The sequence below is a fragment of the Povalibacter uvarum genome, from assembly GCF_014202975.1.
Taxonomy (GTDB): domain Bacteria; phylum Pseudomonadota; class Gammaproteobacteria; order Steroidobacterales; family Steroidobacteraceae; genus Steroidobacter; species Steroidobacter uvarum.
Window position 1 is genome coordinate 1 of sequence record NZ_JACHHZ010000008.1, and the last position, 115,343, is coordinate 115,343.

The 115,343-nt window shown below is 62.2% G+C and carries 102 protein-coding genes and 1 pseudogene (1 of these 103 running past the window's edge); 27 read left to right on the plus strand and 76 right to left on the minus strand.

Annotated elements, in window-relative coordinates:
* Window positions 1-191: 191 nt before the first annotated feature.
* From HNQ60_RS26485 to HNQ60_RS26590, 22 genes and pseudogenes are all read right to left on the minus strand, one after another.
* Window positions 192-557 carry a DUF6869 domain-containing protein gene (locus HNQ60_RS26485; RefSeq protein ID WP_184335830.1) on the minus strand — a complete coding sequence of 122 codons (366 nt, stop codon included), beginning with the start codon at window positions 555-557 and terminating at the stop codon, window positions 192-194.
* A gap of 1,465 nt (window positions 558-2,022) precedes the next feature.
* Window positions 2,023-2,400, minus strand: coding sequence for a hypothetical protein (locus tag HNQ60_RS26490; protein WP_184335831.1), 378 nt, complete (start codon window positions 2,398-2,400; stop codon window positions 2,023-2,025).
* A 193-nt stretch (window positions 2,401-2,593) separates the two neighbouring features.
* Window positions 2,594-2,977: a hypothetical protein gene (locus HNQ60_RS26495; protein WP_184335832.1), complete on the minus strand. Its 384-nt coding sequence runs from the start codon at window positions 2,975-2,977 to the stop codon at window positions 2,594-2,596.
* A gap of 78 nt (window positions 2,978-3,055) precedes the next feature.
* Window positions 3,056-3,490: a hypothetical protein gene (locus HNQ60_RS26500; protein ID WP_184335833.1), complete on the minus strand. Its 435-nt coding sequence runs from the start codon at window positions 3,488-3,490 to the stop codon at window positions 3,056-3,058.
* 87 nt (window positions 3,491-3,577) lie between these two features.
* Window positions 3,578-3,976, minus strand: coding sequence for a hypothetical protein (locus tag HNQ60_RS26505; RefSeq protein ID WP_184335834.1), 399 nt, complete (start codon window positions 3,974-3,976; stop codon window positions 3,578-3,580).
* 608 nt (window positions 3,977-4,584) lie between these two features.
* Window positions 4,585-4,872: a hypothetical protein gene (locus HNQ60_RS26510; RefSeq protein ID WP_184335835.1), complete on the minus strand. Its 288-nt coding sequence runs from the start codon at window positions 4,870-4,872 to the stop codon at window positions 4,585-4,587.
* Window positions 4,873-4,947: 75 nt separating this feature from the next.
* Complete coding sequence (locus HNQ60_RS26515) at window positions 4,948-5,376, minus strand: DUF7832 domain-containing protein (RefSeq protein WP_184335836.1); 429 nt, start codon at window positions 5,374-5,376, stop codon at window positions 4,948-4,950.
* A gap of 97 nt (window positions 5,377-5,473) precedes the next feature.
* Window positions 5,474-5,743 carry a hypothetical protein gene (locus tag HNQ60_RS26520; RefSeq protein WP_184335837.1) on the minus strand — a complete coding sequence of 90 codons (270 nt, stop codon included), beginning with the start codon at window positions 5,741-5,743 and terminating at the stop codon, window positions 5,474-5,476.
* Between the two features lie 92 nt (window positions 5,744-5,835).
* Window positions 5,836-6,318, minus strand: a complete 483-nt coding sequence (locus tag HNQ60_RS26525; protein WP_184335838.1) for a hypothetical protein — start codon at window positions 6,316-6,318, stop codon at window positions 5,836-5,838.
* 76 nt (window positions 6,319-6,394) lie between these two features.
* Complete coding sequence (locus HNQ60_RS26530; protein ID WP_184335839.1) at window positions 6,395-6,715, minus strand: YrhB domain-containing protein; 321 nt, start codon at window positions 6,713-6,715, stop codon at window positions 6,395-6,397.
* 643 nt (window positions 6,716-7,358) lie between these two features.
* Window positions 7,359-8,034: pseudogene (locus HNQ60_RS26535) on the minus strand (IS30 family transposase); the annotation flags it as partial.
* A gap of 138 nt (window positions 8,035-8,172) precedes the next feature.
* Window positions 8,173-8,928, minus strand: a complete 756-nt coding sequence (locus HNQ60_RS26540; protein ID WP_184335841.1) for an FKBP-type peptidyl-prolyl cis-trans isomerase — start codon at window positions 8,926-8,928, stop codon at window positions 8,173-8,175.
* A gap of 896 nt (window positions 8,929-9,824) precedes the next feature.
* Complete coding sequence (locus HNQ60_RS26545) at window positions 9,825-10,853, minus strand: lipase chaperone (RefSeq protein WP_184335842.1); 1,029 nt, start codon at window positions 10,851-10,853, stop codon at window positions 9,825-9,827.
* Window positions 10,854-11,303: 450 nt separating this feature from the next.
* A complete protein-coding gene (locus tag HNQ60_RS26550) occupies window positions 11,304-12,821 on the minus strand; it encodes a tannase/feruloyl esterase family alpha/beta hydrolase (RefSeq protein ID WP_184335843.1) in 1,518 nt (505 codons plus the stop codon).
* Between the two features lie 10 nt (window positions 12,822-12,831).
* On the minus strand, window positions 12,832-13,173 hold the full coding sequence (locus HNQ60_RS26555; RefSeq protein WP_184335844.1) for a c-type cytochrome: 342 nt from the start codon (window positions 13,171-13,173) through the stop codon (window positions 12,832-12,834).
* Between the two features lie 2 nt (window positions 13,174-13,175).
* A complete protein-coding gene (locus HNQ60_RS26560; protein WP_184335845.1) occupies window positions 13,176-14,792 on the minus strand; it encodes an FAD-binding oxidoreductase in 1,617 nt (538 codons plus the stop codon).
* Window positions 14,789-15,334 carry a hypothetical protein gene (locus tag HNQ60_RS26565; protein ID WP_184335846.1) on the minus strand — a complete coding sequence of 182 codons (546 nt, stop codon included), beginning with the start codon at window positions 15,332-15,334 and terminating at the stop codon, window positions 14,789-14,791. Before HNQ60_RS26565 ends, HNQ60_RS26560 begins: the two co-directional genes overlap by 4 nt.
* A 370-nt stretch (window positions 15,335-15,704) precedes the next feature.
* Window positions 15,705-16,322 (minus strand): energy transducer TonB, encoded by a 618-nt coding sequence (locus tag HNQ60_RS28215; RefSeq protein ID WP_184335847.1) that lies wholly within the window; start codon window positions 16,320-16,322, stop codon window positions 15,705-15,707.
* Window positions 16,323-16,912: 590 nt separating this feature from the next.
* Window positions 16,913-17,383: an HIT family protein gene (locus HNQ60_RS28420; protein ID WP_407676471.1), complete on the minus strand. Its 471-nt coding sequence runs from the start codon at window positions 17,381-17,383 to the stop codon at window positions 16,913-16,915.
* Window positions 17,384-17,811: 428 nt separating this feature from the next.
* Entirely contained in the window at window positions 17,812-18,522 is a 711-nt protein-coding gene (locus HNQ60_RS26580; protein WP_184335849.1) for a class I SAM-dependent methyltransferase, read from the minus strand.
* A gap of 832 nt (window positions 18,523-19,354) precedes the next feature.
* Entirely contained in the window at window positions 19,355-19,540 is a 186-nt protein-coding gene (locus tag HNQ60_RS26585) for a hypothetical protein (protein WP_184335850.1), read from the minus strand.
* Window positions 19,541-19,681: 141 nt separating this feature from the next.
* Window positions 19,682-21,274 carry an MBL fold metallo-hydrolase gene (locus tag HNQ60_RS26590; protein ID WP_184335851.1) on the minus strand — a complete coding sequence of 531 codons (1,593 nt, stop codon included), beginning with the start codon at window positions 21,272-21,274 and terminating at the stop codon, window positions 19,682-19,684.
* 185 nt (window positions 21,275-21,459) lie between these two features.
* Between HNQ60_RS26590 and HNQ60_RS26595 the strand changes: the two genes are divergently transcribed.
* Together HNQ60_RS26595 and HNQ60_RS26600 are read left to right on the plus strand one after the other, a co-directional pair.
* Complete coding sequence (locus tag HNQ60_RS26595) at window positions 21,460-22,179, plus strand: CoA transferase subunit A (protein WP_184335852.1); 720 nt, start codon at window positions 21,460-21,462, stop codon at window positions 22,177-22,179.
* Window positions 22,176-22,817, plus strand: a complete 642-nt coding sequence (locus HNQ60_RS26600) for a 3-oxoacid CoA-transferase subunit B (protein WP_184335853.1) — start codon at window positions 22,176-22,178, stop codon at window positions 22,815-22,817. Before HNQ60_RS26595 ends, HNQ60_RS26600 begins: the two co-directional genes overlap by 4 nt.
* A gap of 95 nt (window positions 22,818-22,912) precedes the next feature.
* Here the strand turns inward: HNQ60_RS26600 and HNQ60_RS26605 are convergent, their stop codons facing one another.
* Complete coding sequence (locus tag HNQ60_RS26605) at window positions 22,913-23,527, minus strand: RNA polymerase sigma factor (protein ID WP_184335854.1); 615 nt, start codon at window positions 23,525-23,527, stop codon at window positions 22,913-22,915.
* A 183-nt stretch (window positions 23,528-23,710) separates the two neighbouring features.
* Here HNQ60_RS26605 and HNQ60_RS26610 point away from each other — a divergent pair, with 183 nt between their 5' ends.
* Window positions 23,711-24,742: a LysR family transcriptional regulator gene (locus HNQ60_RS26610; RefSeq protein ID WP_184335855.1), complete on the plus strand. Its 1,032-nt coding sequence runs from the start codon at window positions 23,711-23,713 to the stop codon at window positions 24,740-24,742.
* On the opposite strand, the gene HNQ60_RS26615 is transcribed toward HNQ60_RS26610, so the two are convergent.
* From HNQ60_RS26615 to HNQ60_RS26660, 10 genes are all read right to left on the minus strand, one after another.
* On the minus strand, window positions 24,674-25,168 hold the full coding sequence (locus HNQ60_RS26615) for a hypothetical protein (protein WP_184335856.1): 495 nt from the start codon (window positions 25,166-25,168) through the stop codon (window positions 24,674-24,676). The two genes, HNQ60_RS26610 and HNQ60_RS26615, sit on opposite strands and share 69 nt — an antisense overlap.
* 9 nt (window positions 25,169-25,177) lie before the next feature.
* Entirely contained in the window at window positions 25,178-25,657 is a 480-nt protein-coding gene (locus HNQ60_RS26620; protein WP_184335857.1) for a DUF6644 family protein, read from the minus strand.
* Between the two features lie 150 nt (window positions 25,658-25,807).
* A complete protein-coding gene (locus HNQ60_RS26625; protein WP_184335858.1) occupies window positions 25,808-26,278 on the minus strand; it encodes a hypothetical protein in 471 nt (156 codons plus the stop codon).
* Window positions 26,275-26,688: a DUF6152 family protein gene (locus tag HNQ60_RS26630; RefSeq protein WP_184335859.1), complete on the minus strand. Its 414-nt coding sequence runs from the start codon at window positions 26,686-26,688 to the stop codon at window positions 26,275-26,277. The genes HNQ60_RS26625 and HNQ60_RS26630 overlap by 4 nt, the downstream gene beginning before the upstream one ends.
* 40 nt (window positions 26,689-26,728) lie before the next feature.
* Complete coding sequence (locus HNQ60_RS26635) at window positions 26,729-27,658, minus strand: sugar phosphate isomerase/epimerase family protein (protein ID WP_184335860.1); 930 nt, start codon at window positions 27,656-27,658, stop codon at window positions 26,729-26,731.
* Between the two features lie 2 nt (window positions 27,659-27,660).
* A complete protein-coding gene (locus HNQ60_RS26640) occupies window positions 27,661-28,386 on the minus strand; it encodes a hypothetical protein (RefSeq protein ID WP_184335861.1) in 726 nt (241 codons plus the stop codon).
* 1 nt (window position 28,387) lies between these two features.
* A complete protein-coding gene (locus HNQ60_RS26645) occupies window positions 28,388-30,949 on the minus strand; it encodes a glycoside hydrolase family 3 protein (RefSeq protein WP_184335862.1) in 2,562 nt (853 codons plus the stop codon).
* 81 nt (window positions 30,950-31,030) lie between these two features.
* A complete protein-coding gene (locus tag HNQ60_RS26650; protein WP_184335863.1) occupies window positions 31,031-33,340 on the minus strand; it encodes a TonB-dependent receptor in 2,310 nt (769 codons plus the stop codon).
* A 273-nt stretch (window positions 33,341-33,613) separates the two neighbouring features.
* Window positions 33,614-34,849, minus strand: a complete 1,236-nt coding sequence (locus tag HNQ60_RS26655) for an MFS transporter (RefSeq protein WP_184335864.1) — start codon at window positions 34,847-34,849, stop codon at window positions 33,614-33,616.
* 86 nt (window positions 34,850-34,935) lie between these two features.
* On the minus strand, window positions 34,936-35,319 hold the full coding sequence (locus HNQ60_RS26660; protein ID WP_184335865.1) for a DUF6152 family protein: 384 nt from the start codon (window positions 35,317-35,319) through the stop codon (window positions 34,936-34,938).
* A gap of 245 nt (window positions 35,320-35,564) precedes the next feature.
* Between HNQ60_RS26660 and HNQ60_RS26665 the strand changes: the two genes are divergently transcribed.
* A complete protein-coding gene (locus HNQ60_RS26665) occupies window positions 35,565-36,011 on the plus strand; it encodes a nuclear transport factor 2 family protein (RefSeq protein ID WP_184335866.1) in 447 nt (148 codons plus the stop codon).
* Between the two features lie 22 nt (window positions 36,012-36,033).
* On the opposite strand, the gene HNQ60_RS26670 is transcribed toward HNQ60_RS26665, so the two are convergent.
* The 18 genes from HNQ60_RS26670 to HNQ60_RS26755 all read right to left on the minus strand — a co-directional run bounded on the left by HNQ60_RS26670 (window position 36,034) and on the right by HNQ60_RS26755 (window position 56,886).
* A complete protein-coding gene (locus HNQ60_RS26670) occupies window positions 36,034-36,336 on the minus strand; it encodes a Dabb family protein (protein WP_184335867.1) in 303 nt (100 codons plus the stop codon).
* 3 nt (window positions 36,337-36,339) lie between these two features.
* Entirely contained in the window at window positions 36,340-38,049 is a 1,710-nt protein-coding gene (locus HNQ60_RS26675) for a cobaltochelatase CobT-related protein (RefSeq protein WP_184335868.1), read from the minus strand.
* Entirely contained in the window at window positions 38,046-38,987 is a 942-nt protein-coding gene (locus HNQ60_RS26680) for an AAA family ATPase (RefSeq protein ID WP_184335869.1), read from the minus strand. Before HNQ60_RS26680 ends, HNQ60_RS26675 begins: the two co-directional genes overlap by 4 nt.
* Window positions 38,980-39,351 (minus strand): Rieske (2Fe-2S) protein, encoded by a 372-nt coding sequence (locus HNQ60_RS26685; protein ID WP_184335870.1) that lies wholly within the window; start codon window positions 39,349-39,351, stop codon window positions 38,980-38,982. The genes HNQ60_RS26680 and HNQ60_RS26685 overlap by 8 nt, the downstream gene beginning before the upstream one ends.
* A 24-nt stretch (window positions 39,352-39,375) precedes the next feature.
* The gene (locus HNQ60_RS26690) at window positions 39,376-40,845 is read right to left on the minus strand and encodes an aldehyde dehydrogenase family protein (RefSeq protein ID WP_184335871.1); all 1,470 of its coding nucleotides are present in this window, start codon (window positions 40,843-40,845) and stop codon (window positions 39,376-39,378) included.
* Window positions 40,846-40,917: 72 nt separating this feature from the next.
* Window positions 40,918-41,925, minus strand: a complete 1,008-nt coding sequence (locus HNQ60_RS26695; protein ID WP_184335872.1) for a hydroxyquinol 1,2-dioxygenase — start codon at window positions 41,923-41,925, stop codon at window positions 40,918-40,920.
* Window positions 41,926-41,969: 44 nt separating this feature from the next.
* Complete coding sequence (locus HNQ60_RS26700; RefSeq protein WP_184335873.1) at window positions 41,970-42,473, minus strand: cupin domain-containing protein; 504 nt, start codon at window positions 42,471-42,473, stop codon at window positions 41,970-41,972.
* A gap of 36 nt (window positions 42,474-42,509) precedes the next feature.
* Complete coding sequence (locus tag HNQ60_RS26705; RefSeq protein ID WP_184335874.1) at window positions 42,510-43,562, minus strand: FecR family protein; 1,053 nt, start codon at window positions 43,560-43,562, stop codon at window positions 42,510-42,512.
* 14 nt (window positions 43,563-43,576) lie between these two features.
* Entirely contained in the window at window positions 43,577-44,209 is a 633-nt protein-coding gene (locus HNQ60_RS26710; RefSeq protein WP_184335875.1) for an RNA polymerase sigma factor, read from the minus strand.
* 117 nt (window positions 44,210-44,326) lie between these two features.
* On the minus strand, window positions 44,327-47,485 hold the full coding sequence (locus HNQ60_RS26715) for an efflux RND transporter permease subunit (protein ID WP_184335876.1): 3,159 nt from the start codon (window positions 47,483-47,485) through the stop codon (window positions 44,327-44,329).
* A gap of 9 nt (window positions 47,486-47,494) precedes the next feature.
* The gene (locus tag HNQ60_RS26720; RefSeq protein ID WP_221304478.1) at window positions 47,495-48,577 is read right to left on the minus strand and encodes an efflux RND transporter periplasmic adaptor subunit; all 1,083 of its coding nucleotides are present in this window, start codon (window positions 48,575-48,577) and stop codon (window positions 47,495-47,497) included.
* Between the two features lie 2 nt (window positions 48,578-48,579).
* A complete protein-coding gene (locus tag HNQ60_RS26725; RefSeq protein WP_184335878.1) occupies window positions 48,580-49,446 on the minus strand; it encodes a dioxygenase family protein in 867 nt (288 codons plus the stop codon).
* Window positions 49,443-50,510 (minus strand): maleylacetate reductase, encoded by a 1,068-nt coding sequence (locus tag HNQ60_RS26730; RefSeq protein ID WP_184335879.1) that lies wholly within the window; start codon window positions 50,508-50,510, stop codon window positions 49,443-49,445. The genes HNQ60_RS26725 and HNQ60_RS26730 overlap by 4 nt, the downstream gene beginning before the upstream one ends.
* 186 nt (window positions 50,511-50,696) lie before the next feature.
* Window positions 50,697-53,234 (minus strand): TonB-dependent receptor domain-containing protein, encoded by a 2,538-nt coding sequence (locus tag HNQ60_RS26735; protein ID WP_184335880.1) that lies wholly within the window; start codon window positions 53,232-53,234, stop codon window positions 50,697-50,699.
* Between the two features lie 301 nt (window positions 53,235-53,535).
* Window positions 53,536-54,366: a hypothetical protein gene (locus tag HNQ60_RS26740; protein WP_184335881.1), complete on the minus strand. Its 831-nt coding sequence runs from the start codon at window positions 54,364-54,366 to the stop codon at window positions 53,536-53,538.
* A 46-nt stretch (window positions 54,367-54,412) separates the two neighbouring features.
* A complete protein-coding gene (locus tag HNQ60_RS26745; protein ID WP_184335882.1) occupies window positions 54,413-55,456 on the minus strand; it encodes an MBL fold metallo-hydrolase in 1,044 nt (347 codons plus the stop codon).
* A 52-nt stretch (window positions 55,457-55,508) separates the two neighbouring features.
* The gene (locus HNQ60_RS26750) at window positions 55,509-56,369 is read right to left on the minus strand and encodes a hypothetical protein (RefSeq protein ID WP_184335883.1); all 861 of its coding nucleotides are present in this window, start codon (window positions 56,367-56,369) and stop codon (window positions 55,509-55,511) included.
* 145 nt (window positions 56,370-56,514) lie between these two features.
* On the minus strand, window positions 56,515-56,886 hold the full coding sequence (locus HNQ60_RS26755; protein WP_184335884.1) for a c-type cytochrome: 372 nt from the start codon (window positions 56,884-56,886) through the stop codon (window positions 56,515-56,517).
* 151 nt (window positions 56,887-57,037) lie between these two features.
* Between HNQ60_RS26755 and HNQ60_RS26760 the strand changes: the two genes are divergently transcribed.
* The 4 genes from HNQ60_RS26760 to HNQ60_RS26775 are packed head-to-tail and all read left to right on the plus strand — an operon-like array spanning window position 57,038 to window position 61,209.
* Window positions 57,038-58,339, plus strand: coding sequence for a hypothetical protein (locus tag HNQ60_RS26760; RefSeq protein WP_184335885.1), 1,302 nt, complete (start codon window positions 57,038-57,040; stop codon window positions 58,337-58,339).
* Window positions 58,340-58,344: 5 nt separating this feature from the next.
* Window positions 58,345-59,091 carry a c-type cytochrome gene (locus tag HNQ60_RS26765; protein ID WP_184335886.1) on the plus strand — a complete coding sequence of 249 codons (747 nt, stop codon included), beginning with the start codon at window positions 58,345-58,347 and terminating at the stop codon, window positions 59,089-59,091.
* Complete coding sequence (locus tag HNQ60_RS26770; RefSeq protein ID WP_184335887.1) at window positions 59,081-60,007, plus strand: peptidyl-prolyl cis-trans isomerase; 927 nt, start codon at window positions 59,081-59,083, stop codon at window positions 60,005-60,007. The genes HNQ60_RS26765 and HNQ60_RS26770 overlap by 11 nt, the downstream gene beginning before the upstream one ends.
* Entirely contained in the window at window positions 60,004-61,209 is a 1,206-nt protein-coding gene (locus HNQ60_RS26775) for a HupE/UreJ family protein (protein WP_184335888.1), read from the plus strand. The genes HNQ60_RS26770 and HNQ60_RS26775 overlap by 4 nt, the downstream gene beginning before the upstream one ends.
* A 9-nt stretch (window positions 61,210-61,218) precedes the next feature.
* On the opposite strand, the gene HNQ60_RS26780 is transcribed toward HNQ60_RS26775, so the two are convergent.
* Window positions 61,219-61,824: a DUF1579 domain-containing protein gene (locus HNQ60_RS26780; RefSeq protein ID WP_184335889.1), complete on the minus strand. Its 606-nt coding sequence runs from the start codon at window positions 61,822-61,824 to the stop codon at window positions 61,219-61,221.
* A gap of 254 nt (window positions 61,825-62,078) precedes the next feature.
* Between HNQ60_RS26780 and HNQ60_RS26785 the strand changes: the two genes are divergently transcribed.
* Window positions 62,079-64,493: a TonB-dependent receptor gene (locus HNQ60_RS26785; RefSeq protein ID WP_184335890.1), complete on the plus strand. Its 2,415-nt coding sequence runs from the start codon at window positions 62,079-62,081 to the stop codon at window positions 64,491-64,493.
* A gap of 211 nt (window positions 64,494-64,704) precedes the next feature.
* Here HNQ60_RS26785 and HNQ60_RS26790 read toward each other — a convergent pair whose 3' ends face one another.
* The gene (locus tag HNQ60_RS26790) at window positions 64,705-65,991 is read right to left on the minus strand and encodes an LVIVD repeat-containing protein (protein WP_184335891.1); all 1,287 of its coding nucleotides are present in this window, start codon (window positions 65,989-65,991) and stop codon (window positions 64,705-64,707) included.
* 175 nt (window positions 65,992-66,166) lie between these two features.
* On the opposite strand from HNQ60_RS26790, the gene HNQ60_RS26795 reads away from it, so the two are divergent.
* Complete coding sequence (locus tag HNQ60_RS26795) at window positions 66,167-67,759, plus strand: carboxylesterase/lipase family protein (RefSeq protein ID WP_184335892.1); 1,593 nt, start codon at window positions 66,167-66,169, stop codon at window positions 67,757-67,759.
* Between the two features lie 10 nt (window positions 67,760-67,769).
* Here the strand turns inward: HNQ60_RS26795 and HNQ60_RS26800 are convergent, their stop codons facing one another.
* Both HNQ60_RS26800 and mhpT read right to left on the minus strand, forming a co-directional pair.
* Window positions 67,770-68,813, minus strand: coding sequence for an amidohydrolase family protein (locus HNQ60_RS26800; protein WP_184335893.1), 1,044 nt, complete (start codon window positions 68,811-68,813; stop codon window positions 67,770-67,772).
* A 15-nt stretch (window positions 68,814-68,828) separates the two neighbouring features.
* Entirely contained in the window at window positions 68,829-70,073 is a 1,245-nt protein-coding gene (gene mhpT / locus HNQ60_RS26805; protein WP_184335894.1) for a 3-(3-hydroxy-phenyl)propionate transporter MhpT, read from the minus strand.
* Window positions 70,074-70,394: 321 nt separating this feature from the next.
* Here mhpT and HNQ60_RS26810 point away from each other — a divergent pair, with 321 nt between their 5' ends.
* Window positions 70,395-71,354, plus strand: coding sequence for an AraC-like ligand-binding domain-containing protein (locus tag HNQ60_RS26810; RefSeq protein ID WP_184335895.1), 960 nt, complete (start codon window positions 70,395-70,397; stop codon window positions 71,352-71,354).
* Window positions 71,355-71,359: 5 nt separating this feature from the next.
* Here the strand turns inward: HNQ60_RS26810 and HNQ60_RS26815 are convergent, their stop codons facing one another.
* The gene (locus HNQ60_RS26815) at window positions 71,360-72,193 is read right to left on the minus strand and encodes a BKACE family enzyme (RefSeq protein ID WP_184335896.1); all 834 of its coding nucleotides are present in this window, start codon (window positions 72,191-72,193) and stop codon (window positions 71,360-71,362) included.
* A gap of 2 nt (window positions 72,194-72,195) precedes the next feature.
* Window positions 72,196-73,320, minus strand: coding sequence for an FAD-dependent oxidoreductase (locus HNQ60_RS26820; protein WP_184335897.1), 1,125 nt, complete (start codon window positions 73,318-73,320; stop codon window positions 72,196-72,198).
* Between the two features lie 148 nt (window positions 73,321-73,468).
* Here HNQ60_RS26820 and HNQ60_RS26825 point away from each other — a divergent pair, with 148 nt between their 5' ends.
* From HNQ60_RS26825 to HNQ60_RS26875, 11 genes are all read left to right on the plus strand, one after another.
* Window positions 73,469-74,620, plus strand: coding sequence for an alpha/beta hydrolase family protein (locus HNQ60_RS26825; protein ID WP_221304479.1), 1,152 nt, complete (start codon window positions 73,469-73,471; stop codon window positions 74,618-74,620).
* 8 nt (window positions 74,621-74,628) lie between these two features.
* Window positions 74,629-74,931: a subunit of meta cleavage enzyme gene (locus tag HNQ60_RS26830; protein WP_184335898.1), complete on the plus strand. Its 303-nt coding sequence runs from the start codon at window positions 74,629-74,631 to the stop codon at window positions 74,929-74,931.
* Window positions 74,924-75,757, plus strand: coding sequence for a DODA-type extradiol aromatic ring-opening family dioxygenase (locus HNQ60_RS26835; protein WP_184335899.1), 834 nt, complete (start codon window positions 74,924-74,926; stop codon window positions 75,755-75,757). Before HNQ60_RS26830 ends, HNQ60_RS26835 begins: the two co-directional genes overlap by 8 nt.
* The gene (locus HNQ60_RS26840) at window positions 75,754-76,533 is read left to right on the plus strand and encodes an alpha/beta fold hydrolase (protein WP_184335900.1); all 780 of its coding nucleotides are present in this window, start codon (window positions 75,754-75,756) and stop codon (window positions 76,531-76,533) included. The genes HNQ60_RS26835 and HNQ60_RS26840 overlap by 4 nt, the downstream gene beginning before the upstream one ends.
* Before the next feature lie 17 nt (window positions 76,534-76,550).
* Window positions 76,551-79,940, plus strand: coding sequence for a glycosyl hydrolase (locus tag HNQ60_RS26845; protein WP_184335901.1), 3,390 nt, complete (start codon window positions 76,551-76,553; stop codon window positions 79,938-79,940).
* A 173-nt stretch (window positions 79,941-80,113) separates the two neighbouring features.
* Window positions 80,114-82,300 (plus strand): DUF5916 domain-containing protein, encoded by a 2,187-nt coding sequence (locus tag HNQ60_RS26850; RefSeq protein WP_184335902.1) that lies wholly within the window; start codon window positions 80,114-80,116, stop codon window positions 82,298-82,300.
* 484 nt (window positions 82,301-82,784) lie between these two features.
* The gene (locus HNQ60_RS26855; RefSeq protein ID WP_184335903.1) at window positions 82,785-83,060 is read left to right on the plus strand and encodes a PepSY domain-containing protein; all 276 of its coding nucleotides are present in this window, start codon (window positions 82,785-82,787) and stop codon (window positions 83,058-83,060) included.
* Window positions 83,061-83,071: 11 nt separating this feature from the next.
* Window positions 83,072-83,596, plus strand: coding sequence for a cytochrome b/b6 domain-containing protein (locus tag HNQ60_RS26860; RefSeq protein ID WP_221304480.1), 525 nt, complete (start codon window positions 83,072-83,074; stop codon window positions 83,594-83,596).
* 1 nt (window position 83,597) lies between these two features.
* Window positions 83,598-84,791: a carbohydrate porin gene (locus HNQ60_RS26865; protein ID WP_184335904.1), complete on the plus strand. Its 1,194-nt coding sequence runs from the start codon at window positions 83,598-83,600 to the stop codon at window positions 84,789-84,791.
* Window positions 84,792-84,937: 146 nt separating this feature from the next.
* Entirely contained in the window at window positions 84,938-85,279 is a 342-nt protein-coding gene (locus HNQ60_RS26870; protein ID WP_184335905.1) for an ArsR/SmtB family transcription factor, read from the plus strand.
* Complete coding sequence (locus tag HNQ60_RS26875; RefSeq protein ID WP_184335906.1) at window positions 85,276-85,764, plus strand: SRPBCC family protein; 489 nt, start codon at window positions 85,276-85,278, stop codon at window positions 85,762-85,764. Before HNQ60_RS26870 ends, HNQ60_RS26875 begins: the two co-directional genes overlap by 4 nt.
* A 129-nt stretch (window positions 85,765-85,893) precedes the next feature.
* Here HNQ60_RS26875 and HNQ60_RS26880 read toward each other — a convergent pair whose 3' ends face one another.
* The 4 genes from HNQ60_RS26880 to HNQ60_RS26895 all read right to left on the minus strand — a co-directional run bounded on the left by HNQ60_RS26880 (window position 85,894) and on the right by HNQ60_RS26895 (window position 90,612).
* Entirely contained in the window at window positions 85,894-87,993 is a 2,100-nt protein-coding gene (locus tag HNQ60_RS26880) for a S9 family peptidase (RefSeq protein ID WP_184335907.1), read from the minus strand.
* Window positions 87,994-88,145: 152 nt separating this feature from the next.
* Window positions 88,146-88,682: a glycine zipper family protein gene (locus HNQ60_RS26885; protein ID WP_184335908.1), complete on the minus strand. Its 537-nt coding sequence runs from the start codon at window positions 88,680-88,682 to the stop codon at window positions 88,146-88,148.
* 45 nt (window positions 88,683-88,727) lie between these two features.
* Window positions 88,728-89,909 carry a hypothetical protein gene (locus HNQ60_RS26890; protein ID WP_221304481.1) on the minus strand — a complete coding sequence of 394 codons (1,182 nt, stop codon included), beginning with the start codon at window positions 89,907-89,909 and terminating at the stop codon, window positions 88,728-88,730.
* Window positions 89,910-89,937: 28 nt separating this feature from the next.
* A complete protein-coding gene (locus HNQ60_RS26895) occupies window positions 89,938-90,612 on the minus strand; it encodes a response regulator transcription factor (RefSeq protein WP_184335910.1) in 675 nt (224 codons plus the stop codon).
* Window positions 90,613-90,710: 98 nt separating this feature from the next.
* On the opposite strand from HNQ60_RS26895, the gene HNQ60_RS26900 reads away from it, so the two are divergent.
* Together HNQ60_RS26900 and HNQ60_RS26905 are read left to right on the plus strand one after the other, a co-directional pair.
* Window positions 90,711-91,523, plus strand: coding sequence for an alpha/beta hydrolase (locus tag HNQ60_RS26900; protein WP_184335911.1), 813 nt, complete (start codon window positions 90,711-90,713; stop codon window positions 91,521-91,523).
* A gap of 67 nt (window positions 91,524-91,590) precedes the next feature.
* A complete protein-coding gene (locus HNQ60_RS26905) occupies window positions 91,591-92,223 on the plus strand; it encodes a glutathione S-transferase family protein (protein ID WP_407676472.1) in 633 nt (210 codons plus the stop codon).
* Here HNQ60_RS26905 and HNQ60_RS26910 read toward each other — a convergent pair whose 3' ends face one another.
* From HNQ60_RS26910 to HNQ60_RS26930, 5 genes are all read right to left on the minus strand, one after another.
* Window positions 92,224-93,456: an MFS transporter gene (locus tag HNQ60_RS26910; RefSeq protein ID WP_184335913.1), complete on the minus strand. Its 1,233-nt coding sequence runs from the start codon at window positions 93,454-93,456 to the stop codon at window positions 92,224-92,226.
* 141 nt (window positions 93,457-93,597) lie between these two features.
* Window positions 93,598-94,977 carry an FAD-containing oxidoreductase gene (locus HNQ60_RS26915; protein WP_184335914.1) on the minus strand — a complete coding sequence of 460 codons (1,380 nt, stop codon included), beginning with the start codon at window positions 94,975-94,977 and terminating at the stop codon, window positions 93,598-93,600.
* Window positions 94,974-95,438 (minus strand): DUF4126 domain-containing protein, encoded by a 465-nt coding sequence (locus HNQ60_RS26920; protein WP_184335915.1) that lies wholly within the window; start codon window positions 95,436-95,438, stop codon window positions 94,974-94,976. The genes HNQ60_RS26915 and HNQ60_RS26920 overlap by 4 nt, the downstream gene beginning before the upstream one ends.
* Before the next feature lie 227 nt (window positions 95,439-95,665).
* On the minus strand, window positions 95,666-96,565 hold the full coding sequence (locus HNQ60_RS26925; protein WP_184335916.1) for an alpha/beta hydrolase: 900 nt from the start codon (window positions 96,563-96,565) through the stop codon (window positions 95,666-95,668).
* 86 nt (window positions 96,566-96,651) lie between these two features.
* The gene (locus HNQ60_RS26930) at window positions 96,652-97,653 is read right to left on the minus strand and encodes a DUF4097 family beta strand repeat-containing protein (protein WP_184335917.1); all 1,002 of its coding nucleotides are present in this window, start codon (window positions 97,651-97,653) and stop codon (window positions 96,652-96,654) included.
* A gap of 215 nt (window positions 97,654-97,868) precedes the next feature.
* On the opposite strand from HNQ60_RS26930, the gene zwf reads away from it, so the two are divergent.
* The gene (gene zwf, locus HNQ60_RS26935; protein WP_184335918.1) at window positions 97,869-99,344 is read left to right on the plus strand and encodes a glucose-6-phosphate dehydrogenase; all 1,476 of its coding nucleotides are present in this window, start codon (window positions 97,869-97,871) and stop codon (window positions 99,342-99,344) included.
* Window positions 99,345-99,347: 3 nt separating this feature from the next.
* Here zwf and HNQ60_RS26940 read toward each other — a convergent pair whose 3' ends face one another.
* The 7 genes from HNQ60_RS26940 to guaB all read right to left on the minus strand — a co-directional run bounded on the left by HNQ60_RS26940 (window position 99,348) and on the right by guaB (window position 108,923).
* Complete coding sequence (locus tag HNQ60_RS26940) at window positions 99,348-99,584, minus strand: hypothetical protein (RefSeq protein WP_184335919.1); 237 nt, start codon at window positions 99,582-99,584, stop codon at window positions 99,348-99,350.
* A gap of 79 nt (window positions 99,585-99,663) precedes the next feature.
* Window positions 99,664-101,538 carry a tetratricopeptide repeat protein gene (locus HNQ60_RS26945; protein WP_184335920.1) on the minus strand — a complete coding sequence of 625 codons (1,875 nt, stop codon included), beginning with the start codon at window positions 101,536-101,538 and terminating at the stop codon, window positions 99,664-99,666.
* A gap of 22 nt (window positions 101,539-101,560) precedes the next feature.
* Complete coding sequence (locus tag HNQ60_RS26950) at window positions 101,561-102,058, minus strand: hypothetical protein (RefSeq protein ID WP_184335921.1); 498 nt, start codon at window positions 102,056-102,058, stop codon at window positions 101,561-101,563.
* Window positions 102,059-102,145: 87 nt separating this feature from the next.
* On the minus strand, window positions 102,146-105,061 hold the full coding sequence (locus HNQ60_RS26955; protein ID WP_184335922.1) for a TonB-dependent receptor plug domain-containing protein: 2,916 nt from the start codon (window positions 105,059-105,061) through the stop codon (window positions 102,146-102,148).
* Window positions 105,062-105,345: 284 nt separating this feature from the next.
* Window positions 105,346-105,807 (minus strand): tRNA adenosine(34) deaminase TadA, encoded by a 462-nt coding sequence (tadA, locus tag HNQ60_RS26960; RefSeq protein WP_184335923.1) that lies wholly within the window; start codon window positions 105,805-105,807, stop codon window positions 105,346-105,348.
* Window positions 105,804-107,387, minus strand: coding sequence for a glutamine-hydrolyzing GMP synthase (guaA, locus tag HNQ60_RS26965; protein WP_184335955.1), 1,584 nt, complete (start codon window positions 107,385-107,387; stop codon window positions 105,804-105,806). Before guaA ends, tadA begins: the two co-directional genes overlap by 4 nt.
* 69 nt (window positions 107,388-107,456) lie before the next feature.
* Window positions 107,457-108,923, minus strand: coding sequence for an IMP dehydrogenase (gene guaB / locus HNQ60_RS26970; protein WP_184335924.1), 1,467 nt, complete (start codon window positions 108,921-108,923; stop codon window positions 107,457-107,459).
* Window positions 108,924-109,138: 215 nt separating this feature from the next.
* Between guaB and xseA the strand changes: the two genes are divergently transcribed.
* The gene (gene xseA, locus HNQ60_RS26975; protein WP_184335925.1) at window positions 109,139-110,515 is read left to right on the plus strand and encodes an exodeoxyribonuclease VII large subunit; all 1,377 of its coding nucleotides are present in this window, start codon (window positions 109,139-109,141) and stop codon (window positions 110,513-110,515) included.
* A gap of 4 nt (window positions 110,516-110,519) precedes the next feature.
* Window positions 110,520-111,359, plus strand: coding sequence for a M23 family metallopeptidase (locus tag HNQ60_RS26980; RefSeq protein ID WP_184335956.1), 840 nt, complete (start codon window positions 110,520-110,522; stop codon window positions 111,357-111,359).
* Window positions 111,360-111,507: 148 nt separating this feature from the next.
* Here the strand turns inward: HNQ60_RS26980 and metX are convergent, their stop codons facing one another.
* The 3 genes from metX to bamB all read right to left on the minus strand — a co-directional run.
* Window positions 111,508-112,614 carry a homoserine O-acetyltransferase MetX gene (gene metX / locus HNQ60_RS26985; protein ID WP_184335926.1) on the minus strand — a complete coding sequence of 369 codons (1,107 nt, stop codon included), beginning with the start codon at window positions 112,612-112,614 and terminating at the stop codon, window positions 111,508-111,510.
* 128 nt (window positions 112,615-112,742) lie between these two features.
* Entirely contained in the window at window positions 112,743-114,131 is a 1,389-nt protein-coding gene (gene der, locus HNQ60_RS26990; RefSeq protein ID WP_184335927.1) for a ribosome biogenesis GTPase Der, read from the minus strand.
* Between the two features lie 45 nt (window positions 114,132-114,176).
* A protein-coding gene (gene bamB, locus HNQ60_RS26995) for an outer membrane protein assembly factor BamB (RefSeq protein WP_184335928.1) crosses the window boundary here: on the minus strand, window positions 114,177-115,343 show its 3' portion. Its footprint extends 36 nt past the window's final position; only the last 1,167 of its 1,203 coding nucleotides appear in the window; its start codon lies off the right edge, out of view — the gene reads right to left on this strand; its stop codon occupies window positions 114,177-114,179.

Genomic DNA, 115,343 nt, shown 5'->3' on the forward strand with positions numbered 1-115,343 from the left:
TCTGCGATTCCGTGAACCTCGATTTCCTCATGACACTCTCCCGGTTCGCCGGAAGAGTCTACTATTCAGCTGTGTCCGAGGCGGGGGAGCTTACGTTGTCACCTAACGCCGTGCGCAATACGCGAGCGAAATGCGTAGCATTCTGCGAGTCGAGCGCGCGCCGCGCACGGTGTTGCCGCACTTGTTAGATGTCATTGTTGCGAGGCCGCTTTTCTGACTCGATCGTGGACGTCACCAGGAGATTCGGATTCGTTATATACGCCCTGCAAGGCCCGACGAAACTTCGGATCGCCTGATGCAAGGTGCTCTACCTTATCAATGAACTGCTCTCCGCACGCATACAGAAGGTCTTCGAGAGGTCCCGCCGCAACGTACGAGAGTGCCTCGGGCTCTGGAGCCGCGTCAATTAGCTGCAGAGTGACGTTCCAAGCTCGCATGGGGTCGCTTGTGAGGTAGCCCTGCAACTGTTGCCACGCCCAAAACAAACTATCGTCTTTCTCTACAAAATGGCGCAAGTACGCATCGACAAGCTCGGCGTCCGACTTCTGTTCGCTCATCGGATTGCGGTCTCTGACATCTAACGCCGCACATAAGCCGCGTGCAACGGCGCTTCGCCGTTGCACGTCGGGCACGCGCAGCGTGCGAACTTGATGCGCTTGTTAGATGCCATTCCGTCGCCCCGGCTCTTTAAGCCACTCTCGCAAGTACTCCGCATCGGACCCTCCGCGAAGATTCATGGGGAAGGATCGATCACAGTGAGATAGCTTGAATGGCTCTGCTCCGGTCGCATAGATCAGCCACTCGTCCGAAACCACGGCGCTCGTGACTACCGAAGGGTCAACGTCGGTCGTTACTTCTTCTAGCCACGTCGGGTCGTTGCGAGCGCTCCGACCGCATGAACCGCCACCGATCGCGGACTCAATTGCGACGCGTCCTCCAACTTTATAGGCCCCTTTCAATACCACCAGGACAACGAAGGAAGCCGCTTCGACAATGTGGAGCCCGGTAGGATCGTTCGGGTTCAGTGAATGTTTCGTAGATTCCACTCTTGCAACGATAACGGTATCGGCTTCGGTGAACGCACGTTCAATCTGCTCTTGCTCGGTGAGCGTCCCATACAGAGCGCATGAACACGCATCTGCATCTGGTCCTACCATCAGCAAGCACGCAGTCGCCAATAGGTCCAGTGCTCTCATGGCATCTAACGATTGAATTGTGCCGCGCGTGCTCTGCGCTGACGAAACGCCGCATCGCTCACACGCGTCGGCGCGAATGAATTGTTAGAGGCCTTTAACATCGAGTAACTCTGCTGAACCGACCAAAGAAGCGCCTTCTTGAATGCGCCAGCGCCTACCTAGCGTTAAGTATGGACGAAGCGATGGCTCTGGAAAGAATTGAACGACAACTTCACGTTCTTCTCCGGGTTCAATTGGAGTCGGCGGATCCCAATCAACAAATCCGATAAAGTAGTTTCGGTTGTTCTCATCGCCGAAGTTATGGTTGGGACGATACTGCGGTCTGCGCGCGGTCGACGCGAAGAGATGCATGCGAGCACGCACAGTAAAAGGTTGTGTCGGTTCAGCGCTTGTCATTCATTTTGGCCTCTAACGTCTGCGCTCAGGCGCGTGCGTTTCGCACGTCGCCTGCAGCGCATTGTTCGGCATTGTGTTAGTCGCAACCGCCACCACCACCGTCTCCGGAACTGTCCCCACTCCACGAACTTTCACCGCCATAACTTCCTCCGTCTGAGCTGGATCTCTCCCTCTCTTTCCTGTGTCGCGCTTCGCTCGCCTTCAGACGCAGTTCGTATTGTGCATCGAGCCTGGCAATTTCCTCTGGAGAGAACAGCAACTCCTCAGGCAGGTGTGCTCCGCACGACTCGCACTTTCTGACGCGGCGATTGAAGATTTGGAAGCCGCACGCTGGACACTGGTACTTGCTCATCCTGATCTCGTAGCCCAACGCCCACGCTGTGCCGCGAGCAACGGCGCTTCGCCGGTGCGAGTCGGAACCAGCGTGATGTTAGGCAAGGTTAATAACACCGAAGTAACCAAGCATGACAATCCAAGCCACCATCAGCACCGCAAACACCAGGAACGACACCACGCTTACGCGCACAACCCGCCAATTGGACTGAAATACGTAAGTGTCAGACTGCGCAATTTTCTCCTTGGACAACTGGTAGATCTTTACCAACTCCCCTACGGTCAGTGAGTAGACGAGCGGAATGAACGTGTTTGGAAATTTCTCCGGCAAGAAAGGCAGGATCGCAAACAACGCGGCAACAAAGCCGATGCCCCAAAGCAGCGCCGAACGAGACCGCCCTGGCTGCTCCAATGCCACGAAATTTTCCCGAAGCACTTGGACAGCGGCAAATGGTCCGCCGAAGAACGACGCCATCGTTGCTTGGCGCGGGGAGTAGAGTCTCGTTGTCATATTCCCCGGTTTTGAATGCCTAACGCTCACATTAACCCGCCGACACTGTGCACGCGCAGTGTGGACCGCAAGGCGCATGCCTTGCGGCGGTCGGCGTTGAATATGATGTTAGGCATTCTGTCGATTCGGTCGCTACGTCGCCCCTTCCGTAAAAGGGTCACAACCCTTCCGTTTGGGTCACAGCAGCAGGCGTCTGTAGTTCGCAGACTGGGCACAACTCCATCTTCTGGAGCTTGGTTTCCACATGACGAGACGAGGCCCATTTTCCATCCTTCCTCCGAGTTGGGTTGTGTCCGCACTTCGGGCATCGAATGCGATAGTAGAAAACGTAGGCACTAACAAAGCCAAGCAAGAGATAGATGCTCATCAGTGCGACTCCCAGAAGCCAAGCTCGGCTGATAAAGATGCTAGCAACCAGGGAGAGAAGCAGAATGCCAAAGGAGAAGAAGCCGAGCAGGCCGAGATAGCCCTCCAGGTCAAACTTCCACATCTGGCCAGTTCGTTGCAACCAAGGATGCGGTTTTCCATTGAGCGCTTTCATGCCCAACGCCGCCGCTGTGCCGCGAACACAGGCGCCTCGCCTGTGTGAGTCGGAACCAGCGTGATGTTAGGCCGACAACTACTGCGCATCTTCGCTCGCCATGGCTTGGCACTCACGCGCCGCATCGCGCAACTCCTCTGCGCTCATCACGATGCTGCCCTGAGGCTCGAATGCAATGCCCCCAAACCTCTCCACTAAGACAGATATCGAGTAGAACACCGCAGCACACTCGTCGGAACTGCCATAGCCAACTTCATACACAACGGGCCGCTCAATCTTGAGCCGGGCGACTCCAGGATAGCGCGAAGCGAGATCAGAGAATGAGCCCACATCAAATCGGCGGAAACCACTGGGCTTTCCTGCCACTGTGACAGGAACAAAGCCACTGCTCTTCGAAAGGTCGGCATCCTCTGCAATGACAACAGGGACCTGTGCACTCGCAAGAGCCCTGTTCCAACTCGTAACGTCAGGGGCCTGACCACCCGCGAGGATTACAAACAGCTCCATGGACATGATAGTTCTCTGGCCCAACGCTGCGGCTGTGCCGCGAGCAAAAGCGCCTCGCTTCTGCGAGTCGGAACCAGCCGCTTGTTGGGCAGCCTACGGGTCGGCATCAACATCTGACCAGTCCCAGTCAAACCAATCAAAGATTGACCAAGAGTCATCCAATGGCTCCAGGGCCTCGGATGAAGGCGACGGGTCGAGAACCTCTAACGTCGACCCCGCATCGCCACCCACTGCGTCCATCATGCCTTTATGCATGACGGTGTAGTCGCAGGTCTCTCCGATCTCACGATGATGCGCATCAAAGGTGACGCGGTCCGTGTACAGCGCGTACGCCCAGCAATGCCAATCAACCGAGAACTCTTGGCGCACCGCCGCTTTCCGAACCTCTGGAGCCGTATAGCTCTTCTTCTTGCCATGGTGCTTGATGAGATCCCGACCCACTCGCCGCGCGATAAGCCGCTTATCTGCTGACGTGAGTGCGCATGTACTCATCTTCTTATCTCCCTCTTGAAGCCCAACGCCGTTGTCAAGCCGCGTGCGTCTTCGCACGTCGGCTCTTGAACAACTTGTTAGCCATCCTTAGCCGACTTGTCATAGATGTACTGTCCGCGAACATGGCCTACATTGTGGCCGTGCTCGTCCCGCTCGAACTGAAGCTCGATGCCTCGATGCTGGTCTTCAAATGTCCACATCCAGAACGTACATCGAACCTCCACGAGGCTACGCCGAATGCAGGAGGAGTCGAAGTGCGGACCAATACCTCGAATGGTCTCGAGATTCAGCGGCTTCCCCTTCAAGCGTTTTTCCGTCTCCGCTGCCACGAATTGCGGCGTCATCGCCTCTTCGCCTATGGATCGGGGGTGACCTAGATCGCGTGCCACCCATTCCCACATGGGACCACAACCGCAAGCCGCTTCCCAAGCCACTGAACCCGTGCAACCGATCAGTACCAGCGATACCCACGCGATTGCAGACCTTGCAGGTGGCATGCTCTTTCTCCTGAAGGCTAACGCCCCGCGTGAGCCGCGAGCAGGGAGCATCGCTCCCTGCGAGTCGAGCGCACACTGTGCGCGTGCTCGACGCGGTTGTTGGGCTCCGGCTCAGCCATTGATGCAACGAACCGATTGCCAGGCAGCATCAAACAGCTCTCTTGAGATATGACAACCGACACCGTACTCAGATTTGGATCCTTCGGCCTCGTCCCATTTGCCCTCCGGTAGAACGCCGAACTTGTCTGCCGCACGATCCGTGCTGTACCGGAGCGCTCTCCCGTTCGCATTGATCTCAAGATAGCGGCACCAGTAACCTTCCTCGTCGATTTCGGAGTAGGAGACATACTCGTCGATTCCGACGGTGTTCCCAGCAGAACAGCAGAGGAGATACTTCATAGAGCCCAACGCTCGCATTAACCCGCGTGCAAAAACGACGCGCAGCGAGGCTTTTGCACGCGGGTTAATGCGTTGTTAGCCATGCGCGGCGCGCCACTCAGAGAGCCGCTCGTCTAGGACGGGCCGCAGCCGATCGAAGTTCTCCCATGTATCTGCGACATAGTAAAGGTCACGACCCGCTTCCCCAAGTGTTGCCGCGTAGTCTGCGAGATAGCTTCCGTTCTCAAAATCGAAGTAGGCGGCCGCGAACTGATTTCCTTCGTCGTTCAGATCTTCATCTGTGAACTTACCATCGCAGAATCGGAGAAAAAGCGTCCCTGGAGTTTCAGATCGAGACTGGGCGAGTTCAAGATCTTCTGGGCATTCTTCGGTGTGAATGTCGCCGCCCAACCCTGCGAGAAGCGCCCACGCAACAAACATGCCCGTATGTGTCGCTCCAGCCTCCGGCGGGAGATCGGCCGGGAATTTTCCACCGTAGTGCCAAGATGCGTCGTCGTACTTCATGTTCTTTCTGATTGGCTAACGCCCCGCTTAAGCCGCGAGCAACGGCGCTTCGCCGTTGCACGTCGGGCACGCGCAGCGTGCGAACTTGATGCGGATGTTAGTTTGCAAAGCGTACCATCAGGTAAATGCCAAGCCCAATGACCAGCAGGCTCACCACACCGATTAGCTGGACTGATTCTGTGTAAAGAAACCTTCCCGAGCCGCGCTTGTAAGTGAAGCCGCGCCATTTCCAGGGCGCAATTGATTTCTGCATTCTTAACGGCTCGATCTTGAGATGAGGTAGAAACATCGCAGCAACGATCTTTCCGATGCCGTACGCCAGCACCTCAAATATGAACTGCGCTACTACTTCGAGTACAGCCGCCATGTCTCTTGCAAACTAACGATTGAGTTGAGCGGCGCGCACGCCGGTGTATGAGCTTGGCACTTTATCTCCCACGCGTCCGCTCGAACGAGGTGTTAGGCCGCATCTTCGGCATATGGCGAGCGAATGATCTGCTCGACGAATAGGCCCCGACTCTGCGCGACACTTTCAGCAACAGGGCACGGTGCAAGTACTCCAATGTACATGTAGTAGTCCCAACCAACGTGAACAAACGCCGACTGCCCTTCAAGTTTGCACCAGTACTCCTCGCGCAAGAGTGACCGCAGCACTTCAGGAAGTCTTTCAATTGAAACCGCCGCGCCGTCCCGCGGCGGATTGGGATGCTCACCAGCGTTCTCGAGACCGACAACTGCGAGTTCGCGCACACCGGCCTCTTTGAGAAAGGCAACCGCGGATTCCAGGTACGCGTTTTCGGCCGCTAAGTAGCGCTCCTCGGTGAGAGCGACTCCGGCGAACGACTGCCCGATATCTGAGTGCGCCGTCCAATCGTCGCTCAGGTACGCGCCAGTGAGATCGCGTCTGGCAGGGTCGTATTTGGTGACGCGGTAGTGCTGCATGCGGCCTAACGCCGTTGTTAAGCCGCGTGCGTCTTCGCACGTCGGCTCTTGAACAACTTGTTAGCCTGGCCTTGTTTCACCACGCCGGCGACTCCGGTCGCTTGCTAAGCGCGGAAGGATGCATATGTGACTCCAGCTCCTTCAGGAAATGCTCGACTGGATGCGCGGTGCCCAGGACTTTTATCTCAAGAGAGTCACGGAATACCACGAAAGGCGCGTTACCGACGAGCCGCAACGAGAAATTCTCAGGCTCTCTCAAAGCGGCCGATGATTCCCAGAAGAACACCCACCCGTACGGCTTTGCGATCGTGGCGTCCCTAACCAACTGCGCCTCTCCTTCAGAGAAGAGTTCCACCCACTTTTCAGCAAGCATCCGAGCCCGAAAGAATGCGTTCATGAAAGGCTAACGCTGCCGCTGTGCCGCGAGCACAGGCGCCTCGCCTGTGCGAGTCGGAACCAGCGGGTTGTTGGGCACTACGATCATCGCTTCACGGCCCAGGCAGTAAATCTGCGATCGCAATTCTTAGCTCGTTTGTTACATCCAACGCCCGTTCTCTGGCCTCCTCCTTGGGAAGACCCGAGCGCAGAATTTCTTGAAGCTGAGTCGACGCGTTATCGAACAGGACAAACATCCGGCTTTCTCTCAGTGCTTGCGCCGTAGCGTACGTAAGCAGGTACGTGTCAACAATCTCCGACTTCGAGTCAAACAAGCGGTCTAACGCATCCATAGCGTTCTCGAGCAAGGCCGTCTCGGTGTCCATCATTCTTGGATCGCCTTAGCCCAACTTGATTTAGACAGCACCAGCCTGCCGTTAAACCTGGCGACCAGGCGATAAACCTGGACCGGGTCACGATCATAAGCTCTAGTGTTCATTGTGAAATTCGGCGCCGCCATTGCTCGTCAGCCTACCTAAATTCCAGACAATCCGCCTCGTCTCCACCCGTCCGTGGGAACAGCTGCGATTAAACCTGGCGCTGTCCGTTAAACCTGGCCGACGGGCTCCTGGTTTTTGCCATAAGAACCATTGATTTCTTTGCATTCAATCAGTCGACGCAACACTTTGAGCAAAAACCTGAGCTGGAGTTCGGAAGCCAAGGGTTTCACGTGGGCGCTGGTTCAGGCGCATCGCGACTTGATCGAGGTGACGCTGCGAGTAACCCGAGACGTCCTGACCCTTCGGAAAGTACTGTCGCAGCAAGCCATTGGTGTTCTCGTTCGATCCACGCTGCCAGGGGCTATGCGGATCACAGAAGTACACCTGCATGTGGGTTGCCAGCGTGAACTGCTTGTGTGCCCTGAGCTCGAAGCCTCGATCCCAGGTGAGTGAGCGGCGCAGCTGCGAAGGCAGCTTACGCACATGTTTGCTGAGCGCAGCGACGACCTGCTCGGTGCTCTTGCTCGGTGTCTTCACCAACATCACAAAGCGTGCGGTGCGCTCGACCAGTGTCGCGATCTGTGAGGAAGGAGTACCGCATAGCAAGTCACCTTCCCAATGCCCCGGTACTGCACGATCCTCGACCCGGGGCTCGCCGCTCACGAATGCACACCGCATCCTCGATCCGGCCGCGCTTGGAGGGACGGCCGCTCGCCTTGCGGCTGCGGCGCAGTGACTGGTGACGGCGCAAATGCGCGCTCAGCTCTTGTTTCACCACTCCGCGCGCTTGTACGAACAGGCTGCGATAGATCGTTTCGTGGGATACGCGCATCGTCTCATCATGATGAAACCGTGCAATCGATTGATCGCTCAGGCTCCCGCTTCAGCAGGAGCAGCCCGGAATCTGCCCTGAACCGCTTACAGGGCATGTCGACATAGCCAATGAATCTGCTCGCGGCAGATTCGGGACCAACGTCAATCACTGCTTCTTTTCGATCTCGAGCAGCTCCACGTCAAAGATCAACACTGCATTGGGCCCGACATAAGGCGGTGACCCTTCCTCTCCATAAGCAAGGCTGGAAGGAACATACAATTCCCACCTGGCGCCTTCCGACATCAACTGGAGTGCTTCGGTCCACCCTTCTATGAGCGCTTTGGCATTGGCGGTGTAGGGCTCACTACGTGAGTGAGTGCTGTCGAATTCGGTGCCGTCGATGAGCCTTCCTCGATAGTGCACCTTCACGTCATCTTCCAAGGTCGGCCTGTACCCGCCTCCACCGGTGGCGATTACCTTGTATTGCAAACCGCTTTTGGTGACTACCACGCCCTCTCTCTTTGCATTCTCTTTCAGGAAGATCTCACCTTCCTTCTTGTTCTTTTCCGCCACCACCACCCGCTCGGCTTCTTTCTTCTTCAGATGAACTTCCTGATAGACCTCCATCGTCGCGGCTATTTCTCCAGCCGACATTTTTTTGTCGCCGCCATCGAACACGGCCTGCATCGCGGCCGCCATGAGAGCGACATTCAATTCGATGCCCTCTGCTCTGAACCGCTCCGCCAGATCGGCACCGTAGGCATAACTGAAACGATCTTCCAGAGTCTTGAAATCCTGCTGGCTTTCCGCAGCGACTCCTTCTGTTCCTGCTTCCTCTTCGGATTGGGCGTGTCGCCCACAGCCGCTCATGCACGCCGCAATCAATGCCAATACGGCAACAGCGCTTGTGTATGTTTTCATGTGTTGTGACCGCTGAGATCCGCGCATTGCAGGCGAACGAAAACCCCAACCGCGAACGGTTGGGGTCTTCCTACAGAGCCGATGCGATCGGCGATTACCGCAGCAAGCGGTCAATCTGGGCGCGCATTGCCACACCAACCTGGCCACCGGTGCCCGACGTCGGCGCGAAGTGAGTGCCGGAAGTCGTCACCGTCCTGTAGATGGTTGAGTTGGCTCTGCAGTTCAGTGCATTCGAAGGCAGTGCTGGGGCCAACACGTCGCCTGTGCTGAAGATGCATGTCACGTCAACGTTCGAGGCTACCGGACGGTAGATCCTCGTCGTGAAGACAGTGTCAGGCTGAACCGCAATGACACATGATGCCGCTGAGCCAATCGCATTTGCAGCGTTGAAAGAACCGCCGCCGCCTTGCGAGTGACCGGACGTACAGATCTTCAGATTTGAGTTGAGGATGCTGCCGTAACGGCTCCGCGCCTGACTCACAGCATCTCGTACATCTGTACCGCTTCCAGAACTGGAGGTGGTAGCAGCGGCCACCAGAACGCAACGCTGAGCAGCGGCAGTCAGCAAACCGGAGTATGTGGTTGAGGTCCCGCCCGTACCGTTTCCCCACCCCAGGATGTTGTATCTGCCGTCGCCGCCACTCGGCACGTAAAAAACAGCACCGCTTCCGCTTTGACGGCTAACGCTGCAAGTCTGGGCAAACGCGCCCGCAGACATCAAACAGCCGAGCAGGAGCGAGCTACCAATGAGTACTCTGATGTTCACAATGAATCCCCCAACAGGTTTGAACTTGATTTTTCAGCATCAGGACTGGGTCAATGGTGTTGAGCGAAATTGGCACCTCCTTGTACGAATTCACCGGAAATGGTCTGGTCACGCGACAGGCCGGCCGCGACTACTTCGGATCTCGCGCCTGCCAATCCAAACTGGTAACCCGAGCCCGTTCTCGCTCGTCGGGGCTGAAATACTGGTCGAGTAGTTGATTGATCTGGCGCTCACGCTCGACTTCGTCCAGACCCGCCCGCATCACGTATTGGCGCGCCTGCCAGAATCCGTTGAAGTCGCTTTGCCACCTCGCCTCTTCGCGATCGGCGGCGGCCAACTCACGCGCGCCTTCCTCGCCGAGAATTGCGTTACGAGTGGAGTAGATTTCGGTACTCGAGGCGCCCTGTTCGCGCAGACGTTGCACTTTTTGTGCTGCGGCCTCTTCAGGCTCCAACAACCCCTGGGCCAGCAGGCTGTTGTTCAGTTTCTCTTGCAAGGCGCCTTGCTGAGCCGCTTTCTCTTCGTCCGTCAGGTTTACGTTCGTCTGGATCGCGATAGCGGCGAACATGTGGCGACCGTTCGCATCCTCGACTGCAAATAACTTGTCGGAGATTTCTGCGCCGAGGTAGTCGCGTCGCAGCTGCACCAGCTTCTCGTAGTGGTCGGCGGGTAGCTCGCTTCGTGGTTGCGCGTTGAACTCCATCTCCGCCAAGCGAAAGCGCCAGTAGTCTTCCAGAATGCGAGCTGCTTCTTCTCCCGCTTGACCAGGCAGCCCAGTGCGAATCGAGTTCTGCAGCTCCGACAGAGCCGCCGGACTGAGACTGGGACCCAAATCCTCGAATCCCTGCTCCAGTGCGTCCTTCAGCGTTTGATCCGGCAGCACACGGCCGTTTTCATCGAGCCTTATGCCCTGAAGAATTCTGTAGATCCCCACTGCGCCGGAAGGCACCTCACCCGTTGGACGAGGCTCATTCGCTTCTGATGTCGCACCGGCGTTCAGTGCTGGATCGGTGGGAGCGAAGTTCTGCCACTGCCACTGATGCGCGATGGTGTTGGTGTTTTCATCCGAACCCGGCATCGGCACTGCGATTGTGTCGCCGGACAACAGCCAATAGGCCAATCCGCCAATGACGGTCGCCGCCGCGAAACTGGAAACCAATATGGGTCTCGTCGGCATCGAACTATTGCGCCGTCAGATCCGAGCCATGGTCGGCAGACCACTCGGTGACTCCCAGCGGATGGCACCGAACGGGATGACTTGCCTCATACGTGTCCATACGTTCGCCTTCGATTCCTGCTTGCGCTGCCGTGCCGTCATGTGATCCCCCGGCGCCCCACTATCGAGCGCGGATATTACACATCGGTGCACAATGTGTCATCCGGGTGCGCATTATCTCCAGCACGTCACGTTGGTCTTGTGCAGCGCAACACTCCACGAGCTAAAGCGAGGAACGGACACCTATTAAATAGAGATCAATGGCTGCGCGAGGCCTTGATAGCCCGGCCTACCCCGCAAGCGGCTCGCGACGATCGGTGTCTGCGGAGTCGTTCTGGCACTGATCCTCGCCAGCTACAACGTGATCGGGTGGCACGTGCCGGGTTGAAGGCACTAATCCCGGCACTCATTGCCAACGGCGATCTGCGGATACGGGCACGCGAGGATCTCACGCTCCTCGCGGCCTTCTACAAATCGGCGCGCGACGATCCTTGGGGGAGTCTTCCCCTGCTCTCGCCACTCGATGAGCGCTTCGAGTGGATCGAACTCGTGCGTTGCATTGGCGCCGAATGCCTGGCCCGGACAGTGACCCATGCCTGGCACCATGAAGAGCCGGACTGAATTCGCGACAGCACTGGCGCCCATCTTCCGCACCACGCTCTCGTAGTAGTCGGTGTTCGCGGTCGGCGGGATTGCGATGTCGTTCCAGCCACCGAACATGAGCAGCTTGCCGCCGCGCTTCACGAACTTCGTCAGATCCGGGTCGACTGCGCTCAAGGTTTCATTGACGCGCCTCGCGCGCTCCAAATCGCGGTCATAGTCGAGCGGTTGCTTTACGGGATCCCACGTGGGGTCCTCGAAGACCAGGTATCTGAAGAAGTCGAGCGCATAGCTCGATGGCCGTTCTCCGGAAATGGCCGCGGTCCAGCCGAGTTCGCTTCCGGGCATGAGCGGACCGAAAATTCTCTCTCTTGTGCGCGGGTTGATGACTGGCGCATAGAGGGCACGTGCCGTGTCCACCTGAGCAGTCGTCAGGCAATCAGCGGCATCGCCACTTTCGCATTCGACTAGCGCTGGATTGAATTCGCAGCGACGCGGATCCTGGAGCAGCCCGTCGGTCGCGCCATCCCGCGAATCGCACATCTTCATGACTGCGCGATTCAAAGCAGCCAGCTTCTCCGCGGGTAGCGCATGAGCCGGGCTCCGGTGCGCCGCCTCCCAGACCCAGGTCTGTGCGAATGCGAAGTGGGCGGTGTCATGAGCAATACCACCCACCGCGATGCCGTCGAAGTCCTCCGGATAGCGCTGCGCCGCCTTGAGACCCTGGCGGCCCGCGCCGCCGCACCCCGAGAAATAGGAAGCACGTGGCGCCGATCCGTAGAGCGACAACGCAAGCACCTTGGTTGCAGCAATCGTCGAATGCCACGCCCGCTCGCCGACATCGATGAGCTTTTCAGGTTGGCGCAACATAAAGTGCGCGCCACGCTCTCCGTTGCCGCCTCCGTCAGTTGTAGCGGTGACATAGCCGAGTCGGATCGCCTCGGCGAGAATCGCTGGATCCATCGGGCCACCGTAGAAGCTGTAGCCCCGTGCGAGCAACTTGCCGTTCCACTGCTCGGCTGGTAACCACACCTCGAAGCGAATGGAGCTGCTGTCACTCGTTCGGATCGTTCCTGTCACGCGGCAGAAGGCAGGCAAGCCACGAAACAATTCGCTGCGCGCAGCAGCGGCTTCGGAATTCGCGGGCACATTGCTGGCCGAAGCCCGATAGGCACCTCGGACGATGAGCTCAGAGCTGGAGATCGCAACACCAGACTCTGTGTCTGCACCAAGCCGCCCACAAGCTTCCGCGGAGACAGGCGTGCGCTCGGCGTGCGCGACGCTTGCGGCAAGGAGAGCAGCGAGGAGCATGCGCTTCGAACTACTTCGTCGGTTGTTTCCGGACGAGGAATGCAACGATGTCATCGAGTTCCGCGTCCGAGAGCTCGGTCTTGCGGAACGTCGGCATGAAGCTGATTCCCTGGCGCACGAACACCTTGATGAACTCGGGCGTGAGGTCATTGCGGTCGACGAGCGCGGCCGGACGGGTGCCTTGATAGCGAGCGTCCAACGGCGTTGTCCCTGGCATCGTCTCGCGGGTTGGCCCCAACCGATCGTGGCAGCCCTGGCACCACTGCCCATAGAGTCGCTCGCCGCGACCGACATCGGCCGCTGCGGAAGTCGATGCAATGCCAGTGAGAACGACCGCGAGAATCGCACGCATCGTCATTCCTTGCGGTAGCGCCGCGGCCAGATGCCACCGCGACCGGGGGAGAGAATGCCGTTCGGATCGACGGCGTCCTTCATCGTCTCGCAGAACCTGCGCAGCGCGCTGTTGTTGTTGGCATAGACACCGGCTACGAGATCCTGGAACCCGGCAGGTGCGCGGTATTCTGCCCAGCCGTGCTCGGCGCAGGTCTTCACCAGTCGATCGAACAGCTTCAAGTGCCGCGCGTTGAGACCCGCATCGTCGTAGACGAGGAAGTCGTAGTAGAGGACGTATGTCTTCGGGAACGGTCCGCCCCCACCCTGCCATCCCCATCGCTTGAGGATCTCAGGCTCATTCGCGTCCGCCATCACTTTCCGGACGGTGCGGTTCATCGCGAAGATGTCGTCCGCTTGCGCCTTGAACAACGGAGAAAAGTAGTAGTGCCCGCGATTCACACCCTGATTCGCCAGCCGCTGGAAGCCCCACAGATTCGGCATGCCCAACCCGACCCATTGATCCACCGGCACAGTGGCGAGATCGAGCGGGAAGTCGCGCGCCGTGCCCGCACTGAAGGTTGCATGCGGGAGAAGCTTCGCGAAGTGCTCGCGTGCATGGTCCAGTGTTGCCACGACGATCTTCGCAGGTCCCCACACTGTGCCGTTCACAGAAGCGTTCGGGATTCCGGTCGCGATCGACAGTGCATCCCAGGCACTCGCAGCACCATCGCCCGGGCTCGACAGCAGCCGCTCGACCTCAGGTATGTTTCGCGAGCGCATACCAACGGTCGAGTTGTTGGCGGCTCGCAGAGGATTGCGCGCACCTGAGCTGCGGATGATCCCTTTGTGACGCAGCATCTGAATCGCATCGACCATCGGACCAAAGTCGTCATGCTTCGACGACGATACGCTGAAGCCCTGCATCCGCTCCGGCTCGGGCTCGAGCCAGAAGATCATCTTCGTAACGATGCCGAAGTTCGCCTGCGGGAACAGGCCCGAAACGTCGGGACCAAAACCGTACTTGTACACGGGCCACAGCTTGCCATTGCTCACTGCACCGGAGCCGGTACGAATGACTTCACCGTTCGGCAACACAGCTTCGATGCCACAAACCCGTGCGAAGTTGTCGCCGAGAAAGCCGACGCCGTGATCGAGCGAATTGCCGACGGGTCCACCGGCGCCGTTTTCAGCAGCGGACACCAGCAACGGAATGTTTCGCTCGCGCAAGTAGTGACTCAGCTCAATGAAGCTGACACCGGGCTCCAGCACCGCGTAGCAATCGGTGACGTTGACCTCGACGACGCGATTCATGCGCTTGAGGTCGACGACCACTGATCCCGACAGCGTCGGTGCGGCGCCGCCGTAGCCGAGATTGCGACCGGTGGAGGTCGCGAAGAGTGGGAGGCGATGCTTGTTTGCGATGTGCACCACCCGCTGCACCTGCTCGACGGAGACTGGTGCGACCGCGGCGCTCGCGACGATCTCCTTGTCCGGCATGCCGCGATAGGGTGTGTACGCATCGCGATACAGAGAGAGGTCATCTTCGCTCGTGAAGACCTGGTCCGCGCCAAGTGCAGCGGTGAATTCATGGATGGCCGCGCGGAAAGCCTCTTCGCTGACGCCAGGGGGAAGCATCATGCCGACACCGGCGCCATGAGCCAGGCGACGAGCGCGTCGTTGGTGAACGGGTGATCTTGCGCTGACAGGATGCTGGATTCGCGTCTCGCTACTGTCGCGCTGTGTGCAGGCCAACCACACAGGAGGCGAGCGGTAGCCGCCGGGTCGGTGCTCAGCGGCGCCCTGCATACGTTGGCGGGGCCATAGACGTCACCGCTCTTCAGCTCATGCAGGAATACCAGTCGCAACCGTGGCGTCTCCGCCATCAACCTCAAGCCGAACAATTGGGAGTACGGCGTCAGGCCCGCCACGGCAATCGCACTCTTGCGCCACCGCGTCATCAACTCGCGCACGTACAGCGCCGCTATATCACCACGAGTGTCGGACGTCTCGGCGCCCCAAAGCGCCGCTTCAGCCGCGAAACGCACGCCCGGTTCATGGCGGCCATCGAAGACGACCCGGTGCAGCGGCAAGCTATCGTTTCGCTGGGCGATCGAATGGGGGGCGGTCGCAATCAAGCCCGCTCCAGCGGCGGCCTGCAGGACCTGTCTCCGCGTGACCATCTCGATCTCCGGTTCTGGCGCTATTGCTAATAACGCATGCCCGAGCCGAGTACGACACGAGGCGTTTGTCGACAGCGAGGTCCGGTCGGAGTTTATGCAGTATAGGAGCGGTGTACGCAGCCGTTGCTGCGCCCGGATCCGATGACGGGGCAAGTCCAATGCCGAGCCGACGTGAATTCCTGGCCGTATCCCTGAGCGCGGCCGGCGGTCTCCTCCTTGCCCTCCCGATGGCACGCTCAACTCGCGCCAGCGGTTACGAACGCGATCTTTCGCGTCACGGGCAAACGCGTGCGCTCGCTGCCGATCGCGGATCATGACCTCGCGACGAAACCTCCCGAACCGGCGTGACACGGGCTGCTGAGGCAGGTACTCACGGAGCCTCGGCGCTGGGACTGACCTCGTCTTCCAAACGGATCGTCACTCTGAATTGTCCCCAGCCCTCAACCGCTTTGCCCTTCTCCATTCGTGGCTCAAGGCGCCAGGTCCGAATCGCATGTTCCAGCATCTTCTCATCCAGCTCCGCATGTCCGCTCGATTCAATGATCTTCCCGTCCTTCACCCGACCGTCCTTGCCCACGAGAATCGCCAGAACAACCGAACCTTCTGCTGTCGGCGCGCTCTTCTCGTCCTGCAGCGGCTTGGGGTCTTCCATGCGGAATCCCCCATAGAAGGGAGCGAACGGCGGAGAAGTGAGCGGTGTCTGCAACAGGATGCGGCGATAGCACTCAACTACCGGACCTTCTGGATCACCCGCAACTTCAGCTACTTTCCCACCCGCCTCGATACGAACAATGAGATGAACGCCGCCCAATCCCTCGATCACGCATTCCCGCTGTGCTTGGTGGTACAGATCTCCGATGAGTCCCGACATACCACCAAAGTAGCTTCGCGTGATCGCCGTTTTCGGCTGCGCCTCGAATGCTGCCAGAGCCTGGGCGTACGCCGAAGGTGACTCTTCGGCGCGAGAGTTCTCGCCGCAAAGGAACACGATCAGTATCGCGACACCGATTCTCATGATCTTTCCTTTCCAAACCACCGCAGCCGCTTTGTAACAATCCGATCGAACGCGGGAATGACCTCCGAGCCCGCACAATGTGTCGTCCAAGGCTCCGGTGCATCAGAATCGTAGTAGCAGAAGATGACCTTGTCCGCAGTCTCGTCATACGAGACGGTGAGTTCACCATCGGCGCGGGAAAAGTTTTGGCTCCTGCCAGTTCTCAAGTCTCGGAGCATCGTGGCTGGAAACAGGTAAGCCGACATTCCGGAGCCAATTACATGCTCAATCAGCTTGGAGATCGGAGACTCAACCGGGCGGACAACCTCGTCCCGAATCGTTTCCCAGCTAAAAGTGGTGTGTTTCATGTGGCTTCAGTGCCCGACGCCCAACTTCGCGCTCGTAACAGCCACCGCGGCCGTCATGGGAACCCCACGTGACAACCTGGTCTGCAAAGAGCTTGATGAGGAAGGCCAATGCGTCACTGCACCCCGACCCGCGACGAGGTCGTCGATCAAGACGCCATCGGGAAATGTATCGATGCGAAACTCTTCCGGAGGACTATCCGCAGTACGCAACCTCAGCTACTCCGGCAGATTCGAACGAATCAGCTCCGCGGTTTGAACGAGTTGCCTGGCAGATACCTGAACTCGCTCTCGACGCTGTGCATCTCCGCTTGGATCGTGTGGTACGCCCTTCTGACGCCCGGCGCCATCGAACGTCGCGAGCTGCGGGGGTCCTATTCCCCAATCGCTTCCCTTCTGACGGGGCACGACATGGAAATGGAAGTGCGGTGTTTCCTGCCCGCTGAAGACCCCATTGTTCTGAAACGTGAGTATTCCGAGAGGTCTGTAAGTCCTGACGAGCGCCTCCGCGACTCTCTTCGCAGAGACCAGTACAGCCCCGCATTCCTGCTGAGAGAGATCCAGCAGCGTCGCGACATGCCGGCGCGTGATGACGCAACATTGGCCAACTTCGAACTGCCACGGGTTGATCACGGTAAGCGTATGTTCGCTTTCGTCGATGATCGCCCACCGCTCTTCGCGACCCGCCATCCCTTCGCAAAGGTCGCACGGATCTCTTACGGGAAGCTCGATCAATTGCAATCTCCTTCAACTGCTCGCTTCGCGAACTCGCTCAACCGGCTCGGAATCGACCGGCTATGCCCGACACACCTCATACGCGTTCCATTCCGCAACCCGGGCAATGCTTGCTTGGCAAGTAAAAGTTTCCAGTTCGCTTCCAGAAAAATAAATGGACTTCGGGTCTGTGGCGGGCATGGACCAAAGCATTGCGATCGGGACATCGACACTTCGGAAATCGTGATGTGCGGCGGGATCGGAGGCGCTGGGGTCGGAGCTTGTCGGGAGCATGCGCTCAGCACCAACGTGGCTATCGCGATAGTCCAGAACAAGCGATGCATAGCGCGCTCCAACGCCTGAGTTAAACCACGCCCCGAAGCTGCATCGGCTTGAATGAATCATCAGGCAGCGTTGCCCTGGGCACGCCTTGACAGCCATGCGCAAATCAACCCAGCCTGGAAGAACTGAACAGGACGCTCGAAGCCCCCTGACTGAATGATTGATGCAACCCTGGTCGGCGCGAGAACCGCCACATCACTGGCGTAGGCTTTGCGCATGCGCTCCACGGCCTCTGGTGCTATCGCTGCCGCTGACATCATGTTCATCCAGCCGCGAAGCAACACCTCATACTCGGGGGATTGCACATCCGAAGCCAGGTCTGAGCTTGCAAGGATGCCACCCGGCCCGAGCCTGCGTGCCAAGCCTCGAAAGAACTCTGAGCGTGCGGACTGATCAAGAATGAACTGCGATACCAGGAAACAAGTGGCCGCGTCATGCAAGCCGGTGGCTGGCAGTGAATCGAGATAGCCTTCGTGGAAGTGACACCGAGATGCAAAGCCCTCGTCTTCCGCCCGTTGGCGGCAGACATCGAGCATGGGACCGGAAGGCTCTACCGCAGTGAACCTCCAGGCAGAGTTCTTCCTGGCAAGGTGAGCCAGCTCCGCTCCGGTCCCAACTCCCACACAGAGAATTCGTGCGTCGGCAGGAAGGCCGATGAAAAATGAATCAAGAAGCAGGTGCAGGCAATTCCTGATCGGTGCCGTTCTAGCCCACTGCGTGTCGTAGTTGGCAGCCTGTTGATCGAATAGTGCCCTGACTTCGTCTTGATTCATGTCGTACTGCCGCTAACACCGCCGCTGATCTCGACCGAAGACCAGACTCCATATGTATCGAACATTCCCATCAGGTGCCTGCTGAAGCCGCGGCTACCGCGTAGTCGTACACGTTCCCGCCCATCCCACGAAACCACCGTCAACCAGATTACCGAGAAAGAACCGCCGACGATCCTCGGAAATGGATAGCTGATAGTCGACCGCAGGGCGTTCGAGATCATCTCCCGTGGAACCGCGCTTCTCTGACAGCGTAAACCCGCTCAGCTTCTTCAAGGCGTCATCCAGACTGTCCCCCGGCAGCGGCACAAGCACAAAGTCGCGACAGTAGGTGTACGTGCAGAGGTTGCCTCTACCTGACACGGTTGAGAGTTCGAAACCAACTGGAATTGACCCGGTTTCCTCGGGTCCCTCGGTGCTGCAAGTCGCACTCTCGCAGCCCAGCGTGTGCGTTGCCTTGCAAACCATGCTCACGGCCGGTTCGGCGCTGACCTGCGCCGCGACCAGGAGAATCATGGAGGCTGTGGTTCTCAGGGCTGTTTGCATCTTCGTCACTCCCCTGGCCTGGCACTCACTCGCCGCAGCCCGCAACACGGCAGGCAGCACGATCCAGGCGATAAACTGGCCGCCAGGCGATACACGTGGATCGGCTCAAGGTAAGCCTACCTAAATTCGGGACAATTCGCCCGGACGCGATTGCGGTTGGACGTGCCCCTGTCCGTTGAATATTGGCGGTGAATGCGGGCCTTTGCCATAAGGCCCATCGCTGCGCCGGGCAACGTCCGCCGCTTCGCTCCCTGCGACTGCTCGGACGGGCGTCGCGCGAGCGCGTACGCTACTTGACGCTGGCGAGCGATATGCCGTGCATTGCAGCTTTATTGCGGATCGCAGAGGGCGACTTGCGCAACAGGTCGCAGAGGGATTTCCAGGAACTGCCCTGCGACGCCTCGCGCCGCAGCTTGCGGATGTCTTCTTCCGTCCATTTCCTCAATGCGGCGGGTAAGGCGAAACGATTCTGCATGACTGGTCAGTCACCTCATATGGGACGCTCGCCCGATGCCCACACGGGCATCGGGAGTTGGCGGCGCTAGCGGAAGAAAGCGCGCCGCATGACGCGGCGCGCGAAGGGAGCTGCGGGTGCCGAAGCACCCGCAATCGGAACTCAGAATCGCTTCGAGACGACGGGACAACCGGGGAAGTAGTTGCCCTTCGCGAGTTCCGCCGCGCAGCGCTCTCGCGCACGCTGCACGCCGCCCTTGACCATCTCGAGCACTTCAGCCTGTTTCATCGTCTGCATGTGCACAGGCGCAAGCGTCTCGACATCGAGCTTGTAGTACTCGATGTTGTCCATGTAGTTGTCGGCCCAGAACTGGTAGTCGACCGCTGCGGTCGCGATATCGCCCTCGACCATGACCTTGGCAGCGGGCACGTACGCGAATATCGCTTCCGCCATATGGATATTGGCGCGCGCCCAGTAGATGTCGACGCTCATCGTGTTGTCGGACAGGCGCAGTCGCTCATCGACCGGGACGAACTTCAGCGGCCGCTGATTGCGGTCCTGGTCGTCCGGGAACTCCTTCGCACGATGCGAAGCCATGTCCTGGAAGATGATCTCGTTGTTGCGCCTCGAGATGACAGTCAGCCCTTCCGCGATTGCCTGGCGGATGCCGGCGACGTGATCGAAATGAGCATGCGACACGATGACTTCAGTCACCGGCTTTCCGGGCACGAGCGAACGCGCCTTCTCGATGACTGCTTTCGCCTGGTGGCGCGAACCGCCGAGCTCGAACAGCGTCAGGTGATCCTTGAACTCGAACACGATCGTGCCCGTGTTGATGCGCCAGATGCCCTTCGCGATGGATTCCACTTCCAGCGGCCGCAGAACGCGCGATGCAGGTACGTCGGCAGACCGCACTTCCGGCGGCGCGACGAGATCCGGAATCTCGCCGTCGATGATGTAGTCATCGACGTAGACCTTGAGGTAGTCGATGTTGCGCCAGTCCGTCTTGGTGACATAGCCGAGAGGCAGCATCAGTCCGCCGTAGGGGACGAAGCCGCTGAAGTAGGTCGTGTAGGTGATCTCGCCAAGGTTGTCGTGCGGGTTGTTCCAGCGGATCCACGTCGGCAGGCCGCTCTGGTCGCTGAAGGCCATCGACATGCGGTCGCCTTCGGCGATCTGGATGTCGACGACTTTGCTCTTGTCCTCGCTGCGCACATTCGACAACTTCGCACCCTTCGCAAGAGCCGCGCGGACGGCGACTACTGGATTGTTCATCATCCACATCCGCCGCATGTGGACGCCGTCGTGCTGAAGCACACCCTCGGACCAACCGGGGATTCGCTGCTTCTTGCCTTCACGATTGATGTCGAAAGCGACATCGCCGTCTAGGAACAGGTTGACCTGCTGGTAGCTGTGGCCGAACACGGCAGCGAACGGAAACAGGAAATTCCGGCGCTCCTGCTGCAGGAAGCGGTTGTTGCCGAGGTCGTAGACGCGGCGCATATCGTTGGCCGCCTGATACTTCATCGGCGCGTTCACCTCAGGGCCGATGTTGCCGCCGCCGAACTGGTAAACGTACTGGCCGTAGCCGACCAGCGTGATGTTCTTGACGCCGTTGATGCGCTCGAGCCCGCCCAGTGATTTGGCGGCCCGTTCGAGAACCTGCCGTTCGCTCGCATTCTGGGACCAGGCTGCCTGCAGGGTCAGCATGCCGAGCAGCGCAGTGATGGAAAACAGCCACCTCGATCGAATCATGGGTCCCCCCCGAGCAATTTGCCGGCCGATTGTTCTGATCACATTGATCAAACGCAGCAGGCGACCGATTGCGACATCGCGGCGCGGCAGGCTTGTCTGCAACCGCAGCGCAACGACGTTATAGTTGTCTGGTGCCGCGCAGGTGAGGATGGTCTTCGCAGGCGCGCAGGTAACCGCGAGAAGACATGAGCAAGAAGGTTTATCCGGACGCCACGGCCGCGCTGACCGGCGTCGTTTTCGACGGGATGACGCTGATGTCGGGAGGGTTCGGCCTGACCGGCAATCCCGAATTCTGCATCGCCGCCCTCGCCCGCATGCCCGTCAAGGGCCTGACAGTGATCTCCAACAACTGCGGCGCCGACGGCTTCGGCTTGTGGACGCTGCTCAACAACGGCCAGATCGCGAAGATGGTCAGCTCGTATGTCGGCGAGAACAAACTGTTCGAGCAGCTCTATCTCACGGGCAAGCTCGCACTCGAACTGACTCCTCAGGGCACGCTGGCTGAGCGCATTCGCGCCGGCGGTGCTGGTATCCCCGCCTTCTTCACCCGCACTGGCGTAGGCACGATCGTGGCTGAAGGCAAGCCCGTTCAGGAGTTCGACGGTGAGCTGTACGTCATGGAACGGGCCCTGCGCGCGGACGTCGCGATCGTCAAAGCCTGGAAAGGTGACACGGCCGGCAACCTCGTGTATCGAAAGACGGCACGCAACTTCAACCCGATGATGGCTACGGCGGCCAAGGTCACAGTGGCCGAGGTCGAGGAACTGGTAGAGCCGGGCGAACTGGATGCTGACGCCATTCATACGCCTGGCATCTACGTGCAACGCATCTTCCGCGGCGGACCTTACGAAAAGAAGATCGAGAAACTGACGACCAGGCCCCGCCCCGCGCAGGTGAACTCATGAGCTGGACGCGCGAGGAAATGGCACAACGGGCCGCACGCGAACTGCGAGACGGCTTTTACGTGAACCTGGGCATCGGTATCCCGACGCTCGTCGCGAACTACATTCCGACCGGTGTCGACGTGACGCTGCAGAGCGAGAACGGCATGCTGGGCATGGGCCCGTTTCCCTACGAGGACGACGTCGATCCGGATCTCATCAACGCCGGCAAGCAGACGATCACCCAGCTGCCTTCATCGAGCTTCTTCTCCAGCGCCGACAGCTTCGCGATGATCCGCGGGGGCCACATCGATCTCACGATCCTGGGCGCGATGGAAGTCGCGGAGAACGGCGATCTCGCGAACTGGACGATTCCCGGCAAGATGCTCAAGGGAATGGGCGGCGCAATGGATCTGGCGGCCAACGTGAAGCGCCTGATCGTGCTGCTCGAACACACGTCCAAGACTGGCGCGTCGAAGATCCTGAAGCGCTGCAGCCTGCCGCTGACCGGCGCGGGCTGCGTGGACCTGATCATCTCCGATCTGGCTGTCTTCGAGTGCGGGCGCCGAAACGGCACCGGGTTAAAGCTGATCGAACTGGCGCCGGGCGTCAGCCTCGATGAAGTCAGGGCAAAGACGGAAGCGTCGTTCGACGTGGCTTAAACGCCTGAGCCGCACACCCCTCGTCACTCCCGCGTACGCGGGAGTCCATGCCTTTCATCAAGATGGATTCCCGCTTGCGCGAGAATGACGGACTTTCAGGCGGCGACACTCCGCCGCGCATTGTTCAGGCGATCCTGGCAAAGCTCCTGCGCGCCGCACATATCGCGCTCCACCGTCTTGGTGCTGATACCCAGCTGGCGTGCGATGGCGCGATAGCTCATTTCGGCATCGATGTGCAGGCTGAAAACCTGCTGATAGCGCGCAGGCAGCGTCGACAGCGTGCTGGAGATGACTTCCATCGCCTGGACACGATCGACTGTGTGATCGGGTTGCTCGGCATCAGCAACGATGTCGATGCTCTCGTAGGACATGTGCATCGTCTGGCACCGCGCCTTGCGCCGGCGCAGTTCGTCCCGGGCGAGGTTGGTCGCGATCTTGAACAGCAACGCGCGCACCTCGCGTTCGCCGCGCCACAAGTCCTGTACGCGCAGCAAACGGATGGACGTCTCCTGCACGACGTCTTCGGCATCCTGTTCGCTGAGCAGGATTCGCCTGACGTACTTGAGCAGCGCGGCGCGATGGAGTCCGATCACTTCGATCAGACGCGACAGGTGAACCCGCGACTGCGCGGGAGATGGCGCTTCGGCAGCCTCGGCCGGTTGTGTCGTCAACTGGACCGCGGCACCCGCGTCGAAGAATGAGTTGTTCATGTGTTACCCCGCCCGACCCACGTCGATCGGCTTGGTTACGACTCGCGCCGAAGTGCCTGTGCCTTCGTGGCGCCCCCTGACTGTTGTTTTAGTTTAGGCTTCAATCGGGCTATCATTATTCGCGTAGCGCGAATACAGCCGTCGGCGACGACAGGCAATCGCGGCGTCCCGGAGGGGGTTCAGATGGACAAGTTCGAGTGCATTCAGGCCTTCGTCAGAGTTGCGGAAACCCTGAGTTTTGCCGAGGCCGCGCGGCAGCTGAACGTCACGCCCTCCGTCATTACGAGCCGCGTGAAGAAGCTGGAAGCGTTCGTGCAGTCACCGCTTTTTCATCGCTCGACGCGCGCGGTGACGTTGTCGGAGGCGGGATCGAACTTCTTCGCCGAGTGCGCCGAGATCGTGTCGCACGTCGATTCGGCGATGGAGCGGATGAGGCTGATCAAGGGGACCCCGACGGGCGTGCTGCGCCTGCAGGTCCTGCCCGGCTTCGCGCTCGGACATCTCGGATCGGCGCTGAAGGACTTCAGCAGCCAGTATCCTCAGATCGAGCTCGACATCACCGTGAGCGATGTGCCCGTCAACCCGGTCGACAAGGGATACGACGTGGCGCTGCAGGTCTTCAAGCCCGCCGCCGAGACACTGATAGAACGTTCCCTCTTCCCTGTACGCCGCGTGTTCTGCGCTTCCCCCAGCTACCTGCGCAAGCACGGCACGCCGAGGGAGCCCGCTGATCTGCATCGCTACAGGCTTGGCCTCTACTCGGCTTATCCGACACGTGACCGCTGGACCTTCCGGCGGGGCGATGACCAGGTGTCGCTGCAACTGCCGGCGGCGATCCGGACAAACTCAGTGCACATGCTGCGCGATTTCGCGCTGAGCGGCGGCGGCATCACCTGCTTGCCGACGCTCGTATGCGGCGACTACCTGCTGAGCAATCAGCTCGTGCGCGTGGTGGAAGACTACGAGATCCCGCCGCTCGAGCTGCTTGCGATCTATCCCGCAACGCACCGTCGCGCGCTGAAGGTGAAGCTGTTCGTGGAGTTCATCACGACCCGCTTCTCCGGCGAGCCTGTCTGGGACCGCGCGCTGCGCGACCGCAGCAAGGAACGGCCGCGGATCGCCACGACAAAAGCGGTTGCAACGAGATCAAAGCGTTCCGGTACCAGCGAACGCAATGAATCGCCCCGCCGCAATAATGCCGACCCAAAGGACTAGCGAGATCAGCGATATCACCTTGGCCGTCCCGGACGCATCGACGCCCGCGCCCCAGTCATGCGCCTTGGGCAGCGCGCTGATCCAGAACCAGATCGCATTGGCCCCGGCGATCACGATGAGCAGCATCTTGAGCCTGAATGCGGGCACGACCAGATACGACTGCGGATCGGAGGCGACGAAGCCGATGCCCGTGATCACGTTGAGCACGAAGCCGCCGATGGCGAGCGGCAGCAGTCTGTGCAGCGGCCCCAGCGGCAACCCTTTCGCGAATCCCAGCACCCGCAGATCGATGAGCGCGATGATGCCGAACAGCAGCGACATGCCCACGAAGTGCAGTCCTTCGAATGTCGGAAACACCCACGGTACATCCCGCATTACCTGGCCGTACCAGGACGCCTGCAACCAAGTCATGAATGTCTGGAGCATCGTTCTTCTCTACTCGTATGCCATGTAGCGACCGAAGCCGATCGCCGAGATCCACATCAGGATCGAGATCGCGGCGAGCACCTTGGCCTTCAGCGGCGCTTCGGCCACGGCTTCATCGAGCCGCACGGCATCGTCGAGCACGGTCCTCTTGATGAGCACTGCGATCGTGATGCCTATGACGACGCTCGACAGCTTGAGGAGGAAAGCGGTGCTGTTGATGAACTTCACGCCGTCCGCCACGAACAGAGCCAGACCTGATCCGAGGTTGACGGCGAAGGCCGCCCATACGATCGTCATCAGACGCCGCAGTGGCACGAAGGGAACCATCTTCGGCACGCCGAGGGCACGCAGGTCGATGACGATCAGCAGGCCCACGAGGAGAGCGAGCCCGATGGAATGCAGCGTCAGCAGTATCGGGTAACCCCATACCGACACGAGAACCCACTCGGAGAACTTCGTGTTCTGCAGCATTTCGAGGAAGCTGATCATGCGCATGCCTCCGCTGGAAGCACGGCAAGCGCGAGAGCGCCGGGCATTCGTTGTCTCATGATTCCCCCGATGATCTGTATGTACTGCCTACAACGTTGGCAGCGGTCGGGCGCAGACAGAAAACCTTGTGGTTGCGGGAGGTGAGGATGCTCACCACGCCTTTCCGCAAGATGGATTCCCGCTTTCGCGGGAATGACAGAGGGGTTGTGCAGCGCGCCCTAGGGCTTCGGCAGGTACTTGCGGTGACACCCTTCGCACGTAGACGGCGTCACCAGCGGTCGAGAGTGACTCTGCGTCGCGTTGATTTGCGGCGGCAAGAGCTTGCGAGGCGGCTGCGATGAGGTCCTTCGAGTATCGGGCCCAATCCTCGCCCGGCGCGGTGCGAGCGTCCTTCAGCGTCCGGCCGTCATCGGACAACTGCGTGATTGCCGCCTTCAGGGCAGTCCATTCTTCAGCCCGCTCCGGCGGCGTTGCAGCCGCGGTGAAGACAGCGTCTGACGCTGGCACCACGCTCTTCAGCATGAGCTCACGCACGTTCGCACTTTCCGCCGCTGGCACGTTAATCGGCGCGAATGCCAACGCAATCGCGATCGTGCCAATGCGGAAGGTGCAGACGTTCATTGCTGCGGTGTGTTCTCGGGCGTGACCTTGCGATCGACGTCGTGATACAGGACACGCCCGTCGACGGTCTTGGCGTACTTGAGCGACAGCCCCTTCGTGCCGTCCGTCTTGGGATTACCCACGACGATGATCTTGTCACCCGGCTTGAATGTGTCCTTCGCCCAGCCCTGCCGCGAGCCGATGTTCGGACCTGAGCTTTCGACGTCCCAGGTTCCGACAGTGCGAGGGTCCTTCGCGCCTTCGGGCACGAGCATGATGATGTGCACGTGCGGCTGCCGCCAGCGGTACTCGACCACCTGCCCTTCCCATGTCCAGACCTGGTTCTGGTCGAACATGGCGAACGAGTGATGAGCCCACGCGGCTGATGCGACACCCAATGCCAGTAGTGCAGCGACCCATTTGCGTTTCATCGGAATCTCCAGCGGGCTCCCTGGCCCTCTCGAACGTAGATCAAACTTTCATCGTCCAACCGAGCGGCCGCAGGTAATCGATCGCGCGACGCGCCTGCTCCGTCAGATCGACGTTCTGTCCGCCCTCGCATTCGACATTGAAGATCGGATCATCGATCTTCGCCGCTGCGCGGTGAATCGCCTTGAAATCAATGCTGCCGTCGCCGGCAGTCGCGGCCTTCCCCTGCGCCGTCCAGTCCTTCAGATGGAAACTGACGATGCGCGCCGCATGCCGCTCGATCAGCGCGACGGGATCCGCGCCAGCTGCCGCAACCCAGGCGACATCCAGCTCGAACCGGATCGCCGGATGCGTCTCGCGCAGCATGACGTCGAAGACGTTCTCGCCCTCGAGCACGGAGAACTCGGGCCGATGTCCGTGATACGACAACCCGATGCCTGCTTGAGCCGCAATTTCGTGCGCCTGGTTCAGCGCTGCGCACATCTGCTTCACCGCGGCCAGCGACTGCATATTGCGCGCACCCGACCCCGCTACCACTGCCCATTTGCAGCCCAGGTCACGCGCGATCGGTACGTTTACACGCGCCACCTGGACGATGCCTGTTGGGGTGTAGACCGCATCCTGTGCATCGACAATCGAGCCGCCGGGCGCCCAGAATGCCCGCACCTGATCGTTGCCGATGTGCAGAGTTCGCAATCGCAGCCCGAGTTCGTCCGCCCGCTTCCTGACCAACTCTGGTGAGTTACCCATCAGGCCTGCGAACTGGATCTCCTCGTAGCCCAGGTTGCGTGCGATACCCATCGCCTCCGAGAACTTCGTCCAGCCCTGGATGGCGAGTGCGTTGAACGTGAAGAACTGGATGCCGAGCGGATAACGGCGCGTCTTCTCATCCGCCGCGAGTGCGCCTGTACCCGGCACCAGCGCCGCACCTGCAAGCGCTGCTGAACTCAACAGCATCTCGCGACGTGACATGCTCACTGTTTGGTCCCGATCTGCTCGGGCTCTTCCGCGGTCTTCGCTCGCTCAGGGTCGCTGGCGTCGCAGAAGTACTCGAGAGCGTATGCGTCATCCGGAGCCTTGTAGTACGTGAACGTGTACGTGTGTGGCTTCAGGAAGACCTGGGGATCGTCCCACGTGAAAGTGACCTGCAGCTTCTTACCACCGTCGAGCAGCTCGTATCGCTCGACCAGGTGACTCGTCTCGCCGCGCAAGCCGCCGCCCGGGACGCCTGGATTGCCGCGATCGTTGAAGCCCACGGTGTCCACGACCAGCACGCCGTTCTCCCACTTGCCGATCGAATGCCCGTTGGTCGTCGGATCGAAGCTCTCCATCGGCGGATGGCCGCGACCGTCGATATAGATGTGACGCGCGGACGACTGCACTTCCGCGGTGATCGCGATCTCTCGCTTCGACTGGATGATGTCGAGCGGTGCGGAGTCGCCCATGATGAACGGCGTACCGAGCGGCTGACACCAGCGGGATGCGTGCGTCATGATGACGCCATCCTCAACCTTCGGCCGGAAAGCGGCCGTGAGCTTCTTGCCATGTTCGGTGAGTGCGGCCGGCGAGACCTTCTTGCTGTCGGCACGCAGTTCCCAGAAGCCCGACAGATCGGGACTGGCCGCCATCGCAAGCGATGATGAAGCGGCCAGGGCGACTACGACGGCTGCCTGCAGGAGCTTGTTTTTTCCGATCTTCATGTCACTCGACCTCGATGCGGCTGCTCAAACGGATATCACGCGACGACGCGCCGATCCTCAGCGTTCGTGAACCGGCCTGCTTCGTCCACCGCTTCTCGTCGACGGACCAGTAGGAGAGCTGGCGTGGATCGACCGGTATCGTTACAACGACGGACTCGCCGGGTTGCAACGTGACGCGATGGAAACCTGCAAGCGTCTGCGGCGGCATCGGCACGGCGGGACGCGACGGCCGCGATACATACGCCTGCGGCACCTCGCTGCCTGCCACGTCACCCACATTGCGCACGGTGAACGTCGCTTCGAATCCTTCGCCCTTCGGCGCTACCTTGAGATCGCTGTAGCGGAACGACGTGTACGACAGTCCGTAGCCGAACGGATACAGCGGCTCGATCTTGTTCTGATCGAAGTGGCGATAGCCCGTGAAGACGCCTTCGGAGTAGACGACCTTCTTGTCGACGCCGGTGTAGCGCTCGGGATGCTTCGGATCGAACGCGGCGACATCCGCAAACTTCTTCGGGAACGTCAGCGGCAAGCGCCCGCCGGGATTGCTCTTGCCCGTCAGCACATCCGCCGTCGCCCAGCCGCCCTCCTGGCCCGGGAACCACATATAGAGAATCGCCTTCACACGGTCGCGCCAGGGCATGTCATGTGGGCTGCTGCTGTTTACAACCACGACGGTGTTCGGGTTGGCGCGCGAGACAGCATCGATCATCGCGTCCTGATCATTGGGAAGACGCAGTGCCTGGTCGGGATCGTCGAACTCACCGCTGCGCGCCCAGGCGAACAGGACCACAGTCTTCGCCGACTTCGCTGCTGTGACGGCGGCGGCGATGTTGTCCTTGCGCATCTGCGGTGTCACCCAGGCGAGCCGGATCTGCATCGTCGATTCGGGTTCGGCCTGCCCTTCCACTTCGATCGCGTAAGTCTTGCCGGCCTCGAACTCGGCCACGTACTGAGCGTTGTCCAAACCGTCCGTTGTCGGGACGATGCTCGAGTACTTGCGCGGAATGCCGTGTCCGAATCTCACTGCCGCGGAGAACGCACGCGGCTGACCATCGATCTTGAGCACGCCGGTGCCGCCCCAGCTATGCATCTGCAGCGCGTATCTACCGGACTCCGGCACTCGCAGCGTGCCGCGCCACGAATACCCCTGGCCGATTGGCAGTGCCTTGTTGCCGACGAAGTCGACACCCTGCTCCACGCCAATCACTGTCGAATCGATCGCACGGCGCGTGAGTCCATTGCCGCTGCCGCCATCGGCGGTGAGGGCACTGGCAGGAATCGCCGCCCCCGTGAGCTCATCACCCACCACGTGCGTGATGCGCGCTTCGGACCCGAGTGACTGTTTGAGCGCATCCATCGGCGACACGAAGCGGCTCTGGAATCCGGACACGCCCGGCCCTACCGCGAGCTGTGCTGCTGTCGGTCCGATGAGGAGGATGTCGCCAGCCTGCGCCGGCCGAAGAGGAAGCGCACCCTTCTGATTCTTCAACAGCACCGCACCTTCGGCTGCGAGGCTTCGGGCGAACGCGGCGTGCTTCTCGACGTCGATGGTCTGCATCGCTTTCACGCGCGTACCGTCGAGGAAACCGAATTTCTGCATCTGCGTGAGCACACGCGTCACGGCACGATCCAGCGACTCCACCGACACCTGCTTGCCTTCAAGCGCGGCATTCAGGCGGGGGCCCCACTTCGCGCCCTCTCGACCAGTCGGGTACTGCGGCCCGACGCCAGGCATCTCGACATCGAGACCCGCGGTGATCGACGGTGTGCTGCGGTTGGCATGCCAGTCGGACATGACGAAGCCATCCCACTTCAGCTCATCGCGCATCAAGCCGGTCAGATTGGCCTGGTTCTCGGCATTCCAGAACCCATTCGTCTTGTTGTACGCCGCCATCGAGGTGGCGACGCCAGCCTTGAAGGCGGCCTCGAAACCCGGCAGATAGATCTCATGCAGGGTCCGCTCATCGACCTGGAAGTCGAAGCCTTCGGCGCCGTTGATGCCGCCGCCCTGGTTGAGCGATTGATTGTTGGCGATGAAGTGCTTGGCATTCGCCATCGTGCCGGTCGACTGGATGCCGCCGATCTCGGCGACTGCCATCTGGCCGATGACGAACGGATCCTCGCCAAAACTCGTGACGTTGCGGCCCCAGTTCGGCAGGCGCGAAACATTCAACATGGGTCCAAGCAGCACGTCATTGCGGGTAGCACGGGATTCCCAGCCGAGCACCTCCCCGTACTCACGCGCAGCATCGCGGCTGAACGTCGCCGCGAGCGCGATCGGTTGCGGCAACGCCGTCGTCTCATAACGCAGATAGACATTCGCAGGGCCGTCCGCGAGTCGCAGTGGTGGAATGCCGAGCCTTGGCACGCCCGCGATATAACCTGCACCGCCGTTGTATGCGGGATCGCGCGTGCCCCACACCATCGACAGCTTCTCCTGCACCGTCATTTTCTCCAGCAGGGCTTTGACGGTGGCGGAAGGTTCCTGTGCGGTCGCCATCGCAGCAGGAAGCATGCATGCGGCCAGTGCCACGATTCGCGATGTGCGATTCGACTTCACTCGATTCCCCTTGGGTCTTTGTTCTTCTGGCAAACGCAGCTGCGCGCCCTCGCGGCGCGCAACTCGTTGAACACACCTGCTCTATTCGAACCGGAAGCCGAACGTCACACCCCATTCACGCGGGCGGCCCAGCGTGCCGTTGTCCATCTGATCCGTCGGGATGTAGAAACCGTTGATGCGGTAGTACTCGTCCGTCAGGTTCGAACCGAACAACGCAACGTCCCACTTGCCGCCGGGTGCCGTGTACATCAGGCGCGCACCAAGCAGGCCATAGGCCGGGATGATCGACTTCTGGATATCCGCTGCCGTCTGGATCTCGTCCTGCCAGCCGTAGTCGGCGCGCAGCATCAGCCCGCCGCTGTTGGCCAGGTCCCACTGATACTGGGCGCCAACGCTGTAAGACGTATCCGGTGCATACGGGAACTTCTCGCCCAGCGGGATCGCGGTCGAAGTACCCAGATCCGTGTACTCGCTGTCGAGCCAGCCGAAGCCGTAGTTGATCGTGAAGTTGTCCGTCACGAGCCACATGCCCTCGACCTCGAGGCCCTTGACCTCGGCTTCACCCGCGTTCGTCGTCGTCGGGAAGCGCGGGATGATCTCCTCGCTGACCTGGATGTCTTCGTACTGGCCGTAGAAGGCCGAGAGATTGAAGCGCAGGCGCCGGTCGAACAGGTCGGTGCGCAAGCCGAACTCGTAGTTCTTCAACGTTTCCGGGTTGTACGGAATCGCAAGACCGTTCACGTTGTTCACACCGCCCTGGTTGAACCCTTCCGAGTAGGTGAGGTACGTCATGATGTCTGACGTCCACTGGTACTGCAGCGATACGCGCGGCGCCAGGTTGTCCCACTTGTCGGCGAGGTCCGTGCCCGGCCGCGGCGCGCCGCCATCGGTGGCGACGCTGAGTACCGGGGTACAGCACTCGACCGACACCGGCGTCTGCGGGTTGTACTGCGCGTTGTGAACTTTGTCTTCGTTGTACCGAGCGCCCGCGGTCAGCGACAGCTTGTCGGTGAAGTCGTAAGTCCATTCGGCGAAGACAGCCCAGCCTTCGGTGCTCGTGAAGGCGAGCTGATCGATCACGGGCGCGAAGAAGAACCGGCCGACGTATGCGGATGCCAGCGCGTTGCGGACCGGATCCACTTCCAGCTTGAGGTCGTTGGCCAGCCAGTTGATGCGGCGACCATAGCCCTTGTTGTCGTAGTAGTAGAAGCCGCTCGTGCCATGCAGGCGATCGCCGCCGTAGATGAACTGCAGTTCCGCGGTGCTCTCCTCCGGCTCGCTGTAGTTGGCACCATCGAAGATGTGATATGGCGTTCCGTCGAAGTCCGCATACGCCGTCGTCTCGATCTTGCGGTGGCTGCCGATGAACTTGGTCGACCAGGTATCGGTGAGATCGAAGTTGATCTCCGTCGAGAGACTCTTGACCGTGGTGTAGAGCTCCGGTCCGTTGTAGTCGCTGGCGGTCTTCATCTCGCCGCGTGCGCCGTACACATAGTCCTGGTTGATGGGCAGGCCAGCGTTCTCATACACGCACGGAAAGTTCGGTGCACCGCCCGGGAAGTTCGCCGGCGGATTCGGATCGCCCGGGCACACGGGATTCAGCGCCCAGACTGTCGATGGGTTGCCATTGGTCCGCTGCTGATCGTAGCCAGCGACGACGCGCCAGTTGAATCCATCGGTCGGCTGCCAGAGCACATCGAGGCGGCCGGTCGTATCGTCCTGGCTGCCAAAGCTCTGGTCGATGGTGGTGCTCGGAAGGAAGCCATCGCGCGAAAGCTTGGCGGCCGTGAGCTTGGTAAGGAGCGTCTCGCTGAGCGGGATGTCTACGTTCGCAGCGATGTCGAGGCGATCGTACGAACCCATGGTCGCCTTGACGCGCGCACCGAATGTGTCCTGCGGGCGCTGCGTCACGTACTGAACGGCGCCGCCGATGACGTTCTTGCCGAAGAGAGTGCCCTGCGGACCCCGCAGGACCTCGACGCGCTCCACTTCGACGATGTTCATGAGTGTGCCGGCCGACGAGCTGTTGACGATACCGTCAACGTAGATGCCGACGTTCGGAAGGCCGCGCATGCGGAAGCTGCCGCCCTGCCGGCCGAAGAAATTCGTGCTCGCGATGGTCACGTTCGGCACCATGCGGTTGAGTGATTCCGTATTGTCGATGCCGCGGACCTGGAGCTGCTCGGAGCTGAGCGCTGCGATCGACAGCGGCACTTCCTGCAGGCTTTCCTCACGCCGGCGGGCCGTCACCATCACCTCTTCGAGCGGATTATCGAGTTGCGCGGTCTGATCGGCTGCCTGAGCCATCGCGTGCATCGGCACAAGCGTGGCAGCGGACGACAAAAGGGCCATGCCGAAGCGGCTCATCGACTTCATCTTCCAATTTCTCATGCGCTACGGTCCCCCGGGTTCCTGTGCCAGGAACGTCTGTGTTGGTTGCTCAACCGTGACGCGAACTGTTAACGCACCGTTATCGCCTGCGTTATCGTAGTCGCGCCTCGAGCAGGTCGATCAACGCGTGTTGATCGCGTGCTCTTGCTGACGAATACGTGCCAGGGCAGGCAATGACGACATTCTTTTCTACATTCGTGCGAACAGACGCAGAAACGAGAGAAGGCTGCGCACGGAGGGTGCGCAGCCCTGAGAGTGAAATCGCCGCGGCCGTCAGGCTGCCGGCGCTTCAGCGTTCAGCGCGGATACTTTTCGCGGCGCCGTTTCGACCAGGAAGATGCTGACGAAGAAGCCGGCAACGAGGCCGATGAGCGCCATCGTGAGCACGTGCTGAATTCCATAGGTCTGGGCTATGTTGCCCGCGATGGCCGGTGCAATACCGCCGCCGAAGATCTCACCCGTGCCGATGATGATTCCCGCCGTCGAAGAGATCAGTCCGCGCGGTGCTGCTTCTGCGGCAATGGGACCGGTGATGAGCCCGAGCAGTCCGAAGCAGAAGAACGTGCAGACAAAGAGCAGCGCAAACAGCAGAACGGGATTCGGTCCGACCTGCATGAATGCGTAGAGAAAGCCGGCGCCCAGCGCGAAGCCGATCAGTGAAATATTCTTCCGACCGACGAGGTCAGACGCGCCCGGTAGCACCACCTGACCCGCGAAGCCGCCGAAGCCGATCGCCGATGTGACGAAGCCCATCTGCACGGTCGTCAACTTCAGGTAGTCGACCAGGTAGTTCGGCGTCATTGCGCTCAGCACGAAAATTCCACTCATCGCGCACATGAGGGCGAGCATGCCGAGCTTCACGTTGCGGTGATTCATCAAGTCCTTGAGCGGCGCGCGCTCGACCTTCGCGTTGGCGCCAACCGTGGCGGGCTCGCGAATCGTCTTCCACAGCAGGAATCCCAGGATCAGTCCGGGAATCGCCACGATCACGAACACCCAGCGCCAGTTGACGACCTGCAGCAGCTGCGTCGCGATGATCGGCCCAAGTGCAAGACCGAACAACGGGAACGCACTTTGCTGGACACCGAGGTTGAATCCGCGGCGCGTCGGCAGGGACGCATCAGCGGTAGCCGCAAAGCTCGTCGGACAGAACGAGCCTTCCGTGATCCCCATCAATGCACGGATGACGAGGAGGCTCGCGATGCCGTGCGCGAAGCCGCTCAGACCGGAGAGGAGCGAGAACGCGAGAATCGCCGGCACGAGGATCTTGCGGCGCCCGAGCCGGTCGGACAGCCCTCCCGCCACGATGGCGAACACACCCCAGGCGAGCCCGAGTGCACCGATCAGATTGCCCAGGGCCTGATAGTCGAGACCCAGGTCCTGCATCATCGAGGGAAACAGCGGCGCGATGATCCAGCGATCGAGCCCCACGAGGCCAAAGCCCAAGGTGAGCAGCGTGACCGCCTTCCACTCGTAGTTCGTGTCCCACTGCGTCTGTGGTGCGCTCATTCAATCCCCCGCAAGAAGTCCGAAGTTTGTTGTTCTGGACGTGTCCCGGTGGCACTTGACGTGCACACCAGTGTGCTCCGCAACGATCAGTCGAATGTTCCGCCCCACTTCCAGCCATCGGAGGGACGTTCGATCGTGTTCAGACGGATGCGGCGATCAGATTCCTGGCGGCCCGGTGCGCCCGTGATGACGACCTCATCGCCCGGCTTGAGCGTGTCGCGCGAGGCCATGCCGGCGAGCGCGCCCGCAGCCGCCCATTCGACCGCCCAACGGACCTGCTGGCCCGTGGAGTCCGGCGCCAGCACGACAATCATCGAATGCGGATTGCGGAACATGAACTGCACGACCTTGCCTTTGATCGTGACGCTCTTGTCGATGTAGTAAGTGGCGGGAAACGAGTGGTGCGCGAAGACGGGCACGGCCATTGCCAAAAGAGTCGCGGCGGCAATGCGAGCGAGGGCTCGGGTCATTGATATCTCCTGAACTGATGTCGGCATGCGCCGCAACGCAACACAGGGGCGACCTCGCCGGCGAGCCGACGACCGGCTGCGCCCCCCGCTGCATCCGGCTTCATGCCTCATAAACGCGGCACGGTCGGGCGTGTCGACATTTGTCCGCCAGATCGCCGCGGCCGGGTGTCTGAGACGACGTAGTCGGGACGTTTAAGGTTCTGCCGTATTGCCGGCGCCCATCCCGCCCACCCGTGGAGAAATCAATGAAGCAACTGACCGTCGCTGCGTGCCTTGGCCTCGCATCCCTGTCCCTCGCCTGTGGTCCCACGGCGGCTGCGGACCTCGCGGCAAACAAGGAGCTCGTCCGCGCGTTCTTCGAAGCCGTGGAATCACGGGACTCCGCCAAGGTCGAAAAGATCGTGCGGGAGGACTACATCCAGCACGTTCCGACGATTCCGACGGGACGCAAGGCCATCCTCAACTACATCGACATGGTGAAGGCCCAGGGCAAGGGGAAGATGCCGACCATCGCGCGCATGATCGCCGAGGGCGATCTGGTCGCCGTGCACTTCCGCCGCGACAACCCGACCGGACCGGTGGCTGCCATCGAGATCTTCAGAATCCAGGACGGGCTGATCGCCGAACACTGGGCGGTCACAGAGCCGTTCCCGCCTGCATCCGCCATCCGCAACGACAACGGCATGCTCTGAGAGGGCCGTTCCGTTCCCTGCCTCAGCCCACTTCGTAATCGACAACGCGCCGTTCCGTGCGGATCGGCGCGATCAGCCGCTTGAGCTGCTCGTGCAGCGGATGGGTCTCGTACGCCTGCAGCGCTGGCCAGTTGTCGAACTCCGAATAGAGAACCAGATCAGCGGCGTCGCTCACCGTCGACTCGTTGAAGCCGATCTCGACGCTCTTCAGGCCTTCGACGCCGTGACGAAGCGCATCGATCGAACGCCTGATGGCGCCGAGCCGTTCGGTGCGTTCTTCATCACCCGCAAACCTCAGTCGCCACATCACGAGGTGTTTGACCATCTTCTACGCAGTCCTGCACGCGCGACGGTTGCGCGTCCGGCGCGCCATCGCAGTTGTTGACCTTCTACCCTTCGGATCGCGCGTGAGGAGTTCGACCAGTTTCCTGACCATTGCCTCGCCAAGCTCGACGGGCCCGCTGATAGTAAACGCACTGGAATACCAGGAACCGACATCGTGACCGATGCCGATGGCCAGCAACTCGACCGGGGACCGAGTCTGCACGTCCGCAATGACTCGTCTGAGGTCACGTTCCAGATATCCGGCATCGTTTACCGCCAGTGTCGCTTCGTCGAGCGGCGCACCGTCGGAGATCACCATCAGAATGCGCCTCGGCTGCGGACGCTTCATGATTCGCGCATGCGCCCACCGGATAGCTTCACCATCGACGTTCTCCTTCAGCAGTCCCGGTTCGAGCATCGACGCGAGATGCCGACGCGTTCCGCGCCATGATCCCTCGGCAGGCTTGTAGATGACGTGGAGCAGCTCCGTCAGGCGTCCCGGATGCGCGGGACGATTCGCTGCGACCCATTGTTCGCGTGCACGTCCGCCTCGCCAGCGCCGTGTAGTGAACCCCAGGACTTCGGTGGCGATCCCGCAGCGCTCGAGTGTCGTCGCAAGCATCCACGCGCAGGTCGCGGCCATGGATATCGGCACGCCGCGCATCGATCCTGAGTTGTCGATGAGTAGCGTCAGCGCAGTCCCGGGAAACTGCGCCTCGCGCTCCTGTTTGAACGTCAAGGGCTGCGACGCATCGACGACAATGCGCGCCAGTCGTCCGCAGTCCAGCAGACCCTCTTCGCAATCGAACGTCCACGAACGCACCTGCCGCGAGAGCAGATGACGCTGCAAACGGGCAGCCCAGCGCGCGATGTTGGGCTGAACGGATTTCCGGAACGCGTCGAACTGCGCATTGAGGCGACGGCGAGTGCTGTCGTCACACAGGTCGCCAGCATCGAGCGTTGCGTCGTACTGTGTGGTAAAGATGCGATACGCGTTCCCGGTTTCATCGGCGGGGCCGCGTGCAGGCACGATGCGCCCTCGCGGCTCATCGCGAATCCTGCGCAGGATTCCCGCATGTGTCGCTTCCACTCCCTCCCGGGGCGACGTCTCCTTCATCTCGCCGCGAGGCAGACCGCGGTCGGGCTGCGCTGCTGATTGCGTAGCATCGGGTGTCAGCGGCTTTGCCGGCACGCCGTTGGCCGCCAACTCCGCCGCCAGTCGCGCCGCCTCTTCGCCGAACGCGCGCTGATCGGCAATCAACGCGGCAAGCCGATCGAGCCGCACAGCAAAGTCGTCGGAAACGTTCTGCGCCGAAATCGCGGAGACAAGTCGCGCTCGCACCAGATTGATGACGTGATCCCCGCTGCCCTGCCCTTGCGCAGCGCCTCCCTGCACTGCCCGAAGATTCTCACGAACGCCCGCGAAGTCGCGGCATCCGAGCGCCTCGCAGCGACACTGCTCCAGCCTCGAGAAATGCTGTCGCGCTGCGCCCGACGGCGACTGTGACGCGAACAAAACAGGATCGGTGTAGCGCAGCCTGACCGCTGCAGCATCCACTCGGCCACGCCATGCACACAACGCAGCGTCATCAGGATCTGACGGCATCGTCGCCAGCAGCGCTTCGACTCCTTTTGGATCCGCCTGCCGTGCCAACGCCTTGAGCGTCGCAAGCGACGCCCCGCGAAGATCTCGCGGATTGGGTGCGCCTGTCATGCGCTGCCGAAACAGCGCTGGTAGAGCTCCATGATCGCGTCGTGCTCAGAAGGATCGCACTTGTTGAGGAAGCTCAGCACGAAAGCCTCGCGCACGTCGGTGAAGATCAGCGCGTTCTCCGCCCAGGTGATCACAGTCCGCGGCGACATGACCGTGGAAACCTCGTCGGCGATGAACGCCTCACGAACGAGACCGGCCATCGCGACCATAGCTGCTGCAAGCCCAGGCCATTTCGCCTCGAGCGCGGGAACGCGAGCAGTCACAACTGCCACTTCGTACTCGGGCTGCAGGTAGTTGAGGGCGGCGACGATGTGCCAGCGATCCATCTGCCCTTGGTTGATGGGTTGCGTGCCGTGATAGATGCCAGCGGGATCTCCCAGGCCGACGGTGTTGGTCGTGGCGAACAACCGGAATGCAGGGTGAGGCGTGAGCACGCGACTCTGGTCGAGCAGCGTCAGCGACCCTTCGACCTCGAGAATTCGCTGCAGCACGAACATCACATCCGGTCGCCCCGCATCGTACTCATCGAACAGCAGCGCGACGTTGCGCTGCAGTGCCCACGGCAGAATGCCTTCGCGAAACTCGGTGATCTGTTTCCCGTCACGCACGACGACCGCGTCCTTGCCGATCAGGTCGATGCGACTGATGTGACTGTCGAGGTTGATGCGCACCAGCGGCCAGTTGAGCCGCGCCGCGACCTGCTCGATGTGCGATGACTTGCCCGTGCCGTGATATCCCTGCAGGAGCACACGGCGGTTGTGAGCAAAGCCGGCGAGGATCGCAAGCGTCGTTGCCGGATCGAAGCGATAGGCAGGATCGCGACGCGGTACATGTTCGTCGACGGCGCTGAATGCAGGCACACGCAGGTCGCTGTCGATACCGAACGCCTCGCGGACACTGATCTCGGTGTCCGGCAGCGATGACAATGCGTTATCCATTTGCGGCCACCCTGACTTCGCCGTCAACGACTGTCACAGGAATTGCCTGGAGACTGCGGTCCTTCGCCGGGCCTTCGACGCAGAACCCGTCATGGAGGCGAAACAACGCGCAGTGATACGCACACATGATGTGACCATCGTTCGTCAGCAGGAATTCGCCCGGCGTTGAGTTGAGCGGCAGCGAGAAGTGCGGGCACTCATTGACATACGCTCGCACGCCGCCATCCGAATGCGTAAGCAGGATGCGCAGCGCTCCTCCACCCTCCCCGCGCAATACCTCCAGGCCGTTGCCGTTCGGTATGGCTTCCACGCGGCAAAGGCGTTCACCCGACTTCGGCGCGTGAGGATGCGATCGCCAGCTCATGAGCGGAGGCTTCCGCCCCTGGAGTCAGCGCGGGTAGTGCGGAGGAATCTGCGCATCCACGTTGATCCACACCGACTTGGCTTCGGTGTAATCGTGCATGGCTTCGAATCCCATCTCGCGCCCGTAGCCGGAACTGCCGACGCCGCCGAACGGCGATCCGGGATTGACACGCTTGTACGAGTTCACCCAGACCATGCCGGCGCGAATGGCAGCCGCGACCCGATGGGCACGCTGCAGGTTCGTCGTCCACAGGCCGCTGCCGAGTCCGTACTCAGTCGAGTTCGCAATCGCGATCGCCTCTGCTTCATCGCGGAAGGTCGTGACCGAGATGAAAGGCCCGAACACCTCTTCCTGACAGACGCGATCCTGCGGGCTTGCGCGGACGATCGTCGGTTCCACAAAGAATCCGTTGGCGAGCGCCGGGTTGTCGGGCCGCTTGCCGCCAGTGAGCACTTCCGCCCCCTGCTGCTTCGCGATCTCGCAGTACGACAGCACGCTCTGCTGCTGCTTCTGCGATGTCAGTGGCCCCATCTCGGTGGCAGGATCGAGCGGATCGCCGAGCCGGATGGATCGCGCGAGCTTGATGAAACCTTCGAGGAAGCGATCCGCGATCTCCTCCTGCAGCAACAGCCGCGAGCCGGCGATACAAGCCTGGCCCTGGTTGTGGAAGATCGCGAACGCGCTCCCATTGATCGCAGCCTGCAGGTTCGCGTCGGCGAAGACGATGTTCGCGCCTTTGCCGCCCAGTTCGAGCTGCACGCGCTTCAGATTGCCTGCGGATGCTTGCACGATCCTGCGACCGACTGCAGTCGATCCGGTGAAAGCAATCTTCTGGACCTGCGGATGTTCGGCGAGATGCTGACCGGCGGGGTTGCCATACCCGGGGACGATATTGACGACGCCGGGTGGGAATCCCACCTCCGCGATCAGCTCCGCGATCTTGAGCGATGACAGCGGCGTGATCTCTGCGGGCTTCATCACCACCGTGTTGCCGGCTGCCAGTGCAGGGCCAAGCTTCCAGCTCGTGAACATGAGCGGGAAGTTCCACGGCACTACCTGGCCGACGACCCCGATGGGCTCGCGCAGCACGTAGTTGAGGAATCCGGCTTCGACGGGCACCACGCTGCCCTGAACCTTGTCGGCCATACCCGCGAAGTAGCGGAACGTCACGGCAGTGCGAGGGACATCCAGCGAGCGCGTGTCGCGAATCGGGTGACCGGTATCCTCGGCCTCGATCTTCCCCAGTTCCTCGGCACGGGCTTCAATTGCATCGGCGAGCTTGCCCAGCAGGCGCCCGCGCTGTGCCGCTGGCGTATCCCGCCATTTCGGAAACGCTGCACGAGCCGCATCCACGGCGCGATCGATGTCGGGCGCCTTGGCCTCAGCGACCTTCGTGAGCACCGATCCGGTGTACGGATTGACGACATCCATCGTGGCGCCGTCGAGCGCGTCGACGAACTCTCCGCCGATGAACAGTTTGGTTTGTAGTGTCATTGCAGTCTCACAAGGCAATACGAGGCCGGGTGACGCGCGGTCACCAGCTCGCACCGGAATTTCCGGCGCCGGTCAGAACTCGACGGGATACGGTTTCAGCTCGCCCCGCTCATACATCTGCGGCAACTCGGGGGTCGCGTTTTCCCACACGAGCAGCATCGAGCGCTTCTTCGAGTAGCCCTGATGACGAATGTCCGCGGGCATCGCCGCGACGTCGCCCGCCTTCATGATCACCTTGGCGCGGGGCGCGCCGGTGTTCTTGTCTTCGATCTGCCATTCCAGCTCGTCGCTCAGCTGGATGAACCATTCGACGCGGTCGTTGCCGTGCTTGATGGGCAGCAGGTATTCCTCCGTGGTCGGGCAGCACAGGCTGCGCTCGAGCACGGACGACACCGACGGATTCCATGTCACGTCCGAGCGTGACAGGTACGCGAACAGGCTGAACGCGTGAACTTCGTTCTCGAAGCCCGGTTCGGCGTGAACTTCTGGTTCGTCCTGGGAGACATCGGCGAACGCGCGGTTCACCGGATAGCCGTTGTCGTCGCGGCGCAGCTCGGCATCGCCCGGCAGGCCCGGCATCCGCTTGCAGGCCTGACGTTCGCGCTCGATGGCGCCTCGGTTGTTGCCGTTCTTGCGGCCAAGCCAGGTCTTGCCGGTCTCATCGGGCGCCGCGAAGGGATCGAAGCCTTCATTCGTCCAGTCGTCGAGGATCGCCTTGAAGGTCGCCATGATCTGGCGCGAATCGAAGGTCTCGACGTGATCGAGCCCTCTTTCCTTGTAGGCGGGATTGTAGGTGCCCGCGTAGAACTCCACTTTGCCGTAGAGATTGCGGGTACCGATCATGCTGTCGAAATTGACCCAGCCATAGAAGAAGCCCCAGGCCACGTCGCGCATCATGGCGCGCAGGAAGGCATCCGCGGACATCTTGTGGGACAGCTTCTGTCCCTGCGCTTCCCAGCCGATACGGACGAAGTATTCGTCGCGGCTGAAGGAAAATCCGCCCAGCTCGAAACTGCGATAGCCGGTTTCATTGCTCGCCGGCGATGCAGCGACCTGAAGTGCCCCACCCGTCTGACTCATGCTCGCAACTCCTGCAGTGTCCGGACGCGGTCAGACCCACCGCATCACGTGTAACAGATCTCGCCCCACTTCTTGACCGACAGCGCACCTTCGACGGTCTGCAGCAGGATCACGCCCGGGCGCGTTGCCTTGAAGCGGTAGGCCGCGCCACGCGGCAACAGGACCTGGTGTCCGCGGCGACATTTCACCCATCCCATCTTCCGGCCCGCCGGCGTGCCTTCGATCGCGACGCTGCCCCGCGTCTGGGGCGCCACTACGGCATCGGGGCTGTCGAGCTTCAGCAGTTCGACGTCCACCTCACCGTCCATCACGATCGCAAACTCGTCATGCGCCGCCGCAAACCACCCCGAGTTGCCCTCCGCCCGCAGCGTTTCGAGGACGTAGCCCAGGTTGATCGCGACAACCACCTTCTCATACGGACGAGAACGGGTGGCGACGTCAAAAATGTTCGAGAAGACGTAGTTCTTCGGGTTGTCGTTGATGATCTCGAGCTCGCCGCGCTGGAAATCGCTCAGCGAGCCGAACACGGTATGAAATTCAGTCGTCATTCTTGCTGTCCCCCTCAACGTGCTTTCCCGTTGCGATCAACGCTGTTCCGGTGCCTGCGCCGGGTCGAGCACGAGCAAGCGGCCACCCCGATCCTCGACGCGGATTCCCAGCGACTCGCGCAGCAGGAATGCCAGCGAATCGACATCGCCGATCTTGATCACCCCGCTCACCGGGCGCTGGCCGATCGCACCCGACTGCAGCGACACTTTGTGGGTCGTGTAGCGATTGAACTCGGTAATCGCCTGCAGCAACGGCACCGATTCGAACACCAGCTTCCCTTCGCGCCACGCATTGATCCTGCGGGCATCGGCCGCCTGCACAGGCTCGAGCGTGCCGCCGGCGCGATAGCTCACGGCCATGTTCGCAGTCAGCGGCGGAACCGCGACTACCCCGCCGCCCGTCGGCAACTCCTTCTCGGGGACGACCACCACGGCGCCTTCGAGCACCGAAACCGTCACCCGGCCACGATCCACCTGGACACCGAACTCGGTGCCGACGGCACGGACCATTCCGCCCGCCGCATACACCTCAAACGGACGGGACTTGTCATGTGAGACAGAAAAGAATGCTTCGCCCTTGCCGATGTCGACCCGCCGCTTGTGGTCATTGAACCGAACGGTCAGGGACGTATCGGTATTCAGGGTCATCGTCGAGCGATCGGCGAGGACCACCCGCCGCTGCTCGCCGACGCGTGTCTGGTATTCGTCCACACGGTCCCGATGGGCATAGAAGTAGCTGCCCGTCATCACCGCCAGGACCATTGCCGCCGCGGCGCTCAGCCACCACGGCCTCTGCGCCCGCGCACGCTGCCGCGCCTCTTCATCGGCACGCGCTTCGGCCTCGTCGTTGGCCGCCATCTGCTCGCACGCTTCCATGTCGACCATCAGGTCGGCATCGCTCACCAGCCCGCGCGTCAACGCAAGCGTCAGCTCGCAGCGCATATAGGCTTCGCGATGTGCGGCGGACTGATCCAGCCACGCATCGAACTCAGCCTCTGCTTCAGGGGCGACACGCTGACCATGCAGCCGCGCGAACCATCGCGCCGCCGCCGCCTCGATCGTCCGGATATCTCCACTTGAACCGTTCATGACTCCGTTCTCGCTCATGGCTTGTCCGCCGTTCGTAGTCTCCCCTGACAAAGCTCCAGCACCATCGCTATATCGCGCTCTACCGTTTTCGCGCTCACGTTCAAGTGCTTCGCGATGTTCCGGTAGCTCATGTTTTGTGTAACGTGCAGGAGGAAAACCTGTCGATGCCGTGGCGGCAGATCAAGCAGCACCTGCTTGATGACCTGCATCCCGGCATTCCAATCCACGATCTCCGCCGGCGTCTCGTCTTCGCCGGCGATCTCGACCAGCTCGTACGGTACGTGTGACGACTCGGCGTGTGTCCTGCGCAGGCGAAAGCGATCGCGCGCAAGATTCGTGGCGATCTTGAAAAGAAAGCGGCGCACCTGGTCGTCCAGGTGATCGAGATGTTCGAGTCGCAGCAGGCGCACGTACGTCTCCTGCAGAACCTCCTCGGCGTCATCCGCACTGGACAGCAGCCGGGTCAGGTATTGCAGCAGCGCACCGCGGTGCTCATTGAACAGTCGCTCGATCAGGGCCGAGCGCGCCGCGGCGTTGTCCGCAGACTCCAGACCTGACTCCGCGGCGTCGCCCGATGGCTGCCGGTCAGCGGCCGCCGATTCGGACCCGGTCCGGATCAGACGCAATTTGAAGGGCGGTAAGTTCATGACGCGGCAGGCACTTTGCGATATCGGGCAGGGCCGGTGGCTCTCATATTTATATACGCCGGACCTGCCCTGCTGCAGACAATATTCCGCTGCGGCGCCGGGGCGAACCCCCGATGTTCATTGCTCCTTCGGCTGATCCAGTCCCGGGGCTGCGGCAGATTGCGGGCGGCTCATGAGACGGTCGAGGATCGAGCTCGTGTGCTCCGGCGACTTGGTGTGTGCCGCCACGAGTGAGTAGACGACCGGCACGGCAACCAGCGTCAGGAACATCGAAACCAGCGTCCCGAAGAAGACCACGACGCCGATGGGCAACCGCTGCTCCGCGCCGGCCCCGTGCGCAAACACGAACGGCAGAGCACCGAAGGCCGTGCACAGGCTCGTCATCAGCACTGGTCGCAGGCGCGTTGCAGCCGCCTGGATGACTGCCTCGACGTATTCCACGCCTCGATCTCGCAGCTGGTTGGCGAACTCCACGATCAACACGCCGTTTTTGGCCGCGATACCGATCAGCATGATCACCGCGATCTGGCTGAAGATGTTGATGGTGCCGCCGTAAAGCTTCAGTCCGAAGACCGCTCCCAGCAGCGCGAGCGGCACCGTCACCATGATGATCGACGGCAGGACGAAACTCTCGAACTGCGCCGCAAGCACCAGGAACACGATGGCCAGTGCGAATGCGAATGTCAGGTACAGCTGCGAGCCGCTGCGAGTGAATTCAGCGGATTCGCCGTCGAACATCAGCTTGGCGCCTGCGGGCAACTCCTTCTCGACAGTGTCACGGAACCATTGCACGGCCTCGCCCATCGTGTAGCCCGGCGCAAGCCCCGCCGACACCTCGATGGAGCGCAGGCGATTGAAGCGGTTGAGACGAATGGCACCGGCGGTTTCCGTGAGTGTCACGACATTCGAGAGCGGGATGAGCTCGTTGGTACGGCCCGAGCGGACGTAGATGCTGGTGAGGTCCGTCTCGTTGCGACGTTCCGCGTCCTGGCCCTGCAGGATCACGTTGTATTCGCGGCCACGATCGAGATAGGTCGTCACGATTCGCGAGCCCAGCACGGTTTCGAGCGTGCGGCCTACGGTTTCGAGCGAGACACCGAGATCCGCCGCCCGATTGCGATCGATCGCCACGCGGATCTGCGGCTTGCGCTCCTTGTAATCAGTATCCACGCCCGTCAGACCGGGGTTTTGTTCCGCGAGCTGCGCGATCTTCTGCGACCACTGCGAGAGCTGCTCATAGTCCGGGCCACCGATGATGGCCTGCACTGGTTGGCCGAAACCGCCGCGTCCGAGGCTGGACGGTTGACCGCCGAACGCGCGCACTCCCGGCAGCGTGCGCAGCTCCGCAAGCAGCGAGCTCATGATCTCTGCACTGGAACGGTCGCGCTCGTTCCAAGGCTCGAGCACGATGATGCCGCGTGACGAACTGACGTCACCGACGGTCGTCGGCGTTCCGCCGCCCGTGCCTGGAATCCTCAGCATCGTTCGCAACACTTCACCTTCCCTGCGCCGGTGCTCGTTCGCGATTTCCTCCATGCGCCGGCCATACGCCTCGGTGTACTGCAGGCTCGCCCCCTCGGGCCCCTGCAGCGTGAGGAACAGCCGGCCGGTATCGGCCGTCGGAGCGAACTCCGTCGGAATGGTGCGGAACGTCAGCACGCCGAGCACAGACAGCGCGAGCAGCGACCCGGTGACGATCCACGGATGGCGAACGGCGCGTCGCAGCCCGCCCTCGTAGCGGGTGGCGAGGCGCTTGAAGAAGCCGTCGATCGCGACCGCGACGCGGCTGCGCCCTGCGTGATGATCCGGAAGCTTCGATGCCAGCATCGGCGTCAGCGTCAGCGCGATCAGTGCGGAGAACAGCACAGCCGCGGCAAGCGTGAATCCGAACTCACGAAACAATCGGCCGATGTCACCCGGCAGGAACGAGATCGGGACAAATACGGCCGCGAGCACGAGCGTCGTCGCGATGACAGCGAAGCCGATCTCGCGGCCGCCCGTGACAGCCGCAACCATCGGCGGCTCGCCCATCTCGTTGCGCCGGTGGATGTTCTCCAGCACCACGATCGCGTCGTCGACGACGAGCCCGATTGCGAGCACCAGACCGAGCAACGTCAGGACGTTGACCGAGTATCCAAGCGCGTACATGACCGTGAACGCTGCGATCACTGACACCGGAATCGTGACCGCCGGGATGAGCGTTGCCCGCAGATTGCCAAGGAACCCGTAGATCACGATGAGCACAGAGATGAACGCGAAAATCACCGCGATCACGACCTCGCGCAGTGCCGCTTCGATCGACAGCGCGTTGTCGACGTTGAGCAGGAGGGTTCCGCCTTCGGGCAGTTCGCCCTGCAGCGCCGCTACCTCCGCACGCACGCCGCGCACGACATCGAGCGTGTTCGATTTCGACTGTGCTTCGACGAAGAGCCCCACGCCGGGTCTGCCCTCGGTGCGCATGACGGTGCGTTCGTTCTCGGCCGCAAGACGCACGTCCGCCACTTCGCCGAGACGAATCAGGTGACCGCCCGCCCCTCGTCCGATGACGAGGTCGCGGAAGTTCTGCTCGGTATCGAGCCCGACCTCCGTGCGCAGGGAGAACTCGCGCGTCTGGGACTCGAGGCGGCCCGCTGGCAGCTGCACGTTCTCACGACGCAGCGCAGCCTCCACATCCGCCACCGTCAGTTCGCGTGCTGCGAGTGCCTGGCGGCTTAGCCAGATGCGCATCGCAAACCTTCGCCCACCGCTGAGCGAGACACGTGCGACGCCGGGCACGGTGGCAATGCGATCGACGATGTAGCGCTCAGCGTAGTCGGAGATCTCGAGCAGCGACATCTTGTCCGAACTGAAGTTGAGGATTGCCACCGCGTCCCCGCCCGCAGTCGCTTTGGCAATCTCCGGCGGGTCCGCCTCTTCCGGCAGCGCGCCGAGCACTCGGGAGACACGGTCGCGCACATCGTTGGCCGCACCGTCCAGGTCGCGGTTCACATCGAACTCGATCGTGATCTGGGAGCGTTCGTCCTCGCTGGAGGATTCGATCTTCAGAATGCCTTCGATACCGGCAATCCGGTCCTCGATCGGCTGGGTGATCTTGTTCTCGACGACCCGCGCCGAGGCGCCGCGATAGGTTGTGCTGATCGAAACGACCGGCCGCTCGACATCCGGATACTCGCGCACCGACAGACGCTGCAACGACACCAGCCCGATGATGATGAGGACCAGGCTGATGACGGTGGCGAAGACGGGACGCCGGACCGACAGCTCCGAGATCTGCATGCCTGACTCCTAGGATTCGGTCGCAACCGCTGCGTACTGAGACTGGCTGATGCGGGATTTGTCCCTGACCTTCTGCGTGCCCTCGACGATCACCTGTTGTTCTCGCTTGAGGCCCGACAGGATCTCCACCTCGCCAGTCAGCCGACGCCCGATGGATACCTCCTGCTTCAATGCGGTATCGCCCTCGGCAACGAAAACAAAGACGCGGCCCTGCTCCGGGACGAGCGCCGCTTCGGGGACCACGAGCGCCTTCGTCGGTGCCGCGCGCACAACGACCGACATGAACGTGCCTGGTTTCAGAATGCCGTCGCGATTGCTGACGACGGCGCGCGTATTGATGGTGCGCGTCACCGGGTCGACGCGTGAGTCGAACGCGCTGATGCGACCATCGAACTTCTGCCCGGGCAACCCCGATGCGGTCGCGACAACCGGCAATCCGTCCTTGAGCGCGTACTGATACACCTGCGGCACCGTGAACTCGATCTTGATCACGGACGTATCGTCGAGCGTCGTGATGGCCGTCCCCGGTGGGACAAGGCTGCCGACGCTCACGCGGCGAAAACCGGTGCGGCCCGAGAAAGGTGCGCGAATGACTGTATCCGAAAGGCGCGACTTCGCCGCAGCGACCCGCGCCTGATTGGCCTTGTAGGTGGCCTCGATCTGATCGAGCTGCGACTGCGAAAGAATCTTCGTCGAGGCGAGGCTGCGGCTGCGCTCGAGCGCAGCGGTACTCTCGATGAGTGCCGCTTCCGCCTCGGCGAGCTCTGCTCGCGGCTGCGCGCCGTCGAACTCGATCAGTACGGTATCGCGCCTGACGACCTCGCCTTCGACGAAGCGAATCGCCGTTACGATGTTCAAGGTCTTCGACGTCAGTTCGACGGATTCATTGGCGCGAGCCGAGCCCACGGCTTCGATCAGGAGATCCAATTCCTTCTCGACGACCGGGCTCGTAACGACCGCCGTCACTGCGCCCGCATTGCCGCCGGGTCCACGTGCGCCATCGACCGGCTTGGCGTTGGGCGAGCAACCGAGCACACCGGCAAGCCCTCCCGTTGCGGTCACTGCGATGAGCACAAACCTGTTCACACGCACGTTCAAGCGCCGTCCTCTCGATCCAGCACGAACTCGTGATCCAGCGTCCAGCGAAGGTCCGAGGCCGCGTCTGAAACAGGGATGTAGTCCACCAGCAGCGACGGCTTCACTCCAAAGACCGCATCCGAGTCGATGTAGGGATCACCCCGCGTGTACATCTGAGTCGTGAGTGACCGGAATCCCGGAGCAGTCACCGTGAAGTGAATGTGAGCAGGACGCATGGGATGCCGCCCGGCGAGCGTCAGCAGCGATCCGACGGGGCCATCGACCGGAACGGGATAGAACGTCGGCTTGAGTGTCGTGAACGCGAATGTTCCGTCGCCACGGGATCGCAGCCTGCCGCGAAAGTTCATCTCGGGCTGCGTGGAGTCCTGAACTGCGTACAGCTGATTCGGAGCCGTGTGCCAGATGTCGAGGATCGCACCGGCGATCGGCTCGCCGTCGACCGAGCGTACGCTGCCCGTGATCAGCACACGTTCGCCCTCCCCCGCCAGCGCGATGCTGGCGCCGTGCTCGACGTCGGGTGAACCCGGCGCGTAGAACGGTCCGGTCACCGCGGACTCCGTCGCGCCGGGAGAGGATGCATTGTGAATGTTGTCGACCGCCGAGCTGATACCGAGTGCGTCTGACAGGAGAATGAACTCCTGACGCGGACCGACACACGTCTTGCCTGTGCGGGTCAGGAAGTCGATTGCGGCGAACCACTCCGGCGGAGTCAGTCCGGTTTCATTGACGAACGCGTGCAGGTGACGAAGCAGCGACTCGGCAACGGTGTTCCAGCGTGCGTCTTCGGTGCGCGCATACGACGCGATGACTTCCTGGAGCAAAGCGTCGTTGAGGGCGCGGCTTGCTGGCGAATGCGATGTCATGATCTCGACTCCGGCGACTGTCCGTTGAACGCGTCTTCCAGCAACTGCCGGATCGCGGCTTGCGTGACGGGACGCGGATTGGGGTAAGGAACGGATGTGGCGATCTGAGCAGCACGATCCAGGTCTTCATGCTTGAAGCCGATGTCACGCAACGAACGCGGCGCACCCACTTTCGCGCCGAGCTCCCAGATCGCCTGCGCAACCGCGCTGGTTCCGAATGAAGCAGCCAGACGCGCCTGTGCGTCGGGTGCTGCCACGAGGTTGAACGCGGTCGCATAAGGCAGTACGACTGCATGCGTCTCCGCGTGTGGCATGTTGAATGAGCCGCCAAGCGTGTGGCAGAGCTTGTGGTGCAGGGACATGCCGGTCGAGCCAAGCAGGATGCCTGCGAGGCACGACCCGTAGAGCATTTTGTCCTGTGCATCGAGATCGCCAGGATTCGCACACACCGCCGGCAGCGAGCGTGCAATGACGCGTGCTCCCTCCTGGCCGAGTGTCGACATCATGGGATTGGCGTTTGGCGCGTAGAGTCCTTCGACGAGATGCGCGAGCGCATTCAGTCCGCTCGGGCCCGCCGTCCTCGCCTTCAGCGTCGTGAGGAGCTCGGAGTCGTAGATCACGCTGCGCGCAAGGACCCGCTGATCCTTGCCGGTCTTCTTGACACCATCGGTCGTGATTCCCCAGACCGCTGTCATCTCGGAGCCGGAATACGTGGTGGGCACCGCGATGAATGGCAGACCGCTCTCGAGCGCGATGGCCTTGGCGAGTCCGATCGCGGAGCCGCCGCCGATGGCAATCAATCCATCCACCGAGTCGCGGCGCACAACGGCAGTGCAGGCTTCGACGAAGGGCGTGGGCACATGCTGCGCCACCTTGTCATACACCCCGACGCTGCGTGGGCCCAGCAGTTGATGGACCTGCGCCGCCGTTCCGGCATGACTCGGGCTCGCAATCACGAGGACACGCTGGCAACCGATCGCCTCGACCTCCGCCGTGATTCGCGTACGCGAGCCACGACCGGAGATCACCCGCAGGCGGGCGATTTCGAAAACGAATGGGTGCAAGAAACCTCCGCCGTCGATGCGACGTCAGCCAGCCGCCCGTGCGGGCATCCACTGGATATAACTGCCGGAGGGCGAAAGTGTCGACAATTTGACCGGCGTCCGCCGGTCATCCCCGCGAAAGCGGGGATCCATGCCTTTTCTTCGGATGGATTCCCGCGTTCGCGGGAATGACGACGGACGGCCGTCCTAGTGCGTCGCGTACCGCAACGACATCCCCCACTCCCTCGGACGCGCCGGCGTCCCCGTGTCGATCTGGTCCGCCGGCAGGAAGAATCCGTTGATGCGATAGAACTGGTTGAGGACGTTGGTGCCGAAGATCGCGAATTCCCAGCGATTGTCGGGACTCGCGAACGCCATCCGGGCGTTCATGACGCCATACGCAGGCTGGAACGATCGGGTGTTGATGTCGAGTTGCGTCTGCACATCGTCCTGCCATGCATAGTCCGCTCGCAGGGAAAGATTGCCGGGTTGCAGCCGCCAGTCGTACTGCGCACCGAACGAGTACGCAAATCGGGGGGCATAGGCAAAGGGCGCACCCAGAGCGAGATTCTCGGCGTTGCCGATCTCGGTGAATTCCGTGTGCAGCCACGTTGCACCGTACTGCAGCAGCAGCGAACGGGACAGCTGCAGGGACCCTTCGATCTCGAAACCCCGGATCTGCGCTTCACCGGCGTTCGTCGTCCGCGGGAAGCCCGGAGCCTCCTGCAACTCTTCCGTGATCTGCACGTCGTCGTAGATTCCGAAGAATGCGGTGGCATTGAACCGCAGCCGCCCGCCGAACAGGTCGGCGCGCAATCCGAGCTCGTTGTTGGCGAGATCTTCCGGACCATATGGAGTGAAGCCCCCATTCGGCAGAAAAGGTACATTGCCTCCCGTAAATCCGCCCGCGCCGAAACCGTGTGCCCGAGTGAAGTAAGTCATGATCCGCGGCGTCCATTGATACTGGATCGACGCACGCGGCGACACCCGGTTGAACGTCGCCGTCCCGGACTGATTGGGGAGCGGATCACCCGCGGCCTGGAGAGAGTCGCTCGGATTGCAGCACTGCTCCGCCTGGACGAACGCAGGCAGATAGGACGCCTGGTGGATCTCATCGGAGTTGTATCTCGCGCCGAGACTCAGCGTCAGTCTGCTCGTCTGTCGCCAGCTCCATTCGGCGAAGACGGCCCAGCCGCGCGATTCGATATCAGTCAGCGTGTTGATGAGGGGCGGATCGTAGCTTGCGTATCCGCCGCCCAGCGCTTCGCGTGCACTGAGCCATGGATCGAAGCGCAGCTCGTTGGCGACCCAGTTCTGCCGCGAACTGCGATTGTCGTCGGCGTAGTAGTACAGTCCGCTCGTTCCGGTCAACCGCTCGCCCCGGAACTGCAACTGCAATTCCTGGCTCGATTCGGTCCGGCGCGACGCTGAGTAAGCTTCATAGATCGCATAAGGCGTTCCGTCGAAGTCGTGCCCCGTCTTCACATCGATGTCGCGGTAGCCGGTGATCGATTTCAGCCGGACCTGGTCGCTCATCTCCCATTCCACCTGCAGCACGCCGCCGGCGGAGGTATAGCTGTTTCCCCAGATCGATCCAGGACTCGCGGTTTTCCATTCCTTGCGCGCGCCGTAGGTCCACTCGCTGTCGAGAGGCAGCCCCACTGCTTCGTAGATGCACAGGCTGTTCGGCACGCCGCCGACGAAGTTCACCGGCGGCGCGGAACCTGGGCACACCGGATTCAGCGCCCAGACTGCGGCCGGCGTACCGTCATTGCGCTGCTCCGCGTACTCGCCGATGAGCAGTGCGCTGAGATTCTCGTGCGGACGCCACTGCAGATCGGCACGCATGATGCGGTCGTTCTGGTCGCCGAAATCGGCATCGACCGTCGTGCTGTCGATGTAGCCATCGCGATTGAGCGTCGCCGCTGTCAGCTTGCTGAAGAGCGTATCGGTGAGCGGCAGATCCGTGTTGAGGACGAAGTCCCTGCGCCCGGCCGAGCCGCCGGTGGCCTTCACTCGAATGCCCGGGTCCGTTCGCGGTTTCTGAGTCACGTACTGGATGGCGCCGCCCATGGCGTTCTTGCCGAACATCGTTCCCTGCGGACCTCGCAGCACTTCGATGCGTTCGACTTCGACGACGTTCATCAGCAAACCGTTCGCACCGCTGCGCACCACGTCGTCGACGTAGACCGCTACGCCGGGAATTCCACGAACCCTCATCGCGCCTGAAGTTCGACCGAAGAAGTTGCCGCCATTGACGGCGACACCTGGCACGCGCGCGTTGAGATCCTCTGCATTCTGGATGTCGCGAACCTCGATCTCCTGCGCACCCATGGAGCTGACGGCGAGCGGCACCTGCTGGAGACTTTCTTCCCTGCGACGCGCGGTGACAGTGACTTCGGCAATGGCAACGTCTGCGTGAGTGACGTCGTCGCCGGCCACACGCGGCGGGGCAGATGGGCTTTCCTCCGCGGGCACAGGAACGGGCTGCACCGCCCTTGGACGGCGGCGGATCGCAACGTTGCCCTGGTCATCGATGACGAATTCGAGATCGGAGTCGGCGAGCAGTTTCGCCAACCCGTCGCGCACGGTGAAGTAGCCGCGCAGCGAAGCCTTCGCGTGAGCGTCGACGGCTTCAGATGAATACAGGAGATGAACCTTGCCCTGCGTCGAGAATTCACGCAGCGCGGAGGTGAGCGATTGATTCTGGATCTCGAAATGCAGACGTGGGTCGTCCGCGGGCACGGCTGCGCTCGCGGTCGCGCATGACAGCAATCCCAATCCTGTCAGCAGACCCGCAACGCCCCGACATCGCGACGCGTGATGCCGCGCCCGACCGTTTCGCCCCAAGATTCCCCCCAGATGCATCCGGGCCGCCTGCGTCATCCCAGGATGCTGGAATACGCGACCGCCTCTGGGGCTTCACCATACACGCAAACACCGCAGCAAGCACAGCCGGGCCGGCTGCGCCTGACATCGTGCTCATTCCATGGCTGAGTCAACGGCCAGGGAAAGTCCCTAAGTCGATTATGTCGCTCTCAGGCGATCAGACGTCGCCGCACGCCGTGGTCCGCCACCTGGAGCCGTCCTGCTCCTTGCGGAACTGGGTGCTCCAGATCAGGGGCTCGCGCAGATACTGCGGATCTTCGATCTGCGTCGTAACGACGATCCAGGGCGTCCCGTTCAGCACGAAGATGTCCCAGTACTCGGTCATCACCGCGTTCTCGCTGTATGGGAATCCATTTCTCTGTAGATACCCTGCGCGCATCTGCGTAGTGATGACACGCAACGCAGGACGCCCGGCGTCCGCCGGGGCGCGCGCGAACTGTCTCAAGTGGGGAGTTTCGTACCAGCTTCCGACCGACACGCCCTGCCAGGTCCGTTCGCCCGATGGCGCTGCAGGCCGCTTGAATGGAATCACGCGCGACTGTGTGCCGGCGGAGAAATCCGCGCGCAGCGTTTCATCATCCTGCCACGTGATGTGCAAGCGGCCGGGTGTGCGGATGTTGCCTGCCGCACCATTCAGCTTGCATGCGTTGCCTGCGGCCTTGTCGGCAGCAGGATCGTAAGCAGCGGCAACCTTCTTCGCAGCATCGTTCGCCGGAATGCTGCCCCGATAGCCCACGGGCGGCATGGTCATTCGCTCCAGCCAGTCCTCGGTCACTACCGAAACCCAGTAGCCGGTGAGATCGATCGGCGCACCGGCTTTCGCTGTCGGCGGTGGCTTGGGGGCCTGCGCCGGCTGCTGACCACTGGTATTGCGGCGTTGCTGTGCAACGGATTCGGCAGCCGGCAGCGCCAGCAGCAGCGCCATTACCGTCATCCCCATCGCGCGCATCGTCTTGATGGCCGGGCTTCGCGCCAGCGCAGGTTTCATCGATCGTTCTCCGGATTCCTGGTCTGATGGACGCATCGTGTGGCGCTCACTGCGCGGCCGCTGCTTGCGCAGGTGCGGCCGAGAGCTCGCGATAGGCGGCTTCGATGAACTGTTCCTTGGTCCATCCACGCTGCGGCGCGCCATAGATGCCGTCGTAGTCGAAGCTCGGACGGGCCGCTTTCACCTGCTCGAGCGTTTTGCCCTGCTTGATGAGGTCAGCGATCCGGTCGCGGATGACCGTGAGCGCATCGCGGTAGATCACGACGCTGTACTCATCCGCCACCGGGCCGTACGCGGGGACGACGAGCGTGCCACCCTGAGCATTGAAGTCGGGCACTGCGAGGTCGATGATGCGATTGAGTCCATTGATCACGCCTTGCAGCGAACCGCCGCGCTCCGGCGTCAGGATCGGATAGCTGGTCGGCGTGAAGACTTCTCCCGCCACGATCACATCTGAACTGCGAAAGAAGACGATGCTGTCGCCATCAGTCGCGGCGTTCGGCTCATGGATCAGGATCACTGCTTCGTCATTGAAGCGCAGGTCGAGATTGCCCATGTAGTAGACGTCGACCGGCCAGCCGGCCTCCGGTGCCTTGCTGTTTCCGATCACGCCGCTCATGTGATTGAGCACACCTTCGTGTGCCTTGATCGAAGCCGTCTTGATCTCGCCGCGATCGCCAATGAAGCGACCCACGTTCGTGACGTTCACGTTGCCGCCGGTGTGTTCGGGCAGGAAGCTCGTGTTCAGGATGATGCGGAGCGGTTCGGGCGTGAGCTTGCGGATGGCGGCGATCAGCTTCTCGCTGGTTGCGGGCGTCTGGGTGTCGACGAGGATCGCACCTTCCTTGCCGAACTGGACGACGCTGTGTGCACCGCCACCCGCGGCACCGATCAGGTAGACGTTGCCGCGCAGATGCATGACATCCAGCTCTGCCGGCACCGCTTCGGCAGCAACAGGCACCGGCTTCTGCGTCTTTGCCTTCTGCGCATGCGCAATCGAGAGCGGCACGAGCGCCAGCGCGCACACGGCCAGCATCTCGAATGGACGTCTCGTCCGGACAGTGGCGGCCAGCATCGAATGGGAACTCACTGTGGCACTCCGTGGATCAGGCGTTGCTCTGTTCATTGTCGTAAGGCCCGGATCAGAACGGCGATGCCGGTTCGCCCCACTGCGGCAACTTCTCCGGCAACAGCTTCTTGAGATCCTGCTGGTACTCCGGATACAACTGCTTCGCACCGCCCTTCGTGACTTCGGGCGGGAAGCCCGTCTTGTCGCCGAACTCCTTGAGCATCGGATTCATGCCGGGCGGCAGCCAGTGCGCAACGAATCCTTGCGGACGTTCCACTTCGACGCGCGCAGTGCAGGTGTAGGGGTTGATCCACAGACCGGGAGCAAGCGTCCAGTTCCAGCTGCGCACCAGCGGCTCGGTGAGGTAGACCGGATCTTCGACCACGCTGACGAGGGTGAGAATGTTTTCGTGCCGGATCCAGTACTCGGTCAGCTTGCCTAGCGCACTGCGCGCGACGCCGTTGCGCCGGATCCAACCTTCCTTCAGATGCGTGGTATCGACGACCAGGATGTCGCCGTCCCACTTGCCCGTCGAAAACCCTTCCCATGTATGCGGCGCATTCGGCGACGGATGCGATCGGCCATCGACCCAGATCGTTCGCACGGGTGTCATCCAGCCGAGCATCACGTGATACGCAACGACCTTGAGCGAGTTCGGATCGAAGGTGGACCAGATCTTGAGGTGAGCGGGTCCATGCGGACCATAGTCCGCAGGATGCGGAGCACATTGGTGTTCCGGTACAGACCACTTGTTCGCGTCCCACGTCTCGGCACGCAGCAGTGCCGCTTCGTTGATCGGCAGGCCGGTGAAGTCGCCGATGTCGGGGCCACCGCCGCGATCCGCCTGGTCTTCGTGCATCTTCTGCGCCCACGAGCCGGTCAGGTCGACTTCCGCAGTCGCGTGCGAAGCGCCAAGCACACACAGAGCAAGCATCGCGGCGCGTAAAGGAGCGCAGTTTTTGATTCTCATCTACGACGCGGCCTTGCGACCGCTCCCCCGGATGAAGTCCAAGAAACGATTTGAAGCTGAAACGATGGGCACGGGCCCTTGTCGACAAATTGCGTGTCGACGACCGGCACTAGGGCTCCATCACGCCGGCGCCGCGCCCCGCAAGAAACTGGATGAGTGCTGTCATTTCCTGCGACGTGCACTGCGAACAGTTCCCGCCGGCCGGCATGTTCGGCGTGCCTTTGATCACGCTCTGCCGCATCCGCGTCACACCCTTCTCCAGTCGCAGGTTCCAATCCCGGCGATTCCCGGTGAGTGGCGCGGCGTTGAGGCCGCTGGCATGACACGGCTGGCAGGACTGCCTATAGAGCTCCGTAAGCTTCGGATCGGCCGGCAACAACTTTGCCGCTCGAACGGCGGGATCGATGGCGGGCGCGTCGTTGCCGGTACAGCCGGCTATCGACATTGACGCCAGAACGAGCAGCCGGAGGATTTTTGGCATTGCGATAGGCTGAGGAACGAACGCGAGTCTCAGCGTGCTTAACGGCGCTGCCGCATGCGACACGACAATTTCGCCGCGGCAGCGGAATAAATGTCTGCGGGCGGCCGGCGGAACGTTGGAATGTCCACAGCCCCCCCTCGCGAGAGTTCGCATGCAGACGCCAGAACAGATCCGCGCGCTGGCCGATGAGATCCGCGCAGGCGGCCGGCTCGGCCGACCCGGCGTCATCTACCGGCTGTTCGACTACCTGGTCGACCGCTCCCTCGACGGCAGCCCGCCGAAGGAACTGGAGATCGCGGTCGATGTCTTCGGCAAGACCGCCGGCTTCGATGTCTCCCAGGACGCGGTTGTCCGGGTCTACGCCCACAAGCTGCGACGCAAGCTCGACGAGATCGGTGCCAGCGTGCCTGCCGGAATGGCACGGCTTGCGCTGACGAAAGGCGAGTACAGAGTCGCGCTAGCGAACCTCGCAGCGCATAGTGATGGAGCCGCCGATCCCGTCGCTGCAGCTGAAGAGACCCATGTCACGCCACTCGTGATGCTGATGAAGCAACCTCGGGTGAAGGGACTCACGCTGGCAGCGGCGACTGCACTGCTCGTTGCCGTCGCAGTCCTCTTGCTGCTGCAACTCCGGCCTGTCACCGACGAGATCGCGCAACTCCGCGCCAGCGAGGTCTGGGCGCCCTTCTTCAAGGATCAGCGGCCGATCACGATCGTCGTCGGCGACTACTACATCTTCGGCGAGGCCGATGAGCAATCCGGCGAGATCAAGCGGATGGTGCGTGAGTTCTCGATCAACTCGGCACGTGACCTCGAGGCGCAGCTTCAGTCCGATCCGCGGCAGCGGTCACGTTACGAGGACCTGAACCTGGCCTATCTGCCCACTTCCACTGCGTTCGCCCTGCGCGATGCAATGACCATCCTCGGCGCGCCGGGGCAGCGTCGCAATCGCGTCCAGATCGTGCTCGCGTCAGACCTGAATGCGACGACCATCCGGTCGTCGCACATCGTGTACATCGGTCTCATCAGCGGCATGCGGGAGCTGCAGGACCTCGTGCTCGAGCGCTCGCGACTCAAGCTGGGAGAGTCCTATGACGAGCTCATAGATCGGGAGAACGGCCGGCACTATGTGAGCCAGGCCAGCAGCGCGCCGGCGGAGCGCTCGACATACAAGGACTACAGCTTCGTCGCCGGCTTCACTGGCCCCGCCGGCAATCGCATTCTCATCGTCTCCGGCACGCGTGACGCGGCGGTCATGCAGAGTGCGGCCACGTTGACGGAGCCATCGACGGTCGATGAGCTGCGGCGCACGGCGCGATCGCTGAAATCATTCGAAGCGTTCTACGAAGTCGAGGGCATGGACCGGTTCAACCTCGACAGCAAGCTCCTGTTTGCCGTGCGGCATGATGATCACCGCATCTCGCCAGCGAACGCTTTGGCCGCACTGCGCTGATCCTAATGCGCTGGCTCGGCTGGATAGCGTTGGCGGCCTCGCTCGCCGCCGCGGCGGTGGCTTCAGGCATTCACGAGCAATCGGTGCGCTCGCGGCTGCTCAGAGCTGATCCGGATCTCGTCGCTTCGGATCCGCAACTGGTCGCCTATGCGATGGACATGGGCGCACTCACTTATTCAGGAGCGTGCAGCGGCTGTCACGGCCCGGCCTTGACGGGCGACCGCAGATCAGGTGTCCCTGACCTCACCGATTCCGAATGGCTCTATGGCACCGGGCGCCTGAGCGAGATCGAGCGGATCGTCCTCTACGGCATTCGCTCCGGATACTCCAAGGGCTGGAATCTCGCCAGCATGCCCGCGTTCGCCCGCGCCAAACCCTACGCCAGCTATCACGTCGACCCGCTCAAGCCTGGCGAGGTCGACGACGTAACTACCTTTGTCCTCTCCTTACAGAATGCCGCGAGCCCGTCCGATGCTGTTGAACGCGGCAAGACAGTATTCCTCAAGAACGGGCTCTGCTTCGACTGCCACGGCGCAGACGCCCGAGGAGATCCCGCGATTGGCGCACCCGACCTCACCGACGCCGTCTGGCTTTACGGAAATGGCTCCGCGGAATCCATCCATGCCGCGATCGCGCACGGCATGGCAGGCAGCTGCCCCGGAAATATCGACTCGCTGAGCTTCGCCGAGATTCGCGCGGTTGCGCTGTACGTGCATTCGAAGCGGTCCGGAGGCCGCGCACATGACCCCTGACGCCGCCCTGTCCAGTAGCGCGATGCAGCGCGCACTCGATCCCGCAAGCACGAGCACGTTGCGAGCGATGGTTCTCTGCGCGGTCGGCGCCATCGTCGGCCTGTCGATCGCCGGTTATGGCCTCTTCACCGCGGCCGGCACGTCGACACGAACGGTACCGCCCGAATCGGTGGCCATGGTGAATCAACGGCCGATCCTGCGCAGCGACTTCATCGCCCAGACCGAGAGCGAGCTGGGCAAGACGTTCGCTGAAGCCACGCGCGACGAGCGACTCAAGGTTCTCGATGAAATGGTCCGCGAGGAACTGCTGGTGCAGCGCAGCCTGGAACTGGACTTCGCCGAGACGGATCAGGATTCCCGCAACGCACTCGTGACCGCAGTGACGCAACAGATCACCGTGGGCATCGTCACCAGCGAACCGGACGAACAGCAGCTCATGAACTTCTACGAGACCCACAAGGAGCAGTTCTCGTCGGAAGGCCGGATGCAGGTTGTCGATCTGGTCCTGGCTGGCGAGAACATGGAAGTTGGGCGAGCCGCGGCGAACGCATTGCGCTCCGGAACTTCGGTCGAGGATGTCATGGCCGGCTTCGGCTTGACTCAGCCGGTCCGCCATGACGAGGACTACTACTTCGCCGTCAAGTACCGTCTCGGCGATGTTCTATTCGCGCAGGTCGAGCATCTCTCTGCTGGCGCAGTGAACGAGCCAGTGCGCCTCGGCGACGCCATTCACATCGTGCAGGTGGTCTCGAATACCCGGCCGGTTCCCCTTGCCTATCCGATCGCCCGCGCGCAGGTGGCGACGGATTTCAAGATGTTCGAGCACGAACGATCGCTGAATGCGACGCTGACCTTTCTGCGCGGCCGATCGACGATCCTGATCGCGGATGACTACGCCGCCGACTACAAGCCATGAGCCGCTTCTCTCGTGTGCTCTGTACCCTGCTGCTGTTCATCGCAGGATCGACGCAGGCTCACACGCTGAGCGAGAGCCACTCTTCGTGGAGGGTCTCTGGCGACAGCGTACGCGTCGAGTTCATCATTCCCGAGCTCGAGGCTAAGCGACTCTCCTCGAACGGCACCGAAGTGCCGGCGCGCTCCGCTCTGAGCGCCTACATTGCAGCCCATGTCGGTGTCGAAGCGGACGCAAAGGCCTGCGATCTTTTGGACGGACCCCGCGCACTCACCGCAGTTCCGGGGTTCTATCGCGATGAGCTGACGTTCAAATGCCGCTCGTCGCAGCATCTCGCTATCCGCTCCTCCGTACTCTACGAGTTCGTGCCCTCACACACGAACTTCGCCCGCATCGAGACGAATGAAGGCGAGCTCTTCGAGCAACTGCTGACGATCGACCATCAGAGTGTCGAGCTGACCGGCGAACACTCTGAACTGCAGAGTGCCGGGCTGCTCGAGTTCATCCACATGGGGATCATGCACATCTTCACCGGCATCGATCACATGTCGTTCATGCTGGGACTGGTCCTGATCTCGCGCCGTGTGCGCGACCTGCTCTTCGTGGTCACCGGATTCACGATCGGACACAGCCTGACGCTGGCGCTCGCGGTAACGGGGATCCTTCGGCCCGATGGTCAGTTCATCGACGCACTGGTCGCACTGACCATCGTGCTCATCGGTGCGGAGAACATTGGTGACTCGACCCGCAATCCGCTGCCGGTCGCGCTGGGTCTCGGGGGCATTCTGCTCGCGATGACCGCCGCTAAACTCTTGGGCGCGAACATAACCCTGCCGCTCACGCTACTGATAGGCGGCGGCATCTTCTCGTTCTGCTACCTGCTGTTCACAGGCCACCTGCGTGATGCCGCACGCGTACGGCTGCTCGTCACCCTGGTGTTCGGCCTCATTCACGGTTTCGGGTTTGCCGCTGACCTGCTTGATATGCGGCTGCCTCCGGAACGTACGGCAGCCCTGCTCTTTGGCTTCAACATCGGCGTGGAGATCGGACAAGTCACGGTCGTGCTGGGCGCGCTGCTGCTCGCGCGATTGCTGATCAAAGTGCGACTGGCGATGCCGAGGCCGCTGTTCACCGATATCGCGGCTGCGTTCCTGATCGGCGAGGGACTCTATTGGTTCCTCGGCCGGACCGTGACACTGGGCTAGCAGGTGAAATTACTTGGGTCCGATTGCGCCTGCATCCGGCCAGTCCGTATCGCCGACCCGGCGCAACGTGAACTCGGACATCGCGACAGGATCGCGCCCCGGCGCTATCGCCCGGCCGGACTCCTTCCAGACTTGATCCTTGATCGAGCCTGCGTAGTGGAGACCCGCATCCGCGCCGCCGATCCGCCAGACGTAGCCTTCGGTCGCAAGTTCGAAGTCGAAAGCGCCACTGCGACCCGCGGCGCGTGCATTCATGACGTACGCATTCTTCTGCGCATCGAAGCTGATCGTGTTGAATGCGTGAAACCCAAAGCTGCCGTCGGCGAGGTAGCCGCGAATCTCGATGATCCTGATCGTGCGATCGAGTGCAGGTCCCACGCGGTACGTCATGGTCATCTGCCGGGGAGTTTCGCCCGGCTGGTCGATCATCCAGCCTGATCCGCGCCATACGCCGTCCAGCGACGAGAGTTTCGCCATGGCGCTGCGCTGCGCGGCGATCATCTGTGCCGGCGTCATCTGGGGAGCAGGTTGCGCAGCCGATGCGGGAACTGCGGCGATGACCAGGGTCACCGCGATCATGCGCAGCAACGCGCTCTTCATTCTCTGCGCTGGCAAGGGACTCTCCTGACTTGCGGCAAAACGGACCCGACGACCGCGTCGAGGCCTTCCACCATAGAACGCGCCGCGTTGCGGCAACACGACAATTGACCAAGAGAGCGGAAGCGATTGACCGTGAGCGCGGCAACGCGTCGTCCTTTATTTCCTCATCGTATTAGTCATAGACGCCCCTTTGCGCGGGCGCACGAAGGTCCCTACGCCCTGAGAGCGTCAGGGGTAGTTCCAGATCGAGAGAATAAATGGGGGCACACATGGCATTCCGAAGCACGGCATTCCGAGGCACGGCATCTAGACGTTCGCAACATCTGCTATTGGTTGGGGCCTGCGGCCTCGCTTCGAGCGTCGCTTCACTGGCGCAGGATTCCACGCCAGCGCAGGACGGCCTGCTCGAGGAAGTGATCGTCACCGCGCAGATGCGTGCGCAGGACATCCAGGACGTGCCGATCGCGATCACCGTGATCAATCCCGAAGACCTGGCCCGCGCCGGCTTCAACGACGCCAACGATCTCAGCAAGATCGCGCCCAACGCGATCATCACGCAGGATCAGGGCGAGGTGAGCATTACGATTCGCGGTATCGGCGACCTGTCCGACGGCGGGGACACCTCGGTCACCGCGAACATCGACGGTGAATATCTGAACGGCGGCCGGGCACTCGCGGCCGCGCTCTTCGATCTGGAACGTGTCGAGGTCCTGCGCGGCCCACAGGGCACATTGTATGGACGCAACTCCACCGCCGGCGCCGTGAACTACATCATGCGAAAGCCGGGTGATACCTTCGACGCGAACATGGCCGTGAGCTACGGCGTCGATTACAGCTCCGTGCGCGCGGACGGCGGCGTCTCGATTCCGCTCACAGACGGCGTGGGTATCCGTGTAGCCGGGTTCTATGAGGACCGCGATGGCTACGTCGAGCATCCGGGCCTGGCTGCCGGGAACTACGGCGGATTCAACTTCCCTGGCTATGAAGCATTCGAGTCCGACGACAACGAAGGGTTCGGCGGCCGCTTCTCGCTTCGAGGCACCAATCTCGGCGCATTCACTTACTACCTCGCTGCAGAGTACTCGGAGCGTGAATTCACGCCACAGGTCTTCGCCGCGATCGACACCCACCAACCGGAGTTCACGCCGGGCGCGAACTGCGCGGCACCTGGCTGGGAGGCTACGGCCCCGCTCATCACGACAGACACCCTGTGCATTCCGAGCGGGACGCGATACCAGGACACCCTGAACCGCGAGAACTACGCCGCGCCCGCGAATGGCGGCGGTCGTCAGTTCTGGGAAACGTACGCGTATCGCGCGCGCTTCGACTATGAGTTCAGTCCCGCGGCGACATTGAGCTACATCGGAGGCTACCGGTACTTCGAAGTGGACCCGAAGAGCACGGGGTCCCTGCCCGTCGTCTATGCGAACGTGGTCGAGCAGAACGAAACGACGACGCAGAGTCACGAGATCAGGCTCGCGGGCGACGTGAACGGAATCATCTACCAGGTCGGTGGATTCCTGTTCAAGCAGTCGATCGACCAGCTCGCCGGCTTCTATCTCGGAGACATCACGCCGGGCACCCAGAACTTCGGCTTCTTCATCAACTACAACCTGCGCGACTCGGACAACGAGAGCAAGTCCGCGTTCGGTCAGGTCGAAGTGCCGATCACCGATCAGCTCACGGCAGTGGGCGGCGTGCGTTACACCAGCAACGAGAACGATGGCTACTGGCGCGATCGTGCGGCCTTCCTCGTGGGTCCAGAAACTCGCCCGCGCGATACGCCGGGTATCTTCACCGACCCGCTCCTGCTGCACAGCTCGGAGGAAAAGACCACCTGGCTCGCCGGCCTGAACTACAAGCTGGATCCCGACACACTGATCTACGGCAAGGTCTCGACGGGTTTCAAGGGCGGCGGCTTCGACGCCGTAGGCACTTACGGCCCGGAAACGAACACAGCCTACGAAACCGGCTTGAAGAAAGTGTTCGCGGACGGAAAGAACATCTTCAACGCTGCGGCGTTCTACTACGACTACAAGGGTCTGCAGGTCGATGTTCTGCTGAGCTCGGCGGAAGGCGGTCGCGTCTTCAATGCGGGCGCCGCAACGATCTGGGGCTTCGAGCTCGAGGGCGTGTTCGAGCTGACCGAGAACGATCGCGTCAATGCGTCGCTCAACTACCTGAATGCGGAACTGGACGAGCTGGAGGCGCTCTACAACGTGTACTGCGTCCCTGTCAGCGAGGGTGGTGTCGGACCGTGCGCGGGTGACGAGGCAGCTGTCGGTGACCTCGATCCCAATACGCCGGGAGTCCAGTCGCCGAACTTCGCCGGCAACAAGCTCGGCAACTCGCCCGAGTGGATCGCGACGCTTGGCTACGACCACGTGTTCCCGCTGAGCTCTGGCAACACCATCACGTTCCACGCGGACATCGCTTACAAGAGCGAGTTCTTCACGGAGTTCTACAACTACGAGGACCACAAGCAGGATGCGTACACGCAGTCGAACGCGTCGATCGACTTCGAGACGGACAACGGGCTCACCGTGTCTGCTTACGTCCGCAACATCGAGGACAAGCGCTACCTGACCAACGGCTACTTCCTGGCGGCGGGCCCGGACGACATCTGGAACTTCCAGTTCGGCAACCCGCGTCAGTTCGGGGTGCGCTTCAGCAAGGACTGGTAGCAGACTAAGCACGACCGCGCAGTCCTTTGAGGCTGCGCGGTCGTCGCATCAACCGGCATCTCCTTTCTTCCTGTGGGTCCGGCTTTAGCCGGACGTCATGCGAAGCATGCCTTTCGGTACTACGGCTGAGCCCTCATCCGTCATCCCCGCGAAAGCGGGGATCCATCTTGCGGAAAGGCATGGACTCCCGCCTGCGCGGGAGTGACGAGCCCTAGTTCTTAGTCGCGCCCGTATACCTGACGATCCAGATCCCACCCTCTGATCCATTCGTCATGTAGGCGTACCCACGGGTGTCGACGAGCACGTCTTCCACACCGCGATGGCCCTTGTCCCAATCTGGGATCGGCGGCACGAAGTACGCAACCTCCGTGGGAAACAGCGGATTCGAAATGTCGTAGACCCTCAACCCGGCGAGGAAGTACGTCGCGAACATCCGATTCACCGGCTTCTCCGTGACCGGCAGGTGCGTTTCAGCATTCACGTTGTGCAACCCGAAACGTCCCTTCAGATCGCAGAACGTTTTGTACGCGGCACCGGGCGGAGCTGAAGGCCTGCCAAAGCGTGCGACCAGCAGCGGATTCGCGGGATCGCGGTTGTTGATGATCCCGGCCTGCGCCAGCGTTTCGCTCTCGCAGCCAGGCTTCTCTGGCTCGGTCGAGAAGAATACATAGTCGTTCGGCAACCGCAGCGCCGTGTGCATCGACGGCGGACCCACCTGCGTGAGCGGACTGAAGTCGATCCTGCCGATGATCTTCGGATTCGCTGGATCGCGCACATCGAGATTCACGATTCCCGGCGCATAGGCCAGTGTCATCATCGTGCCGTCGCGATTCAGTGCGGGTGCGCCGTGGAAAGCCATCGGGATGCGTTCGACACCGTCGTTGTCGCGCTGACCCGGCCACCACCAGCGACCCACTTCGGTTGGGTGCCGCGGATCGCTGACATCAAGGGTGAGCAGGATCGACTGTCCCTGATAGCCGTCAACGAAGGCAGCGAGGTACGCATACTTGCCGCCGAAGTAGCCGTTGCGATGCGTGCCCCAGCCGCGCGCGGCAAAGCCGGAAAGCTTCTGCGGATTCAACGGATCCTTGATGTCCCACAGCGTCACCAGATCCATATCCTGCGGAGGCTGTCGAAACGGGCGTGGCGTGCCGCGATCGGTGAACGGCAGTTGTGCGCCGAGCAGCAGCAAGTCACCAGACGACGTTATCTGAGCGCTGCCCCGCTCCGATTCGATCACCTTCGCGATTGCGGGCTTGGCCGGATCGGTAACGTCGATGACATGAAAGCCGCCCGGATTTGTCGTTCCGACGAACAGATACCAGCGATCCGCGTCCGTGCGTTTCATCGTCAGCTTGAAGCCGCGCTGCGCTTTCAGGTTCACGTACGAAACCGGGCGCACATCCTTTGCCTGCCAGCCGGGCGGAATCGCATCGGCACCGGAGGCCGCAGCGACGACGGCGAAGAGAAGCGCAATGAATCCTGCAACCATTCGCATCTTTGCCAATTCCCAGGTGAAGAACGACTGTGGATTGTGCGGGCAGGAACTGCCCGCAGTTGACCAGCGTACTGTTGAAACTTGACTGGCTGCGCGGCCGCCTCCGAGGCAACTCATTGCGAGACCTAGACTGCACATCCGAGTACGTATCAACGCCATCATCGGACGGGATGACATGACAATTCGTGCAGCGTGCCTGGTCGGGATTCTCGTGTTAGCCGCCAACGGCGCGCCGCTCTTGGCGGCTTCGCCCACGGCTCCTTTCGTCGGGACGAAAGCGGGCACGCTGCGGGGAGTGCGCGAAGACGCCGTTGATGTGTTTCGAGGTGTGCCGTATGCCGAGGCACCTGTCGGTGCACTGCGCTGGCGTGCGCCCGTGGCCGCAAAGTCCTGGTCCGGCGTCCGCCCCGCCATCGAGTATGGCGCGAGTTGCTACCAGGAATGGCCGGCGCGTACGTTCGGCCCGTACACATCCGAATTCGTGGACACGCCGCGGCCCAGCGAAGACTGCCTCTACCTCAACGTGTGGTCTCCAGCGCAAAGGACCGCAAAGGTACCTGTCATGGTGTGGATCCACGGCGGCGGATTCTCCGGCGGCTCCGGAGCCCTGTCGATTTATGACGGCACGCACCTGGCGTCGCAAGGCATCATGGTCGTCACGATCAATTACCGAGTGGGACCTTTCGGATTCCTTGCACATCCCGAACTGACGCGCGAAGCCCGTGGGACCGCGGCCGGCAACTATGGTCTGCAGGACATGATCGCAGCGTTGCGCTGGGTACAGGACAACGCAGCAGCATTCGGTGGCGACGCGGCGAACGTCACGATCATGGGGCAATCGGCAGGTGCGATGGCTGTGAATGCTCTTGTTGCCTCTCCGCAAGCGAAGGGCTTGTTTGCGAGAGCGATCGCCCAGAGCGGTTCGGGCATGGGCATCCCCGCGATTCCGCTTGCGGAAGCTGAGAACAACGGGGAGCGCCTCTTCAAAGCGACTGGTGCTGCCACGCTGACGGAACTCCGCGCACTTCCGCCTGAGAAGATTCAATCGGCCAATCCGTTCTACTTCGGGTCCCCTCCGCCTGGCACTCCGCCGCGCATCGAGCTGCGCCCCGTACTCGATGGTGGCGTGCTGCCGGCGGACTACTCTCAACCGGGCGCGCCGGTGGCGTCGGCGGTACCGATCATCACGGGGTTCAATGCAGACGAGTTCATGCCGTCGAACGAGGTCACCGCAGCCGAGTTTCAGCAATCCGTGCGTGCACGTTACGGCGCTGATGCCGATCGACTGCTCTCGTTGTATCCGCACGCAACGAACGAAGAGGCTGCGCAATCCGCGCGAGCGCTGGTGCGAGATGTCTACATGACGGCCACCTACCGCTGGGCCGTTGAGCACAGTCGCATCGGCGGACGACCTGTGTATGCGTACCTGTTCACGCATCCTTCTCCCGTCGCGAAGCCTCCGGGCTTCGGTACCTTTCACTCGTCCGAGATTCCGTACCTGTTCGGCGTGCTCGATCGCAACCACCGCCCCTACGACGACAGGGATGAGCAGATCGCAAAGCAGCTGCAGTCGTACTGGCTCAGCTTCATTCGTACCGGCGACCCGAACGGCGGGCCGGGAGCCCGCTGGAATCCGGTCGATCGAAACGTGGTCCAGGTGATGGGACTCGGCGACGATGCCGGCCCGCGCCCGCCGGTGTCATCGAATCAACGATTTCAGGCGCTGATGACCTACGCGGATTCCGGCGGGCGGCTGTCGATCCGTTAGCGCGGTCCGTTCAGCCTCTGATGCGCGCAAAAAGCGTCTCGGCTGTACCGCTAGAGATCGCCGCCAGATCGCCAGCACTCAGCGCCAGGCCCTGGAGCCTCGCCTGCGTCGCCTCGATCGGCACGAGTGGAAAATCGCTGCCAAACATCACCTGTGTCGCTGGCACGAGACTCAGCAGTGCAGCCATCGCAGGTTGGTTCGCCGAATTGGCGATCTCGTAGTACAGGCGCCGCAGCTCTGCTTCCACGCCGTCCGGCACAGCTGCGGTGAGCTGCGGCACGCTCGTACTCAACTGCGCAATGCGACCGGCCAGCATCGGAATGGTGCCGCCGGCGTGTGAGAAGATGAAACGAATACCACGGTGTCGTACGAGCTGACCGGAGAACATCAGGCTCGTGATCGTCCGGTTCGTGTCCTGCGTGAACTCGGTGAGGAATGGCGGCACGTAAGTCATCAGCTTCGAGCAGCATTCCGGAGAGCCGGGGTGGACGTAGACAACAGCGCCGCGGCGATCGAGCTCCTGCATCACCGGCTCAAAAAATGGATCGCCGAGCCAGCGATCACCATAGCTCGTCATGAGCACGATTCCGTCCGCGTGAAGCTGATCGAAAGCATGCTCGATTTCGCGCAGGCTCCCTTCGATGTCCGGCAGCGGCAGCGCGGCGAAGAAGCCGAAGCGCTTCGGATGCCGTTGCCGCAGCTGCGCGGCATACAGGCTCGTTTCACGCGACAGGCGCCTGCCCTGCACTACATCACCAAACCACACACCCGGCGCCGAGATCGAGAGAATCGCGGTCGCAACGCCAGTCTGGTCCATTCGCTCGAGCGCCCGCTGCTCCGACCAGCCCAGCCAGTTGGGCACGATCCGGCCGCCGCCCTGTCGTGAGATGTGCTCCTTGACCTCCTCGAACCAGAACGGCGGAATGAAATGGTGATGGACATCCACGAGCGCAGGGGCACTCGCGGCAGCGTAGGCCGGTGCCAGGCCGTAGCACGCGCCCGCCGCCGCGAGGCTGCCCAACAGTGTCCGTCGAGTCAGTGTGTCCGTCTTCATGGCTTCTTCTGGTGATCAGGCGGCCGACTCGTTTCGGGTCTGGGGCGCGTTCTGGGCTATATCGGGTTCGGTTCGCTGCCGCGTCAAGGCGAAGACAGCGGCACCGCCAAGAGCAACGAACGGGATGATGCCAACGAGCACTGCCGAGCTCGCCGCGCCGAGCGCCAGCAAACCACCTGCGTAGAGCGGCCCTACAACTGATCCAAAGCGGCCAACAGCAACTGCAGCACCCACGCCAGTACTGCGCACCGCTGTGGAATACGACAGGGGCGCGAGCGCGTATACGACGAGCTGTCCGCCGATGATCGTCGCGCCAGCGAGTGCGCATCCGAACAGCGCGATTTCGACGCTGGTGCCTGAGTACAACAACATCAATGCGACCACGATGCCGAGATAGTTCAGCGTGACCCACAGGCTGCGACGCGGCCCACCACAGGCACGTGCTATGAGGGCTCCGATGAACGAGCCGCTGAGGTTGAAACAGATGGCGGCCCAGCTTGCCGCGGCATGCGAGAAACTCAGCCTGACGAACAACGTCGGCAGCCAGTTCAGCATCAGCAGAAGAATGAGCTGGTTGAAGAAGAACCCGGACCACAATTGCAGCGTCCTGCTGGCGCGACCGTCCGCGAACAGCGCCTGACTCAGGCTCGCGGTGTCAGGTCGCACGGCTCCATCTCCAGAGCGCTCCGCCGACTCACGCAGCAGCGGCATCATGAGCAGCGCGAGCACGACGGGGCCGATACCGCCGACATAGAAGATGACGCGCCAGTCCCAGCCGATCCCGTGGCTCAACGACAGCATGCCCGCAAGAGCGCCACCGAACGGCAGCGCCGCTGTCACAACGGTGACTACGGCAACCCGTCTCCGCGGCTCGACCATCTCGGCGGCCAGAGCGATGAAATTGGGCATGGCACCGCCCAGCCCGAGACCGGTCAGGAATCGCGCGAGCAGCAGGGACTCGACGCTATTGGCGAGCGCCGTTGCACAGGAACACAACCCCATGACCATCAGCGAAGCAATCAGGACCGGCTTTCTGCCGACCCGGTCGGCGACACGCCCGCCAATGATCGCTCCGACGAGAAGGCCGAACGTCGCAGCGCTGAATACCCAGGAAATGGCGCCGGGCGCCAGGCCGAACTCGGGAATGAGGCGCGGCGCCGCAACACCCATCGACTGATTGTCGAAGCCCTCGAACAGCGCTGCCAGCGCGCAGAGCACGAGCGAGCGCAGGTTGCCGTCCTGCACGGGCCGCGATTGCATACTCAACGGCGGCCCTGGCGGAATCGGGCGGGCCTGCCTCGACCATGCGATCTTCGGCTCTGTTCTGAATGGTCTGATCCCGCCATCACTTGCTTGCCCCGCGAGCTGCCACACCGGTGGAATGCACCGATCGTATCCATCCTAGACAACCAGCGACAGGCGGGCTGGTCCCGGCATGCGGCCCGAATTGACCCTGTCAGCGGCAACCGGCGCACAAGAATGTCGACACCGGACCCTCCGGCACGTCTCTTGATAGAGCGACCGGGCGAATGCCGACGCAAACCGATAACCACGGCCGCTGCAGAAATCAGGGGTGACACGGTGCACATCGAGACTTTCTCGTCCGATCAGGTGCCTCAGACCGCGCGCAGCCGTCAGTTCCAGCGGGAAATGGAGCGGCGGTTCTCGCTGGGACTGGTCGTTGAGGCGACTTCCAACGAACCGCTGCGGACGCGAGTGACGGCCTATAGCGGCCGGCGCCTGCGCTTCGCGGAGCTCGAGTTCTCGCCGCATCGCACGCATTGCAGCCAGCCCCGTTGCGACGCACCAGGCCGCCTGCTCATCTCGATCCACCAGGAAGGCAGCGGCCTCGTGTCCCAGTCCGGCCGCAGCCAGCAGATCGACGCGGGTCAGATGTTCGTTCTCGATCCTTCGCGGCCGTTCTCCATTGAAACATCCGCGGTGCGCGCCCGGTCCGTCTATCTCTCCGCCGACTCGGTTCGAGCAGTGTTGCCGCAACTGGAAGAAGTGACGGCGCGCCGGATCGACCTGCGCAACGGACCCGGACGCATCTTCGCCAGCATGGTCGATCAGATGTTTGCGATCGCTCATGAGCTCGACGAGCACGCTACGGATTCACTGGCGGACGCACTTCCTTACATGCTGGTCACTGCGCTGGACGGCGCGGATGCCGCATCGCTCGAATGCAGCTCACGCCTGACGCTGCTGCACAGGCACCGTATCCAGCAGTTCGCAAAGGAGCACCTTCGCGATCCGAGGCTCGACGCGAAGATGATCGCCGAGGGCGTAAGTCTGTCGATCCGCCGCGTCTACGAACTGTTCAATCCCTCCTCTGCGTCACTCATGAAGTGGGTCTGGCACGAACGCCTGGAGCGATGCCGCCGCGATCTCGGCACGTCAGCACTGCGCGCCAGACCGATCGGCGCCATTGCCTTCGCATGGGGGTTCAGTGACATCTGCCACTTCAGCCGGACCTTCAAGCAACGCTACGGAATGACGCCGCGCGAGTGGCGAACGAGCAAGACCGAGCAGTGCGACTGACGCCCTCACGTCCGGTATAGGGCCCCAGCCTCATCGCGTGTTGCCAGCGGACGACCGGTGCACTCGATCATCTGGCGCACATTGGTCACGGATGCAGCGTTGTCCTTCGCGAGCGTGCCATCCGGCGCCATCAGATTGTTCTCGAAACCCACCCGCACATGCCCGCCGAGAGCGATAGCGGCCGCCAGACACAGCGGCTCCGTCCTGCCGAAGGCGCACACAGTCCACGGCCAGTCCATCGGCCAGTCCGCGATGAACGTCAGCAGGTCACGCGGATTCGACAGGCCATTGACCGCGTGTCGTCCGACAACGAACAAGCCGTGCGGGCGATCGACCGCAATGAGCCCGCGCGAATGCAACCGGGTCAATGCGGCGACATCCGCCGCCGTGTAGAGAATGAACTGGATTCCGATCGCCTGCTGTGCGGCCCACGCAAGGAAGCCGGCAGCAGCTGACTCATGAGACTCGTCGGGTATCAGCTCGCGGATCGCCATCGACATGTATCGGGGGACAAGGTTGCGGATCACGGCGACCTGTTGTTCCGCACGATAGAGACCCGCACTTTCCGTGGTGACCTGCACCAGGAGGTCATCGCCTACGCGGGCACGAATTGCCGCGATCGCTTCTCGGTACAACTCCGGATCAAGGCTATGCCGCCCTTGCGCGTCGCGAACATGCAGATGCAACACATGTGCACCGGCCTCGACGATCTGGGCTGCCTCATCGGCAAGCTCCGCAGCGGTCATCGGCAATCGCGCGTGATCGGCCTTGCCACGACGTGCACCGTTGGGCGCAACACAGATGACGACAGGAGGTGAGCCGGCGTGCATGGACGACATGGTCAGATCGGCTCCGCGAGTGCGCGAAGCGATTCCTCCACGAGTGCCGTCTGCTCCCCCACTGAGCCTCCTCGTTTCTCCACGCGGCCGATTTCCAGCGAGTTTCTGACGACCAGCCCGCATCGCCCGAACCGTCGACGCATGAAAGCATCGCATGCCTTCTCGATCGACTCAGCACGCAGAAGCTCCTCACCCAACACCAGCGCGTCCTCGATCGCCATGCCGGCGCCCGATGCAAGCTGGGGGCTCGTCGGGTGAGCGGCGTCACCGATCAGAAGGGCACGACCCCGGAACCATGGTGCATCGAGAACCAGCGCATCAACCGGTCGAAAAACAATGGACGAGTGAATTCCCAGCGCGGCACGTATCTCGCTCAGAATTCCCCCGTAGCCTTCGAGCAAGCGTGCCAGCTCGCCGTGTGCACCAAACTGCGGGATTCGATCGCGGCGCGGACGCGCTTGCAGCAGAAACAAGTACATCTCGTCCCGCGATACCGGACTCAAACCTACCTTGACCGGTCCCCCGAGAAAGTAGTGGCGACGATCGATGGACGGCGGACGCGGCACGACGACTCGCCACACGCTCTGCCCCGTGTACTCAGGCTTCGGCGCATCGGGAAACAGAAGCTCACGAATGCGCGAGTGAGCGCCGTCGGCACCGATGACGAAGTCATAGTCGCCAGTGCTCCAGTCAGTGAACACGACGTGAACATGCCCGTCACGTTCGGTCATTGCCTCGACACTCAACCCGAGCCGCACATTCACGCCCAGCTCGCGCACACGTCGCGCCAGCAACTCATGCAGCACCGGCCTGAGAATTCCACCGCTGCCCTCGAGACCATCGATCCCTTTGGGCGCCGGCGTCTGCAGTTCCTGCAGCGTCGCTCCGTCCATTCCACAGATGCGGATTCCATGCCCGGTATATCCGAGCTGGCGCACCTCTTCGAGAACACCCAGGGAATGCAAGGCACGCAGCGTCGGCCCCGTGATCGTGATGCCAGTGCCCGCGACTCGCCAGCTGGGATCCCATTCGACGAGATCGACTTTCACGCCGGCACGGGCGAGCACGATTGCCGCTGACATACCGGCAATGCCTGCGCCTGTGATCAGAACCGATGCAGCAATCATGTCGTCTTGTGCCGCGCAGGCTGTCGGGCAGTCAACGCGACACATTCAGTTACGCAGGTTCAGTCAAGAGTGGGTGCAGGAGCAATCCAATCGGCCTGCGCGGTGTGGCTAGCATGTCCTCTCCTGCCCAGAGCGACCAGGTGGCCGCGTGCCCGACGCAACGATCGATCCCTCCGTCCAAGGACGGCCGAAAACGCTGGACGAAGCCAAGGCGTGGATGAAGTCGCGGCTTGCCGCACGCACGCACCCGATGAACAACATCGAACCTGTCGAAGGCAATCGACTGATCGATCAGCTCAAGGGCCTCGATGGCGAATCCTGGGCTGCCGTGTGGGGAACTGCCGCCGATGGAGTGATGAATGAAGCGCGGCAGGCCGAGCGCAATGGCGACGCCGCTGCCGTGAGCGCTCTATATCAACGCGCAAGCGGACTGTATTTCATGGGGCGATTCCCCTGCCCCAATCATCCCGCCAAGGAGCGATGCGCCGTGGCGGAACGCGAAGCGTACATCGCAGCGTCGCGCCATTGGCCTCATCCGGTCGAGCCCGTCATCGTTCCCTTTGCAGGTCGCAAGGGTGAAGGGAACCGGGTCACCGGCTATCTGCGCCGTCCCCACGACGTTCCGAAGCCGCGAGTCGTGGTGATGTGGGGCGGCGTCGACGCATGGAAGGAGCAGATGACGGCTATCAGCGATGCCTTCCTCGCACGGGGACTCGCGACCATCGCAATGGACAACGCCGGCACCGGCGAATCACCCGTAAAGGGCGTCGTCGATGCCGACCGAAGCTTCGTAGCCATGTTCGATTGGGCCGCGGCACAACGCGATCTCGACGCGGATCGCGTGGCGTGCCTGGGCAGATCGTTCGGCGGCTACTGGGCAACCCGACTCGCCCATCTGCACCCCGACCGCATCGCCGGTGCCGTCAACTGGGGCGGCGGTGCCCACTTCATGTTTCAGCGCGAGTGGATCGAGGCCTCGAGGTATCCCGACAGCTATCTCATGGACCTCGTCGAAACGCGCTCGCGGATGCTGGGCGCCTCGACCGACGAGGAATACATCGCGTTCTTCGAGCGCCTCTCCCTGCTGGACCAGGGATTGCTCGATCGTCCCTGCGCGCCTCTGTTGCTGGTCAATGGCAAGGATGACCGGCAGTGCCCGATCGCGGACATGCATCTGCTCATGGAGCGCGGCAGCCCGAAATCAGTCCGGCTGTTCCCGGGCGGCCACATGGGCCTGACGCCGCAAACGCTGCCGACGATCGTGGACTGGCTCGTCGCCCGCGCGCACAACCAGAGCTGAAGCAAACCATGCGCAACTGGCAGCAAGACATCCCGACGATTCAGGCGTACTGGATCGATCGTGTCCTGTTCGACGTTCACCACAAGGAAGGCCACCTCCAGCGCTACAACGCCAGCCCCGATGCGTATCTGTCCGCGATCCCGTTGAGCGCGGAGATCAAGGCACTCATTCGCGACAACGCGGTGGGCGCGCTGTATCTCGCCGGTGCCAACCCCTACCTGCTGCGTGCGCATTGCCTGGGACTGCACATGCCCGACGCCGAGTTCGTTGCCTCGTTGCGCGCCGTCGCCGGAGAAGCACGCCGTGGCTGATCTCGTCGGTGTCTTCGCAGCCAGCCATACGCCGGTCATGCTCAACTTCCCGGACGCGGTCGAGGAAGCTGACCGCAGCGCCGTCTACGACGAGTTCCGCAAGCTCGGGGCGGCGCTGGCGGCCACCAAGCCACAAACCGTGATCGTGATCTCCGACGATCACCTGCATAACTTCTTTCTCGACAACCTTCCAGCGTTCTGTATCGGTGCCGCGGACAGCTATGCATCGCCGGCCGAGCATTGGCTCGCTGTCGATCGCCACGCCTTGCGCGGTGACAGCGCCCTCTCCGCACACGTGCTCGGCGAAGCGCTTGAAGCAGGTTTCGATCCAGCGTTCTCCATGCAGCTCACTCTCGATCACGGAGTGCTCACGCCGCTCGTGCTCGCAGGCCTTTCGCGACAGGTCGCGATCGTTCCCATCCTGGTCAATTGCGTGCAGCCGCCGCTGCCGACCATGGCGCGCTGCCTGCAATGGGGACGATTCCTCTCTACCGCGATCCGCAGCTATCGCGGCTGCGAGCGTGTAGCGATTCTCGCAACCGGCGGTATCAGTCACGACGTCGCGACGCCGCGCATGGGAATGATCAACGAAGCGTTCGATCGCGAATTCCTGCGCCTGCTCGAGCTCGACGACAGTGAGCAACTCCTCAGGTTCGCTACCGACCACGTCAACGAGGCCGGCAACGGTGCCGAGGAGATCCGGAACTGGCTGATGGCACACGGTGCTGCCGCCGGGCACCGCTTCGAACTGCAGTTCTATCGGCCGCTGCACAAGTGGTACACGGGCATTGGGATGGCGCGCTGGCACACGGGCGACGCATCGTGAGTGACCCGATCACGTCGTGGCACGACATCGGTCCACGCTCCGCGCCCGTCGTCGTACTCCTGCACGCCATTGCGACGGACAGCGACCTGTGGGCGTCGCAAATTCCCGTGTGGTCGCAGCGATTCCGTCTGCTCGCGGTCGATCTGCCTGGTCACGGGGCGAGTAAACCCCGGCCGCATATCAACTCCGTCGAGGCCTACGCCGATGCGCTTGCGCAACTGCTGCTGCGCGAATCGATTCAGACCGCCTCAATCGTGGGCCTGTCGCTGGGAGGCATGATCGCTCAGGCATTCGCCCTGTCGTTCCCGGAGCGCGTTCGTTCGCTGGTATTGAGCAACACTTCCGCGCGCACTCCGCCGGCGATGCAGGACATCTGGTCGAAGCGCATGCAGCAGGCCGTTCAGCACGGGATGGAGCACCAGGTTGCGCCAACGATCGAGCGCTGGTTTACGCCGCGATTCACCGAACGTGCTCCACTGCATGTCGCGCGCATCGCCAGGATGATTCGCAGCACATCTCTGGAAGGCTACGTGGCGGCGATCGAGGCGATTCAACGACTCGACCTGCTGGATCGACTTCCGGAGCTGTCGATGCCTGCCCTGGTCATCACGGGACGCCTTGACCCCGCGGCAACACCACAGATCGCAGAAACGATCGCGGGCAAGCTGCCCGACTCGAGGCTAACAGTGATCGAGGATGCCGCCCATCTTTCCAACATCGAGCAGCCCGGGGCGTTCGTGGAATCAGTAGGCGCCTTCCTCGAACAGACACGCTAGTTCGACACGAGGACGACATGAGCTTCGCTTCGCGCATTCTGTTCTTCGCCGCGCTGCTTCCTCCTGCGTTCGCGGCAGAGACTCCTCGGACACCGACTCCCGCCGCATCGACGTCAGCGGCTGGCGAGCTCGAGTCCGGCTTTCGCAATCCTCCCGCAGCCGCGCGACCACGCGTCTGGTGGCACTGGATGAACGGGAATGTCACCAAGGAAGGTATCACCGAAGATCTGCGCTGGATGAAAAGCGTCGGGATCGGCGGCCTGCAGAATTTCGATGCGTCGCTGGGAACACCGCAAGTCGTCGAGAAGCGGCTGGCCTTCATGACGCCGGAATGGCAGGACGCATTCCGGCACGCCGCTTCGCTGTCACGGGAGCTCGATCTCGAGCTCGCAATCGCGACCTCCGCAGGCTGGAGTCAGACGGGCGGCCCCTGGGTTGCGCCTGAGCAGGCGATGAAGAAGGTTGTCTGGAGCACCGCGATTCTCGAAGGAGGTCAGCGTCGACAATCCCCTCTGCCTCTACCGCCGAACGTCGCCGGTCCTTACCAGGATATACCGTACCCATCGCGCACCTCCGCACCTGCGCCGCCCTTCTACGTCGACACTCACGTCATCGCCTTTCCCGCGCCTCCCGATGACGGCAGCGAGAATGCATTGACTCCACGTGTCCACACTCGCTCGGGAGTGCTGGATCGGAGCCTCCTCGCTGACGGCAGTCTCGCGAACACGGTGACTGTGTCAGTCGCCGATGCGACAAGTGGCATCACCTTCGACTATCCGCAGCCGACGCGAATCGCCGCGATCACCGTTGCCGTGCCTGTTCGACATGGATTTGGAGCGCCGCCTCAGTTCTCCGCCACGTTGGAGGCGAGCGATGACGGAACGACCTATCGCCGCGTCGCCGACGTCCCACCCTCACGCGCGGATCAACGCACGATCGCTTTCCCTGCGGTCACCGCACGATCGTTCCGCGTTTCGTTCAGAGCGGGCGACCCTTTCTCAAGACCGATCGGCGATGGCGTCGTGCCCATGCAGTTTCCGCCGGTGCCCGCCTCGATCGACATCGCCGAGCTCGCTCTGCACCAGCGCATGCGAGTCAACCAATTCGTCGAGAAGGCGGGCTTCGCTGCTGCGAACGACTACTACGCGATCGCAACACCTCAGGCTCCGTCGGGATCCATCGTAAAGAGCAAGGACATCATCGATCTCACGCGCAAGCTCGGTCGCGACGGCGTTCTCGACTGGACCCCGCCGCGAGGTCGATGGATCGTGCTGCGCTTCGGCTATGGCCTCACTGGACACATGAACGGACCCGCCACCGAGGAGGCGACGGGCCTGGAAGTCGACAAGCTGAATCGGCAGCACGTCCGCGGTTACATCGATCGCTACCTGGACATGTACACGAAGGCCGTCGGTATCGATCTGGTCGGCACGCAGGGCCTTCGAGCGTTGCTGAGCGACAGCTATGAAGCGGGCGCGCAGAACTGGACCGAGCACATGCCCGAAGAGTTCGAGCGACGGCGTGGCTACGATGCCCGTCGCTGGCTGCCATCGCTTGCCGGGTGGGTCATCGACAGCTCCGTCGCGAGCGATCGATTTCTCTGGGACTATCGACGCACGATCACTGATCTGCTCGCGGACGCTCACTACGGCGAGATCGCATCAGTCGCTCGCGAGCGCGGCCTGCTGCTGTATGGCGAAGCACTCGAGGATCAACGGCCGGCTCTCGGAGACGACATGGCGATGCGGCGTCACGCCGACATTCCCATGGCCGCAATGTGGATGTACCCGGGAAGGCCCGGACCGAATCCGACTTACGTTGCCGACCATCGCGGCGCCGCTTCGGTGGCCCACGTCTACGGCCAGAACGTCGCTGCCGCCGAATCGCTGACGTCCTTCGGATATCCATGGGCGTTCGCGCCGCGCGATCTGCAGCCCGTCGCTGATCTGCAGTTCGCGCTGGGCATCAATCGGATCGTCGTTCATACATCCGTGCATCAACCGCTCTCCGACAAGCGTCCCGGCATGTCCCTGCGTCCGCTGCTGGGACAGTATTTCGGACGCACGGAGACGTGGGCGAAGCACGCGCAGCCGTGGATTGACTACCTCGCACGCAGTTCGTTCCTGCTGCAGCAGGGAACGTACGCAGCCGATGTTGCGTACTTCTATGGGCAAGAAGCGCCGATCACCGGACTCTATGGCCTTCCCGCCTCGGAACCGCAACCCGCTGATCAACCCACAGGCTATGCGTTCGACTTCGTCAACGACGATGTAGTGCTGAACCAGTTCTCGGTCGATCGCGGTGATCTCACGACGCCGGGCGGAATGCGATATCGCATCCTCTATCTTGGAGGCACCAGCGAGCGGATGACATTGGCTGTCGTGCGAAGGCTCGAACAACTCGTGCGAGCGGGCGCTACTGTCGTCGGCACGCCGCCCCGTGAATCGCCGAGCCTCGCTGATGATCCATCGCAATTCGCTTCCGCCGTAGCAATCCTTTGGGGAGATGATGTCGGCGCAGGAACAGTTCGCGTCCTCGGCAAGGGACGAATCATGCGCGCAGCAACACCGGCGCTTGCATTGGAACAGCTCGGAGTGTCGAAGGACTTCGAGCTTCGCGGCAAGGCAGCCACCGGCGATGTCATGTTCCTGCACCGGCGGCTTGCCGACGGACACGCGTATTTCCTCAGCAATCGAACCGATCGGATTCTGTCGGGCGATGCCGTCTTCCGGGTCGACAACAGGCTTCCCGAACTGTGGGACGCGGAATCGGGAAAGATTTCGCCGCTCTCCTATCGGCTGGAGAATGGCCGCACGATAGTTCCCCTCGAACTGCAAGCGCACCGTTCTGCCTTCGTCGTGTTTCGCACGCCGGCGAAGGCCCGCTCGTGGACTGCTCCTTCGATGAAAGACGCGACGCTCCAGCCGCTCGACGGCGAGTGGAACGTCGAGTTTCCCGCCGCCCACACCCGACTGACTTTGCCCTCTCTCGCGAACTGGGCTGTGAATGACGATCCGAAGGTGCGCTACTACTCTGGAAGTGCCTTCTACCGAAAGACATTCAACCTCGCCGCTCGTTCGCAAGCTGGCGGCGAACGCGTGATCCTCGACCTGGGCGATGTCCGCGAACTCGCCGTCGTGACTGTCAACGGCCAGACGCTTCAGACCTTGTGGCGGCCTCCGTTCCGCGTCGACATCACCGATGCGCTCATTGCCGGCAAGAACGAAATGACGGTCGAAGTCGTCAACCTCTGGGTCAATCGCCTGATCGGCGATGCGCAGCCCGGCGCGAGTCCGCGGACTTTCACGACCGGTCCCACCTACCTGCCGGGTGCTCCACTGCGTCCCTCCGGCCTGCTTGGACCTGTGCGACTGCTCAGTACTGGAGCAGTCGAAGGTGGCGGCTAGCGCGAGATCCAGCCGCCCGCGCTCCAGGGCCACGCCGATTTGTCGCATTCGGCGCTGCAGTTCGTTCCATCAACCAGAGACAGCCGGTCAGCCGACCGCACCTGTGCCTGGCGACGGCCCGCGGGATGGCGTGCGTTGCAGCGCAAACTTCATCGTCGCCATGGAGACCCGAGTTGTTCATTCTTGCCGCAGCGTTGCTCGTGTTCCTCGCCTTGTGCGCCGAGGCGAACGCACAGACTGCGCCCCTGGAGAAATCCTTCACCGCGGGCAGGACGTCCCAGGCACCCACCATTGACGGCCGTATCGACGAGATCGAGTGGAAGGACGCGGCCACTGTCGACGGCTTCCATACGCTGTTGCCCGTCGAGTTTGCAGTTCCGGCCGAGCGGACAGTCGTCAAGGTCATGTACGACTCGGATGCGCTTTACGTCGGCGCATTCCTCTACAACCGCGATCCTCGCCAGATCAGCGCCCGGGTGATGAAGCAAGGCGATGCGCTGCTCGCCGACGACCGCTTCTCGGTGGTCATCGACACGTTCCATGACCGGCGCAACGGCTATCTTTTCATGGTGAACGCCAATGGCGTGCGTCGCCAGGGTCTGTTCCAGAACACCACCAACCTGAACTTCGACTGGAAGGGAATCTGGCAGACACGCTCGAGCAGGACTGAAGACGGCTGGGTCACGGAGATGCGCATTCCGTTCAAGACGCTCGCCTTCGATCCCACCACCGACGAGTGGGGAATCAACTTCGAGCGCGAAGTGCCGGGGCGCAATGAAAGTTATGGCTGGTCGTCGCACAACGCGCAGGTCAACCCAGGAACGGCCGGCAACGTGCGCGGCCTCCAGGGATTGAGTCAGGGCCTGGGGCTCGATGTCGTACCCTCTCTGAGCGCAAGGCGAACTCAGCGCAGCGACGAGGACAACGACGAGTGGCGCCTCGAGCCCTCGCTGGATGTGTTTTACAGGCCGACCCCGACGCTCACGGCAGCGCTCACATTCAACACCGATTTCTCCGCGACCGACGTCGACGATCGCGAAGTCAATCTCACGCGCTTCAGCCTCTTCTTTCCGGAGCGCCGCAGCTTCTTCCTCGAGGGTGCCGACTTCTTCGAGTTCGGACGGCTCGATGCGACCAATGAAGAAGACTCCGCGATCCCCTCCTCTTCGCGCCAGAACGGCCGCCCGTACTTCTCGCGACAGATCGGGCTCGCCGCCGACGGCACACCGGTCGACATCCTGGCGGGAGCCAAGCTGACAGGTCGCGCCGGACGCTGGAACATCGGCGTGCTCGACGTTCAACAGGAAGCGTTCGCTGAAGTCGACTCACGGAACCTCGCTGTCGCGCGCGTTTCTGCAAACATCCTCGAAGAATCCAGTCTCGGCATGATCGCAACGAATGGCGATCCTCGTTCGAACGAAGACAACTCGGTTGCCGGCGTCGACTTCCGGTATCGCAACTCACACCTGCCGGGCAACAACGTCTTCGAAGCGGAAGCCTGGTACCAGATGAGCACGGGGACCCGCGCGACGGAAGACGAAGCGTTCGGTGTTCGCCTGCGGTTGCCCAACACTGTAGGCTGGCGGGCCGGCCTCAGTGTCAAGGAGATCGGAGAGAACTTCTATCCCGCACTTGGTTTCGTCAACCGCCGCGGCATCCGCGACCAGGTCGCCGAAGCCGGCTACGAGTACCGGACCTCCGGCAAATTCCTGCAGTCGATCTACGCCGGCGTGGATGCGCAGCAAGTCGATCGCCTGAGCGGCGACATGGAAAGCAGGCTCGTGGTGCTGCGGCCCCTCGAGATCGAGACCCGCAATGCCGACATCCTCGGCCTGCGCACGTACATGAATACCGAAGTGCTCGCGGAACCCTTCGAGATTGCGCCGGGCGTTTCGATAGCGCCCGGCCGCTACGATTTCGACGAGTACGAGATGTACCTTGAAACCGGCGCGCATCGCGCGCTGGCTCTCGCGCTCACCGCAGCGACCGGCGACTTCTACGACGGCGAGCAGCAACGCGCCGAGGCAGAGATCACCTGGCGGCCAACGCCGCACTTCGCGGCCATCGTCGCGCACGAGATCAACGATATCGACTTGCCTTCCGGCGCATTCATCGCGCGACTCAGCCGAGTGCGCTTCGACATCGTGTTTTCCTCGACGCTTGCGTGGACCAGCTTCGTCCAGTACGACAACGTGTCGGAGCTCATCGGCATCAACAGTCGCCTGCACTGGGTTCCCGAAGCCGGTCGCGAGATGTATCTCGTCTTCAACCAGGGACTGCAGGACTTCGACCGCGACGACCGGTTCCGCTCCGTCCAGTCGGATGTTGTCGGAAAGGTCGGCTATACGTTCAGATTCTGATTGTTTGTCGCGGTGGCAGGCGGCGCCCCGTTGTACCTCTCGAGGATCGCAACCAAGGAGCCGCCATGCGCCATGCCGTGCGCACACTGATCGTGTCCGCGTTCGTGTTTCCCGTTGCGCTTTGACCGAGAAAGGCGAACCGGTGAAGCAAGTCGGCCATCACGACCGGGTAGGCGCCCTTACTACGTCGTGGAACTCTGCGCATCCCAGCCGGGCTGCAGCCAGCAGGCGCTGACGGCCAGCGGCGGCAACGGCTTCTTCTACTGCTTCGCTGCGGATTGAACTCGAAGCGCGCCTGGCCAGCGCGCAGCAAGATGAAAGCGCGAAGCGTTCTCATCTGTACGTGATTTCGCTGCGTTCGCTGGTGATGTGGGCTCACCGAACTGGCCTTCGTTTGCACCCAAGGACGCGACGGCGCCCGCTACAGTCGGTCCGACCAAGTCGCTGCACGCGCGTGGTCACCTTACTCACAGAGGAACCGACCATGAAGAGATTGCTTGTACTCACCGCGCTGGGCTCGCTCCTGTCGGCAACGACGGCATTGGCCACAGGCCTTGCGACCTGCGATTCAGGCCCTCAGGAAACCTGGCAACCGCAGGCTACTCTGGAGAAGCAACTGACGGACAAGGGCTGGCAAGTCCGGAGAATCAAGATCGATGGCGGCTGCTATGAGGTCTACGCAATCGATGAGAAAGGCCAGAAGGTAGAGGCGTACTTCCATCCGAAGACGCTCGCCCCGGTGCCAACCAAGAAATCCTGAGAAGCAGCTTCGTGACGCGCTGGGTGCGAGTCTGGGACCCGCTGGTTCGCATCGGCCACTGGCTGCTCGTGGCTGGGGTTGTCGCTGCGTGGGTCACTCGGCACTCCACGAGCAGTTGGCACGAACGCCTCGGCTATCTCGTACTCGGGATCGTGGCGCTGCGCATAGTGTGGGGCTGGACTGGCTCCACCTATGCGCGATTCGCGTCGTTCGTCTCCTCTCCTTCCGGCACGTTCAATTACGCACGCCAGCTCATCGCTCGAAGCGAGCCTCGTCACGTGGGGCACAACCCGCTTGGGGGCTGGATGATCGTCGCACTGCTCCTGACGATCACCGCAGTGTGCGTTACGGGATGGCTCTACACCACCGATCGTTTCTGGGGAGTCGAGTGGGTCGAGACGACACACTCGATGCTGACGGATCTGCTCATGATTCTCGTCGGCCTGCACCTCTGCGGGGTTCTCTATTCGACTTACCGTCATCGCGAGAACCTCATCGCGTCGATGCTGCATGGTCGCAAACGCGAGATCGATTGAGATGCGGCCCCCTGTGCGCCGCGCCGGCCCAGCGCTTGCGATGATCGGAGTCGCATCGGGTATCTGCGCCGATGAAGTCGCGGAGCCCGCAGTTGCGCTGTCTGCTGTCTACACAGCGGACCTGCTTCGCAACACGAGTGGTGGGTTGAAAACGGGCAACGCGTATCTCGACAACCTCGACATGACACTCTCGATCGATGGGGAGCGTGCGTTCGGCTTACCGGGCCTTACCTTGTTTGCGTACGGCCTCTACACAAATGATGCCCGATTCTCCGAGGTCTACCCCGGGGACGTGATGACAGCTTCCAACATCGATGCACCCGAGGCGCTGCGCTTGTACGAGGCCTGGGCGCAATGGGGATTTGGACCTCATGATTCCTCCCTTCGCTTCGGCCTCTATGATCTGAACTCCGAGTTCGACGTCAGTGCAGCGCGCGGAGTATTCATCAACTCCAGCTTTGGCGTTGGCCACGAACTGGCGCAGACGGGGCTCAATGGCCCGTCGATCTTTCCGATCACTTCGCTCGCCCTGCGTCTCGCGATCCAGCCGACGCCACAGTGGACCGTGCTTGCCGCAGTCCTCGACGGCGTGCCCGGTGATCGCAACGAGCCAACCAGGACAGGCATTCACCTGGATGCCGACGAGGGCGTTCTGGGAATTGCTGAAGTCGCCTGGAGTGGAACGAAACTCAGAAAGCTTGCGGCTGGGGCCTGGCGGTACAGCGAACCGTTCGAGCGCATCGACGAGACGGAGTCCGCAGGAACCGCCTTCAGCTACGGAGCATATGCGCTGACCGAGTTCGAACTGTGGACTGACCCACGCAGTGACGCGCGGGAGATTGCGGCATTTTTCCGAGTGGGCATCGCATCAGACGCAGTCAACGAATACGACCGAAGCACACAGGCCGGCATCATCTTCCATCAACCCTTCAGCAACGCCGAAGAAGAGACGTTCGGCGTGGCGATCAGCACTGCACGGGTCGGCCGCTCCTATCGGCACAGTCAGGAGGAAACCGGTGTGCAGCTCAGTGAGCGCGAAACGGCGATCGAGCTGACTTATCGACGCCGCATCACCGACTGGCTCCTCGTTCAGCCCGACATTCAATACATCCTCAATCCCAGCGCCGACCGGACCCTGAAGCATGCGCTTGTGCTGGGCCTGCGCTTCGAGTTCCTCACCGAACGATCCTGGTAGATCGCGCAACGCTCAGTTCAGCCGATCGTGCGCAATCACATCTGTAAACGATGCGAACCAATAGTTAGGTATTGACCTTAGTTTTATCCGATGCCAAGATCTTTCCATCGCAGATCGGGCAACCCAACCAATGCACGGGTGTCGAAATGGCTCAAGCCGCAGTTGCTGACGATGTTTTCTACGCCTTGTCCAATGCGACGCGGCGGAAGGTTCTGGAGCACCTGTCGCGAAGACCAGCGACCGTCACCGAGCTCGCGGCGCCGTTCGACATGAAGCTCCCCTCGTTCGTGCAGCACCTGTCGGTGCTGGAGCGCAGCCGGCTCGTGAGATCGAAGAAGCTGGGGCGTGTGCGCACGTATGAGCTCGCCCCCGAACGATTCAAGGTCGCTGAAGACTGGCTGACCACACGGCGGCAACTGTGGGAATCCCGGTTGGATCAGTTCGACCAGTACGTCAAGCAACTCAAGGACAAGGAATCAGCATCATGAGAAAGCAATTCGCGGTCGATCCGAAACTGGATTTCACCATCGAACGATTCATCGACGCTCCCGTGCGACTCGTCTGGGAAGCACTGACGAAGCCCGAACATCTCAAGGAATGGTACATGCCCAAAGCCTGGGGTCGCGTGGCACGAGCGGAGATGGACGTGAAACCGGGCGGCATCTTCAGCATCGACATCGCAAATGCCGAGGGCCAGGAGTTTCCGAACCTTGGCTGCTTCCTGGACGTGGTTCCAGGAGAGCGACTCGTCTGGACCTCCATGTTGTTTCCCGGCTATCGCCCGGCTGTGTTCGACGACATTCCGATCACGGCCATCGTCACGATGAAGAACGAGGGCAAGGGAACGCGCTACGTCTTCACGGCACTGCATCGGAGCGAAGCGGACCTCGAGACGAACAGAACGTCAGGCTGGCAGGAAGGGACCGGGATCGCCGTCGATCAGCTGGTGGCGCACGTGACGTCGATGAAGTAGTTCGACGTGACGCCGCCGGATGGATTCCCGCGTACGCGGGAATGACAACTACCCCGTCACTCCCGCGCATGCGGGAATGACAACCACTCTGTCACTCCCGCGCATGCGGGAGTCCATGCCCTGTCGCTTCTAGGGCTTCAGTCGTTCCCCGAAGAATGCGCTCATCTCCTTCCACAGCCGAAACCATGCCTCGTTCCGGATGAACCCATGAGGCTCACCCGGCACGAGTGTCGTCTCGACAGCCACCCCGTTGGCTCTGAGCTTCTGCGCCAGATCGACCGTCTCCAGAACATCGACATTCATATCGGCATCGCCGCTGAAGAGCAGCACCGGCGACTTCCATTGGTCTACACGCGAAAGCGGCGAAGCTTCGAACGCGCGCTTCCGATCGTCATCCGACACACCGAAGAAGCGACTCGGATTCAGGTGCCCCTGCTTCGCAGAAGGCCAGCCCCAGTCGTACACACCGTGCACTGAAACGCCGGCCGCGAAGAGATCGGAGTTTCGCGCGAGCGCCTGCGCTGTGAGCAAGCCGCCGTATGAACCGCCCCAGATACCGATCTTTGCGCGATCGACGTCATCGCGCTCTGCCAACCAGCGGGCGGCAGCCAGAACATCGCGATACTCCGATGCGCCTCGCCATCCGCGATCGGCTGCTTCCCGGAACGCCCGGCCGTAGCCTACGCCCGACCGGAAGTTGACGCTGAGTACGACGTAGCCGAGCCGCGCGAGTTCGCGATTGAAAGCATAGTTGCGCGCGTAGTACTCGCTGAAGTGATAGGCCGGGAACATCTGGCGCTGCGGGCCACCATGCACATAGATCACGGCGGGATGCGGGCCTTTGCCAGTGGGCATGAAGAGCTGAGCTGCAACTTCGACACCATCCTCTGCGCGCAGCAAGACGATGGCTGGAGGAGCACGATCGGTAGTGCCGGCGTATCCGTGATCGGCCGGCTTCTCTGCAAGAGCCACCCGCCGGTTCGATGTTTGCAGCACGCGCATCAATGGCGCTGCATTCGCGTCACCGCCGCTGAACGCAACAAAGCCATTCGCTCCGGCAACAGCGTTCGCAAGCACCTTGTCCGCTGTCGCAACGGCGGCAGTCTTCCCATTGCGCAAATCGATGATCGACGCCTGCCTGAGATGGCGGTCGGTGCAGTTGTGAATGACGAACAGCTCGAACGCGTCGATCTGTTCGCTCTCCGCCACCTCGCAGTTCGGCGGCGTGATTGCGGTTGGCGAACCGCCCGCCGCTGCGATGGTGTACAGCCGTGCCCAACCGTCGTGCTCTGAGAGAAAGACGAGACGATCGTTGCCCATCCAGCGCAGCGCGCTGTCCGGATCTTCCATGAGCTCCATTGCAGCGACGCCCTGCGATTGCCACAGCGTGCGGGTCTCGGCGGTGCGAACATCTACGACATGAACCGACAGCGGTTCACTCTCGGTGCGGTCGTAGACCTTGTCGTGTTCGCGACCAGGTCGCGTCACGTACGCAAGCTGAGTGCCGTCCGGTGACCACACCGGCGATGCAGCACGGTCTGGTCCGCTCACTACCCAATTGATGCGATCCGCGCCGAAGCGGTAGACGCCGACGAAGGCGTAGCCTCCACGATCGTGGGTGAAGGCGATTGCCGTGCTGTCAGGTGACAACTGGACGTCCCCGAAAGCGGCGCCTCCTGCGAGCAAGAGCTGATCGTTGGCGGCGTCGGCGGACAGTTCCACGGAACGCAGGTCGCGACCTTGCCTATATATGAGACGAGTCCGAAGGAACTCGGGGCCGGTGCCCTTGCCGATCTTCCGCGGCGGCGCGTTGGATTGAGTTGCTGCGATCCAGACGGTCGTCGCCGGCGGGTCGATCAAGCCGGCGGGATTGTGTGCCTGGCCTTCGATGTAGCCGACACCCGTGAGGAAGGCCACGAAAGCGCCGTCTGCGGAGAGCGCGACAGCGGTTACCGGCTGCCCGTCGTGATCAGTGCGCTCGTGGATTGTCAGCGGCTGGAAGGCCGGACCTCGGGCGAACATTACTTTCGTTCGATCGCCCTGGCGGATGGTCCAGGCGAAGGCGTCGGAGTTGCGGGAGGATGCGGTGGTGAGGGTGATGGGGAAGTCGAGGAGGCGTGCGTACTGACTCGGATCCTTCGGGGCAGCCGACGCGGGGCCAGCTATTAGAGGTCCGGCTGCGAGAGCAAGGACAGAGGGCAGGCGAAGGAACCAGCGTGTGCCTTTCATTGGGGCGGACCTGTGTGCAATGACTCGGTGTCGTCGCACGTTCGACCTGCTCCCTAAAATCACCCGGCTCTAGCGTGAGGTGGTGCAAATCGTCGTCGCGTTGCTTCGATCTGGAGCGGACGAAGCAACGCGAGTGATGACGACACCCCCGGTCACTTCAACGTATACCCCCTGCCCTCCATGCACGCCGCATTCGCGCGATTGTAAGTATCGATCTGCTGCTGCTTCTGCGCCTCTGCCTGATCCTGTGCTGTCTTCTGCGCCTGCTCCTGTTCCTGCGCCGCCTGTTTCTCTTCAGCCTTGCGGTTCTGTCGCGAACGGCTGCCTCCCGCGAGCACACCCACGGCCGCTCCCGCCTTGGCACCCTCGCTCGCATCATCGTTCACGATCTCTCCGGTGATCGCACCGGCGGCAGCACCACGCGCTGCACCCCTGAGGCGCTCGCCCTTCGGGCCGCTCGACTCCTTCTCTGCCGGTGCAGGAGCTGCAACAGTCGCGGGCGTAGCGGCGACGGCTGCAGGATCGATGCCTGTGGTTTGCTTCGCCCACACAGCGCACTCGCCTGAATCCTTCTGTTGCTGTTCGGCACTCTGGCCCTTGGCGGGATAGATGATCGGTGCCTGCGCCAGCACGGAGGTTGCGCTCAGGGCAAAGATCGTAGCTGTCGTGAATCGGCGGAAGGCACGCATGAGGGCACCTCTGCAGTAGCGGAGAGTTCGGAGCGGCGACTCGCTTCAGAAGATCGCCTTGAGCACATAGGAGGCAAATTCCTCCAGCGAGAAGATCGTCAGCAACAGAGGCAGGAAAGGGATCGCCGTCATCGATGCAAGCCTCGTCACATCGCGCCAGCCGAAGGGGAACAGGCGCATTTCCTGCACTACGCCGAAGCTGTTCCCGAGATCCGCCAGCGACTGGATGTCGCCGCTGCCAAGCAGTTCGTCGTCGGTGGAAGAATCATGGAGCCACTTGCCTTCGAATCTTGAGCCGTAACGACTCGCCAGCCGCCCAAATGCGCCCAGCCCCGCGCGCTTCGCTTCCGCAAGACGGGGCGCGAACACAGTGAGCGGCAAGAGCGTCGCCACGATGAAGAATGCGAGGAACGCGACGACCTGCACCCGGAAATCGGTCAGCACTGCGCCAGCGTGGAGAATCTGACCGGCAATCAATCCGGCCAGGATGGCGCCCTGAGCAACCAGGATTGGCGCGAAGGCATGCGTGCTCGTCCCGAGAAAACCCAATCCACCCGTCCTGTCGACATGGATCGGAATGAGCTTCAGGTTGAGTCGCGACACGCGAAACAGGAAGTAGAACCAAAGGAAGAACCGGAAGTACCAGCGCAACAGGATGAACTGGAAGATCGGCACGCTCACGAACACGAACCAGTAGCCGGCGGGCGTCAGCCTCATCCGCGTGCCGTCCGGAATGGCGTACCAGCTCGCCGCGCCCAGCGAAAACTGCTTGATCCAGACCCAGATGCCGATCGAGTACACGATGAGGATGAGCAGGATCTCCGTCATCGGCGAGTTTCGCAGCCGCAGCGTCGATTCGATCGCGCGCTCGAACTTCGGCGTGTCCTCGGGCGTCACGATCCGCCGCTCGATGAACTGGCTCACCGCCGGCCGCAGGCGGCGATGAACGATCAGTTCCGCGCCGATGAGAATCGGCAGCGCCACCAGAAATCGAACGTGCGATTCGACATCCTCGATGAAAGGAATTTCGACCGCGCCACCGAACGCGGTTCCTGCGAGTATCGTCAGCAGGAGCAGCGGAATCCACGCAATGCCCGCAATGATGATGATCCGACGATTCAGCAGTTCCAGCGCATCACCCGAGAGATGCGCCCGTCGAAACAACTGGAACAACGGACCGCCCAGAACGAGGGAGAAATTCTGCGCGCTGAATGCGTTGGTGCTCATGGCCATGGCCTGCGCAAGCGCGGATCCGTCAGTGCGACAGTTCCTCGGCAACGGCCGCCGATCTGTCGATCGCAGGTCGCCGACCCTCGGGTCGTGCAGCCTTCTCCAACGTCAGTGACATGCCGATCAGTTCCGCAACGGACGCGGCCTCCATCTTCCTCATCACGCTGCGTCGATGCGTCTCTACCGTCCGCCGGCTCAGGCCGAGCCGGGAAGCAATGACTTTGTTGATCGAACCGATCGCGAGCATCCGCATGACCTCGCGTTCCCTGGCGCTCAACGAGGCGACGCGCTGCCGCAGAACCTCGTTGTACTTCTGATCCATCAGGCTGTCTTCCGAGAACCGGACCGCACCCGCGATGCAGCGCCGCAGGTCGTGGGGGTTCAGCGGCAACTCGAGACAATCGAAGGCGCCGCCCTTCATCATTTCTACCGCGGTCTCGATATCCGCGTTGGCGGAGATGACGACAACGGGCAGCGCATGCCTGCTTCCCCAAAGGGAAGGTAGGTCGGCTGCGCCGGCCGTCGATACCTCAACGAGCACACAACCTGACCTCAGCGCCGTGTAGCCTTGCAGATATTCGGCAACGCTACTGTAGGTCAGCCGCCCCCAATCCGACCCTTCGAGCGCCTTCTCCACCGTCGCGCTGGCCTGCTCATCCTGCACAACTACGTGAACGACGGAGAGTTCTTTGGTGCTCATGAACTTCTGCTGCGGTGGCGGTGGATGGGCCGGAATCTACCCCCGTCGCGAGAATCCGGAAGTAACAGGACGTTAGCTACGTAACAGGATCTGGTCTGATGCGCTCCTTCCTCACTTTCTCGCTGAACGCACTGGCGATTGCCGCGACCGTGTACATCCTCTTCTGCGCCCTGCTCTACTGGCGGCAGGAAGCATCGATTTTTTACCCGGGCCCGAACGATCGGGCGCTCAAGGATCAATGGTCCGCGAATCGCATTGAAATCCCCGTGTCGGGTGCGACGCTCGAAGGCTGGTGGACCGACAATCCGCGTGCCGCAACGCCTGCGGTGATCCTCTATTTCGGCGGCAATGCGGAGGACGTGCTCTACACGGCAAGCACGGCACGTTTTCTCGAGGCTCGTCGGCTCCTCGTCGTGAACTATCGCGGCTACGGGGGCAGCTCGGGCCGGCCGGGTCAGAAGGAACTGTACGACGACGCGCTCGCGATTTACGACTGGATGATCCGCGAAGGAACCGATCCGAAACATATCGTCGTGATGGGTCGCAGTCTCGGTTCGGGCGTAGCAACGATGCTCGCCGCCAATCGTCCCGTCGCAGGCGCGATTCTGATCACGCCGTTCGACAGCCTCGCCGATGTCGCGGCCGGGCACTACCCGATCTTTCCGGTTCGACTGCTGCTGCGTCATCCCTTCCCGTCCGGGGAATGGGCGCGGCAGATTTCGCGACCCGCTCTGATCATCGCGGCCAGTCACGACTTCATCGTGCCGGCAAAGCACGCTCAACGTCTGGCCGAGCAATGGGCTGGTCCCAAGGACATCCGGATCCTGCAGGGCGTCGGCCACAACGATGTCGATGCGAACGCGGACTACTATCCGTTGATCAACCAGTTCCTGTCGTCCGTCGCCCAATAGCAAATGAATGTCGGGCCCGCCGACCCTGCCACGTCCTTGAGGTCACACCCAGGCGTACGAGGCAGACATCATGAGACTCTATGAATTCGGACCGACCCGCTCGCTGCGGGTGCGATGGACGCTGCAGGAACTCGGCGTCCCATTCCAGTCGGTGATCGTGGATATGTCGCGCAATGAGCATCAGCTCCCGGACTTCCTCTCGCTGAATCCCGCCGCCAAGCTGCCCGTGCTCGTCGACGGCGATCTCGTGCTCAATGAATCGGCTGCGATCGTCCTGTATCTCGCGGAGAAGTACGCGGACAAGGGGCTCGTGCCCAAGGACCTGCGGGAACGCGCCGACATGACGCGATGGTTGCTGTTCACTGTGACGGAACTCGAGCAGCCGCTTTGGCGAATCGCACGCAATACGTTCGTCTATGCAGAAAGCGATCGCGTGGCCGCTGACGTTCCTGTCGCCCGCCGCGATTTCGAAGCGATGGCTGCCGTGATGGATGCGCACATGAGGGATCGTGAGTTCGTGGTTGGCAACCACGTAACAGTCGCCGACTTCGTGCTGGCCTACACGCTGGACTGGGCGAACGAGGAGGAACTCCTCGCGAAATTCCCGCGACTGAAGGCGTATATGGAGAAGCTCTATCGCCGCCCGACTGCAACGCCGCGAATCGCCGCGGCAATGGCAGCGGTGCAGGCTGCAGGCTGATCAGCGAGCCGCTGTCGGCAAGCGATCCATGGAACGAAGCTCGGGAAAGAGGCGCGACCAAACTGCCGCGACGATGAGTGTCGCGGCGCCTCCGACTACAACCGCGCGCACAGTTCCGAACCACGCTGCGGTGACGCCTGACTCGAACTCGCCGAGTTCATTTGACGCACCGACGAACACAGCGTTGACGGCACTGACGCGACCTCGAATCGCGTCGGGTGTCTCGAGCTGCACAAGGAGATGGCGCAGATACACACTGACCATGTCGCCCGCACCGAGCAACGTGAGTGCAACCATCGACACCGCCAGGTTCGTGGACAAGCCGAACACGATCGTCGCGATCCCGAAGACCGTCACGCCGCCGAACATCCATGCGCCCACATGCCGGGAGAGCGGCTTCGCAGCGAGCGCTAGTGCACAGATCATGGCGCCGACCGCCGGCGCTGTGCGCAGCAGCCCAAGCCCCGCTGAACTCGTGTGCAGAATGTCGTGAGCGTAGACAGGCAACAGCGCAGTTGCACCGCCGAACAGCACGGCGAACAGATCGAGCGAAATCGCACCCAGCACGATCGGTTTCGACTTCACGAAGCGCAGACCGGAAAGCAGTGACTGCACACTGACCGCCGGCGCAACGCTGGCCGAACGGCCACCCGACCGAATACGCAGCATCAAGAGCGTGCTCGTGAACAGCAGCGTCGCGACGATCCCGTAGACGACGCTGGCACCGGCAAGATAGAGGACACCGCCAAGCGTCGGCCCGACGATTGTCGACACCTGGAACACGGACTGATTGACTGCGACGGCCCGAGCGAACGATTGCGGCGGAACCAGGTTCGGGATCAGAGCCTGCGCCGCCGGCATCGCGAACGCACGGGTGATTCCGAGCAGCGTCATGAGCGCGAAGATCGGCGTCACCGAATTCACACCGCGCAGCGACAGCGTGAGCAGGCTCAAGGCGCAGATCATGTTGAGGAAGTAGCAGCCGGTCACGATCCGGCGACGATCGAACGAGTCGGCCACGTGCCCTGCCGGCAAAATCAGCACGATGAACGGCAGGAACTGGGACAGCCCGATGAAACCGAGATGCAACGGATCGCGCGTCGTCTGATAGACCTGCCAGCCCACAGCGACCGTCTGCATCTGAACCGCGAGCGTGCCGAGGCATCGCGCGGTCAGATACCGAATGAAATCACGCTCGCCCAGGAGGCCCGCGCGGGTGGGAGCATCCGTCATCGAAGAGTCCGCAGGGAAGTGGGCGGGCAGAATACCGAAAATCGGTACAGGTTCGTTATCCCTCTCCGTCACTCCCGCGCAGGCGGGAGTCCATGCCTTGATCCAGATGGATTCCCGCGTTCGCGGGAATGACGGACATACTCAGCCCGACACTTCCCGAAGCTCCCCCAGCATCGTCGGAATCAACTCCGACACCGTCGGATGAATCGGAACCGCATCGCGGAGCGCCGTGTACGCAACGCCCGCATTCATGACGTCGAGGATGCCGTGGATGGCCTCGTCGCCGCCGGTGCCGAGAATCGAAGCGCCGAGTATCTTCTGTGTCTGCGCATCGACGATGACCTTCATGAAACCCCGCGTCTCGCCCTTCTCGATGGCGCGCCCGACCTTCGTCATCGGCCGGCTGCCGATCAGGACCTTCCGGCCGCTTCGTCGGGCTTCTGTTTCGGTGACACCGCAGCGGCCCAGCGGCGGATCGATGTACAACGCATACGCCGGCACGCGATCGCTCACACGCCGATGGGCGCCGTCGAAGATGTTCGCGGCGACGATTTCGTAGTCGTTGTACGCGGTGTGCGTGAACGCGCCGCGACCGTTGCAATCGCCTACCGCCCAGATGCCCGGCACGCTGGTGCGAAGTTCGTCATCGACGACGATGTAGCCGCGCTTGTCGACAGTGACACCCGCCTGATCGAGCCCTAGGTCGTCCGTGTTCGGACGCCGGCCTACGGCGAGTAACACGTGCGTACCGATCACGCTCGGCGAGCCCTCCCTGCAGTCGACATGCACCTCGACTCCCTTCGCGTGGCGTGCGAGCCGGATGCATTCCGCGCCCGTTCGCATAGCAATTCCTTCCGCACGCAGGATGTCTGCAATGGCAGTCGAAACGTCCTCGTCTTCCCGCGAGACAAGACGGGGGCCCTTCTCGACGATGGTGACCTGCGCCCCGAATCGCCGGAACATCTGCGCAAACTCGAGGCCGACGTAACTCCCGCCGACCACGACGAGATGCTCGGGCAGCGTCGTGAGCTGCAGCATCGACGTATTGGTCAGGTACGGAACGTCGTCGATACCGGGAAAATCAGGCCGGAAGGCGCGGCCGCCGACATTGATGAAGATCTTCGGCGCTTCGAGCAGTTCATTATCGACTCGGACGCTCGTCGCCGACTCGAATCGCGCATGACCCTGGATCACCGTGCAACCCGGCATCGAACGCACCCAGCCTTCGACCCCGTTGCGCGCATTCGTCGACACGGTTGCCGCGCGTTCATGAACGCGTGCCAAGTCGATTCGCGGCGCGCCACCGAGAACGACACCGTATTCAGCGGCTCGTTGCGCGACACGCGCTGCATACGCACTCGCAACCATCGTCTTCGTCGGCATGCAGCCCGTGTTGACACACGTGCCCCCGAACAAATGGCGTTCGACCATCGCCACCTTCATGCCAGCGGTGCTGAGGCGATTGGCGAGGGATGGCCCCGCCTGCCCCGCACCGATGACGATGGCGTCGAAGCGCGTCATCCGGGCACGGCCAGAAGCAGCAACGCGGCGCCGCCGATGGCGACGATGTCTTCGATGATCGCAGCCGGTCGATCCTTGCCGAACGCGGCTGCGAGCCGTGCCCTCGCTGCTCGTCCGCCCAGCGTGCCGATCACCGCACCGATGATTCCGGCGATCGCGCCGGCCCACAGAGAACCGCCAGTCACGCCGATGGCAGCGCCACAGAGCGCGCCACTCAGGATGCGGGTGCCGAACTGAACGGGCACGGTGCGACTCGGTGTGGTCGGAAGCTGGTCCGTGACCAGTTCAGCAAGCGCCAGGACAGTGAAAATCCAGGGAGTCCAGGCAAAACCCATGAAGGCAACGAGGCTTCCCTGCACTTTGAGCACACCCAGATGGGCGCCCCATGCAAATGCGGCTGGCGCGGTCATGGCGCGCAGGCCGGCAACGATCCCGATCAGCAAAGCCAGCAGATAGATCACGGCGTGCTCCTGTCTTCGGTCGCAATGGCAGGCCGACACTGGCCCGGCTCATCGACTGTGACCGGCGGCCCGCCCGGAGGCTTGAATCAGCGTGCCGTTTTCAACCGAACGGACTGAGGATACTCCAGCTGCGGGTCCGGCTTCAGCCGGACGTCATGCGAAGCATCGCCTGTCGGCGATCACGTCCGGCTAAAGCCGGACCCACAGCAGGAAGGCGAGCCGCGTTCTCAGTCCGCGGCCGCTGCGAAAAGATGGACGTGCATGAACTCCAGTGCCGCTCGGATGATCTCCCGGGACCGCTCGTCGTCGTTGTCCACATCGAATCCGTGCAGCCCCTGAGGATGGTTCACGAACGTCAGCGGGACATTGGCGGCGACTGCATCGGCGACGAACCGGTCGAGGCGCTCATTGAGTTCCGGGATCGCATCGCGTCCGGCTCTGGCAACGAAGAGCGGCGGGAACGCGGGCTCCTTCAGATACGTCGACAGAGAATACTGCCGCTGCAACGCGCTGGCAGACGCCGGCTCGGGCGGGCGAATATCGATCAGCGGATAGATACCCAACTGGCACCGGATATACGGACGCGGCTCGCGAAGAGCCACCGAGAGCAGCGGACCTCCCGCGGACCAGGCAGCCACACAGATCCGATCTGCATCCGCCTGCCATTCACCGCTCTTCGTGCGAACGTAATCGAGCGCCGTCACGACATCCGCCGCTGCTTCCTCGAGCCGCGCGAGGGGCCATTCGAGTCGATGCCCCGCAACGACAGCCACCATGCCCTGCGCTGCAATCACGCGGCCCCACGACCTGAAGGCACCGGCGTCCTTGACCGGAATTCCTGCGGGAGCGCCACCGTGCAGCAACAGCACGACGGGACGTCGCTTCTCGCCAGCCGGTTCTGGAGGCAGATAGACGTCCATGCGCAATCGAGGCTCATCGATGCTGCTGTAGCGCAGATTCGCGAGGACTTTGACGTCCTCCATACGCGGCACGCGATACACGATCGGCCGACGGACACGTTCGAGAATTGCAGGGTCGAGGGCGGGCCGTTCGGGAGTCGCCGCGAAGGCAGGGGCGAAACAAGCGGCTGTCAGCAGCACAATCAGGATGGTCTGGGCTGGTCTCATTCCGACTCCCCTATCACTGCAGTAGTCACTGCATGATAGAGAGCGAAGGCGCGAGCGGAAAGCCGGAGGCTGCGAGCGGGGAGCGATCAATCCCTCGCCCTTAGCCGCACATCCCCACCCGAGCTGCGGGCCTGGATGCTGGCTCCGCCACCATTGATCGTCCCGGCGAGTCGGCGCTCGCGGACTTCGGTGGTCGTTACCGGGAGATCAGTCGACACCGAACCGCCGCTGGTCGATGCGTCCACGGACGCAGTGACACTCCGCGGTACGCGCACGGTGACGCTGCCACCATTTGTCGTCGCAACGATGCCGCGATTCGCGCCGATCAGATCCACTTTCACATCGCCGCCCGACGTGACCGCGCGAATGCTGCCGTCGATCGCATCGGCATCGATGCTGCCGCCGGAAGTCTGCAGGTCTGCCGGTCCACGAATATCTCTCGCGATCACGTCGCCGCTCGAAGTGCGCGCTGTCGCTCCACCCGCCACTTGTTCGATGCGGATGCTGCCGCCGGAAGTTTCCGCACGCAGATCACCGTTGACGACCTTCGCACGAATGTCGCCGCCGGACGTACGCACTTCGGTCTGGCCCGTTACGTTCTCGACTTCGATGCTGCCGCCCGAGGTGCTCATCCGGACCGTGCCCTTGATCGCGCCGAGGCGGATGTCTCCGCCGGATGTCTTGCCGACTGCGTCGCCTTCGACGTCCTTCACGACGATGTTCCCGCCAGAGGTGCGCAGGTCCGTCCCGTACTTTTTCGGCACGGTCACGGTGACGGTCGTCTGCTGGTTGAATCCGTTGAACCAGCCGGTCCACTCCTTCTTCGCTTTGACGGCAACGTCGTTGCCCTGCTGCTCGGCGGACAGCGTGATTTTCTCGAGGGCATCGCGAGAACCCTTGAGGACGATCTGGACAACCACCTGGTTCGAACTGCCGCCATTGACGACGACGTCGCCGCCGTCCACGTCGACGATGACCTTGCCGCCGGGGCTCACCGTGAACGTCTTGTCGAGGCGACGCTCCTCGGCATGGACGATCAGGGGCGCGAGCAGACAGCCGAACAGCAAGCCTCGGACGACGACGTTCATATGGAATTCTCCCTGCACAAGGACCGGTTTCCATTGCGACGCGGGCCGCGGCCAAAAGGTTGCAATGCGCCAGGTTGCAATGCCTTTCGCCCCGGAATGGCAGTCCCGATCGCCCGGCGAGATTCATTCCGGTGCGTCGACTGCCGTATGGCACCGCCGCCGACCCCGATTTATCCTGCCCGCTTCTTGCAAGCCCGGAGGGGGCAGTTCATTCCATGGGAGAGCCGGTGGCGAAAGTAGTGCCCGGAGTCGGTCCGAAGTTTCCCCAGGTCGTCGTCCTGTTCGGGGCGACGGGCGACCTGGCGCGTCGCAAGCTGCTGCCCGGGCTGTTCCATCTCGCAAGCGCCGGCTTCATTCCAGGGTGCCGCATCGTCGGGGTATCGCTGGATTCGTTGTCGGCCGAGCAGTTCCGGACCGCCGCCCGCGAGGCGATGGAGGAATTCTCGCCGAGGAAGTTCGCTCCTGAAGACTGGAATGCGTTTGCCGCCGGCCTGGACTACGTGCCGATCTCGGCGGGCCCCGCCGCACTGCGTGCAGCCATCGATCGCGCCGAGCAGTCCTTCTCCGGCGAAAGTCGCCGACTGCATTATCTGAGCGTGCCGCCGAACGCTGCGCTGTCCGCCGTCCGCATGCTGGCCGACGCCGGTGTCGTCGAACGGTCGCGCATCGTGATGGAGAAGCCGTTCGGCACCGATCTCGCGAGCGCCGTCTCGCTCAATTCGAAGCTGCACGAAGTCTTCAGCGAGGACCAGATCTTCCGCATCGACCACTTCCTGGGCAAGGAGCCCGCGCAGAACATCCTGGCGTTCCGGTTCGCGAACGGGCTCTTCGAGCCGATCTGGAACCGCAACTTCATCGATCACATCCAGATCGACGTGCCCGAAACGCTCGGCCTCGGCAAACGCTCCGGCTTCTACGAAGCGACCGGCGCGTATCGCGACATGGTAGTGACGCATCTGTTCCAGATTCTCGCCTTCGTCGCCATGGAACCGCCGACCGCACTCGAACCGACATCGATCGGCGAAGAAAAGAATAAGGTCTTCCGCTCGATGCTGCCGATCACGCCATCCGACGTGGTGCGCGGGCAATACACAGGCTATCGCCAGGAAGAAGGCGTCAATCCCGAATCGGAAACCGAAACGTTCATCGCGCTCAAATGCTCGATCGACAACTGGCGGTGGGCCGGCGTGCCCTTCTTCCTGCGCACGGGAAAACGCCTCGCCGAAGGCCAGCGAATCATCTCGATCGCGTTTCGTGAACCGCCGAAGAGCATGTTCCCCGCCAACTCCGGCGTGGGCGCGCAAGGCCCGGATCACTTGACGTTCGATCTCGCCGACGCATCGAAGATGTCACTGTCCTTTTACGGCAAGCGCCCAGGTCCGGGCATGCGGCTGGACAAACTCAGTCTGCAGTTTGCGATGCGCGATACAGGGTTGATCGGCGATGTGCTCGAGGCCTACGAACGGTTGATTCTCGATGCGATGCGCGGCGATCACACGCTCTTCACGACGGCGCGGGGCATCGAGCGCCTCTGGGAAGTTTCGACGCCGCTGCTCGAATCGCCGCCGCCCGTTCGCCTGTACGCACCGGGCTCGTGGGGACCGAACGCAATTCATCAACTGGTCGCGCCGCGCGCGTGGCGCCTGCCGTTCGAAAGAACGTGGCGCGATCCGAATCAGCTGGGTGCCTGACGATCAGTAGATGCTGACCCAGGGCAGGATGAGGAAATCCGGCACGTCGCCCTTGGTCACATAGTCCCCTGCTTCCGCCGATCCCTGGGCATTTCTCGGCCTGAGGATGCGGCTGCCCGTGACTTCGGCTCTCAGCCAGCGGGGGTTGTTCTCGGCGACGAAGTTCGGGCCGACGCAGCCCGCGGACAGCGACGCTGCACCGAGGCAGATCGTGAGGCGTACGACTTTCGAAAAGGTCATAACCGAACCTCCTGTGCCAGAACCCACGTCGACTATAGCCCACTGCCGCGACGCTGCTGTGCGGGATCGCACATGTCGTCTAGTAATCCAGTCGTCTCGTCGCCTCTGATGCGGGAACCGCATCGAAAGCCACCGTCAGGCGCGGCTCCGGGTCCGAAAACGGCACGGTTCCATGCAATAAATAAGAAGGAAAGAGCACGAGCCGTCCCGGCTCTGGCCGAACCAGGCGCCGCGGCGAAAGATCGAGACCCAATTCGGACGGGGGCGCGCCGAACTGTAGCCAGCCCTCGGACGAGTCGCCAGACGACCGCAGCACGGACGGCGGCAGTGCGACATGAAAGGCCGAACTGATCCATCCGTTCTGGTGGAAGTGATTTACATGCCGCCCGGACGACCAGAGACGGACCGACCAGGCCCCGGCAAAACGGACCGCGTTCTCCTTGCAACGTAGAAATGGATGCTGCGAATCGTCCGGCAACGCAGTCACATATTTCTCAATGGCTGCGCGCATCGCGGCCCGCATCGCCACCAGTACGGGATCGCGGCGACCGAAGAGATTTCCGGAGGTCTGCGATCCTCCGCGCACACTCTGATTGACCGGTTCGCGGCGAGCGACGTGCATCGGCAGCAGCGTTGCCTGCAATGCATCGAGAAATCCGGCCAGATCAGGAAACGACTCAGGAAGCGGAACTTCCATCGAAGCGACCAGCCGGTCGTACCCGCAGAGCCACTCCTCCCGTGGATCCGACAGCAATCGCCATGCGATGCCGAGAAACGCCAATGCCGACTGATTCCGGGGATTGCGCTCGACAGCCCCCAGAGCAACAGACGCAGCACGCCCGGGATCGCCTGTTTTCAGCAGGAGCCGCACATGGAGATCGGCGAAAGCTGCATTGGTGGACAGTTTGTCGCTGGTGCCATCGAGCAGCTCGATCGCTTCCGCCAAGCGTCCGTTGCGATCGAGCGCGTGCCCTTCGAGTACAACGAACGTCGCATCGTCTCGCCCTTCACGCAGTATCCGAATCTGCCGCAGCGCTTCTTCGGTGGCCTGCGATTCGAGCAAGAACTTGACGAACGCGCTCCGCAACTCGTCGTTCCGCGGCTGCGCTTCGACCGCTCTCGAAAAGGATGTCGCAGGAGACTCGTGCGGTGACAGGTGTTCTCCGTGCTCCCAGAGTATTTGCGCCAGCATCGGATACGCGGGGACATACGCCGGAAATTTCTCGATCGTTCGCCGCGTCAGCTGCAGCGCCTGGTGCGTCTCTCCCAGATCGAGTCGGGCGCTGGCTTCGGCATCGTCGATCTCGGGTCCAGCGAAGCCGACGGATCGCGCGTGTGAGTAGCATTGAAGTGATTCCGCCGGGTCGCCCAGCAGACGTGTGACGACACCCAGACTGACCCAGGCTGCGCCGTCATTCGGATCGAACTCCACCGCGCGCCGCAACGCGCTCTGCGCTCCTTCCAGATCGCCTGTCGAACGCCGCGCCGAACCAAGAGCTCGCCAGGACACCGCGTGTCGGGGTCGCAGCTGAACTGCGTGCTCGAGTGCCGGAAGTGCGTCTGACGCGTGTCCCGCCTGCGTCAACGCGATACCCAGATTCATCCAGCCGTCGGCATGGTCGGGAGCAATACGCAGTGCCGTGCGATACAACTCGATCGCACGCGCTGCTTCGCCCTGCTGCCGCAGGAAATTCGCATAGTTGTTGAGCAGGCTGGCGTTCGACGGCGCCAGGGCAACAGCGGCCTCGAAGCTGGCTGCTGCACCCTCCATGTTTCCCATACTCTTGCTGCAAAGAGCGACGAGGTGCAGCGCGTCAGGGGAATGGGGAATGCGATGCGCGATGTCGTCGGCGATGCGCGCCGCCGCCTGCATCTGACCTTGCTGCAGAAGCCCGAATGCCTGCGCCAGGCGTTGCGCGTCGGAAGTAGTGAGCTGCGCGGGCTTGTGTGTCACGAATGCTCGGCGGGCAGTGCCGCTATTCGATGCGTTCCAGCTTGATCATCCGGCGTTCGCCATCAACGTACATGCGATAACCGCCGATGGCACCGCGCTCGATGCGCGCGGAGTACTTCTTGTTCGAGTCGAGACGTGCGCGTTCGGGCGTTGCCACGGTCTCGCGCCAGACCTGCCCGTCGGCCATGCGGAATGTGCCCAATCCGCCTGCGCCGTAGGAAACCGAGACGATGTCGACGAGGACCTGAGGCCGTGCTTCGTCGCTGTCGCGCTTGCCCGCACGAACCTGTTCGGCGCCAAGCTCGGTCGGCTTTGCCTCTGCCACCGGCGCATTCTGTTGCTGAACCTTCTGCGGTTGCTTCGCTGCGGAAGGTTTCGGCCCCTGCAACGCTCCTTCGAGGCATGCGATGTGAGCCGCGGAATCGCCGCTGTGCCTTGCCCTGCATTCCGCGACAGGATCCGTCCCCGACATCGCCGGGACTGCAATCAACCCTGCCAACCAGATCAAGTGCTTGTTCATTCGCCCGATCATCGACAATCCAATGAAAAAACGGGGCGGAGAGAACTCTCCGCCCCGTCAGTTTGCCGGAGCTGTCCCCGGCGCAAGTTACATCCGCATTTCGAAGCCGAGGAAGTACCGGCGGCCGAGCACGTCATAGAGCGACGGATCGGTGTTTGCCTGCACGTTCGGCGTGTAGAGACGCGGTTCCTGATTGGTCAGGTTGTTGACACCCAGGCGGATCGTGACGTTGTCCAGCACGTCGTACGATGCGGTCATATCGAGGTACCAGGTAGCCGGCACGCTCGTATTCGCCACCGGAGATCCACCCGTCACCGTGTTGCGGTGATCCATCGCATCGATGTACCGGGCCTGGAGCTGAGTGCGGAAGTCGTTCAAGGTGTAAGCCGTCACCAGCGTACCCTTCCATTCCGGATACGACGTACCGGTGGTGGAACCGATCGTGCCGCCGTAGTCGTAAACCGGATCGAACGGCGTCACTGCCGTCTGTTCCTCGAACTTCTCGATCCAGGTACCGACGAGCTGGAAGCTCAGGTCACCCACATCGCCCATGTCGAAGCCGTAGCCGAACGTGAGGTCGATGCCGCTGGTGTTGAAGAAGGCCTGGTTGACCTGCAGCTGCTGCAGATTGATGACGCCGCCGTTGCTCTGTTCGCGACTGAACATCTGACACCACGCGTTGTTGATGTCGTAGTTCGGGTTCGCGCCTTCGCGGTTGAAGCAGCGCTGCACGATCGTGGAAGCCTCGATCGCGCCGATCACGTCTTCCAGTTCGATCGACCAGTAGTCGACCGACATCGACAGGCGGTCGAGCGCCGGCGAATCGAAGGGCGACTGAAGGACGAATCCGACCGTGAACGAATCAGCAGTTTCTGGCGAGAGATTCGGATTGCCGCCCGTGATGCCCGTCGCCTGACCCGACGGCTGCACGTAAGTCGCGCCGCCAGCGGTGGCCGACTGAGCTGTGCACAGCGCCCGGACCTGCGCACCATCCGGGCCATTGCGGTACTGGGCCGCAATCGCGCCGGACACGTTGCACGGGTCCTGGTTGGTGAAGGTCGGGAAGTTGTTGACCTGTGGCGAGAAGAGCTCGGTGATGCTCGGGCTGCGAACAGCCTTCTGCACACCTGCACGGAATCTCGCCCAGTCAACGATCGACCAGTCGAGCGACAGCTTCCACGTTTCGTCGTCGCCGAAGATGTTGTTGTCCGTCGTGCGGACACCGGCAGTGACGCCGAGCGACTTCACTCCAGGCAGATCCGCGAGGATCGGAATGTTCACTTCGCCGAAGAGGTCCGTGAAGTTCAGCTTGCCATTGACGGGCAGCTGCTGGTTGAAGCCCGCAACCAGGCCGGGCTGCAGACCGCCGTCCGGACGGAAGTCGAACGACAGGTCGCGATAGCCCGCACCGACGGCCACCATCACGGCGCCGGCCGGCAGCGAGAACACCTCACCGCTCAGCACGCCTTCGACGACGTTCTGCTCGACGACCGTGAGGTTCTTAGCTTCGAGGCTGATGTAGTCCTTGCAAGCCTGGCTGATCGCAGCGGAGCCGAACAGGTTCAGACCGCCCGCGCAAAGTGAAGCGCCGCCGTCGGCTGCGTTCAGGAGAGCCTGTACGCGGTCGCGACGCACGTTGCCACCCTGCACCTCGTTCTGAACCGAACGGCCGTAGGACGCATAAACGTCGTACGTCCAGGTCTCGGTGATGTCGCCGGTGCCGCCGATGGTCAGCTGCCACACGTCATGCGTGTTGTAGCCGGTACGGCCGCCCAGGTCGTTGAAGCGCTTCGAGAACGACAGCGGTGCCGTCGGGTTCGCGCGATTGGCAGCCAGGTAAGCCAGCGAGGTCGGAATGAACGGGTTCGTCACGGGAACCGTGAAACCCGTCGATCCTGCCGCCGGCGTCGGTGCCAGCTCCTGCAGAGCGTTGTAGTTCGTGTACTGCGCCTGCGCGTACGGGCGGAACCACTCCGACACTTCCAGGTCGATGCTGGTGAAGAGATTCCAGCGTTCCATCGGCAACACGAGAATGTTGTCAGGCTCGAAGTTGTACGAATAGAAGTCGGGGTAGAACGCCGTCGCGATGTACGAATCCGGACCAGTGAAACCGACGGCGTCGAACGTCGGGTTGTTCTGAATGCCCGTACAGAACACCGAACCGTCCGGATTGAAGCCGAAACCGCCGGTGCCGCCGCTGCGATCGCAACGGCCGGGGCCGAACAGCGTGTCCACAGCAGCCTGGGTAGGCTGATTCGCCGCAGCACCGGGCGCCCAACCGCCGCCTGGATAGGTGCTGGTCGTGGTGCTGGCCTGCGCCGAGAACTCGCGCGCATCCTTGTACATGTCATCGCGCTTGAAATAGCCAGCGTTGAAAATCGCGTTGCCCTTGCCGTCGGCGAACTCGCCGCCGAAGGTCATGTCAGCGCCCCACTCCTGGCCGTCGCCCTCTTCGGTCAGGTTGTAGTTGGTGTTCAGCGCAACGCCGTCGAAGCTCTTCTTCATGATGAAGTTGACGACACCGGCCACGGCGTCAGGACCGTAGGTCGCTGCCGCGCCGCCCGTGATCACTTCGACGCGATCGATGAGCGCGGTCGGAATCGTATTGACGTCAACCACGCCGCCGCCGGTCGAGCCCATCGCACGCTTGCCGTTGATCAGCACGAGGTTGCGATTGGTGCCCAGTCCGCGCAGGTCGATGAACGCGCGGCCGTTGGAGCTCGGGTTGTTCGACTGCGAGCTGAGGTTGGGAGTGACTTGTGGAAGTGTGTTGAGGTAGTGATCGACCGTGGCGAGACCGCTCTCCACGATGGCATCGCTGCTCACGGTGAAGATCGGCGTCTCCGCGGACGCGTCACGATTTGCGATGCGGGTGCCCGTGACCACGACTTCGCTGATGCTCTGCTCCTGAGCAACGGCTGGGACTGCCGTTACCACAGTCGCAACAGCGCCCGTCAGCAGTGCCAGTCGCACCGCCCGCTGTACTGATTTACTCGTCGACATGAAAACTCCTCCTGCGAGAGGGATTCTTGGTTTTGTTGGCCACTGGGGTCAGTGGGCCGCTTGGCAGGGGGATCGGCGGCTATGACGTTGCATTGCTCGCTCTTTTCCGACCTCCCCACGTGGCGCCGAGCATACAGGTTACGAATCTGTAATGAATAGTCACGGAAGGCCTGAATTTCCCTTCAAACGCCAGGCAGCCGGCCGCGCTCAGCAACTCATGCTGTATACAGTTGGTTAAATGCAACGATATGACCGCCGCGTTATCGCGGATGAGGAAGGCGCCGCTACCGACGCGACATAAAGAAGGAGCGCAGCAGCGCGCTGCACTCGTCCGCCAGGACGCCTGGGACGATGTCGAGGCGGTGATTCAGCGCTGAATGCTGAACGATGTTGAAGACTGATCCCGCGGCGCCCGCCCGCGGATCGGTGGCCGCGTAGACGAGACGCTTCACCCTCGCATGCACCATCGCGCCTGCGCACATCGCGCAGGGCTCGAGGGTCACGTACAGAGTGGTGTCGAGCAGGCGGTAGTTTTCCAGTGCCTGGGCGGCGGCACGCATGGCGATCATCTCGGCATGCGCGCTCGGATCGTGAGTGCTGATCGGCCGATTCCAGCCTTCGGCGATCACGATTCCGTCTTTGACGACGAGCGCCCCGACCGGCACTTCGCCGGCGCGCTCGGCTTCACGGGCGAGTTCGATCGCCCGGGCCATGAACAGTACGTCGACGTTTTCCGCTTCGCTCATTCCCACTCGATCGTCGCCGGCGGCTTGCCGGAGATGTCGTAGGTCACGCGCGAGATGCCCTGCACTTCGTTGATGATTCGCCGCGCGACCAGGTCCAGGAATTCATACGGCAGGCGCGACCAGCGCGCCGTCATGAAGTCGATGGTTTCGACACAGCGCAATGCGATGACATAGTCGTACCGGCGACCGTCGCCCATCACTGCAACGGATCGCACCGGCAGGAACACGGCGAACGCCTGGCTGGTTCGATCGTAGAGATCGTGGCGACGCAGCTCATCGAGGAAGATCACGTCGGCCTGGCGCAGCAGGTCGGCGTAGGGCTTCGTGACCTCGCCCAGGATTCGTACACCGAGCCCGGGGCCCGGGAACGGATGGCGATAAACCATTTCGCGCGGCAGACCGAGCTCAACGCCAAGCTTGCGCACTTCGTCCTTGAACAGCTCGCGCAGCGGCTCGCAGAGCTTGAGATTCATCTTCTCCGGCAGGCCGCCGACGTTGTGATGACTCTTGATAACGTGCGCCTTGCCGGTCTTCGAGCCAGCGGACTCGATCACGTCCGGATAGATCGTGCCCTGCGCGAGCCAGCGAATGCCCTGCAGCTTCGCTGCTTCTTCCTCGAACACTTCGACGAACAGGCGGCCGATGATCTTGCGCTTGCGCTCGGGATCGGCCTCGCCCTTCAGCGCCTTGAAGAAGCGATCGGCGGCATCGACGCGAATCACACGGACGCCCATGTGACGCGCGAAGGTATCCATCACCTGGTCACCTTCATTCAGGCGCAGCAAGCCGTGATCGACGAACACGCAGGTGAGCTGCTTGCCAATGGCCCGATGCAGCAACGCACCCACGACTGACGAATCGACGCCACCCGACAGGCCCAGCAGCACGTTGTCGGAACCGACCTGCTCGCGCACGCGGGCAATCGAGTCCGCAATGATGTTGCCCGCGCTCCAGCGAGCTTCGCAGCCGCAGATCTCCCGGACGAAACGCTCGAGCAACTGCGCGCCCTGCAGCGTGTGCGTCACTTCAGGATGGAACTGCACGCCGTAGAACTGTCGCGACTCATCGGCCATCGCGGCCAGCGGTACGCTGTTCGTGAATGCCGTAGCGACGAAACCGGCCGGCAGTTCCTCGACGCGATCGCCGTGGCTCATCCACACATCGAGCAGCGCACGCCCCTGCCCATCACTGTGATCGCGCAAACCATCCAGCAATCGACACGGCGCCGCGGACGTCACCTGCGCGTAGCCGAACTCCCGGTGATTCGATGCCGTCACGCGGCCGCCCAGCTGCTTCGCCATCGTCTGCATGCCGTAGCAGATGCCGAGAACCGGCACCTTCAGGTCGAAAACGACGGACGGCGCCACGGGCGGCGTGACGTCGGTGACCGACTCCGGGCCACCTGAAAGAATGATTCCGCGAGCTCCAAACGCCTGCACGTCGGCGTCCGACATGTCCCAGGGATGAATTTCGCAGTAGACACCGCTCTCGCGCACACGACGCGCGATCAACTGCGTGTACTGCGCGCCGAAGTCGAGAATCAGGATTCGATGGGCGTGGATGTCGGCGGGCGGTGAAATCGTTACGGGCGGCGAGTTGTGAGAAGTCACGTGGGATCCCGATGCATGGATAAAAATCCGATTTCCGTCTCACCGCACGCGATAGTTCGGCGCTTCCTTCGTGATCGTCACGTCGTGGACGTGGCTCTCGCGCATGCCCGCGTTGGTGATGCGCACGAAGGAAGGACGCGTACGAAGCTCTTCGATGGAGCGGCAGCCCGTGTAACCCATCGCCGCCCGAAGGCCGCCGGCCAGTTGCAGCAGGATCGTGACCATCGAACCCTTGTAGGGAACGCGGCCTTCGACGCCTTCCGGCACGAGCTTCTCGAGCTCGGCCGTCGCATCCTGGAAATAGCGATCCTTGGAGCCGTGCGATTGAGCCATCGCGCCGAGCGAGCCCATGCCGCGATACGACTTGTAGGAGGCACCCTGGTACAGCTCGACTTCGCCCGGGGACTCTTCGGTGCCTGCGAAGAGACCGCCGATCATCACGGAATGCGCGCCGGCAACGAGCGCCTTGGCGATATCGCCTGAGAAACGGATGCCACCGTCCGCGATCAGCGGAACGCCGGTGGGCTTGAGAGCTGCTGCAACATTGGCAACCGCGGAAATCTGCGGCACACCAACACCGGCGACGATACGAGTCGTGCAGATAGAGCCGGGCCCGATACCGACTTTGACGCCGTCCGCCCCCGCCTCGACGAGCGCCAGCGCCGCGTCTGCCGTGACGATGTTGCCGCCGATGACCTGCAGGTCAGGCCAGGTCTTCTTGATCTGGCGAACCATTTGCAGGACGCCTGCGGAATGGCCGTGCGCCGTGTCGACGATGATCACATCGACGCCGGCTTCGCGAAGCGCCTCGGCTCGCTCCAACGTGTCGGCGCCAGTGCCCACTGCAGCACCAACGCGCAGTGCGCCGCGCTCGTCTTTCGCAGCGCGCGGGAATTCGGTGGCCTTCTGGAAGTCCTTGACCGTGATCATGCCCTTCAGATTGAAGTCGTGATCGACGACCAGCACCTTCTCGATACGGTGCTTGTGCAGGAGGGCGAGCACTTCTTCCTTCGGGGCGTTCTCGCGGACCGTGACGAGGCGCTCCTGCGGCGTCATGACGGTCGATACCGGCGCATCGAGCTTGGTTTCGAATCGCAGGTCGCGGTGAGTGACGATACCGACGGCCTTCGAGCCTACGACCACCGGAACGCCGGAGATGTTCTTGGCCCGGGTGAGATCGAGCACTTCGCGAATGGTCTTGTCGGGGCTGATCGTGATCGGGTCGTGGATGACGCCGCTTTCGTACTTCTTCACGCGATCGACTTCCCGCCCCTGGGCGTCGATGCTCATGTTCTTGTGGATGATGCCCATGCCGCCTTCCTGCGCGATCGTGATCGCGAGGCGGGCTTCCGTAACCGTGTCCATGGCCGCGGAGACCACGGGCAAGTTGAGACGGATGGAGCGGGTTAACTGCGTGCTCAGGTCGGCATCACGAGGGAGGAACTCGGAATACGCCGGAACCAGGAGAACGTCGTCGAAGGTGAGTGCTTCCTCGAGAATACGCATGGTGCCCTAGCCCACGGCCTGTCGATGAAAGCGCGCCATTGTACTCCGGCGGCGATCTCCGGTAAACGGGCACGAGCGGTCAAAGTCAGCCATGTCGAGCCATTGGTGTGTCGAGTCGTTGGAGTATATGGGGCATATCGGGCAAACACTGAGGCCCGCCGCCTTGCCGGAGTCGTGGGGTGTCGGGGCGGGGCCGATCCTGTAGCCTCGCGGCCATGTCCGATTTGTTCGCCAATCTTCAACCCGAGCGCGACGTCTACACGCCGACCCGCCTGAACCGGGAAGCCCGGATCATGCTGGAACGCGGCTTCTCGGCCCTGTGGGTCGAGGGCGAGATGTCCAACCTCTCGCGCCCTTCGTCGGGACACTGGTATTTCTCGATCAAGGACGAATCCGCACAGCTGCGCTGTGCCATGTTCCGCCAGCGCAATATGCTCGCCCGCTTCTCGCCGAAGGACGGACAACGCGTCCTGCTGAGGGGACGAGTCAGCCTTTACGAGCCTCGCGGAGACTACCAGTTCCTCGTCGACCACATCGAGGAAGCCGGCGAAGGCGAGCTGCGCAGGCGCTTCGATCTGCTGAAGGCAAAGCTCGCGGCGGAAGGCCTGTTCGGCACCGAACGAAAGCGCGCCCTGCCCCGCCTGCCACGGCGCATCGGGATCGTCACGTCGCCGAGTGGTGCGGCCATCCGGGACATCCTGCACATTCTGCAGCGCCGCTTCCGCACGATTCCCGTCCTGATCTACCCGGTCCAGGTTCAGGGCGCTGCGGCCGCTCCCCAGATCGTGCGAGCGATTCAACGCGCGTCGGCACGCGCTGAGTGCGACGTGTTGATCCTCGCGCGCGGCGGTGGTTCTCTCGAAGATCTCTGGCCGTTCAACGAGGAGATCGTGGCTCGCGCCATTGCGGCCTGCCCGATTCCAATCGTGAGCGGCGTGGGTCATGAAGTCGATTTCACGATCGCTGATTTCGTCGCCGATGTGAGAGCACCGACGCCTTCAGGCGCCGCCGAACTCGTCGCGCCGGATTGCAACGAATGGCTGCGCAACGTGGCCGCGCTTTCGCGCCGCCTGAGCATAACCCTGCAGCGTTCGCTTACGACGCAACGCAATCGCCTGACCTGGATGCAGCGGCGACTCGCCCAGCTGCATCCCGGCGTTGAGCTGCGGCAGCGCGCACAGCGGCTCGATGAGCTCGAGGTGCGCCTTGCCCGTGTCATGAAGCAACAGCTCCGCCATCGCCGAGCACTGGTCGCCCAGCATGCGGCACATCTTCGACACGCATCGCCGGTCGTACGCATCGCCGATGCAAAGACGCGAATGAAGATTGCGAAGGCGGCGATCAATGCGGCGCTGCGCGGCAGGCTTCAGCAACTTCGCCGCCAGCTCGCGGTCGCAGGCGGCAAGCTCGATGCAATCAGTCCGCTCGCCACGCTGAATCGCGGCTATGCAATCGTTACGGACGCGGGTGGCCATGTGGTGACCGATGCCTCCGCCGTGCGCCCCGGTGACCTGATCGAAACGCGACTCGCTGCCGGCCGCTTGAGTGCCCGCGTAGAGCGATCGTTGCTCCCCGACGAAGGAACTGCCTGAAGTGATGTTGAGAAAGACGCTTTCGCTTACTGCCCTGCTCTGCCTGATCTGCGGCAGCGTTCTCGCGAACGCGCCATCGCTGCCTCGCGAAGCTCGCGTTCCCGGCGGCGTCGCGTTCGTCGAGATTCCCGGCGACAAGGCACCTGCTCGCGTGATGTTCGGCGACTACCAAGTGGCCGTGATCCGACAGGACAACCGCTGGGTTGCCGTCGTGGGGATTCCGCTCGCGACGAAACCCGGGCCGCAAACGCTCGTCGTCTACTCCGGCACCGACAGGAAGGAAGCGACGTTCAATGTCACCGACAAGCAGTACCGGACGCAGAAGCTCACGATCAAGAACCAGCGACAGGTCGATCCGAATCCGGATGACCTGAAGCGCATCCAGCAGGAACAGCAGCGATCCGATGCAGCCCTGTCGAAATTCACCCCAGGCGCTGACGTGCCCGGTCTTTCGCTGCTTTCGCCGGTTCCGGGTGTTCGATCGGATTCCTACGGTTCGCGCCGCATCTTCAACGGCCAGCCGCGCAATCCTCATTCCGGCATGGACATCGCCGCCGCGACCGGTACACCGATCGTGGCGCCCGCCGCGGGCAAGGTCGTCGAGGCCGGAGACTTCTTCTTCAACGGCAACACGCTCTACATCGATCACGGTTACGGCCTCGTGACCATGTACTGCCACCTGAGCAGCATCGCCGTGAAAGTCGGTGACGAAGTGAAAGCCGGCCAGCTCATCGGCAAAGTCGGCGCGACGGGCCGCGTTACGGGAGCACACCTGCATTGGGGCGTGGCGCTGAACCGGGCGATGGTGGACCCGGGGCTGTTCCTGGAGCCGCAAACCCCATGACGGGGCGCGCAGTCACCTCTGCTTGTGGGTCCGGCTTTAGCCGGACGTCATGCGAAGCAGCGGCTAGCCGCTCTCAGTGCGCTGGCGCGCTAACGTCCGACTAAAGTCGGACCCACACAATCAGAAGGAGCTCGGCGACCCGGCTCCGCTACTTGATCACGGCCCCTTCCAGGAACTCCGCGATCACTGGCCTGAATCGATCCATATCCACCAGGAACGAATCGTGCCCCTGCAGTGAAGGCAATCGCGCGAACTGAACTTCGCGGCCTTCCGCCTTCAATCCATCCGCGAGCTCCTGCTGCTGTTCGATCGGGAACAGCAGATCGGTCTCGACCCCCATGACGAGCGCACGATCGACTCCGAACCGCTTGAGCGCATCGGCAACCGTTCCGCCGTGATCGGCGAGATCGAAGAGATCCATCGCCCGGGAAATATAAAGGTAGCAGTTCGGGTCGTACTGGCCCGTGAACTTCGTGGCGTGATTCTCGAGATACGCCTCGACTTCGAAATCGATGCCGAACGGATCGCCCGGCTTGCGCTCCGAGTTCGCGCGCTCGCGGCCGAAGCGCAGCTGCCATTCCTTCGCCGAGCGATACGTGATCATGCCGAGCTTGCGCGCGAGGCGCATGCCGGAGACCGGGATTTCATTCGTCGCGTAGTTACCCTCGTGCCACGCCGGATCGCGACGGATGATCTCGCGCTGCAGGGAACGCAGCGCAATCGAGAACGGCAGCGAACGAGCAGCGCCTGAAATCGTCACGACGCTGCGTGCCGCGTTCGGGAACAGCGCGCAGTACGCGAGGACGGTCATTCCACCCAGCGAAGGTCCGATGACCGAAGCCAGCTTCCGCACGCCGAGCGACAGCGCGACTTCGTGCCCCGCGCGTGCGATGTCCTCGACTGTCAGTACAGGGAACGTGAGCCTGTAAGGCTCACCGGTCGCTGCATTGATCGAGGCCGGCGACGTCGAACCGTACGGACTGCCGAGCGAGTTCACGCAGATGACGAAGAAGCGACGCGTATCGATGGGCCGGCCCGGTCCGATCATGTCCTCCCACCAGCCTGGCGACCCATCTTCGGTCGACGAAGCCGCGTGTGCCGAGGGCGAGAGTCCCGTAAAGATCAGGATCGCGTTGTCCGCGCAGAACGCCAGATCGCCCCAGGTCTCGTACGCGATCTGCACATCGTTGAGCACGCCGCCGCGGCGCATCTCGAACGGGCGGTCGAGCTTGAGGATCTTGCGTGCGGTGGACATGGAGAAAGCGCCGGCGGTGTATGTCAGCCCATTCTAGTAGGGAAGCCGCGCGTCGGGGATAGCCGGCGTTGCATACACCCAAGAACGATTCGTTCTATGGACAGCTCCGTCCGATCGTCCGCGGACGATCAACCCTTCTTTACGCGCTGCATCAGACGCTTCCGCTTCTGCATCTGGCGGGGTGTCAGCGTATTGCGCTTGCCCTTGAACGGATTTGCGTCGGAGCGGAACTCGATGCGCACCGGCGTGCCTTCCAGGTGGAAATGCTTCCGGTATGCGTTGGCCAGATAGCGTCTGTACGCGTCCGGCACATGCTCCACCTGGTTCCCGTGGATGACGATGATCGGCGGATTGCGTCCACCCTGGTGTGCATAGCGCAGCTTGATGCGCCGCCCGCGGATCAGCGGAGGCTGGTGCTGCTGCATTGCCGCTTCGAGTACGCGGGTGAGATCCGGTGTCGCGAGGTCGCGCATCGCAGCCGCGTATACCTTCTTCACGTCTCGCATCAGCTCGCCGACACCGGTGCCGTGGAGCGCGGAGATGAAATGCACGGGTGCGAAATCCAGGAACGGCAATCGCAAGTCGAGTCCGGTGCGGATTTCGTTGCGCTTGTCGGAGGGAATGCCGTCCCACTTGTTGACGGCGATCATCAACGCGCGTCCACGCTCGGCTACCAGACCGAACAGGCTCGCATCCTGCTCCGCGACGGTATCATGCGCGTCGATCACGCCGATCACGACATGCGCGTCGTCCACCGCCTGCAGCGTTTTGACGATGCTGAATTTCTCGATCGCTTCCTCGACGCGCGAACGGCGTCGCACACCGGCTGTGTCGATGAGCGTGTATTGCTGGCCATCGCGCTCGAAGGGAACGAACACGGCATCGCGTGTCGTGCCCGGCTGGTCGAATGCAATCAGGCGATCCTCGCCGATCAGGCGATTGATCAGCGTCGATTTGCCCACATTCGGACGGCCAATGACTGCAACACGAATGCCGGTATCTTCGACGGCGCCTGCGCCATGCGCGACGGTAAATCCCTCGAGCGCTCGGTCGATCAGCCCCTTGATCCCATTGCCGTGTGCCGCGGAGATCGCGAGAGGTTCGCCCAATCCAAGCTGATGGAAGTCAGCACCTGCTGTCGCGCTCTCGACGCCTTCGGCCTTGTTGACGACAACCACGACATCCTTGCCCAGGCGACGCAGTGTCTGTGCGACGAACTGGTCGGAGGGTGTGCAGCCTTCGCGGGAATCGAGAATGAAGAGAACCCTGTCGGCTTCTTCGATGGCCTTCAGCGTCTGCTTCGCCATCAGCTGCTCGATCCCCTCCGCCTCGGCCACGAGACCACCGGTATCGACGACAAGGTAAGGAATCGGGCCGACCTTGCCATAACCGTAGATACGGTCGCGCGTGAGCCCCGGCAGATCCGCGACGAGCGCATCGCGGCTACGCGTAAGAACGTTGAACAGCGTCGACTTTCCGACGTTCGGTCGGCCGACCAGGGCAATGACGGGAAGCATAGGGAAGTGACTAGCGGATAGCGGATGGCGGATAGAGCAAGGGACTTACTGTCCGCTGTCGGCGGTCCGCTCCTCGCGGGAAGTGCTGCGCAGGGCGATCACCTTGCCGGAGTCCGTCTGCACGAACGTGCGCCCGTCCTGGGCAATGGCTGCGTTGGTGATCCGCTCGCCGTCGGTCTTGCGACGCGCGACGATCTCGCCGCTCGACTTGTCGAGCCAGTGCAGGTAACCCTCGAAATCACCGACCAGCAGCGAGTCGCCATCGATCGTCGGCGCGGTCAGACCGCGGCGACGCAACGCCGACTGTTCCCACTGCACCGCACCGTCGGCGCGACGCATCGCTACGACGACACTGTCCGAGTTGGTGAGATAGATGTTCTCGTCGTCCATGCTGAAGCCGCGATAACTCGAAGCATCGCGCGCCCACCAGATCTGCCCCGAATCGAGCGCGAGCATCGCGACGCGACCCTGGAAGCCGACGACGAAGATGTCATCGCCCGAGACGTGGACGGACGAGTCGATGTCGGAGAGGCGTTCGAGTTCGGTACGACCATGCGGCGCGTTGACGATCGTGTCCCACAAGACATCGCCATTGCGCACATCGACGGCGATGACGCGACCGTTGTCGAAGCCCGCGATGATGCGATCGCCGGCAAGCACCGGCGGTGCGGTGCCGCGCAACGTCAATCGCGGCACCTGCTCATCGACGGCCCAGCGGGTCGCGCCGTCCGTCAGCGACAAACCTTCGAGATGGCCATCCACCGTGCGGATGATGACGAGATCGCTCGCGACGAGCGGGCTCGCCAGCACTTCGCTGTTGATGGCTTTGCGCCAGCGCTGCTGACCGTTCGATGCATCGAGCGCGATCACGTCGCCATCGCTGGATCCCATCACGACTACGCCTGAACCGACCGCGGGACCGGCGGCGAGCGACAGCTTCGTCTTTACGCCCCAGACTCTGCGGCCGTTCTCCGCGTTGACCGCGACGACTTCGCCGTCGTGGGACGCGGCATAAACGGTCCCCTCCACCACCGTCGGGCGAAGCGCCAGACGCAGGTTCTCGGAGTCTCCACCGAGCCCGAGGCTCCAGATCTCCTGCACGTTGCGCTTGGCAACGATATCGACAAGCTCGGCCGGCGGATCGACGTCCTTGTCCTTGTCGCACGCGGCAATGCCGAACAGAGCTACGAGCAACAGGAATGCCGGACCAAA

Coding starts and splice junctions, on each gene's coding strand:
- HNQ60_RS26485 (WP_184335830.1), bottom strand. CDS start 557: ATGAGCGAACAGAAGTCGGACGCCGAGCTTGTCGATGCGTACTTGCGC.
- HNQ60_RS26490 (WP_184335831.1), bottom strand. CDS start 2,400: ATGGCGTCGTTCTTCGGCGGACCATTTGCCGCTGTCCAAGTGCTTCGG.
- HNQ60_RS26495 (WP_184335832.1), bottom strand. CDS start 2,977: ATGAAAGCGCTCAATGGAAAACCGCATCCTTGGTTGCAACGAACTGGC.
- HNQ60_RS26500 (WP_184335833.1), bottom strand. CDS start 3,490: ATGTCCATGGAGCTGTTTGTAATCCTCGCGGGTGGTCAGGCCCCTGAC.
- HNQ60_RS26505 (WP_184335834.1), bottom strand. CDS start 3,976: ATGAGTACATGCGCACTCACGTCAGCAGATAAGCGGCTTATCGCGCGG.
- HNQ60_RS26510 (WP_184335835.1), bottom strand. CDS start 4,872: ATGAAGTATCTCCTCTGCTGTTCTGCTGGGAACACCGTCGGAATCGAC.
- HNQ60_RS26515 (WP_184335836.1), bottom strand. CDS start 5,376: ATGAAGTACGACGACGCATCTTGGCACTACGGTGGAAAATTCCCGGCC.
- HNQ60_RS26520 (WP_184335837.1), bottom strand. CDS start 5,743: ATGGCGGCTGTACTCGAAGTAGTAGCGCAGTTCATATTTGAGGTGCTG.
- HNQ60_RS26525 (WP_184335838.1), bottom strand. CDS start 6,318: ATGCAGCACTACCGCGTCACCAAATACGACCCTGCCAGACGCGATCTC.
- HNQ60_RS26530 (WP_184335839.1), bottom strand. CDS start 6,715: ATGAACGCATTCTTTCGGGCTCGGATGCTTGCTGAAAAGTGGGTGGAA.
- HNQ60_RS26540 (WP_184335841.1), bottom strand. CDS start 8,928: ATGAAAACATACACAAGCGCTGTTGCCGTATTGGCATTGATTGCGGCG.
- HNQ60_RS26550 (WP_184335843.1), bottom strand. CDS start 12,821: ATGCTCCTCGCTGCTCTCCTTGCCGCAAGCGTCGCGCACGCCGAGCGC.
- HNQ60_RS26555 (WP_184335844.1), bottom strand. CDS start 13,173: ATGCGTGCGATTCTCGCGGTCGTTCTCACTGGCATTGCATCGACTTCC.
- HNQ60_RS26560 (WP_184335845.1), bottom strand. CDS start 14,792: ATGATGCTTCCCCCTGGCGTCAGCGAAGAGGCTTTCCGCGCGGCCATC.
- HNQ60_RS26565 (WP_184335846.1), bottom strand. CDS start 15,334: ATGGTCACGCGGAGACAGGTCCTGCAGGCCGCCGCTGGAGCGGGCTTG.
- HNQ60_RS28420 (WP_407676471.1), bottom strand. CDS start 17,383: ATGGCGGGTCGCGAAGAGCGGTGGGCGATCATCGACGAAAGCGAACAT.
- HNQ60_RS26580 (WP_184335849.1), bottom strand. CDS start 18,522: ATGAATCAAGACGAAGTCAGGGCACTATTCGATCAACAGGCTGCCAAC.
- HNQ60_RS26585 (WP_184335850.1), bottom strand. CDS start 19,540: ATGCAGAATCGTTTCGCCTTACCCGCCGCATTGAGGAAATGGACGGAA.
- HNQ60_RS26590 (WP_184335851.1), bottom strand. CDS start 21,274: ATGATTCGATCGAGGTGGCTGTTTTCCATCACTGCGCTGCTCGGCATG.
- HNQ60_RS26595 (WP_184335852.1), top strand. CDS start 21,460: ATGAGCAAGAAGGTTTATCCGGACGCCACGGCCGCGCTGACCGGCGTC.
- HNQ60_RS26600 (WP_184335853.1), top strand. CDS start 22,176: ATGAGCTGGACGCGCGAGGAAATGGCACAACGGGCCGCACGCGAACTG.
- HNQ60_RS26605 (WP_184335854.1), bottom strand. CDS start 23,527: ATGAACAACTCATTCTTCGACGCGGGTGCCGCGGTCCAGTTGACGACA.
- HNQ60_RS26610 (WP_184335855.1), top strand. CDS start 23,711: ATGGACAAGTTCGAGTGCATTCAGGCCTTCGTCAGAGTTGCGGAAACC.
- HNQ60_RS26615 (WP_184335856.1), bottom strand. CDS start 25,168: ATGCTCCAGACATTCATGACTTGGTTGCAGGCGTCCTGGTACGGCCAG.
- HNQ60_RS26620 (WP_184335857.1), bottom strand. CDS start 25,657: ATGATCAGCTTCCTCGAAATGCTGCAGAACACGAAGTTCTCCGAGTGG.
- HNQ60_RS26625 (WP_184335858.1), bottom strand. CDS start 26,278: ATGAACGTCTGCACCTTCCGCATTGGCACGATCGCGATTGCGTTGGCA.
- HNQ60_RS26630 (WP_184335859.1), bottom strand. CDS start 26,688: ATGAAACGCAAATGGGTCGCTGCACTACTGGCATTGGGTGTCGCATCA.
- HNQ60_RS26635 (WP_184335860.1), bottom strand. CDS start 27,658: ATGTCACGTCGCGAGATGCTGTTGAGTTCAGCAGCGCTTGCAGGTGCG.
- HNQ60_RS26640 (WP_184335861.1), bottom strand. CDS start 28,386: ATGAAGATCGGAAAAAACAAGCTCCTGCAGGCAGCCGTCGTAGTCGCC.
- HNQ60_RS26650 (WP_184335863.1), bottom strand. CDS start 33,340: ATGAGAAATTGGAAGATGAAGTCGATGAGCCGCTTCGGCATGGCCCTT.
- HNQ60_RS26655 (WP_184335864.1), bottom strand. CDS start 34,849: ATGAGCGCACCACAGACGCAGTGGGACACGAACTACGAGTGGAAGGCG.
- HNQ60_RS26660 (WP_184335865.1), bottom strand. CDS start 35,319: ATGACCCGAGCCCTCGCTCGCATTGCCGCCGCGACTCTTTTGGCAATG.
- HNQ60_RS26665 (WP_184335866.1), top strand. CDS start 35,565: ATGAAGCAACTGACCGTCGCTGCGTGCCTTGGCCTCGCATCCCTGTCC.
- HNQ60_RS26670 (WP_184335867.1), bottom strand. CDS start 36,336: ATGGTCAAACACCTCGTGATGTGGCGACTGAGGTTTGCGGGTGATGAA.
- HNQ60_RS26675 (WP_184335868.1), bottom strand. CDS start 38,049: ATGACAGGCGCACCCAATCCGCGAGATCTTCGCGGGGCGTCGCTTGCG.
- HNQ60_RS26680 (WP_184335869.1), bottom strand. CDS start 38,987: ATGGATAACGCATTGTCATCGCTGCCGGACACCGAGATCAGTGTCCGC.
- HNQ60_RS26685 (WP_184335870.1), bottom strand. CDS start 39,351: ATGAGCTGGCGATCGCATCCTCACGCGCCGAAGTCGGGTGAACGCCTT.
- HNQ60_RS26690 (WP_184335871.1), bottom strand. CDS start 40,845: ATGACACTACAAACCAAACTGTTCATCGGCGGAGAGTTCGTCGACGCG.
- HNQ60_RS26695 (WP_184335872.1), bottom strand. CDS start 41,925: ATGAGTCAGACGGGTGGGGCACTTCAGGTCGCTGCATCGCCGGCGAGC.
- HNQ60_RS26700 (WP_184335873.1), bottom strand. CDS start 42,473: ATGACGACTGAATTTCATACCGTGTTCGGCTCGCTGAGCGATTTCCAG.
- HNQ60_RS26705 (WP_184335874.1), bottom strand. CDS start 43,562: ATGAACGGTTCAAGTGGAGATATCCGGACGATCGAGGCGGCGGCGGCG.
- HNQ60_RS26710 (WP_184335875.1), bottom strand. CDS start 44,209: ATGAACTTACCGCCCTTCAAATTGCGTCTGATCCGGACCGGGTCCGAA.
- HNQ60_RS26715 (WP_184335876.1), bottom strand. CDS start 47,485: ATGCAGATCTCGGAGCTGTCGGTCCGGCGTCCCGTCTTCGCCACCGTC.
- HNQ60_RS26725 (WP_184335878.1), bottom strand. CDS start 49,446: ATGACATCGCATTCGCCAGCAAGCCGCGCCCTCAACGACGCTTTGCTC.
- HNQ60_RS26740 (WP_184335881.1), bottom strand. CDS start 54,366: ATGAAACCTGCGCTGGCGCGAAGCCCGGCCATCAAGACGATGCGCGCG.
- HNQ60_RS26750 (WP_184335883.1), bottom strand. CDS start 56,369: ATGCTTGCTCTGTGTGTGCTTGGCGCTTCGCACGCGACTGCGGAAGTC.
- HNQ60_RS26755 (WP_184335884.1), bottom strand. CDS start 56,886: ATGCCAAAAATCCTCCGGCTGCTCGTTCTGGCGTCAATGTCGATAGCC.
- HNQ60_RS26760 (WP_184335885.1), top strand. CDS start 57,038: ATGCAGACGCCAGAACAGATCCGCGCGCTGGCCGATGAGATCCGCGCA.
- HNQ60_RS26765 (WP_184335886.1), top strand. CDS start 58,345: ATGCGCTGGCTCGGCTGGATAGCGTTGGCGGCCTCGCTCGCCGCCGCG.
- HNQ60_RS26770 (WP_184335887.1), top strand. CDS start 59,081: ATGACCCCTGACGCCGCCCTGTCCAGTAGCGCGATGCAGCGCGCACTC.
- HNQ60_RS26775 (WP_184335888.1), top strand. CDS start 60,004: ATGAGCCGCTTCTCTCGTGTGCTCTGTACCCTGCTGCTGTTCATCGCA.
- HNQ60_RS26785 (WP_184335890.1), top strand. CDS start 62,079: ATGGCATTCCGAAGCACGGCATTCCGAGGCACGGCATCTAGACGTTCG.
- HNQ60_RS26790 (WP_184335891.1), bottom strand. CDS start 65,991: ATGCGAATGGTTGCAGGATTCATTGCGCTTCTCTTCGCCGTCGTCGCT.
- HNQ60_RS26795 (WP_184335892.1), top strand. CDS start 66,167: ATGACAATTCGTGCAGCGTGCCTGGTCGGGATTCTCGTGTTAGCCGCC.
- HNQ60_RS26800 (WP_184335893.1), bottom strand. CDS start 68,813: ATGAAGACGGACACACTGACTCGACGGACACTGTTGGGCAGCCTCGCG.
- mhpT (WP_184335894.1), bottom strand. CDS start 70,073: ATGCAATCGCGGCCCGTGCAGGACGGCAACCTGCGCTCGCTCGTGCTC.
- HNQ60_RS26815 (WP_184335896.1), bottom strand. CDS start 72,193: ATGTCGTCCATGCACGCCGGCTCACCTCCTGTCGTCATCTGTGTTGCG.
- HNQ60_RS26820 (WP_184335897.1), bottom strand. CDS start 73,320: ATGATTGCTGCATCGGTTCTGATCACAGGCGCAGGCATTGCCGGTATG.
- HNQ60_RS26830 (WP_184335898.1), top strand. CDS start 74,629: ATGCGCAACTGGCAGCAAGACATCCCGACGATTCAGGCGTACTGGATC.
- HNQ60_RS26845 (WP_184335901.1), top strand. CDS start 76,551: ATGAGCTTCGCTTCGCGCATTCTGTTCTTCGCCGCGCTGCTTCCTCCT.
- HNQ60_RS26855 (WP_184335903.1), top strand. CDS start 82,785: ATGAAGAGATTGCTTGTACTCACCGCGCTGGGCTCGCTCCTGTCGGCA.
- HNQ60_RS26865 (WP_184335904.1), top strand. CDS start 83,598: ATGCGGCCCCCTGTGCGCCGCGCCGGCCCAGCGCTTGCGATGATCGGA.
- HNQ60_RS26870 (WP_184335905.1), top strand. CDS start 84,938: ATGGCTCAAGCCGCAGTTGCTGACGATGTTTTCTACGCCTTGTCCAAT.
- HNQ60_RS26875 (WP_184335906.1), top strand. CDS start 85,276: ATGAGAAAGCAATTCGCGGTCGATCCGAAACTGGATTTCACCATCGAA.
- HNQ60_RS26880 (WP_184335907.1), bottom strand. CDS start 87,993: ATGAAAGGCACACGCTGGTTCCTTCGCCTGCCCTCTGTCCTTGCTCTC.
- HNQ60_RS26885 (WP_184335908.1), bottom strand. CDS start 88,682: ATGCGTGCCTTCCGCCGATTCACGACAGCTACGATCTTTGCCCTGAGC.
- HNQ60_RS26890 (WP_221304481.1), bottom strand. CDS start 89,909: ATGAGCACCAACGCATTCAGCGCGCAGAATTTCTCCCTCGTTCTGGGC.
- HNQ60_RS26895 (WP_184335910.1), bottom strand. CDS start 90,612: ATGAGCACCAAAGAACTCTCCGTCGTTCACGTAGTTGTGCAGGATGAG.
- HNQ60_RS26900 (WP_184335911.1), top strand. CDS start 90,711: ATGCGCTCCTTCCTCACTTTCTCGCTGAACGCACTGGCGATTGCCGCG.
- HNQ60_RS26910 (WP_184335913.1), bottom strand. CDS start 93,456: ATGACGGATGCTCCCACCCGCGCGGGCCTCCTGGGCGAGCGTGATTTC.
- HNQ60_RS26915 (WP_184335914.1), bottom strand. CDS start 94,977: ATGACGCGCTTCGACGCCATCGTCATCGGTGCGGGGCAGGCGGGGCCA.
- HNQ60_RS26925 (WP_184335916.1), bottom strand. CDS start 96,565: ATGAGACCAGCCCAGACCATCCTGATTGTGCTGCTGACAGCCGCTTGT.
- HNQ60_RS26930 (WP_184335917.1), bottom strand. CDS start 97,653: ATGAACGTCGTCGTCCGAGGCTTGCTGTTCGGCTGTCTGCTCGCGCCC.
- zwf (WP_184335918.1), top strand. CDS start 97,869: ATGGGAGAGCCGGTGGCGAAAGTAGTGCCCGGAGTCGGTCCGAAGTTT.
- HNQ60_RS26940 (WP_184335919.1), bottom strand. CDS start 99,584: ATGACCTTTTCGAAAGTCGTACGCCTCACGATCTGCCTCGGTGCAGCG.
- HNQ60_RS26950 (WP_184335921.1), bottom strand. CDS start 102,058: ATGAACAAGCACTTGATCTGGTTGGCAGGGTTGATTGCAGTCCCGGCG.
- HNQ60_RS26955 (WP_184335922.1), bottom strand. CDS start 105,061: ATGTCGACGAGTAAATCAGTACAGCGGGCGGTGCGACTGGCACTGCTG.
- tadA (WP_184335923.1), bottom strand. CDS start 105,807: ATGAGCGAAGCGGAAAACGTCGACGTACTGTTCATGGCCCGGGCGATC.
- guaB (WP_184335924.1), bottom strand. CDS start 108,923: ATGCGTATTCTCGAGGAAGCACTCACCTTCGACGACGTTCTCCTGGTT.
- xseA (WP_184335925.1), top strand. CDS start 109,139: ATGTCCGATTTGTTCGCCAATCTTCAACCCGAGCGCGACGTCTACACG.
- HNQ60_RS26980 (WP_184335956.1), top strand. CDS start 110,520: ATGTTGAGAAAGACGCTTTCGCTTACTGCCCTGCTCTGCCTGATCTGC.
- metX (WP_184335926.1), bottom strand. CDS start 112,614: ATGTCCACCGCACGCAAGATCCTCAAGCTCGACCGCCCGTTCGAGATG.
- der (WP_184335927.1), bottom strand. CDS start 114,131: ATGCTTCCCGTCATTGCCCTGGTCGGCCGACCGAACGTCGGAAAGTCG.